115 protein-coding genes and 1 pseudogene (1 of these 116 running past the window's edge) are annotated in these 115,343 nt (G+C 35.4%); 1 reads left to right on the top strand and 115 read right to left on the bottom strand.

The genetic code is table 11. The features are described from left to right. Positions 1–78: 78 nt before the first annotated feature. Positions 79–435 carry a protein YmzB gene (gene ymzB / locus D2K60_RS14960; protein ID WP_117169630.1) on the top strand — a complete coding sequence of 119 codons (357 nt, stop codon included), beginning with the start codon at positions 79–81 and terminating at the stop codon, positions 433–435. Between the two features lie 138 nt (positions 436–573). Here the strand turns inward: ymzB and glnA are convergent, their stop codons facing one another. The 115 genes and pseudogenes from glnA to ffh form a co-directional block, all read right to left on the bottom strand. Further along, positions 574–1,908, bottom strand: a complete 1,335-nt coding sequence (gene glnA, locus D2K60_RS14955) for a type I glutamate--ammonia ligase (protein ID WP_117169631.1) — start codon at positions 1,906–1,908, stop codon at positions 574–576. Positions 1,909–1,934: 26 nt separating this feature from the next. After that, positions 1,935–2,327, bottom strand: a complete 393-nt coding sequence (locus D2K60_RS14950) for a MerR family transcriptional regulator (protein ID WP_117169632.1) — start codon at positions 2,325–2,327, stop codon at positions 1,935–1,937. Between the two features lie 173 nt (positions 2,328–2,500). Beyond that, on the bottom strand, positions 2,501–3,739 hold the full coding sequence (locus D2K60_RS14945; protein WP_117169633.1) for a methionine gamma-lyase family protein: 1,239 nt from the start codon (positions 3,737–3,739) through the stop codon (positions 2,501–2,503). 21 nt (positions 3,740–3,760) lie between these two features. Beyond that, positions 3,761–4,984, bottom strand: a complete 1,224-nt coding sequence (gene hflX, locus D2K60_RS14940) for a GTPase HflX (RefSeq protein ID WP_117169634.1) — start codon at positions 4,982–4,984, stop codon at positions 3,761–3,763. A gap of 35 nt (positions 4,985–5,019) precedes the next feature. After that, complete coding sequence (gene spoVK / locus D2K60_RS14935) at positions 5,020–5,931, bottom strand: stage V sporulation protein K (protein ID WP_117169635.1); 912 nt, start codon at positions 5,929–5,931, stop codon at positions 5,020–5,022. 220 nt (positions 5,932–6,151) lie between these two features. Further along, entirely contained in the window at positions 6,152–6,376 is a 225-nt protein-coding gene (gene hfq / locus D2K60_RS14930) for an RNA chaperone Hfq (protein WP_117169636.1), read from the bottom strand. Positions 6,377–6,415: 39 nt separating this feature from the next. Continuing rightward, positions 6,416–7,351 carry a tRNA (adenosine(37)-N6)-dimethylallyltransferase MiaA gene (gene miaA, locus D2K60_RS14925; RefSeq protein ID WP_117169637.1) on the bottom strand — a complete coding sequence of 312 codons (936 nt, stop codon included), beginning with the start codon at positions 7,349–7,351 and terminating at the stop codon, positions 6,416–6,418. A 106-nt stretch (positions 7,352–7,457) separates the two neighbouring features. After that, positions 7,458–7,907, bottom strand: a complete 450-nt coding sequence (locus tag D2K60_RS14920; RefSeq protein ID WP_117169638.1) for a Dps family protein — start codon at positions 7,905–7,907, stop codon at positions 7,458–7,460. A 60-nt stretch (positions 7,908–7,967) separates the two neighbouring features. Continuing rightward, positions 7,968–9,815, bottom strand: a complete 1,848-nt coding sequence (gene mutL, locus D2K60_RS14915) for a DNA mismatch repair endonuclease MutL (RefSeq protein WP_117169639.1) — start codon at positions 9,813–9,815, stop codon at positions 7,968–7,970. A gap of 2 nt (positions 9,816–9,817) precedes the next feature. Continuing rightward, the gene (mutS, locus tag D2K60_RS14910) at positions 9,818–12,412 is read right to left on the bottom strand and encodes a DNA mismatch repair protein MutS (RefSeq protein ID WP_117169640.1); all 2,595 of its coding nucleotides are present in this window, start codon (positions 12,410–12,412) and stop codon (positions 9,818–9,820) included. Between the two features lie 126 nt (positions 12,413–12,538). Continuing rightward, complete coding sequence (cotE, locus tag D2K60_RS14905) at positions 12,539–13,096, bottom strand: outer spore coat protein CotE (RefSeq protein ID WP_117169641.1); 558 nt, start codon at positions 13,094–13,096, stop codon at positions 12,539–12,541. 374 nt (positions 13,097–13,470) lie between these two features. Next, positions 13,471–13,848, bottom strand: coding sequence for a YlbF/YmcA family competence regulator (locus tag D2K60_RS14900; RefSeq protein ID WP_117169642.1), 378 nt, complete (start codon positions 13,846–13,848; stop codon positions 13,471–13,473). Between the two features lies 1 nt (position 13,849). After that, the gene (gene miaB / locus D2K60_RS14895) at positions 13,850–15,421 is read right to left on the bottom strand and encodes a tRNA (N6-isopentenyl adenosine(37)-C2)-methylthiotransferase MiaB (protein ID WP_117169643.1); all 1,572 of its coding nucleotides are present in this window, start codon (positions 15,419–15,421) and stop codon (positions 13,850–13,852) included. A 119-nt stretch (positions 15,422–15,540) separates the two neighbouring features. Beyond that, complete coding sequence (locus D2K60_RS14890) at positions 15,541–16,467, bottom strand: dipeptidase (protein ID WP_117169644.1); 927 nt, start codon at positions 16,465–16,467, stop codon at positions 15,541–15,543. Between the two features lie 84 nt (positions 16,468–16,551). Further along, positions 16,552–16,812 carry a stage V sporulation protein S gene (locus D2K60_RS14885; protein WP_112180913.1) on the bottom strand — a complete coding sequence of 87 codons (261 nt, stop codon included), beginning with the start codon at positions 16,810–16,812 and terminating at the stop codon, positions 16,552–16,554. Between the two features lie 104 nt (positions 16,813–16,916). Then, on the bottom strand, positions 16,917–17,714 hold the full coding sequence (locus D2K60_RS14880; protein ID WP_117169645.1) for a TIGR00282 family metallophosphoesterase: 798 nt from the start codon (positions 17,712–17,714) through the stop codon (positions 16,917–16,919). 430 nt (positions 17,715–18,144) lie between these two features. Further along, entirely contained in the window at positions 18,145–19,707 is a 1,563-nt protein-coding gene (rny, locus tag D2K60_RS14875) for a ribonuclease Y (RefSeq protein WP_205418616.1), read from the bottom strand. Between the two features lie 324 nt (positions 19,708–20,031). Beyond that, positions 20,032–21,114, bottom strand: a complete 1,083-nt coding sequence (recA, locus tag D2K60_RS14870; protein WP_117169647.1) for a recombinase RecA — start codon at positions 21,112–21,114, stop codon at positions 20,032–20,034. A gap of 212 nt (positions 21,115–21,326) precedes the next feature. Further along, on the bottom strand, positions 21,327–22,574 hold the full coding sequence (locus D2K60_RS14865) for a competence/damage-inducible protein A (protein ID WP_117169648.1): 1,248 nt from the start codon (positions 22,572–22,574) through the stop codon (positions 21,327–21,329). Between the two features lie 2 nt (positions 22,575–22,576). Beyond that, the gene (pgsA, locus tag D2K60_RS14860; RefSeq protein WP_117169649.1) at positions 22,577–23,155 is read right to left on the bottom strand and encodes a CDP-diacylglycerol--glycerol-3-phosphate 3-phosphatidyltransferase; all 579 of its coding nucleotides are present in this window, start codon (positions 23,153–23,155) and stop codon (positions 22,577–22,579) included. An 80-nt stretch (positions 23,156–23,235) separates the two neighbouring features. After that, positions 23,236–24,126: a helix-turn-helix domain-containing protein gene (locus D2K60_RS14855; RefSeq protein ID WP_117169650.1), complete on the bottom strand. Its 891-nt coding sequence runs from the start codon at positions 24,124–24,126 to the stop codon at positions 23,236–23,238. Positions 24,127–24,376: 250 nt separating this feature from the next. Further along, positions 24,377–24,637 (bottom strand): DUF3243 domain-containing protein, encoded by a 261-nt coding sequence (locus D2K60_RS14850; RefSeq protein WP_117169651.1) that lies wholly within the window; start codon positions 24,635–24,637, stop codon positions 24,377–24,379. Between the two features lie 70 nt (positions 24,638–24,707). Next, positions 24,708–25,427 carry an elongation factor P 5-aminopentanone reductase gene (gene ymfI / locus D2K60_RS14845; protein ID WP_117169652.1) on the bottom strand — a complete coding sequence of 240 codons (720 nt, stop codon included), beginning with the start codon at positions 25,425–25,427 and terminating at the stop codon, positions 24,708–24,710. Between the two features lie 6 nt (positions 25,428–25,433). Beyond that, the gene (gene yfmH, locus D2K60_RS14840; RefSeq protein WP_117169653.1) at positions 25,434–26,720 is read right to left on the bottom strand and encodes an EF-P 5-aminopentanol modification-associated protein YfmH; all 1,287 of its coding nucleotides are present in this window, start codon (positions 26,718–26,720) and stop codon (positions 25,434–25,436) included. Beyond that, on the bottom strand, positions 26,713–27,999 hold the full coding sequence (yfmF, locus tag D2K60_RS14835) for an EF-P 5-aminopentanol modification-associated protein YfmF (protein WP_117169654.1): 1,287 nt from the start codon (positions 27,997–27,999) through the stop codon (positions 26,713–26,715). The genes yfmH and yfmF overlap by 8 nt, the downstream gene beginning before the upstream one ends. Positions 28,000–28,137: 138 nt before the next feature. Continuing rightward, the gene (locus tag D2K60_RS14830) at positions 28,138–29,091 is read right to left on the bottom strand and encodes an ABC transporter permease (protein ID WP_117170369.1); all 954 of its coding nucleotides are present in this window, start codon (positions 29,089–29,091) and stop codon (positions 28,138–28,140) included. 3 nt (positions 29,092–29,094) lie between these two features. Continuing rightward, positions 29,095–30,141 (bottom strand): ABC transporter permease, encoded by a 1,047-nt coding sequence (locus tag D2K60_RS14825; RefSeq protein ID WP_240335285.1) that lies wholly within the window; start codon positions 30,139–30,141, stop codon positions 29,095–29,097. Next, positions 30,141–31,649 (bottom strand): ABC transporter ATP-binding protein, encoded by a 1,509-nt coding sequence (locus D2K60_RS14820; RefSeq protein WP_117170371.1) that lies wholly within the window; start codon positions 31,647–31,649, stop codon positions 30,141–30,143. The genes D2K60_RS14825 and D2K60_RS14820 overlap by 1 nt, the downstream gene beginning before the upstream one ends. 213 nt (positions 31,650–31,862) lie before the next feature. Next, positions 31,863–32,990 carry a BMP family lipoprotein gene (locus D2K60_RS14815; protein WP_117169655.1) on the bottom strand — a complete coding sequence of 376 codons (1,128 nt, stop codon included), beginning with the start codon at positions 32,988–32,990 and terminating at the stop codon, positions 31,863–31,865. 382 nt (positions 32,991–33,372) lie between these two features. Beyond that, a complete protein-coding gene (locus D2K60_RS14810; RefSeq protein WP_117169656.1) occupies positions 33,373–35,691 on the bottom strand; it encodes an FtsK/SpoIIIE family DNA translocase in 2,319 nt (772 codons plus the stop codon). Positions 35,692–35,887: 196 nt separating this feature from the next. After that, a complete protein-coding gene (locus D2K60_RS14805; protein ID WP_117169657.1) occupies positions 35,888–36,097 on the bottom strand; it encodes a YlzJ-like family protein in 210 nt (69 codons plus the stop codon). Beyond that, entirely contained in the window at positions 36,094–36,807 is a 714-nt protein-coding gene (locus D2K60_RS14800) for a ClpP family protease (protein WP_117169658.1), read from the bottom strand. The genes D2K60_RS14805 and D2K60_RS14800 overlap by 4 nt, the downstream gene beginning before the upstream one ends. A 138-nt stretch (positions 36,808–36,945) precedes the next feature. Then, on the bottom strand, positions 36,946–37,815 hold the full coding sequence (gene dapA / locus D2K60_RS14795; protein ID WP_117169659.1) for a 4-hydroxy-tetrahydrodipicolinate synthase: 870 nt from the start codon (positions 37,813–37,815) through the stop codon (positions 36,946–36,948). Positions 37,816–37,863: 48 nt separating this feature from the next. Next, positions 37,864–39,084: an aspartate kinase gene (gene dapG, locus D2K60_RS14790; RefSeq protein WP_117169660.1), complete on the bottom strand. Its 1,221-nt coding sequence runs from the start codon at positions 39,082–39,084 to the stop codon at positions 37,864–37,866. Positions 39,085–39,098: 14 nt separating this feature from the next. After that, on the bottom strand, positions 39,099–40,145 hold the full coding sequence (gene asd / locus D2K60_RS14785) for an aspartate-semialdehyde dehydrogenase (RefSeq protein WP_117169661.1): 1,047 nt from the start codon (positions 40,143–40,145) through the stop codon (positions 39,099–39,101). Between the two features lie 95 nt (positions 40,146–40,240). After that, positions 40,241–40,834 (bottom strand): dipicolinate synthase subunit B, encoded by a 594-nt coding sequence (locus D2K60_RS14780; RefSeq protein WP_117169662.1) that lies wholly within the window; start codon positions 40,832–40,834, stop codon positions 40,241–40,243. Next, positions 40,828–41,733: a dipicolinic acid synthetase subunit A gene (gene dpaA, locus D2K60_RS14775; RefSeq protein WP_117169663.1), complete on the bottom strand. Its 906-nt coding sequence runs from the start codon at positions 41,731–41,733 to the stop codon at positions 40,828–40,830. The genes D2K60_RS14780 and dpaA overlap by 7 nt, the downstream gene beginning before the upstream one ends. Positions 41,734–41,945: 212 nt before the next feature. Then, positions 41,946–42,191 (bottom strand): YlmC/YmxH family sporulation protein, encoded by a 246-nt coding sequence (locus D2K60_RS14770; RefSeq protein ID WP_117169664.1) that lies wholly within the window; start codon positions 42,189–42,191, stop codon positions 41,946–41,948. A gap of 60 nt (positions 42,192–42,251) precedes the next feature. Further along, on the bottom strand, positions 42,252–43,463 hold the full coding sequence (locus D2K60_RS14765; protein ID WP_117169665.1) for a M16 family metallopeptidase: 1,212 nt from the start codon (positions 43,461–43,463) through the stop codon (positions 42,252–42,254). Positions 43,464–43,719: 256 nt separating this feature from the next. Further along, on the bottom strand, positions 43,720–45,831 hold the full coding sequence (pnp, locus tag D2K60_RS14760) for a polyribonucleotide nucleotidyltransferase (RefSeq protein ID WP_117169666.1): 2,112 nt from the start codon (positions 45,829–45,831) through the stop codon (positions 43,720–43,722). A 304-nt stretch (positions 45,832–46,135) separates the two neighbouring features. After that, positions 46,136–46,405, bottom strand: a complete 270-nt coding sequence (gene rpsO, locus D2K60_RS14755; protein ID WP_117169667.1) for a 30S ribosomal protein S15 — start codon at positions 46,403–46,405, stop codon at positions 46,136–46,138. Between the two features lie 122 nt (positions 46,406–46,527). Beyond that, a complete protein-coding gene (locus D2K60_RS14750) occupies positions 46,528–47,484 on the bottom strand; it encodes a bifunctional riboflavin kinase/FAD synthetase (protein WP_117169668.1) in 957 nt (318 codons plus the stop codon). A gap of 5 nt (positions 47,485–47,489) precedes the next feature. Continuing rightward, positions 47,490–48,410 carry a tRNA pseudouridine(55) synthase TruB gene (gene truB, locus D2K60_RS14745; RefSeq protein ID WP_117169669.1) on the bottom strand — a complete coding sequence of 307 codons (921 nt, stop codon included), beginning with the start codon at positions 48,408–48,410 and terminating at the stop codon, positions 47,490–47,492. Positions 48,411–48,515: 105 nt separating this feature from the next. Further along, on the bottom strand, positions 48,516–48,866 hold the full coding sequence (rbfA, locus tag D2K60_RS14740) for a 30S ribosome-binding factor RbfA (RefSeq protein WP_117169670.1): 351 nt from the start codon (positions 48,864–48,866) through the stop codon (positions 48,516–48,518). A 38-nt stretch (positions 48,867–48,904) separates the two neighbouring features. Beyond that, a complete protein-coding gene (locus D2K60_RS14735; RefSeq protein ID WP_117169671.1) occupies positions 48,905–49,183 on the bottom strand; it encodes a DUF503 domain-containing protein in 279 nt (92 codons plus the stop codon). Further along, the gene (gene infB / locus D2K60_RS14730) at positions 49,180–51,210 is read right to left on the bottom strand and encodes a translation initiation factor IF-2 (RefSeq protein WP_117169672.1); all 2,031 of its coding nucleotides are present in this window, start codon (positions 51,208–51,210) and stop codon (positions 49,180–49,182) included. Before infB ends, D2K60_RS14735 begins: the two co-directional genes overlap by 4 nt. A gap of 4 nt (positions 51,211–51,214) precedes the next feature. After that, positions 51,215–51,535, bottom strand: a complete 321-nt coding sequence (locus tag D2K60_RS14725) for a YlxQ family RNA-binding protein (RefSeq protein WP_117169673.1) — start codon at positions 51,533–51,535, stop codon at positions 51,215–51,217. Further along, on the bottom strand, positions 51,528–51,809 hold the full coding sequence (gene rnpM, locus D2K60_RS14720) for an RNase P modulator RnpM (RefSeq protein WP_117169674.1): 282 nt from the start codon (positions 51,807–51,809) through the stop codon (positions 51,528–51,530). Before rnpM ends, D2K60_RS14725 begins: the two co-directional genes overlap by 8 nt. Before the next feature lie 16 nt (positions 51,810–51,825). After that, a complete protein-coding gene (gene nusA / locus D2K60_RS14715; protein WP_117169675.1) occupies positions 51,826–52,938 on the bottom strand; it encodes a transcription termination factor NusA in 1,113 nt (370 codons plus the stop codon). A gap of 13 nt (positions 52,939–52,951) precedes the next feature. Further along, a complete protein-coding gene (gene rimP, locus D2K60_RS14710) occupies positions 52,952–53,425 on the bottom strand; it encodes a ribosome maturation factor RimP (RefSeq protein ID WP_117169676.1) in 474 nt (157 codons plus the stop codon). Positions 53,426–53,934: 509 nt separating this feature from the next. Next, the gene (locus tag D2K60_RS14705) at positions 53,935–58,224 is read right to left on the bottom strand and encodes a PolC-type DNA polymerase III (RefSeq protein ID WP_117169677.1); all 4,290 of its coding nucleotides are present in this window, start codon (positions 58,222–58,224) and stop codon (positions 53,935–53,937) included. Between the two features lie 115 nt (positions 58,225–58,339). After that, on the bottom strand, positions 58,340–60,043 hold the full coding sequence (locus tag D2K60_RS14700; RefSeq protein WP_117169678.1) for a proline--tRNA ligase: 1,704 nt from the start codon (positions 60,041–60,043) through the stop codon (positions 58,340–58,342). A 31-nt stretch (positions 60,044–60,074) separates the two neighbouring features. Then, positions 60,075–61,334 (bottom strand): RIP metalloprotease RseP, encoded by a 1,260-nt coding sequence (gene rseP, locus D2K60_RS14695; RefSeq protein ID WP_117170372.1) that lies wholly within the window; start codon positions 61,332–61,334, stop codon positions 60,075–60,077. A gap of 41 nt (positions 61,335–61,375) precedes the next feature. Beyond that, positions 61,376–62,521 (bottom strand): annotated as a pseudogene (gene dxr / locus D2K60_RS14690) (1-deoxy-D-xylulose-5-phosphate reductoisomerase). A 21-nt stretch (positions 62,522–62,542) separates the two neighbouring features. After that, positions 62,543–63,307: a phosphatidate cytidylyltransferase gene (locus D2K60_RS14685; RefSeq protein ID WP_117169679.1), complete on the bottom strand. Its 765-nt coding sequence runs from the start codon at positions 63,305–63,307 to the stop codon at positions 62,543–62,545. 496 nt (positions 63,308–63,803) lie between these two features. Then, a complete protein-coding gene (locus tag D2K60_RS14680) occupies positions 63,804–64,586 on the bottom strand; it encodes an isoprenyl transferase (protein ID WP_117170373.1) in 783 nt (260 codons plus the stop codon). A 224-nt stretch (positions 64,587–64,810) separates the two neighbouring features. Beyond that, positions 64,811–65,368 carry a ribosome recycling factor gene (gene frr, locus D2K60_RS14675; RefSeq protein ID WP_117169680.1) on the bottom strand — a complete coding sequence of 186 codons (558 nt, stop codon included), beginning with the start codon at positions 65,366–65,368 and terminating at the stop codon, positions 64,811–64,813. A gap of 2 nt (positions 65,369–65,370) precedes the next feature. Then, complete coding sequence (gene pyrH, locus D2K60_RS14670) at positions 65,371–66,093, bottom strand: UMP kinase (protein WP_117169681.1); 723 nt, start codon at positions 66,091–66,093, stop codon at positions 65,371–65,373. Between the two features lie 148 nt (positions 66,094–66,241). Next, on the bottom strand, positions 66,242–67,129 hold the full coding sequence (tsf, locus tag D2K60_RS14665) for a translation elongation factor Ts (RefSeq protein WP_117169682.1): 888 nt from the start codon (positions 67,127–67,129) through the stop codon (positions 66,242–66,244). A 135-nt stretch (positions 67,130–67,264) separates the two neighbouring features. Continuing rightward, positions 67,265–68,032: a 30S ribosomal protein S2 gene (rpsB, locus tag D2K60_RS14660; protein ID WP_117169683.1), complete on the bottom strand. Its 768-nt coding sequence runs from the start codon at positions 68,030–68,032 to the stop codon at positions 67,265–67,267. Between the two features lie 157 nt (positions 68,033–68,189). Then, the gene (locus tag D2K60_RS14655; RefSeq protein ID WP_240335286.1) at positions 68,190–68,690 is read right to left on the bottom strand and encodes a DUF6115 domain-containing protein; all 501 of its coding nucleotides are present in this window, start codon (positions 68,688–68,690) and stop codon (positions 68,190–68,192) included. A 10-nt stretch (positions 68,691–68,700) separates the two neighbouring features. Further along, complete coding sequence (locus D2K60_RS14650; RefSeq protein ID WP_117169684.1) at positions 68,701–69,009, bottom strand: hypothetical protein; 309 nt, start codon at positions 69,007–69,009, stop codon at positions 68,701–68,703. Positions 69,010–69,031: 22 nt separating this feature from the next. Further along, positions 69,032–70,402, bottom strand: coding sequence for a DUF342 domain-containing protein (locus D2K60_RS14645; RefSeq protein WP_117169685.1), 1,371 nt, complete (start codon positions 70,400–70,402; stop codon positions 69,032–69,034). 48 nt (positions 70,403–70,450) lie between these two features. Then, positions 70,451–71,206 carry a FliA/WhiG family RNA polymerase sigma factor gene (locus D2K60_RS14640; protein ID WP_117170375.1) on the bottom strand — a complete coding sequence of 252 codons (756 nt, stop codon included), beginning with the start codon at positions 71,204–71,206 and terminating at the stop codon, positions 70,451–70,453. A gap of 42 nt (positions 71,207–71,248) precedes the next feature. After that, the gene (locus D2K60_RS14635; RefSeq protein WP_117169686.1) at positions 71,249–71,752 is read right to left on the bottom strand and encodes a chemotaxis protein CheD; all 504 of its coding nucleotides are present in this window, start codon (positions 71,750–71,752) and stop codon (positions 71,249–71,251) included. Further along, positions 71,749–72,381 carry a chemotaxis protein CheC gene (locus D2K60_RS14630; RefSeq protein ID WP_117169687.1) on the bottom strand — a complete coding sequence of 211 codons (633 nt, stop codon included), beginning with the start codon at positions 72,379–72,381 and terminating at the stop codon, positions 71,749–71,751. The genes D2K60_RS14635 and D2K60_RS14630 overlap by 4 nt, the downstream gene beginning before the upstream one ends. A gap of 12 nt (positions 72,382–72,393) precedes the next feature. Next, positions 72,394–72,864 carry a chemotaxis protein CheW gene (locus D2K60_RS14625; protein WP_117169688.1) on the bottom strand — a complete coding sequence of 157 codons (471 nt, stop codon included), beginning with the start codon at positions 72,862–72,864 and terminating at the stop codon, positions 72,394–72,396. Positions 72,865–72,880: 16 nt separating this feature from the next. After that, the gene (locus tag D2K60_RS14620) at positions 72,881–74,896 is read right to left on the bottom strand and encodes a chemotaxis protein CheA (protein ID WP_117169689.1); all 2,016 of its coding nucleotides are present in this window, start codon (positions 74,894–74,896) and stop codon (positions 72,881–72,883) included. Between the two features lies 1 nt (position 74,897). Continuing rightward, entirely contained in the window at positions 74,898–75,968 is a 1,071-nt protein-coding gene (locus tag D2K60_RS14615; RefSeq protein WP_117169690.1) for a protein-glutamate methylesterase/protein-glutamine glutaminase, read from the bottom strand. A gap of 6 nt (positions 75,969–75,974) precedes the next feature. Next, positions 75,975–76,838 (bottom strand): MinD/ParA family protein, encoded by an 864-nt coding sequence (locus D2K60_RS14610; RefSeq protein WP_117169691.1) that lies wholly within the window; start codon positions 76,836–76,838, stop codon positions 75,975–75,977. Next, positions 76,831–77,943 (bottom strand): flagellar biosynthesis GTPase FlhF, encoded by a 1,113-nt coding sequence (flhF, locus tag D2K60_RS14605; RefSeq protein WP_117169692.1) that lies wholly within the window; start codon positions 77,941–77,943, stop codon positions 76,831–76,833. Before flhF ends, D2K60_RS14610 begins: the two co-directional genes overlap by 8 nt. Beyond that, the gene (flhA, locus tag D2K60_RS14600) at positions 77,940–79,973 is read right to left on the bottom strand and encodes a flagellar biosynthesis protein FlhA (protein WP_117169693.1); all 2,034 of its coding nucleotides are present in this window, start codon (positions 79,971–79,973) and stop codon (positions 77,940–77,942) included. Before flhA ends, flhF begins: the two co-directional genes overlap by 4 nt. Positions 79,974–79,999: 26 nt before the next feature. Then, positions 80,000–81,079 (bottom strand): flagellar biosynthesis protein FlhB, encoded by a 1,080-nt coding sequence (gene flhB / locus D2K60_RS14595; RefSeq protein WP_117169694.1) that lies wholly within the window; start codon positions 81,077–81,079, stop codon positions 80,000–80,002. A gap of 3 nt (positions 81,080–81,082) precedes the next feature. Next, positions 81,083–81,862 carry a flagellar biosynthetic protein FliR gene (gene fliR, locus D2K60_RS14590; RefSeq protein WP_117169695.1) on the bottom strand — a complete coding sequence of 260 codons (780 nt, stop codon included), beginning with the start codon at positions 81,860–81,862 and terminating at the stop codon, positions 81,083–81,085. Between the two features lie 4 nt (positions 81,863–81,866). Then, positions 81,867–82,136 (bottom strand): flagellar biosynthesis protein FliQ, encoded by a 270-nt coding sequence (gene fliQ / locus D2K60_RS14585; RefSeq protein ID WP_117169696.1) that lies wholly within the window; start codon positions 82,134–82,136, stop codon positions 81,867–81,869. A gap of 40 nt (positions 82,137–82,176) precedes the next feature. Then, a complete protein-coding gene (gene fliP, locus D2K60_RS14580; protein ID WP_117169697.1) occupies positions 82,177–82,842 on the bottom strand; it encodes a flagellar type III secretion system pore protein FliP in 666 nt (221 codons plus the stop codon). Beyond that, positions 82,835–83,458 carry a flagellar biosynthetic protein FliO gene (locus D2K60_RS14575; protein ID WP_162880741.1) on the bottom strand — a complete coding sequence of 208 codons (624 nt, stop codon included), beginning with the start codon at positions 83,456–83,458 and terminating at the stop codon, positions 82,835–82,837. The genes fliP and D2K60_RS14575 overlap by 8 nt, the downstream gene beginning before the upstream one ends. A 74-nt stretch (positions 83,459–83,532) precedes the next feature. After that, positions 83,533–83,895: a response regulator gene (locus D2K60_RS14570; protein WP_117169699.1), complete on the bottom strand. Its 363-nt coding sequence runs from the start codon at positions 83,893–83,895 to the stop codon at positions 83,533–83,535. A gap of 19 nt (positions 83,896–83,914) precedes the next feature. Beyond that, positions 83,915–85,081 (bottom strand): flagellar motor switch phosphatase FliY, encoded by a 1,167-nt coding sequence (gene fliY, locus D2K60_RS14565; protein WP_117169700.1) that lies wholly within the window; start codon positions 85,079–85,081, stop codon positions 83,915–83,917. Then, the gene (fliM, locus tag D2K60_RS14560; protein WP_117169701.1) at positions 85,071–86,072 is read right to left on the bottom strand and encodes a flagellar motor switch protein FliM; all 1,002 of its coding nucleotides are present in this window, start codon (positions 86,070–86,072) and stop codon (positions 85,071–85,073) included. Before fliM ends, fliY begins: the two co-directional genes overlap by 11 nt. Before the next feature lie 29 nt (positions 86,073–86,101). Further along, the gene (locus D2K60_RS14555) at positions 86,102–86,518 is read right to left on the bottom strand and encodes a flagellar basal body-associated FliL family protein (protein WP_117169702.1); all 417 of its coding nucleotides are present in this window, start codon (positions 86,516–86,518) and stop codon (positions 86,102–86,104) included. Next, positions 86,508–86,729 (bottom strand): flagellar FlbD family protein, encoded by a 222-nt coding sequence (locus D2K60_RS14550; RefSeq protein ID WP_117169703.1) that lies wholly within the window; start codon positions 86,727–86,729, stop codon positions 86,508–86,510. Before D2K60_RS14550 ends, D2K60_RS14555 begins: the two co-directional genes overlap by 11 nt. 46 nt (positions 86,730–86,775) lie before the next feature. Then, the gene (flgG, locus tag D2K60_RS14545) at positions 86,776–87,666 is read right to left on the bottom strand and encodes a flagellar basal body rod protein FlgG (RefSeq protein ID WP_117169704.1); all 891 of its coding nucleotides are present in this window, start codon (positions 87,664–87,666) and stop codon (positions 86,776–86,778) included. A 77-nt stretch (positions 87,667–87,743) separates the two neighbouring features. Continuing rightward, positions 87,744–88,112, bottom strand: a complete 369-nt coding sequence (locus D2K60_RS14540; RefSeq protein WP_117169705.1) for a TIGR02530 family flagellar biosynthesis protein — start codon at positions 88,110–88,112, stop codon at positions 87,744–87,746. 14 nt (positions 88,113–88,126) lie between these two features. Further along, positions 88,127–88,576 (bottom strand): flagellar hook assembly protein FlgD, encoded by a 450-nt coding sequence (gene flgD / locus D2K60_RS14535; RefSeq protein ID WP_117169706.1) that lies wholly within the window; start codon positions 88,574–88,576, stop codon positions 88,127–88,129. Positions 88,577–88,586: 10 nt separating this feature from the next. Next, on the bottom strand, positions 88,587–89,969 hold the full coding sequence (locus D2K60_RS14530; protein WP_117169707.1) for a flagellar hook-length control protein FliK: 1,383 nt from the start codon (positions 89,967–89,969) through the stop codon (positions 88,587–88,589). A gap of 35 nt (positions 89,970–90,004) precedes the next feature. Further along, complete coding sequence (locus tag D2K60_RS14525; protein WP_117169708.1) at positions 90,005–90,613, bottom strand: MotE family protein; 609 nt, start codon at positions 90,611–90,613, stop codon at positions 90,005–90,007. A gap of 5 nt (positions 90,614–90,618) precedes the next feature. Further along, positions 90,619–91,065 carry a flagellar export protein FliJ gene (fliJ, locus tag D2K60_RS14520; protein WP_117169709.1) on the bottom strand — a complete coding sequence of 149 codons (447 nt, stop codon included), beginning with the start codon at positions 91,063–91,065 and terminating at the stop codon, positions 90,619–90,621. Beyond that, entirely contained in the window at positions 91,062–92,378 is a 1,317-nt protein-coding gene (fliI, locus tag D2K60_RS14515; protein WP_117169710.1) for a flagellar protein export ATPase FliI, read from the bottom strand. Before fliI ends, fliJ begins: the two co-directional genes overlap by 4 nt. Next, positions 92,368–93,120, bottom strand: a complete 753-nt coding sequence (gene fliH / locus D2K60_RS14510; RefSeq protein ID WP_162880742.1) for a flagellar assembly protein FliH — start codon at positions 93,118–93,120, stop codon at positions 92,368–92,370. The genes fliI and fliH overlap by 11 nt, the downstream gene beginning before the upstream one ends. After that, on the bottom strand, positions 93,113–94,123 hold the full coding sequence (fliG, locus tag D2K60_RS14505; RefSeq protein ID WP_117169712.1) for a flagellar motor switch protein FliG: 1,011 nt from the start codon (positions 94,121–94,123) through the stop codon (positions 93,113–93,115). The genes fliH and fliG overlap by 8 nt, the downstream gene beginning before the upstream one ends. Before the next feature lie 12 nt (positions 94,124–94,135). After that, the gene (fliF, locus tag D2K60_RS14500; protein WP_117169713.1) at positions 94,136–95,746 is read right to left on the bottom strand and encodes a flagellar basal-body MS-ring/collar protein FliF; all 1,611 of its coding nucleotides are present in this window, start codon (positions 95,744–95,746) and stop codon (positions 94,136–94,138) included. A gap of 36 nt (positions 95,747–95,782) precedes the next feature. Continuing rightward, on the bottom strand, positions 95,783–96,088 hold the full coding sequence (fliE, locus tag D2K60_RS14495; RefSeq protein WP_117169714.1) for a flagellar hook-basal body complex protein FliE: 306 nt from the start codon (positions 96,086–96,088) through the stop codon (positions 95,783–95,785). 22 nt (positions 96,089–96,110) lie between these two features. Further along, entirely contained in the window at positions 96,111–96,566 is a 456-nt protein-coding gene (gene flgC / locus D2K60_RS14490) for a flagellar basal body rod protein FlgC (protein WP_117169715.1), read from the bottom strand. Continuing rightward, positions 96,566–96,958 (bottom strand): flagellar basal body rod protein FlgB, encoded by a 393-nt coding sequence (gene flgB, locus D2K60_RS14485; RefSeq protein ID WP_117169716.1) that lies wholly within the window; start codon positions 96,956–96,958, stop codon positions 96,566–96,568. The genes flgC and flgB overlap by 1 nt, the downstream gene beginning before the upstream one ends. Before the next feature lie 774 nt (positions 96,959–97,732). After that, entirely contained in the window at positions 97,733–98,512 is a 780-nt protein-coding gene (gene codY, locus D2K60_RS14480; RefSeq protein ID WP_117169717.1) for a GTP-sensing pleiotropic transcriptional regulator CodY, read from the bottom strand. Positions 98,513–98,606: 94 nt separating this feature from the next. Then, positions 98,607–100,007: an HslU--HslV peptidase ATPase subunit gene (gene hslU / locus D2K60_RS14475; RefSeq protein ID WP_117169718.1), complete on the bottom strand. Its 1,401-nt coding sequence runs from the start codon at positions 100,005–100,007 to the stop codon at positions 98,607–98,609. Positions 100,008–100,025: 18 nt separating this feature from the next. Continuing rightward, the gene (gene hslV / locus D2K60_RS14470) at positions 100,026–100,571 is read right to left on the bottom strand and encodes an ATP-dependent protease subunit HslV (protein ID WP_117169719.1); all 546 of its coding nucleotides are present in this window, start codon (positions 100,569–100,571) and stop codon (positions 100,026–100,028) included. 13 nt (positions 100,572–100,584) lie between these two features. Next, positions 100,585–101,505 carry a tyrosine recombinase XerC gene (xerC, locus tag D2K60_RS14465; RefSeq protein WP_117170376.1) on the bottom strand — a complete coding sequence of 307 codons (921 nt, stop codon included), beginning with the start codon at positions 101,503–101,505 and terminating at the stop codon, positions 100,585–100,587. Between the two features lie 341 nt (positions 101,506–101,846). After that, on the bottom strand, positions 101,847–103,925 hold the full coding sequence (gene topA / locus D2K60_RS14460) for a type I DNA topoisomerase (RefSeq protein WP_117169720.1): 2,079 nt from the start codon (positions 103,923–103,925) through the stop codon (positions 101,847–101,849). Between the two features lie 159 nt (positions 103,926–104,084). Further along, positions 104,085–105,011 (bottom strand): DNA-processing protein DprA, encoded by a 927-nt coding sequence (gene dprA / locus D2K60_RS14455; protein WP_117169721.1) that lies wholly within the window; start codon positions 105,009–105,011, stop codon positions 104,085–104,087. Between the two features lie 216 nt (positions 105,012–105,227). Next, positions 105,228–105,791 (bottom strand): DUF1697 domain-containing protein, encoded by a 564-nt coding sequence (locus D2K60_RS14450; RefSeq protein ID WP_117169722.1) that lies wholly within the window; start codon positions 105,789–105,791, stop codon positions 105,228–105,230. 176 nt (positions 105,792–105,967) lie between these two features. Continuing rightward, positions 105,968–106,285, bottom strand: a complete 318-nt coding sequence (locus tag D2K60_RS14445) for a hypothetical protein (protein ID WP_117169723.1) — start codon at positions 106,283–106,285, stop codon at positions 105,968–105,970. Between the two features lie 305 nt (positions 106,286–106,590). Further along, on the bottom strand, positions 106,591–106,884 hold the full coding sequence (locus D2K60_RS14440) for an EscU/YscU/HrcU family type III secretion system export apparatus switch protein (protein WP_117169724.1): 294 nt from the start codon (positions 106,882–106,884) through the stop codon (positions 106,591–106,593). Next, positions 106,881–109,139, bottom strand: coding sequence for a hypothetical protein (locus tag D2K60_RS14435; RefSeq protein ID WP_162880743.1), 2,259 nt, complete (start codon positions 109,137–109,139; stop codon positions 106,881–106,883). Before D2K60_RS14435 ends, D2K60_RS14440 begins: the two co-directional genes overlap by 4 nt. A 10-nt stretch (positions 109,140–109,149) precedes the next feature. Further along, a complete protein-coding gene (locus D2K60_RS14430) occupies positions 109,150–109,917 on the bottom strand; it encodes a ribonuclease HII (protein ID WP_117169726.1) in 768 nt (255 codons plus the stop codon). 112 nt (positions 109,918–110,029) lie between these two features. After that, positions 110,030–110,881 carry a ribosome biogenesis GTPase YlqF gene (gene ylqF, locus D2K60_RS14425; protein WP_117169727.1) on the bottom strand — a complete coding sequence of 284 codons (852 nt, stop codon included), beginning with the start codon at positions 110,879–110,881 and terminating at the stop codon, positions 110,030–110,032. A gap of 12 nt (positions 110,882–110,893) precedes the next feature. Then, a complete protein-coding gene (lepB, locus tag D2K60_RS14420) occupies positions 110,894–111,457 on the bottom strand; it encodes a signal peptidase I (protein WP_117169728.1) in 564 nt (187 codons plus the stop codon). A gap of 118 nt (positions 111,458–111,575) precedes the next feature. Next, positions 111,576–111,920, bottom strand: a complete 345-nt coding sequence (gene rplS / locus D2K60_RS14415) for a 50S ribosomal protein L19 (RefSeq protein WP_117169729.1) — start codon at positions 111,918–111,920, stop codon at positions 111,576–111,578. A gap of 134 nt (positions 111,921–112,054) precedes the next feature. Beyond that, on the bottom strand, positions 112,055–112,795 hold the full coding sequence (gene trmD, locus D2K60_RS14410) for a tRNA (guanosine(37)-N1)-methyltransferase TrmD (protein WP_117169730.1): 741 nt from the start codon (positions 112,793–112,795) through the stop codon (positions 112,055–112,057). After that, the gene (gene rimM, locus D2K60_RS14405; RefSeq protein ID WP_117169731.1) at positions 112,795–113,313 is read right to left on the bottom strand and encodes a ribosome maturation factor RimM; all 519 of its coding nucleotides are present in this window, start codon (positions 113,311–113,313) and stop codon (positions 112,795–112,797) included. Before rimM ends, trmD begins: the two co-directional genes overlap by 1 nt. A gap of 12 nt (positions 113,314–113,325) precedes the next feature. Then, positions 113,326–113,712, bottom strand: coding sequence for a YlqD family protein (locus D2K60_RS14400; protein ID WP_117169732.1), 387 nt, complete (start codon positions 113,710–113,712; stop codon positions 113,326–113,328). A gap of 782 nt (positions 113,713–114,494) precedes the next feature. Next, positions 114,495–114,722, bottom strand: a complete 228-nt coding sequence (locus D2K60_RS14390) for a KH domain-containing protein (protein ID WP_117169734.1) — start codon at positions 114,720–114,722, stop codon at positions 114,495–114,497. A gap of 14 nt (positions 114,723–114,736) precedes the next feature. Then, positions 114,737–115,009: a 30S ribosomal protein S16 gene (gene rpsP, locus D2K60_RS14385; RefSeq protein WP_117169735.1), complete on the bottom strand. Its 273-nt coding sequence runs from the start codon at positions 115,007–115,009 to the stop codon at positions 114,737–114,739. A gap of 81 nt (positions 115,010–115,090) precedes the next feature. Next, positions 115,091–115,343, bottom strand: the end of a protein-coding gene (gene ffh, locus D2K60_RS14380) for a signal recognition particle protein (protein WP_117169736.1). It continues 1,100 nt past the right edge of the window; the window shows 253 of its 1,353 coding nt (coding positions 1,101–1,353); the start codon falls outside the window, past its right edge; it ends in the stop codon at positions 115,091–115,093.

Below are 115,343 nucleotides of genomic sequence, written 5' to 3'. Positions count from 1 at the left end.
TTTTTTCTATGTAAATTCTACAGACTATCGTATTATTTCGGCTTAATTCGGAAACCTTATCGGATAGGAGTGATAACAATGACACAAAAATACATGTCTATTGAAGATTTTAATGAAACACTTAAAGAGTGGACCGGCAAAACCATTGAAATATCGAAACACGAACTTGCAGACGACGATAACACAATCTTAGAATTAACCTCTATTTCTTATTCAAAGGATACTAGACGGCTTGATGAATACGAACCCATGCATACATTACAATTAAATGGTTCTGGTGAAATTAATACAGATGAAAAGAAACAACAGTCTCTCCCCTCATCTTTATATGAAATACCAATTGAAGACTCAACCATTTACAAATTTGAAGACTCAAAATTTACATTAATCACGGACAGAGGTACCTATACCATTAAGCTTGCAACAGATGAGTAATCTAAAATCTGGCCCCCTAAAGCATTACAAGATATGCTACTGGGGTTTTTGTTTTGAAAGCTTAGTAAATAATGTTGTCCACTATAAAATTCCAAACAAAAACCCCTCAATGCTTTACGCATCAAGGGGTTTTGCCTATTAATATGTTTGCATGTATTGTTCTCTTTCCCAAGGGTGTACTTGCGTGCGGAACATGTCCCATTCGATTTCTTTAGATTCAACGAAATGTTCGAATAAGTGCTCACCAAGAGCTGAAACCAATACGTCATCACCTTTAAGTAATTGTACTGCATCATATAGAGTAGCTGGCAGATCTTGAACGCCATTTGCTTCTCTTTCCTCTTTGTCCATTACATAGATGTTACGATTAATAGCTTTTGGAGCGTCTAGTTTGTTTTCGATACCGTCTAAACCAGAAGCTAATAATACTGCCATTGCAAGGTATGGATTAGCAGCTGGATCTACGCTACGAACCTCAATACGTGTGCTCAAACCTCTTGAAGATGGTACACGAATAAGTGGACTTCTATTAGAACCAGACCAAGCAACATAACAAGGTGCTTCGTAACCAGGTACTAAACGCTTATAAGAGTTTACTGTAGGGTTTGTAACTGCAGTAAAGCTTAATGCGTGTTTAATGATACCAGCGATAAACTGATAAGCAGTTTCACTTAATTGTAATGGACCATTTTCGTCCAAGAATGTATTCTTGCCATCTTTAAATAATGACATGTTACAGTGCATACCAGAACCGTTTACACCGAATAGTGGTTTAGGCATGAAAGTTGCGTGTAAACCGTGTTGACGTGCAATTGTTTTAACAACTAATTTGAACGTTTGAATATCATCAGCATGTTTCACTGCATTTGCATATTTAAAGTCAATTTCATGTTGTCCTGGAGCAACTTCGTGGTGAGAAGCTTCCATTTCAAAACCCATTTCTTCTAGTTCAAGAACGATATCACGACGGCAATTTTCACCAAGATCTGTAGGTGCTAAATCAAAATAACCACCATGGTCATTTAAATCTAATGTAGGATTACCTTTTTCATCTAGTTCGAACAAGAAAAATTCCGGCTCTGTACCAATATTAAATGTAGAGAATCCTAGTTCTTCCATTTTCTTAATATTACGTTTTAAGTTGTAACGTGGGCAACCTTCAAAAGGCGTACCATCTGGATTATAAATGTCACAAATGAAACGAGCAACTTTTCCTTTTTCAGATGTCCAAGGAAATACTACGAAAGTATCTAAGTCTGGATATAGTTTCATATCTGATTCTTCAATACGAACAAATCCTTCGATTGATGAACCATCAAATACCATTTCATTAGCGAATGCTTTGTCTAGTTGACTTAAAGGAATCTCAACGTTTTTAATTGTTCCTAGTAAATCCGTGAATTGAAGACGGATAAACTTAACGTTTTCCTCTTTAATTAGTTTTCTGATTGAATCTTGCGTAAATTTTGACATGCTTTCCTCTCCTTTAGGTAATCTTTTTAATGGAAAAACCTTGAAAGTTCTCCCTGTCTTAACGAAGCCTTGCCTAACCTACCTGATTCCAGCAACTCTTTTTGGAGTATTTTTCTGAGTTCCTTTTCTGTTAATTCAGGTGGCATTTGCTCATCTACTACTTTCGTTTTTGGTAAGTCTTTAACAGATAAGACTTGTTTAATACCAGCCAAGTTAATTCCTTTATCGATTAGTTCTTTTATTTCTAAAAGACGATCTACATCATTAAAAGAAAACAAGCGCTGATTACCATCAGTACGAGCAGGATGAATTAAATTGTGTTCTTCGTAATAACGAATCTGTCTTGCAGTTAAATCAGCCAAAGATTTGACTATACCAATGGAAAATAAGGGCATTGAACGTCTATCGATCTCGCTCATAACCTCCACCCCTTCCTAACTTGCCTTTCCATATTCCCATTATACATTTGCTAATATAATTGTCAATACGTGTGAGCTTTCTTTACATAAAAAGATTCAAAAAATTTGTATTATTCATTAAAATCACATAAATTTAACCTTATTATTCCATTTATTGGTCTACCCTTTGCTGATTAATTCAGAAAGCCTTTTTCATAAAAACTTTCAATTGCTTCTATTATTGCTATTTTAACATGTGCATATACCAAGCCACCTTGAACATATGCTGTATATGGCGAACGAATCGGTCCATCTGCTGTTAATTCAAGACTTGCACCTTGGATAAATGTACCAGCAGCCATAATTACATCATCCTCATATCCAGGCATGTCAGCTGGATATGGCGTTACGTGTGCATTTATTGGGGACGATCGTTGAATAGATTGACAAAAAGCAATCATTTGTTCTGCCGTATCAAAAGTAACAGATTGAATCAAATCTGTTCTGTGGACATTAAAAGCAGGTGTAGTACTAAATCCAACTACTTCTAACATCCGTGAAGTGAACACTGCTCCTTGTAATGCTTCACTTACAACATGTGGTGCAAGAAAAAAGCCTTGAAACAACTCTTGTGTAACACCCAAACTCGCTCCAGTCTCTTTCCCTAAACCAGGCGCAGTCAAGCGATTAGCTGCAAGTTCAATTAAGTCTTTCTTACCTGCGATATAACCACCCGTACGTGCGATTCCACCACCTGGATTCTTAATCAAAGAACCAGCTATTAGATCTGCTCCTACATGTGTTGGTTCTTTTTCTTCTACAAATTCACCATAACAATTATCAACAAAAACAATTACATCTTCTTTAATTGACTTCACATATGTAATCATTTTTTCTATTTCATCAATTGTAAATGATGGGCGATCTGCATATCCTTTAGAGCGTTGGATACCAATTACCTTTGTTTGTTCGTTTATGTGACTTTTTACTGCTTGCCAATCTATCTGCCCTTGTTTTGTTAATGAAACCGCTTCGTATTCAATCCCAAAATCAATTAATGAGCCATTATTTTCACCACGCACCCCGACCACTTCTTCTAGTGTGTCATAAGGAGAACCCGTAATATATAACAATCCATCGCCAGGTCGTAAAACGCCAAAAAGTGCAGTCGTAATAGCATGTGTTCCAGAAATTAACTGCAGGCGCACGAGAGCATCTTCTGCACCAAATACGGTAGCATAGACGCGTTCTAGTCCATCTCGACCAGCGTCATCGTAACCATAACCAGTCGTAGGGTTAAAATGACTCTCACTAATCTTTTGATTGCGAAATGCATTTAAAACCCGTAGCTGATTGTGCTCTGCAGTTTGTTGAATTTTCTTGCGTTCTTGCTCAATATCTTTCTCTACTTGGATAATTTTTTCTTCTAACATTTGCTTCGTCGTTTGCTCCTTCTAGCTATATTGTAATGGATGGCCATCAGGCATATAACCTTGTACTAAATACGTTTCTTCATCTTCATTAAATTCTTGTTTCGTCATTAACGTATAATTACGAAAAGACAACAATCTTTTACCTTCTGTAGCCGAGATGATTTTTTCATAAAACACCCATTGCTCTTTTAATATTTCTTGTGTCTTTAACAATGTTTTATTCTGATCTTCTTGATTAAGTGCACTAATTAAAATTGATGGATGTACAGACGGAATAAAACCTGTTGTTAACAAATCCTTTTTATTATAGATCATTAAAGACGGGATTTTGTCTGCGTCTAAATCCTTCAACAGTTTCTGCACTGTCTCATAGTGTTGCGGGTAATCAGGATGGTTAACATCAATTACGTGATAAATAAAGTCCGCTTCTCTTACCTCTTCTAATGTCGAACGAAAAGCAGCAATTAACGCTGTTGGTAAATCCTGCATAAACCCAACCGTATCTGTTACGATTGATTGCAAACCAATTGGAAATTGCATTTGTCTGGACATCGGATCCAACGTTGCGAACAATTGATCTTCTTCCATTGAGTCACTTTTTGTTAGTCGATTAAATAGTGTTGATTTACCAGCATTCGTATAACCAACAATCGCAATTTGAAATGCTTTATTTGTTTTACGATGCTTGCGGTATTGGGAACGTTGGTTAACAACTGTTTCGAGTTTTTCCTTCACTTCATCAATCCGACGATTAATATGTCGTTTGTCTGTTTCAAGTTTTGTCTCACCTGGACCACGCGTTCCAATTCCACCACCTAGACGAGATAAAGAAGCACCTTGTCCATGTAAACGTGGAAGCATATATTTATATTGCGCTAACTCCACTTGCAATTTACCCTCTCTTGTATGGGCACGTTGCGCAAATATATCCAGAATTAATTGGCTTCGATCAATAATCGGTATTTCTAATTGTTCATGCAAATTACGCATTTGACTTGATGACAATTCGTCATTCGCGATGATTAAATCAACTTCTAATTCCTCAATTAATTCATTTAGTTCTTCCATCTTACCTTTTCCAATATATGTAGCGGGATGAGCGCGGTCCCGCTTTTGAATTAGCGTTTCAACAACTGTACCTTTCGCTGATTCTGTTAACGATTTTAATTCCTCTAATGAATAATATAATCGATCTTCATCACTCATTTTTTTGTGAACTGCAATGATTAGTACCTTTTCTACCATATTTTAATCCTCTTTTCTTCTATGACCCAATACTTCTATTCTAACACAATATCTTTAACTGTAATCAACATTAAATCATCTGTACTATAATGCCGCTTTTTTAATAAGCGAACAGCTTGTTTCCGAATTGCTTTTTCAATCATATTCCGCACTAAACGAGCATTAGCAAAATTCGTATGGTTGCTGTCACGCTTCGCTTTGGTTAGATGTGTTCTTAACTTCCATTCCGCTTCTTTCGTTAATTGATACTCTCTATCCGCAGTCATTTTGTGTGCAATATTGATTAGTTCATCAATAGAATAATCATCAAAATCCAAAACAATCGGAAAACGTGAACCAAGACCTGGATTCATCGATAAAAAGTATTCCATTTCTAACGGATACCCGGCCAATATTAAAATAAACTCGCCATGATGATCTTCCATCTGTTTCACTAGCGTATCGATTGCTTCTTTACCGAAATCTTTATCGCCACCTCTAGCTAAAGCATAAGCTTCATCTATAAATAATATACCTCCAAGTGCCTTGGTTACTAAATCACGTGTTTTCTTAGCGGTATGACCAATGTATTCTCCAACTAGATCCGCTCGTTCCGCCTCAATGAAGTGGCCCTTTGACAACATATTCAACTCCCGAAATAACACGGATAGTTTGCGTGCAACGGTAGTCTTACCTGTACCAGGATTCCCTTTAAACAACATGTGTAATACTTGTGGTTGTGTTTTCATGCCAACTTTTTCTCTTTGCTGATTAATTTGCACATTTGCATATATTTCTTTGATGTTATCTTTTAATAAATCAAGACCAACAAAACTTGAAAATGCTTGGTCCAACTGTTGAAAAGGGTCATAAAGCTTTTCATCACTATTACCTAATCGCTCGCGTTGATCTTGCAAGACAATATTAATTTGATTTTGTTTAGGAAAAGAAATTTGCGATTCCACCATCAATCACCCCTTACCATCCACATTATACGTGATGTAAGCCCAGTGTGTGACAGATGCCTTTATAATAATTCTGAAATAGCAATACATAAGTAGTGCCTATCCCATTTAAGGATACAAACAACATTTCAGTAACATCTATTTAATCAAAGAAAAATCCCTTATCAAATCCGTAATGGATTTAAAAAGGGAGCTAAAATGGAATATAGTATTTCCAGTTACATTACTCTTTTTCTAATGTAACATTTTTCACTGGTGCAAATGTAGAGATTGCATGTTTAAAGATTAATTGTTGCTTGCCATCTGTATCCAGTAATACGGTAAAATTATCAAATGCTTTAATCGTTCCCCTTAATTGAAAACCGTTTGTTAGAAATATAGTTACTTGGATATGGTCTTTACGTATTTGATTTAGAAATTGATCTTGAATATTAACAGATTGTGACATACTGAATTCCTCCTCTTTTCTATCTCTATTATATTATTTCTACTTCTTTTCGATCATTCCTGCTAAATCATCTAAAATTGTTTGAATTATTTTTAAGTGTTCTATAGGTTTGACCTCATACCAATGTACATCCATCTTATTTTTAAACCATGTATATTGGCGTTTAGCGTATCGTCTTGAATTTTGTTTTAACAGCATGATTACTTCTTCTAAAGATTGTTCCCCTTTAAAGTAAGGGATAAACTCCTTATATCCAATTGCCTGCATTGCTTGTACCTTTTCTAAGCCCATCGTGTAGAAATATTCTACTTCATCTAGTAATCCAGTTTCTATCATAAGATCCACACGTTGATTAATTCGATTATACAGTATTTCCCGGTCCATTTCCAATCCAATTAAAATAGGATTGTAAGGTGATGTGTCACTTTGGGCTGCATGGTGTTCTGTCATCGTTATTCCTGTTCGATCAAATACTTCAAGCGCTCGAATTACCCTTCTTACATTGTTTGGATGAATCTTCTCCGCTTGAGCGGGATCAATGACTTGTAACCTTTGATAGACCGACGCCATACCATGTTCTTCTATTTCACGTTCTATTTCTTCGTGAAACGTGTTGTCTCTTTTTTCGTCCGTAAATTGATAGTCATATAAAGCAGCTTTTATGTATAAACCTGTTCCACCGGCGATAATCGGAAGTTTTCCTCTCGCTTTAATTTCTTCAATATGTTGTTGTACTTCACGTTGAAAATCCGCAACAGAAAAGTCTTCGTCTGGTGATTTAATATCTAACATATGGTGATTGATTCCTTGTTGTTCTTCTTCTGTTACTTTAGCGGTGCCAATATCCATCCCTTTATAGATTTGCATGGAATCACCACTAATTATTTCTCCATCAAATTTTTTCGCAATTTCTATACTAAGGTTAGTTTTCCCAACCGCTGTTGGACCAACAACAGCAATAACAGTTTGTTTCATCGGTAATCCCCTTATCATCGCTATCATTTCTACTTGGACTAATTATACATTAAATTATATAAAAAAAAAGGCTCATGACACTTCCATCATGATACCCCCTCATTCATTATAGTTTTTGGTGTGCTTTAAGCATCCAAATATATTTTTCTAACTTCGTTTGAAAGCCAATTAAGAGATCCTCTGTAGGTTTATCTCGATAATCTCTAGCTTGTGGCAAAGCTTTTTGTTGTATTTCATCGCTAATCTGTTGGTAATCTTCTATTAATTGACGGATCATTTCTGAGCCCTCGTCATCTGCTTGCGCTTCTTTTAGACTCGTTGTTTCAAGATACTTTTCCATTATTGCAAACGGTCTTCCACCAATCGCTAATATGCGCTCTGCAATTTGATCAAAATCATTAGCTAGTTCCTTATAATGTTCCTCAAAAATAGCATGTAATGTAAAAAACTGACTTCCTTTGATATACCAATGATACCGATGTAATTTTACATATAGCACCGCAACATTAGATAATTCAAGGTTTAAATAATGAATCAAGTCTTTATTTTTTTGCATCTTGGCACCTAACCTTTTTACTAATAGCCTTTGATTAGATTCCTTTTTTATACACACATTTTACATCACGCGTTTAAACATCTTCTCCATCTCATATCCAGAGAAATGAATAATAATCGGTCGACCATGTGGACATGTAAATGGATCAGTCGATTTCCTTAGATCTTGTAAAAGTTGAAACATATCGTCTTTATTTAAATAATGATTCGCTTTAATCGACCGTTTACATGACATTAGGATTGCGGCATCCTCACGCAACTTAGCAATATCCACTTTGTCCTCAACCATTACTTGTTCCACAATATCACGAATAACCTCTTCCTCGAATCCTTGTGGAAACCATTGTGGATGTGCTCGAACGATATATGTTTGCTGACCAAAGTGTTCAAAAAACAAGCCGACTTTTTTTAATTCTTCTTGATGTTGTTCCACTAGTAATGCCTCTTGTTTTGAAAAGTCAAACGTTAACGGTAATAAAAGTTCTTGTAATTCGTTTGGAACATCGCCAATTTTATCGCGAAAATACTCATATTTAATTCGTTCCTGTGCAGCGTGCTGGTCAATCATATATAAGCCGTCTTCATTCTCCGCCATAATATACGTACCATGATGTTGTCCAATAGGATACATAACAGGAATCCGTTCGAGATTTGCTTCTTGATCTGGTAGATCATTTTCGTGCGTATCATTATCCTCTTCTACTGGTACGCGAGGGATCAAATCCAAATCATACGATGTCATAGATTCTAATGCTGCGGCTTGTGCTGACGCAAACGTATTCTGATCATCTCGAGGTGGTGTGTATGATTGCGTATTATGATCTTGTTCGATAGGAGCTTTTTTTTGATAATCAAAGGAAAAAGTGTGTTGTGTACTCTTTACTTTCTCCGTTTTTGGCTGATTCTGTTTGTTGTCAGGAATAAGTGTTTCTTTTCGAAAAGCTTTGCGAATTGTTTCTTCTACCGCATAAAATAATTCTTTTTCTTTACTAAAACGAACTTCTAATTTAGCAGGATGTACATTCACGTCAACTAAGATTGGGTCCATTTCAATTTCCAATATCACAATCGGGCTACGGCCAATTGGTAATAACGTATGATAGCCGCTTGCTATTGCTTTATTTAACGGAATGCTACGAATATAGCGTCCATTAATAATAGTTGAAATATAATTTCGGGATGCACGCGTTACTTCTGGTTTTGCAATATATCCTTTAATTGAAAAATCTAACGTCTCAATAGATACCGGAATCATTTTTTTCGCTACGTTAATTCCATAGACCTGCGAAATGACCTGAATGACATCTCCACGACCTGTTGTTTGGAAGATGTTTTTTCCATTATGGTACAGTTCAAATCGGATATTCGGGTTAGAAAGTGCCATTCGATTAACAACATCCGTAATGTGACCAAGTTCCGTATGAATTGTCTTCATATACTTCAATCGAGCTGGTGTATTGAAAAATAGTGCATCTATGCTCATTTCAGTCCCTTGTCTCGCATCACTCTTGTCCCTTTCAACAATCTTACCGCCATCTAGTTTTAAGACTGTACCCGCTTCCCCACCAGTTGATGTCTTTAGTGTTAGTTTACTAACCGCTGCAATGGAAGCAAGTGCCTCACCACGAAATCCTAATGTTTTGACATGAAATAAATCATTTTCACTCCGGATTTTACTTGTTGCATGACGCGCAAAGGAATGTTCCGCATCTTCCGGATCCATTCCCTCACCATTGTCAGTGATTTTAATTTGCTGGAGTCCAGCGTCTTCCACTTCAATTTTAATCGATGTACTATTGGCATCAATACTATTTTCCAATAATTCTTTAACAACAGATGCTGGACGTTCTACTACCTCTCCAGCCGCAATCTTATTAGCAAGTCCATCTGGCATTGGTAATATCTTCACCATTAATCCTCCTCGTTCGCTAGGCGTTGTAAGCGATATAATTCATTCATTGCTTGCATAGGAGTCATTTCCATAATGTTAATTTTTTTAAGTGATTTTTGTAGTGCTTTGTCCGCTTTAGATTTTGTTACGATTTGACCGTTAGCTGCTTTTTGCTCTGCAACAAAAAAGCTTAATTGCTGCGCATCATCTTCGGCCTCTTTCTGATTACCTTTTGCTTCTGACTTCTCTAATTGCTCCAGGATAACAGTAGCACGTTCAATCAGTTGATCAGGTAATGCCGCTAACTTGGCTACGTGAATACCGTAACTCTTATCAGCTGCTCCATCTTGAATTTGATGTAAGAAAACAACTTTTCCCTCAAATTCTTCCGCCCTAACATGGACATTTTTCAATTGTTCTAATGTTTCTTCTAATGTTGTCAATTCGTGATAATGGGTAGAAAATAATGTTTTTGCACCGACATGGTCATGCACATATTCAATAATTGCTTGCGCAAGTGCCATTCCATCATAAGTACTTGTCCCGCGACCAATTTCATCTAATAAAATTAAACTGTCTTCCGTTGCATTTGTAATTGCATGCTTCGCTTCCAGCATTTCAACCATAAATGTACTTTGACCGGCTACTAAGTCATCTGCTGCGCCTATTCGGGTAAATATTTTATCAAATATAGGTAATGATGCTTTTTCACAAGGTACGAAACAGCCAATTTGCGCCATAATCGTAATCAAGGCTAACTGGCGCATGTACGTACTTTTACCAGACATATTCGGTCCAGTAATTAATAAAATATCTGTCGCATCATTCATATCAACATCATTTGGTACATACATATCATCTTTCATCACTTTTTCAACAACTGGATGACGTCCGTTTTCGATATTGATTTGACGTTCTGCATTAAAAGTTGGTCTATGATAGTCGTTTAGTTCACTTACTGTCGCAAATCCTTGTAACACATCAATTTCACTTATTTTGTCAGCTAGCGCTTGTAGCTGCGGGATGAATGTTTTTACTCGCTCGCGAAGTTCTGTGAATAATTGATGTTCCAAGTCAACACTTTTCTCTTCTGCTTCTAAAATTAATGTTTCTTTCTCTTTTAGTTCTGGAGTAATATAACGTTCAGCATTCGTTAGCGTTTGTTTCCGCTCATATTTTCCTTCAGGCAAAAGGTGCAAGTTTGCTTTTGTCACTTCGATATAATAACCAAAGACACGATTATATCCGATCTTCAATGATTTAATATTTGTTGCTTTCTTTTCTTTTTGTTCTAACTCAGCTATCCACTGCTTGCCATTTTTTGAAGCATAACGGTATTGGTCAAGTTGCTCATGGTAGCCATCTTTGATAACGCCACCCTCTTTAATCGTCATCGGTGGGTCTGCCACAATACTGTTTTCGAGTAGATCATATAGCTCATCTATCGTGTTTACACCATTTCCTAATGCTTGGACTTCTTTATTTTCAAATTGGTCTAAAATGACTTTTACATCAGGTACTTTTCCTAAAGATAGTTTTAACTGTTGCAAATCACGGCCATTTACATTACCAAAAGCTACGCGACCACATAAACGTTCCATATCATAGATTGATTCTAATGTGTCTCGTAATGCTTCTCTTTCTAAAAATTGTGCGATTAATCCTTCGACTAAATGATAGCGATGTTCAAGTAACGTTTTTTGCAACAAAGGACGCTCTAACCATTTCTTTAACTTACGTGCACCCATTGCTGTTACCGTTTTATCTAATACCCATAACAAACTACCTTGTTTACCTTTACGCATGATTGTTTCGGTCAATTCCAAATTACGTTTTGAATACATATCTAACGTCATATATTGTTTTAATTCAATAATTTGGACAGGCTTGAGATGATCCAATGAACGTTGTTGGGTTGATTGGATATAACAAAGCATCCGTCCAAAAGCCGCTTTTAATCGTTCATCCGCTAATTCTTTAACTAGCGGTGCAAAGTTTTCATCTATAGCTGTTGATTCAGCATATGATAACGTGACAAGTAAGCGTTCTGTTAAATCAGTTTGGTAACGCTCCTCTAATTCTTTTGAAATTACTACTTCTTTAATCGGACGATTGAAAAGTTCACTCATCAATTGATCCCAGCCAGTGTCAATTAAAGCAACACTATTTTCACCAGTCGACAAATCGTTATATGTAATCACAAAAGTGTCTGTATCAAACTGACTGATACTAGCTAAATAATTATTTTCTTTTTCATTTAACATATTGCCTTCCATAATTGTTCCTGGTGTTATCAGTTGAACAACTTCACGTTTTACTATACCTTTAGCTAATTTAGGATCTTCTACTTGTTCACATATTGCTATTTTATAGCCTTTTTCAACTAGATTCTTAATATAACTTGCAGCTGCATGATATGGAATACCACACATTGGAATACGTTCTTCCCCACCAGCGTCTCTGCTTGTTAACGTAATCTCTAATTCTTTGGAAGCTTTAAGTGCATCATCAAAAAACATTTCATAAAAATCACCTAGGCGGAAAAATAGAAAACTATCTTTATAGTCTGCTTTTACTTTTAAATATTGCTGTATCATTGGCGTAAATTCTGCCATCTTTATATCCCCCACACGTACAAAATTTCATTCTTATATTATAGCATATCTATGACTGATTTTTGCACTCACAAGTTATGTATAAAGAAAAAGAGCGTGATCATTACATCACGCTCTTCGGCTAGTTTATTTTTCATTTGATAGAAAATCCGGATCAAGACTTTCAAATTCATCGTCTCTTAATTCAATATCCCAATCTTCATCATCTGCCACAATTCCACTTGGATCAACTTTAACAGTTACTTTTGTATCGCCAATTACTTCGACTAAAAATTCGCGTTCTACTTCTGCTACGATTTTATGGTCGTGGCTCGCAATTGTGCATTCCAAGCAGTTTGGTTGTTGTAATACTTTAGCAAAAACTTCTGCTTTGTCGCCTAATGTCTGTTTATCCTTTACAGATAATTTGATGACATCAGCGTATACAACACGTTCTGTTACAACCTCTGTTTTGGTGTTATCATTATAGGAATACCAAACGTTTACATCGTAACTACCACTCACCTCTACCAAGCCATCTCCTTTTCTCTTGGCATTGTATAAATGATTGATGATCCAACAGCCTAAAATACTAGACGGCTTATGCGTTGGTGTAATTGTGTTGGTATCTTGAACGAATTTACGTCCTTTTCCGATAACAGCCCTTGTGATGATCTCACGGTATTCATGATCAAGGAAAGACATAAATATATAACCTCCTCTTTATTCATTGTCAGTTTATGCAGGACATCTACCTAAAGTGCATATGATACAATTGCCCTTTTTTTAAATAAGGCGATCTGCATGCGTTTCTAATTCATCGTATGCATTTGCCTATAAAACGGTACAAATGATTTATATTTTTTTAAAAAAGTGCAGTTTCGTGACGTATTTAGTTGATATGATCACAAAACATTTCTATTTGATCACATCCATGAGAATTTGATCACAATTAAACTCAAATGATCACATCCACAAAAAATTGATCATAAGTACGTTCTATTTGATCACAACTCACCATAAATCGAAAAAAATGGCTAACAAATCGATAAACGATCTGTTAGCCATTTCTATTTGAGTTAGTCTTGCTTAAAAGAAGAAGCGTCTTTCATCTCTTCTGTAACCTCATCTGTGATTGTCGCTGTTACTACTTGCAAAATATCATTAATCATTACTTGCGATTCTTTAAATTCCTGAACAATTGGAATCGCATCAATTTCTTCTTGAATGAGGTCAATTTCTTTTTCTACTTTTTTTAGTGCCTCAGTCTTACCGTATGCTTGAAAGTTTACAGCTTGTTTTTGTAGAGCTTTCATTTGATTAATTAGCTTTTTTATTTTTTTGTTATTATTTAATCGTTCTTCTACTTGTTTAAAACGTTCTACTTCTTCAATATTTGCAATTTGAGAAGCAAGCTCATCTGCTTTTGATAGGACATCTTCTTTAGAATGTGCCATATCAATATACCTCAGCTGGTTGCTCGGCTAATTCACCATTAAGCGACCATGTTCTAGCTTCGATAATTTTCACATCAACAATTTTACCAATTGTCGATTTTGGTGCTTTAAAATTAACAAGTTTATTTCTTTCTGTATATCCAGATAAAACATCTGGATTCTTTTTACTTTCACCTTCAACTAAGACCTTAACCGTTTCACCAACGTATTTCAGCATCGCATTTTTCGCTTGTTCATTAATCAATGCGTTTAAACGCTGCAGACGTTCTTTCTTCACTTCCATTGGAATATTATCTTCCCATTTTGCAGCTGGTGTACCTTCTCTTGGAGAATAGATGAATGTATAAGCACCATCAAAACCAACTTCACGTACGAGTGTCATCGTTTCTTCAAATTGCTCAGCCGTTTCATTAGGGAAACCGACAATAATATCTGTTGTAAGTGTCGAGTTTGGCATTGCTTTACGAATTTTACCAACTAGTTCTAAATAGCTTTCTCGTGTATAACGACGCGCCATTACACGTAGTACTTCTGAGCTACCTGACTGCACTGGTAAGTGAATATGATCTAAAAGGTTGCCACCTTGTGCAAGTACTTCAATTAAACGGTCATCAAAATCACGCGGGTGTGACGTTGTAAAACGTACACGTGGGATATCAATTTTACTAATCTCAGCCATTAGTTCACCTAGACCATACGCAATATCTAAATCTTTACCGTAGGCATTGACATTTTGACCAAGCAACGTAATTTCTTTATAACCTTGTGCCGCTAGTTGACGTACTTCATGGATGATATCTTTTGGCATACGACTTCGTTCTTTTCCACGCGTGTATGGAACGATACAATATGTACAGAACTTATCACAGCCATACATGATATTTACCCAACCTTTGATTTTACCCTTACGTACTTTAGGTAAGTTCTCAATGATGTCGCCTTCTTTTGACCAAACTTCTAAGACCATTTCTTTACTAAATATGGCCTCTTTTAATAACTCTGGTAAGCGATGAATATTATGTGTACCAAAAATCATATCAATAAATGGATGTACCTTAAGTATTTTGTTTACTACTGATTCTTCTTGTGACATGCAGCCACATACACCAACAATTAAATCAGGCTTTTCTAATTTAAGTGGTTTTAAATGTCCGATTTCACCAAATACTTTGTTTTCAGCATTTTCACGAATCGCACATGTATTAAGTAAAATAATATCTGCATCATTCGTATTATCTGTTGATTCATAACCCATGTCAGTTAATAAGCCGGCCATAACTTCCGTATCGTGTTCATTCATTTGACAGCCATACGTACGAATCAAAAATTTCTTTCCTTGCCCAATATTTTTCATTTCATGAGAAATAGAATAATCATAATGTATTTGAACGTCTTCACGTCTTCTTTTCTTAGCTTGCTTTAAATTAGGTGGTTCATAAGTCGCTTGAAAATACTTACTAATTAATTCATCAGAGTCGATATTTTTCAGTCTATCTAAATTAGAATCCAGGTTTTCGTCTGTTGGATCTACTTGTTTAATTTGATTCGTTTCTTTTCGTTGTTGTTCATTCATTTCAATGTAAAACTCCTTTCATAGTTGACTAGTAAAATACCTAGTGCAAGTCGCTCTATATAATAAATCCAATTGTACTATTATAGCAAGGATTCTAACTAAAAACAAAACTTTTTCAGCTATTCACTTGTTCTTGGGAATTTATTGATGAAGTTTTGATACGTCAATTTATCAAATTGATCAGCAGGTAAACGTGATCTCAAAGCATTCTGTAATACTTGATAACCCGTAATATCCTCTAAGCCTTTGATATAGGTTTCAATTCCATCAAAATCAGAGCCAAACCCCAAACAGTCTTGTGCCCCATGATCTAAATAATATAAAATATGTTCGATCACATTTTCATAACTAACAGGTTCTGTAGCACGTGTGAAATGCGGAACAAAAGTGACGCCGATCCAACCTTTTTTCTTTATTAGTAGTTGAATTTGCTTGTCATCCAGATTTCTCCGATGATCACACAGTCTAGAAGCGTTGGAATGGGAAGCCATCACATAATCAGCACGCTTTAAAACGTCAAAAAAACCTTGATTGGAAATGTGGGAGACGTCTGTCCAAATTTGTTCTTTGTTCAACAAATCAATTACCTCTTCACCAAAACTACTTAAACCCGCTCCTCGTTTTTCACCAATGCCATCGCTAACAGCATTTGCTTCATTCCATGTTAAACCAACCGCTCGAACTCCTAATCGGATTAAGGTTTTTAATTTATTTATATCACGTCCGATTACCTGACAGCCTTCAAGCGTCAAGATCGCACCGCGTTCATTCACTTTTAATGTTTGTAAATCTTTTTTATTTGAGATGAATTTTATATCATCGTATGGTTGAATAATTTCTTCAAAGAAAATAGTAACCATTTCTAATGCAACTTGAAATTGCATTTCTTCTGGTACTTCAGGTGGGACAAAAATAGCAAAACTTTGCACTTTAACCGGGCTATTTCTCCATTTTCTTTCATTTACTTGTAATTTAGTACTCGTCTCAAATGATATGTCTTCTTCCCATAGTTTTAACAACACATCACAATGCGCATCAATAATCATAACGCTTCACTCTTTTCCTTTTGAAAATTAACGATTTTAAAAAAAATCCTGTTTGCGTGGAATTGCAAACAGGTTGTCTTTTTCTTACCTAGGTTCGACGATCAGTTTAATCGCTGTTCGTTCCTCATTATCAATCATAATATCGGTAAAAGCCGGAATACAAATTAGATCAACACCACTGGGTGCAACGAACCCTCTTGCGATCGCTACCGCTTTAACGCCTTGATTTATTGCGCCGGCGCCAATTGCCTGAAGTTCTGCTGTGCCACGTTCTCTTAGAACATTCGCAAGTGCTCCTGCTACTGAATTAGGATTTGATTTTGCTGAAACTTTTAATACGTCCATTCCTGCTACCTCCTTCATTGACTATAGTAGTTCCACTTTTACTATATTCTTGAAGATGATAGTTATTACTTTTATTATGAACTGTATTTCCAAAAAATCAACTATTATGAAAAGAAGGGATGATCATCATTAATTAAAATTCGTTTAATATTCTTTGCTTTTCCTGTTTTGTCATCAATATCAATGATGACACCATTAAGTTGATCTTTTCCTTCTTCTGTTACTTCAAATCGCACAGGTAAACTCGTTAAAAAACGTTTCATTACAGCTTCACGGTCTGTACCTAAAATTCCGTTATATGGACCCGTCATGCCAACATCAGTGATATAGGCGGTTCCACTATCTAAAATACGTTCATCGGCTGTCTGGGTATGTGTATGCGTTCCTACGACAGCACTGACACGTCCATCTAAATACCATGCCATAGCTTGTTTTTCACTTGTTGCTTCTGCATGGAAATCAACAAAAATAATATTTGTCTGTTTTCTTGCTTCATCAACCAGTTCATCTGCTTTTCGAAATGGGTCATCAATTGGGTCTAAAAATGTTCTACCTTGTAAATTAATGACAGCAATCTTAATTCCATTCCAATTAATATATTGCATGCCTTGTCCAGGAGTACCCTCTGGAAAGTTAGCAGGTCGAATCATATACTTTGCACTGTCTATGAATTCAAATATTTCTTTCTTATTCCATGTGTGATTGCCCATTGTAATAATTTGAGCGCCCCACTCTAGGAATTGCTTATATATTTTTTCGGTTATTCCTTTTCCTGCTGCAGCATTTTCGCCGTTTACAATCGTTAGTTGCGGTTGATATTTTTGTTTTAATTTTGGTAGATAATGTTGTAATTGATTTCTTCCAGGTGAACCTACTACATCACCAATAAATAATATTTTCATTATAAGTTGAACCTTCCTCGCTCTTAAATTACATTTAGTGTCACATATCCATAATAAAAAGTCAAAACATCGAAATACTAGAATCAAATTCATTTTTCTATAAATTACGACGTAACCTGCTTGATCCCACTACGTCAGTAAAGGCTTTCGCTTCCTTCATTAATTAGAGCAACTATTTTAAAATGTTGAACAACATTAACGAGACCGATTAATTAGAAAGTGTCTGTTACTCACCAAGTTGCTGTTTTTTTCAATTCAGTCTACGATATCACGTAATATATTTATAGACAAAAATTAGCGTATCAATTTCATTTGAGGATCGGAAAATAACGTCTAACTATGTCGTTATTTTCCTCGATACTAAAGTTTAAAAAGTATCAAATTTTATCAAAAGCGTGTAGCTAAAAAAATAAAGCGACCAATGGCCGCTTTATTTTGCATATTCTACTGCTCTTGTTTCTCTAATTACTGTTACTTTGATATGTCCTGGATAATTGAGTTCATTCTCAATTCGTTTGCGAATCTCTCTCGCAATACGCAATGATTCTAAATCATCAATTTCATCAGGTTTCACCATGATTCGCACTTCACGTCCTGCTTGGATAGCAAATGATTTTTCTACTCCAGCATAGGATTCTGAAATCTCTTCAAGTTTTTCTAAACGTTTAATATAATTTTCTAACGTTTCGCTACGTGCACCAGGTCTAGCGGCAGACAATGAATCTGCTGCAGCCACAAGTACTGAAATAACAGATGTTGCTTCTTCATCACCATGGTGGGAAGCAATTGAATTAATAACAACTTCATTTTCTTTATATTTCATCGCTAATTCTTTCCCTATTTCCACGTGGCTTCCTTCCACTTCATGGTCAATTGCTTTTCCAATATCATGAAGAAGACCAGCGCGTTTTGCGAGTGTTACATCTTCTCCAAGTTCAGCAGCAAGCAGACCAGATAGGTGTGCCACTTCCATAGAGTGTTTCAATACATTCTGACCATAACTTGTACGATATTTCAATCTACCAATAATCTTGACTAAATCAGGGTGTAGACCATGTACGCCAACTTCAAACGTAGACTGTTCACCAACTTCGCGAATATATTCATCTACTTCGCGTCTAGATTTATCAACCATTTCTTCAATGCGTGCTGGATGAATACGTCCATCCTGTACTAGTTTTTCTAAAGCAATTCTTGCTGTCTCTCTTCTGATTGGATCAAAACCAGACAAAATAACTGCTTCAGGTGTGTCATCTATAATTAAATCAATACCAGTTAATGTTTCAAGTGTACGAATATTACGTCCCTCACGTCCAATTATTCGACCTTTCATTTCATCATTTGGAAGATTAACAACAGACACAGTCGTTTCAGCTACATGATCTGCCGCACAACGTTGCATAGCAAGAGATAATATCTCTTTTGCCTTCTTATCTGATTCCTCTTTGACACGATTCTCAGATTCTTTGATCATGACCGCTGATTCATGACTGAGTTCTTTTTCAACACGTTCTAGAATAACTTGTCTCGCATGATCAGTTGTGTAACCAGAAATTCTTTCTAGCTCTGTTTGTTGCTCGCTTAACATAGCTCCCACTTTGCTTTCCGTTACTTCAATTTGTTGTTGTTTTTCTGCTAGCGAACTTTCTTTTCTCTCTAACATGAGTTCACGCTTATCAAGCGTTTCATCTTTTCTGTTCAAATTCTCTTCTTTTTGCATAAGACGATTCTCTTGTTTTTGTAAATCAGCTCTTCTTTCACGAAGATCTTGATCCGCTTGTTGACGAATTTTATGGTTTTCATCCTTCGCTTCTAAAAGTGCCTCTTTTTTGGCTACTTCTGCGTTACGATGTCCTTCCTCAACAATCTGTTTCGCTAATTCTTCTGCACTAGAAATCTTCTTTTCTGCAATAGATTTACGAACAAGATAACCAACAACAATACCGACGATAAGGGTAAGCAAACTGGAGATGACTACAAGTAATATATCCATGAAATCCATGGTTTCACCTCCTCTTGCTATAAATTTGTACAAAACAATTTCAGGTCGGCATGTACAGTTTTACCATTATGAATGCATAATTAATCAAAATGTATAAATGTTTACAAATAAAATTATACAATTTAATTCTAATCTTGCATATATGTATTGTCAAGGAAACGTCTTATTCTAACGACAATTTATTACATTATCGTTAAAGTCAACATCTATTTGGTATAAAAATCCACTTTTTAAACAAACTAAGTTTACAAAAAACTGTTGATAAAACATGTCTAACATGTCTCACCAACAGCTTTATAAAAAGGAAACAAAGAATTAAACTTTATTTTCTTCTTTATTTACCTCTTTTTTAACTTTTTCATCTTTCTTACTTTTTTCCTCTTTAACAGGAGCTACCACTTCTTCTACTTTTACCCCTAACCCATAATGATCTCTTGCCTTTTGATATATTTCATCTGCTAGAGCGCGATTTTCTTTAAGAAATAGTTTCGCATTCTCTCGCCCTTGTCCAAGACGTTCTTCATTATATGAATACCATGCACCACTCTTTAACACGATGTCTACGTCCGAAGCCATATCAAGCATTTCGCCTTCTCTTGAGATACCTTCTCCATACATAATATCTACTTCTGCTTGTTTAAAAGGAGGAGCTACCTTGTTTTTGACTACTTTTATTCTTGTTCTATTTCCGACCATATCATTACCTTGTTTTAATGTTTCAGCACGACGTACATCTAAACGAATCGATGCATAGAACTTCAAAGCACGACCACCTGGGGTTACTTCAGGACTACCAAACATAACGCCAACCTTTTCACGAATTTGGTTAATGAAAATAGCTGTTGTTCTTGATTTATTAATCGCACCAGATAATTTACGTAATGCTTGAGACATTAAACGAGCTTGCAAACCAATATGTGAATCACCCATTTCACCCTCAATTTCAGCTTTTGGTACGAGTGCTGCAACAGAATCAATAACCACCATATCAACAGCGCCACTGCGAACTAAAGCTTCAGCAATTTCTAATGCTTGCTCACCAGTATCCGGTTGTGATAAAAGAAGTTCATCTATGTTAACACCTAAATTTTTTGCATATATGGGATCTAACGCGTGCTCAGCGTCAATAAAAGCTGCTGTTCCACCTTCTCTTTGCGCTTCAGCTATTGCGTGTAAAGAAACAGTCGTCTTACCTGAAGACTCTGGTCCATAAATCTCAATAACTCTTCCTCTTGGGTATCCACCAACACCTAATGCCACATCCAAAGCTAAAGAGCCACTTGAAACTGTAGCAACTCTTTGTTCCGGACGTTCTCCTAATTTCATAACGGAACCTTTACCAAATTGCTTTTCTATTTGTTTTAACGCCATATCTAAGGCTTGTTTACGATCGCTCACATTATTTCCCCCTCGTCTTTTAACTATATCTATCATAACTTGTTTTATGAGATTTAACAAGCAAAAAGCGAATAAATGTTCCCAAAAAATAAGAACTTTTTTATTTCCAATTTTATCATTTATTCAATTCATTTTTTAACTTTATATCTATTTATCATAGACAAAATCAAAAAATACCGTACTTTCAAAAAATTATAACCTAAGAAATGATATTAACCGATTAACCAATTATATAGTAATTCCAGTCCTTTTTTTACTGACCTATTTCGAATAGTATTTCTTTCTCCAGGAAAATAGTACGATTTCGTCAGGACCTTTTTACCTTCCTCCATAATACTAATGAACACAGTTCCTACTTCTTTACCTTCTGCTGGATCTGGTCCAGCCACTCCTGTAAAGCTGATACCAATTGACGCATCAAATTTTTCACGCACACGTATTGCCATCTCATAAGAGCAAGCCTCGCTTACGACGCCCTCTTTTTCAATTACTTGCTCAGATATGCCTAATACATCTGCTTTAGATGACGAAGCATAACTAACAATGCTTCCTTTAAACACGTCACCTGCTCCTGGTATAGAAACAAGAGCATCAGCAAATCGACCACCTGTTAAACTTTCCGCTGCTGCTATCGTTAAATTCTTTTCTAATAGTAGACGTAAAACAGTATGATTAATTGTTGTATCATCATAACCATAAAAGTAGTGACCAACTATATGTTTTATTTCAGCTTCTGTTTTTTCAATCATTCGATTAGCATTTGCTTCCGTATCAGCTTTAGCTGTAATACGAAGAGCGACCTCACCATCTGTCGCTAATGGTGCAATTGTTGGATTGTCTTGTTGATCTATTATTGCCTTCAGATCAGTTTCTAATTGTGACTCACTAATACCGATGAATTTCAGCATTCTAGATTTAATAATTGTTTTTAAATCCAAATTCTTTTTTAAATAAGGTAAAACGAAACCTGTCATCATTGCCATCATTTCTCTTGGTACACCAGGCATAAATATAAACTGTGCTTTTCTATACGTAACAATCATTCCAGGTGCAGTTCCTTCTTGATTAGGTATAATAATTGCATCTGTAAACATTAGCGCCTGTTTACGATTATTAAGTGACATTTGTCTATTTGTTCTTTTAAAATAACTAGAATTTTTTTCGATAATCTGATCATTTTCTTCAAGTTTTTTTCCTGTTAGCGACTGAAAAGCTTCCCGCGTTAAATCATCATCAGTAGGTCCGAGTCCACCGGTAACAAAAACAAGATCAGATCGATCAGCAGCGGTTGAAAAAGACGTTTTAACACGTTCTAAATTATCACCGACTACTTGATGATAAAAAACACTAATCCCCTTGTCTGCTAGTTGGCTAGAAATCCATTGACCGTTCGTATTTGAAATTTGGCCTAATAGTAATTCTGTACCTACCCCGATAACTTCTGCATTGTACGTTTGCATTATTATTTCGATCCTTTCATTACATGCCAATTTTTAATAAAATAATCAACACCTGATACAACAGTTAATGCTAAAGCTACATAAAGCAAAATAGTACCAAATGGGAAACCAATATAAGAGAATGGAAAGTTATGTAGTAACAAAACAGAGATTGCCGCTAATTGAAATACCGTTTTCCATTTACCCATTTTACCTGCAGCTAAAACAATTCCTTCTCCAGCTGCTACAAGACGTAGTCCAGTCACAGCAAATTCACGACTTATAATAATTATAATAATCCAAGCCGGAACCAATTCCATTTCTATTAATAAAATAAACGCGGCAGTTACTAATAGTTTGTCTGCCATCGGATCTAAAAATTTCCCTAAGTTTGTAATAAGATTATGTTTTCTTGCGTAGTAACCGTCCACCCAATCAGTGGCTGAGGCAATAATGAATAGCATTGCTGCAACAAAATCAACAACTGGTAAAGTTTGTTCTCCAATTGCCCAACTTCCCCACTCAAAAGGCACTGTTAATAAAATAATAAATACCGGAATTAAAAAAATACGTGACAATGTAATACGATTTGGAATGTTCATGATAAAGTTAATCCTCCCTGTTTATATCTAACACAATTATAAACCCCTCCCACCGTTTGATGAAAAGGGTTTGTTTCTACTTATTCTGTATCCTGTTCCACATTAATCCAAACTCTTTGTATTTGAGTTGGACCAATTTCTTCTGACAATTCTAATGCGACACCATTTACTGTAATAGATAATTCTGTTGGTAAACCAAAACGCAAATAGATTTGTTCTGCTCCAGTCAAATCTAGTTCCATTGGTGATTCAGTTGCTTGGAAAGTATCTGTATAAAGGGTATCACCTGAATCATTTTCAACTTCCAACCAATTCGCTGTATCCGTTTCAAATACTAATTCTACACTTTCCCCTGGATTTGTCAGAGTATAAGTAGATTCGTTATTAGCATACTCATCCAATTCTAATGTTGTTTCTTCTACAGTTTCTTCTTCATCTTCCGCTTCATTCGCATTTTCTTCATCTTCTGTATTTTCCTCTGCTGGTGCCTCATCTTCTGTATCCACAGGTAGTTGTACTTCATCTCCACCATTTTGCTCACTTATTTCATTCTCTGTAGTTGGCGCATCATCTTGTGAAAAATAATCTGAAGTGAATAACCAGATTACAAAAGCCACACCAATAATTAATAATACAGTAATGACCGTTGGCAATAGTGAAAAGACAGCCGGTGTTTTGGTTGATGGTGTGTTTTTTCGACTACGCTGGATTCCGGTGTATTCAACTGTATCCTCTTCAGCAGAAGGCAGCTCATGTTTGTAAGCAGCTAATACTTCATTAGGATTTAAATCAACAGCCACAGCATACTCCTTAATAAACGCACGAATGTAAAAGTTACCCGGCATGACAGAAAAGTCACCTTTTTCTATTGCTTTTAAGTAGCGAGGTTGAATCTTGGTCTTCTTTTGTAAGTCATCTAACGATAAACCTTTTGCTTCTCTTGCTTCTTTTAACATCAATCCAATTTCCATTTATAAAACACCATCCATCTGTATTATCACTAAATATCTCTTGTATATTTAATTTCTTTATATCTACATCCTACATATACTATACACTATCCTATGATAAATGATTTTCAAGATTTATAAAAGGGGATTTTTATAAGTTAAACAAAAAATCTATAATTTCAATAATGCTAGAGGAAAATGATATCAATGCATTTTCAATAAAAAAGCCCTGCTAATAATAAGCAAGGACTTCCATATCTTCCATGTTACATTAACGATCTGTACCTTCACTTTGCACAAGCTTAACCATAGTATTGGCAATAGCATGTTGTTCTTTTTGATCTGCTGCATTCCAAAGTTCTTTAATAATAGCTTCTTGATCATTTTTAGGCTCGACATGATTTGTTAAATAATCACCTATATCATAAGCCAGATCTGAAATGGCATTCTGACTTATTCCTTGCCCCTCTGCTTGGTGTAAACGATCACCTAGAAAATCTTTCCACGATTCAAAATTATCTAGAACTGACATATTCTATTCCTCCTTCTTTTTGCTTACACACGTAGCTTTTGAATTTGGAATAAAAAATATACATCGCTTTTTACCAACCACCAGATATTTTTATATTTTCTCCATTAATATAAGAAGACTTTTGATCGTCAAATAAAAAACAAACAAGCTCTGCTACCTCTTCAGGTTTTCCTGCTCTATTTGCTGGAATATTGTCAATGACCGCTTGTTTCTCAACTTCTGTAAGTTGTTGGTTCATTTTTGTATCAATAAAACCAGGACTAACTGCATTAATTCGAATCGTAGTCCCTGCAATTTCCTGTGCTACTGCTTTAACAAAACTATTTTGTGCACCCTTAACAGATGAATAAATAACTTCAAAACTCGCACCCATCTCTGCCCATATGGAAGAAATGACAATAATGTTACCATTTCGCTGTTCAATCATCGAAGGTAAACATGCTTGTGTAATCATCCACATGGCTTTCACATGAACATGGTATAAGCTATCCATCATATCAGTTGGCGTATCTTGTAATAATCCATAATGCGCTTGGCCACTGGCAAAAGCAATATGTGTTGGAGATATTGTTAATTTTTCAAGAAACGTCTCAATTCCCTCTTGATTACTTAAGTCAGCTTGAATTACCTCTAATACCACTTCATCCGGAAACGCTTGAACCATTTTTCTGATTGACTGGTGATCTTGATTAAAATGCAAGGATAATGTGTACCCTTCTTTAACTAAACGTATCGCAATTGCTGATCCAATTGATCCGCTCGCTCCTAGAATAAGGCAATGCTTTTTCATTTACACTCAACCTTTTTCTGGGACAATTTGGCAAACAGAAACATTCATTTCATGTACCCAATTATTTAAAAATGTATTAGCAGCTTCTAATGTTAGTTTTTCGGTAGTAGGAAGTAATTCAAAATAATCAAAACCAAGTAATTGATAATGTGTAAATTGATTCGCCATATTTTCCAAGCTATTCATACCACGTAATAACTCTCCCGTTTTTTTGCGCTTCATGCGAACAAAATCTTCTTCCGTGATCTGTATACTGTTCCAACTCATTAATTGTTCCTTCAATGCATCGGCTAATTTATCAGGATTCTCTGTGTTTCCTCCAACAATTGAAAAAGCAAAGTTCTTCTCTCGACTAGATTCAAAAGAGAAACTATCATCAATTAAATCCTTTTCATATAACTCTTGGTAGAACGGACCACTTTTTGAGTAAAAATGTTCTAATAGCATGTCAGCTAACAGGTCTTTTTCCATAAAGGAAGAATCGATTGTTTGAACGTTCTCTTTGATACCAACCATACATTTGGAGATGGATACAGGCATTTCGATTACTTCTTTTGGAGTCGCTACAGTTTCTGGCTCGTCTGGAAAAGAGCGTTCGATCTTTTCTAACGGACTAAATGTTTTAGCCTGTTGATTTGAGCGAATAAGATCCATCATCTGATCGGGATCGAAATTTCCCGCTACTGATATAACCATATTTGCTGGATGATAAAACGTTTGGTAACACGTATATAAATCTTCTTTAGTAATATCTTGTATCGAAGCAACTGTTCCAGCAATATCAGTTTGAACTGGATGATGATGATACATACTTTTTAGAGTTCCAAAAAACGAACGCCAATCAGGTTGATCATCGTACATTTGAATTTCTTGTGCAATAATTCCCTTTTCTTTTTCAACTGACTGATCTGAAAAATAAGGATCTTGAACAAAGTCCAGTAATGTTTTGATATTATTCTTGACTTCTGTTGTAGAAGAGAATAAATAAGCTGTTTTGGTGAACGAAGTAAAAGCATTAGCTGATGCACCACGTTTAGTGAAATCTTGAAAGACATCGTGATCTTCTTTTTCAAATAACTTATGCTCTAAAAAGTGAGCAATACCGTCTGGAACTGTTACATGTTCCTTTTGATTAATCGGTGTAAATGATTGATCAATTGATCCATAATCTGTTGTGAAAATACCGAATGTTTTAGTCATTTCAGGTTTAGGTAATAAAAAGACACGCAAACCATTATCAAGCGTTTCTGTATATACTGTTTCTTTTAATTGGTCATATGTTTGTTTATGCATTTTCGTTACCCCCTTGTGCTGTTAGAAAGTAGACGGTATCTAACTGGATCTTTTGGCCAACTTCCAAAAGATTATCCTTAGAAACTTGATTAATTTCTTTAATAAACTGATCTGGTGACCGTTCCGCTCCTGCTAACACTTGATGATATAATATTTCTACTAAACCGTCTGGATGGTCTAATGTTTCTTTCCACTGATTAATAACTAATTTTTTTGCCTCTTCTATTTGTTCGTCAGTGAAGTCACCACTGATCATTGCATCCATTTGTTCTACTATTATCCCTTTAGCTTTTGTATAGTCTTTTGGATCAATTCCACTAAAAACAAATAATAAACCTTTATGACTTTCAAAACGAGAAGAAGCATAGTAAGCTAAACTGTTTTTCTCTCGTACATTAATAAATAACTTCGAACTTGGAAAACCTCCAAAAATACCATTGAATATTTGAAGTGCAGGATATGAATCATCACGAAAGGTTATGTTTGTTCGATAACCTAAATGTAACTTACCTTGTTGCATCGCTTGTTCTTCAATAATTTCTTTTGGCTGGCTTTGTTCTTTTTGTTCGTTTTCAATTTCGATCAGCTTTGGACTTCTTTTTTTATTGAAATAAGACGGAATTAATTTATTTACATCAATATTTTCTAAGTCACCTAAGACATAAATATCCATTTGATCTTCTAATAGTTGTTGTTGATAGCACGTATATAAACTTTTCTCGTCGATCCCATCTAGATCTTCCTTGTAACCATGTACATGAAGGCTATACGCTTCCCCCTCGCACATTTTATCAATCAAACGCATATTCGCGTAGCTCATTTTATTATCCACTACGGCGTTTATTTTTTGTTTCAATGTTTGTTTTTCTCTTCGGACAATTGATGCATCGAATGCTTCCTCTATCGTTTTGGAGTCATAAATGACGTCACTTAAAAACTGTAATGCTTCCTCAAGAATATTTTGCTCCGTCGTTAAGTATGTTTGATTTGCTATCTCCATCCTGAAACTCATAACATGCTCATTTCCCTTTTTGGCACTATCAATAGACAAGGTTGCACCAAATAAATCATCTAATGCTCTACGAAATAAACTTGAGGTTGGATACTTATTCGTTCCTTGTTGTAATACAAAAGGAAGTAAAGCTTTTTCTGTGATATTTTCACGATTTAATGGTGATTTTAATTTCACTGTTAGGTGAATAGTTTTAAATTTTTTGCTTTGTAAAACATGTAAGTTGTAACCTTGTTGCTCTATTACATCTTCTGTGACAAACGTCATTACATTTCCTCCTCTGAATCTGATGTACATAGCATTGTTAATATATATCTTTCCTATCCATTAATATAACCTTAAAATACATTTTACTAGAAAAAGAGCCCGGTAACAATTACCAGGCTCTTTTGAATCCTTATTTAATTAACGGTTACCTTTAACATATGGCGTACCACTTGCTTTTGGTGCTTCTGCCCTACCAATAAATCCTGCTAACGCAAGAATAGTTAATAAGTATGGTGCAATAGTTAAATAAACATCTGGTACATTATCCAAGATCGGAAGGCTTGAAACACTTAAACTTTGTGCAAAACCAAAGAATAAAGCCGCACCTAATGCACCAAGGGGATGCCATTTCCCAAAAATAACAGCTGCTAACGCCATAAAGCCTTGACCAACAATCGTCGATCCGGAGAAATTAAATGCAATAGTTAGTGCAAAAACAGCACCACCTAGACCACCTAATACACCAGATAAAATAACGGCAATATAACGCATTTTATAAACATTTATCCCATTCGTATCAGCAGCCATTGGATGTTCTCCAACAGACCGAAGGCGTAATCCAAACGTTGTCTTATATAAAACAAACCAGCCAACAAAAGCAAGTAAAATAGCCAGATAGGAAGTATAATATGCTCGAGCAAATAACATTTCTCCTATAATTGGAATATCTGATAGTATTGGTACGGAAGTAGAGTAAAATGGTTCTTCTACCATATCTGTTTGACCTTTTCCATACCACTGTTTTGTTAAAAATACACCAAGCCCTACTGCTAAAAAGTTAATTGCAACACCACTAACAACTTGGTCAGCACGGAATGTAATAGAAGCTACCGCGTGTAATAAAGCGAAAATCCCTCCGACTACAGCAGCAGCAATAATCGAAATCCAAGGTGTTGCTGCACCAAATACATCTGCAAAGGTTAGATTAAATACAATTCCAACAAAAGCACCCATAACCATTAAACCTTCTAAACCAATATTTACAACACCTGAACGTTCACTAATGACACCACCAAGTGCAGTGAAGATAAGAGGAGCAGAATAAAACAAGGCGATTGGTATAATTGATTGTAGCGAATCAATAAATGCCATCATTTACTTCCCCTCCTTTTTAAATCGAAGTAAAATCCAACGGATAAAGTAGCTTGAAGCTACAAAAAAGATAATTAATGCAATAACAATTTCAACTAATTCAGAAGGAACACCTGCTGAAGTAGGCATGTTTAAAGCACCAACTTTTAGACTTCCAAATAGGAAAGCGGCAATTACCGTACCTAAAGCAGCATTACCACCTAATAGTGCAACAGCGATACCATCAAATCCTAAGTTAGTAAACGCTGAGTGTGATGGCATGTAACCGAATGTACCAAGGCCCTCCATAGCACCCGCTAAACCTGCAAATGCACCTGAAATAACCATTGATAATATAATGTTTTTCTTCACGTTAATACCTGCATACTTTGAAGCGTAAGGGTTAAAACCAACAGCTCTAAATTCATATCCAGCAGTTGTTTTTTCTATTAAAAACCACATAATAAATGCAGCGAAAAGAGCGATCAGTATTCCCCAGTGTATACGGGAATAATCGGTCAATTCCATTAGCCAAGTTGAAGAAAGAGACGCACTCTCTGCAATTCGATTTGAGGAATCTTGATTGTCTGTCAATACATTTCGAATCATATAATTAGATAAATGTAACGCAATATAATTCATCATAATTGTAATTATAACTTCATGTACACCTTTTGTTGCTTTTAGTAAACCAGGTATAAACCCCCAAAAAGCACCTGCTAAAGCTGCACCTAAAATAGTAAGTGGTAAATGTATAATCATTGGTGCTTCAAAACTCGAACCAATCCAAACTGCTACAAGCCAACCAACGATTACTTGACCTTCCGCACCAATATTAAATAGACCACTACGAAAAGCAAACGCTACTGCTAAACCTGTAAATATGTATGGTGTAACTTGTCGAATTGTTTCGCCAAAGAAATAACTACTTCCAAAAGCTCCATTCCATAACGCGATATATCCCTCGATAGGATTATAACCAAAAGCAAGCATAATTATAGCACCTGCTAGAAGTCCTAAAAAGACAGAAATTGTTGGTATTAATATGTTAAATAGGCGATTAGAAAACACTACTGTTCACCTGCTTTCTGCTTACTACTACCAGCCATCAATAATCCTAATTCTTGTTCATTTGTTTCTTCAGGTTTAAGATTTGCGACAATATTACCATCAAACATTACTGCAATTCGGTCACTAACATTCATAATTTCATCTAATTCGAATGATAATAGTAAAACCGCCCGACCTTTATCTCGTTCCTCAATTAATTTTTTGTGAATAAATTCAATTGCACCAACATCTAAACCACGAGTTGGTTGAGCAGCTATCAATAAGTCTGGCGAACGATCAACTTCACGTGCAATTATTGCTTTTTGTTGATTTCCACCAGAAAGTGCCCTTGCTTTTGTGTAGACACTAGGTGTGCGCACGTCATACTCACTAATTAGTTCTTTAGCATATTCATATATACGTTTAAATGATAATATCCCTTTATTAGCATATGGTTTCTGATAATAAGATTGTAATATCATATTTTCTCCAATTGGAAAATCTAACACCAAACCAAATTTATGACGATCCTGAGGAATATGCGCGATACCTGATTCGGTAACCTTTCTCGGTGACATATTCGTGATTACCTTATCATGTAATAAAATTTCACCAGATTCAGAAGGTCTTAAACCTGTTATTGCTTCAATTAATTCGGTCTGTCCATTTCCATCAATACCTGCAATACCTAAAATTTCACCAGCTTTTACATCTAAATTTAAATCTTTTACCATCATTGCATTTCGAAGGTCTTTTACAAACAAATTTTTAATCGTCAATACTTTTTCTTTTGGTTGTGCAGCTGTTTTATCTGTTGAAAAACTAATGTCTCTACCAACCATTAAGGAAGCAAGTTCATTTGCATTGGTATCTTTAACTGTTACCGTACCAATACCTTCTCCTTTACGAATAACTGTACACCGATCACACACTTCTAAAATTTCTTTTAATTTATGTGTAATTAAAATAATGGAAATCCCTTCACTAATTAACGATTTCATTATCGACATTAATTCTTTTATTTCTTGTGGTGTTAATACCGCTGTAGGTTCATCCAGAATGAGTACCTCAGCACCACGATAAAGCGTTTTTAATATTTCAACACGTTGCTGCATTCCAACAGAAATATCTCGAATCTTCGCAGTTGGATCAACATGCAAACCATACTTTTTGGATAATTCTACAATATCCTTTTCGGCTTTTTTGATATCTATTTGTCCATTTTTCCTCGGTTCTTTGCCTAGTATAATATTTTGCGTAACAGTAAATGTATCTACTAACATGAAATGTTGATGTACCATTCCAATTCCTAGTTTATTTGAGACATTGGGATCTGTTATGTTGACACTCTTACCCTTTACCTTAATTTCACCTTTTTCTGGCTGATACAATCCAAATAAAACATTCATTAACGTTGACTTTCCAGCACCGTTTTCGCCTAGAAGAGCATGAATCTCTCCTTGCTTTACTTGTAACGTAATATTATTATTTGCAACGATACCAGGAAATTCTTTTCGTATTCGAAGCATTTCGACTACATAGTTATCCAAAATCCCCACTCCTTATACGGTTCTCTCTTGTGAAATACAATAAAATCGTCAAATGAAAAGGGGCGAGTTTGCTCTTCATTTAATGACTTTAACACACTTATTTATGTGCATTATTTTGTATTATATGATTAGTTAAATTAATTATTTAATAGTTAGAAAAAGGCTAGAAAATTCTAGCCTTTTTCTTATTTTTTAAAGAGATTCAAGATACGATTCTAATTCTTCATCTGTTGTTGGAACTTCAATTGTTCCATCAAGAACTTGTTGTTTCGCTTCCTCAACAGCTGTTGCTATATCTTCAGTATATGCTTCTTCGTTAGTAGTAGCAACACCGACACCATCTTCAGCAAGACCAAATGTAAGAATTTCTCCACTTGGGAATTCGCCATTTAAACCTTGTGTTGCTAAATCATTTACAGCAACATCTACACGTTTTAGCATAGAAGTAAGTGTAACATTTGTATCATTGATTGCACCTTCTTCATACTGATCACGGTCTACACCGATAACCCAAACGTTTGCTTCTGGATCACTATTTTTGATGTCTTTTGCTTGTGCAAATACACCATTTCCAGTTGCTCCTGAAGAGTGATAGATTACATCAACACCATCATTGTACATACTAGCTGCAATTGCTTTACCTTTAGCAGCATCAGCAAAAGATGCTGCATATTCTCTTACCACTTCAATTTCTGGATCGACTGAAGCGACACCTGCAACAAAGCCTGTTTCAAAACGTTTAATTAAATCACTTTCTTCTCCACCAATAAAACCTACTTTACCTGATTCAGATTTCATTGCTGCAGCAACACCTACTAAGAAAGACCCTTCTTGTTCCGCAAATGTAATACTTGCAACATTATCCCCTTCTACAACGGAATCGATAATAGCAAAGTTCGTATCAGGATTTTGACCTGCAACTTCTCCAAGTGCTTCAGCTAATTTATACCCTACACCAAAGATCAAATTAAAATCTTGTTGTATTAAACGATTTAAGTTTGGTAAAAAGTCAGCATCTTGATCAGATTGTGCATATGCATAACCTTCTTCTTCTACTAAGCCATTATCTGCACCAAATGCACCTAAACCTTCCCATGCTGATTGGTTAAATGATTTATCATCAACGCCACCAACATCTGTAACCATTGCAACTTTATAATCAATAGCTTCTTCTGTATCTTCTGATGCATCTTCTGTTGTATCTTCTGAACTTGTATCATCACTTGAAGTATCCTCTTCATCGGAAGTTCCACAAGCCCCTAAAATAAGTACAGTTGCTAATAATAATCCTAAAATAAGTAATAAACGATTTTTCTTCAACGAAATACCCCCATATTTTTTTTATGTTAACCTTAAACTTTGCTAAAACCTAATGTTTCGCACCACCTCCTAAAAGTATGGAAAATAAACATCCTTTTTCTAACAACACTATTAAAAATCAACTTAAAAAATCTAATTGCATTATGTATGTACTGATTGTCCAATTTGCTTAGACAACACTGAAAAACTAGATTTTAAAATACTAATAATATAGTCAAACAATAATATAACACTTTTAATTCGAGAAATAAATACTTATTCATACAAAAAAGAGTGTAAAGATCCAAATGTTCACAAATATTGTAAGATAATCTAACATCAAACAACCTGATAATTCACAATAATACCATTTTTTATATATTTTAGGTAATTTTTGTGTGAACTACGACGTTTTTTGTTCAGGATATTCAGAGATTAATACAGTTCTAGGTTTTGATCCTTCATAAGGACCAACAATACCTCTTGCTTCCATAGCATCAATTAATCTAGCTGCGCGTGTGTATCCAACTCTGAACCTTCTTTGCAACATTGAAACACTTGCACTTTGCATTTCAACGATTAATTTAACTGCATCATCAAATAAATCATCTTGCTTTTCATCATGTTTCACCTCTGACTCTTCTTCGGGAATCATTTCATCTTGATATTGTGCTTTCTGTTGTTCAATACAATGGTCAACGATGCTTTCTACCTCTTCATCTGATAAAAATGCCCCTTGAATACGCGTAGGTTTAGATGATCCCACTGGCGTGAACAACATATCCCCTCGTCCCAATAATTTCTCTGCTCCACCAGAATCTAAAATTGTTCTTGAATCAGTTGCAGATGAAACACTAAAAGCGATTCGGGAAGGAATGTTCGCCTTTATTACACCTGTTATAACATCAACAGAAGGGCGCTGTGTCGCAATTATTAAATGGATACCCGCTGCACGAGCCATTTGTGCTAATCTTGTGATTGCATCTTCAACATCGCTGGATGCAACCATCATTAAGTCAGCTAATTCATCCACTATTACTACAATATAAGGTAATAAAGGTTGTTGATCCTCTTCTTCGTTATTATATCGTTTTACGTACTCATTATACCCTTCGATATTACGGCTACCAGTCTCAGAGAATAGTTCATAACGACGCTCCATTTCAGCTACAACTTTCTTAAGAGCTCTCGATGCCTTTTTAGGATCCGTAACAACAGGTGCAAGTAAATGAGGAATGCCATTATAAATATTTAATTCTACTTTCTTTGGATCAATCATCATCATTTTTACTTCATGTGGTTTAGCTCGCATCAATATGCTCGTTATAATACCATTGATACAGACACTTTTACCACTTCCAGTTGCACCCGCTACGAGTAGGTGCGGCATGCGGTTTAATTCAGCGACAATTGCTTCACCTGAAATATCTCGTCCAAGTACAAAGGACAGAATATTTCCATTCATCGCTTGTTTCGTATCTAATACTTCCCGAAGAGATACAGGTGCCACTTCTTTATTCGGCACTTCAATTCCGACTGCAGATTTCCCTGGAATCGGCGCTTCTATCCGAATGTCCTTCGCAGCTAATGCAAGTGCTAGATCATCATGGAGGTTGACAATTTTACTCACCTTTACGCCAGCTTCTGGATAGACTTCATACTTGGTAACAGCAGGTCCAACATGAACTTTCGTAACCTTTGCTTTCACACCAAAACTAATAAATGTACGTTCTAATTTTCGGACAGTTGCTTGTATTGCGCTTTTTTCCGCTTGTTGTTGATGTTTAACAGGCTCTTTCAACAACTTTAGTGGCGGCAATAAATAGGATGCATTCTCCATTTCCGTCATTGGTAACGGTTCAATTGTTTCCATTTCAGTTTCATTTTTTGTTTCTTTCTGTTCAGCCTTGCTCTTTATTTGATCGATAGCATCCATTTCATTTATTACATTTTTAGTAGCATATGAAATATCAGTGAACTCCTCAATTACTGGATAATCTTTTCCATCATCAACAACTGGATCGGCTATGTTTGTTAGCAGTTCTTCTTGATAGTCATCTTGTTCATTTGTTTTACTGTCTTTTTTATCTTGACGTTTTTCTTTCCATTTTTTTCGTCCGTTTACTGTTACTTCTTTTACTTTACTTCCATTCTTAGCTAAAAAATTACCGATTGAGAAGTCAGTAACAAAAACGATACCAATAATTATTGAAAAGACAGCAACAATTTGCGCACCCGTAGCAGAAAATAGTACATAACAAAAAGCAAATAAAATTGCTCCTAACATTCCACCACCTAAATAATAAGATGTGAGATCCCCATCTAAGTACGCAAAGTAGTTTGACCACGTCATTTTCAGCACAGACCCTCCTGATTGCTGTTGTAACAAGGTTTCATACGAATCAATATGTGTTAGCAATAGAATCCCTAAGAATATAATTCCTAAACCTACCATGCGTCGACTAATCAAATTTGGTAATTGTCTTTTTATAATCATATAAATACCGATACTTAATAATACAAGTGAAGCGATCATATACCACACACCAAATAATAGACGGAAAAAGTTCTCTAATCCAGAGGGTATAGCTCCTTCACTAATTGCACTTGCGCCACTTCCAAAAACAGCTAGAAAAATAAATAAAATACCTAAAAGTTCATATTTTAATTGTTGTTGTACCTTTTTTTGATTCCCTCTCTTTTTCTTTTTAGCCTTAGCCAATTTCCCCACCCCTGCAATCTATCAAAATTATTTCTCCCATTACTATGATGAGATAAACCCTTGTCCATTTGACAAGGGTTTATTTTCATTTCTCTTCATACTACTCCAATATTCGCTATTACTATTATAGCATATCTATTTTTATGTGTAGACTTTTCCTTCGTTAAAATCTTATATGACTCCGCATTAAATTCTACTATTCGCTAATAATTTCCCCAGGAGTAAGGGAAGCAGAGATATAATCTTGTGGATCTGTTGAAAGCAACTGAACAATACGGTATTTACCGTTATCAATACTATCTACGAGCATCATTCGATTATTACAAGTTACAACTTGACGTGTTTGAAATAACGATTGATCCGTTGGAAATATATCATGTTCATTTAATGGTGTATATAAGGTCACTGCACGACACCCCCACTCTCTTTACGATCATCAATCATTTTATTTAATGTTTCCATCGCTTCTTTTACTCCACCGACTGCATCTATTAGTCCATATTCAACCGCATCAGCACCCACAACATTCGTACCAATATCACGCGTTAAATTGCCTTTTTCAAACATCAAGGATTTAAACTTTTCTTCTGATATATTGGAGTGAGTCGTAACAAATTGAATAACACGTTCTTGCATCTTATCCATATATTCAAAAGTTTGTGGCACACCGATCACTAAGCCATTTAACCTAATCGGATGAATTGTCATCGTTGCAGAAGGTACAACATACGTATAATTAGTTGCAACGGCAATAGGTACGCCAATAGAGTGACCACCACCCAATATAATGGATACGGTTGGTTTAGATAAAGAAGCAATCATTTCGGAGAGTGCTAATCCCGCTTCTACATCTCCACCTACAGTATTTAATAGGATGATAAGTCCTTCAATCTTCGGATTTTGTTCAATTGCAATCAGCTGCGGCAGTAAATGTTCATATTTAGTTGTCTTATTTTGTGGGGGTAATTGTATATGCCCCTCTACTTGGCCAATAATCGACAACACATGTATATTGGAATCAGGTGCTGTTGGAACAGTTGATTGACCTAACTGCTGAATCTTGTCGACTAATGATGATTGTTTACCCTCTTCTTGTTCATTCCCATCTTTTGGCATAGAAATTCTCCTTTCGATACTATCTTTGTTAGTATGAACGAATCAAAAAGGGAACATACCATTTAAGATCAAAAAGGATTTTAAATCAAAAAAAGCTTCTGCCAATTTCCTGCAGAAGCTTTTAACGAATATCATTAATTAATTTTTAATTAGGTCATACAATAATTGTTCTTCGATTTCAGACAAGTTTACTAGCGGTAAACGAACATCTCCTGTGTCGATACCTTTTAATCGTAAAGCAGCTTTAACTGGAGCTGGAGATGGTGCCATGAACAACCCTCTCATGATAGGCAACAATTGACGGTGAATACGAGCCGCTTCATTAACATTGCCTTGTTCAAAATAATCAAGCATTTGTTTCATTTCATCTCCAATAACATGAGATGCAACAGAAACAACACCATCAGCTCCAATCGCTTGCAACGGTAGTGTTAAACTATCATCGCCGCTGTATACAAAAAACTGATCATCTGTCTGTTCGATAATTTGAGAAATTGCATCTAAATTTCCACTTGATTCTTTAACAGCAACAATATTATCAATTTGTGATAGTGCTACAATTGTGTCCACTGTTAAATGAACCATCGTTCTGCCTGGAATATTATATAACATTACCGGGAGACTCGTAGACTGTGCAACTGTACGAAAATGTTCATATAATCCTGCCTGATTTGGTTTATTATAATAAGGTGTTACAAGCAAGATTGCATCAACATTCGCATTTTCTGCGTGTTTTGTTAGTTCTATTGTCTCTTTTGTGTTATTAGAACCCGTTCCAGCAATAATAGGAATCCGACCATTCACTACTTTAACTGTCTGTTCAAATAGCCCAATCTTTTCCTTTGTGGAAAGTGTAGGTGATTCTCCAGTGGTGCCTGCCACAACTAAACCATCTGTTTTGTGGGTAATTAAATACTCAATTAAATGCTCCACTTTATTCATATCCACTCGATCTTTAGAGTCAAATGGCGTAACCATTGCTGTCAATAATTTTCCGAAATTCACGATAGGTTGCGTCTCCCTTCATCCATCTTGATCCATCCATTCCCTAGATGTTTAGATTTTCCTATTTAATTCAAACGTTTCATGCAATGCATTTACAGCTGGGATAAGATCATCATGGTGAATCAGCACCCATATCGTTGTATGACTGTCTGCAGATTGAAGGATTTGAATCCCTTCATTTGTCAGTGTTTGCACTATTTTAGCTGTTACCCCAGGAACACCAGTCATACCAGCTCCAACTAATGAGACCTTCGCACAGTTAGAAACCGTTTCAGGTTGATAATGTAACGCCTCTAATATTTCAATTGCTTTTGTAGTAAATACCTCTGGAATTGTATAGACAACACCGTTAGGCGAAATATTTATAAAATCAACCGAAATACCTGCTTCCGCCATTGCTTTGAAAACGTCTGAATGTAATTGATCAACATTTTCATTCGTTAATACCTTTATTTGCGTTATGTTAGACATATTCGCAATTCCAGTAACAATACGATCTGGTATATCCTTACCCTTTACTGCATCTATTGAATCGGTAACTAATGTTCCAATTTCGTTAGTAGCAGTTGATCTCACCCGCATCGGTATCTTAGCCTGCATAGCAATTTCAACTGCTCGTGGGTGAATGACCTTTGCGCCTTGATAAGCTAAATTACAAATTTCATTATATGTGACAACATCTAATGTTCGCGCGTTTTTTACTAGCCGCGGATCTGCTGTCATAATTCCTTCTACATCGGTAAAAATATCAATATAAGCAGCGTCTAGTGCCGCACCTAAGGCTGCTGCTGACGTGTCACTTCCACCGCGACCAAGCGTTGTTATTTCATCAGTTGCTGACTTCCCTTGGAAACCAGCAACTACAACAACTTGATGCTCTTTTAATTCTTGGTGGATTCGTTCCACTTCCATTGCCTTTATCTTTGCAGAGGTAAAGTCTTGATTTGTTTTAAATCCAGCTTGCCCTCCAGTTAATGCAGTCGACGTTACACCACTTTCTTTTAATTCCGTTGAAAAAACGACAGAAGAGATTACTTCACCACAGGACATAAGTAAATCCTGTTCTCTTTTGCTTGCATGTGTATTAGGAAAATCAATTAATCCTAATAATGAGTCCGTTGCATATGGATCAGGATAACGGCCTATCGCAGAAACGACTACAACCACTCTATACCCTTGATCAATAGCAGTTTTAATATGCTTTATTGCGTTACTTCTTGTCGTCTTACTTTGTACAGAAGTTCCGCCAAATTTTTGCACTAGAATCTCCATGTTACACCTCTAAATTATAGCCAGTTATTTTTAATTAATGATTCAGCGATTTGCACAGAATTCCATGCTGCGCCTTTTAATAAGTTATCCGAAACAACCCATAGGTGGAACCCTTTAGGTTCGTCAAGATCTTTTCTTACTCTACCTACAAAAACGTCACCACTACCTACTGCACTTAATGGTGTTGGATACACTTGATTTGATGGATCATCTTCTAAAACGATACCAGGTGCATGTGCCAAAACCTCTTGGACAGCTGCAACTGATACACCAGGATCATCAATTTCAACATACACACTTTCTGCATGTGATGTGAAAAATGGTAAACGTACACAAGTAGCTGCAACAGCTAATTCGGATGCGTGTAGAATTTTTTTTGTTTCATTAATCATTTTCATTTCTTCAAATGTATACCCATTTTCTTGAAATACATCAATTTGAGGTAATGCATTAAAAGCGATTGGATAATGTTTCTTTTCACCCTTAACAGGCAATAGTTCAGGAGCAAGTTCTTCTCCATTCAAAAAGGCTTGCGATTGTTCTCTTAATTCTTCAACTGCTTTTGCACCTGCGCCTGAAACAGCTTGATAAGTAGAAACTATTACTCGATTTAGTCCAAATGCTTTTTCTATTGGTTTAAGTGCCGCAACCATTTGAATCGTAGAACAGTTTGGATTGGCAATAATACCGTTATGTTTTTCAATATCAGATTCATTCACTTCTGGGACAACCAATGGAATATTTTCATCCATTCTAAAAGCGCTTGTATTATCTATTACAACTGCACCACGAGCTACCGCCTCATGCGCTAGGGATTTAGACACAGAACCACCAGCTGAGAAAAGTGCTATATTAACTCCTTCAAAGCTTCCAGGTGTAGCTTCTTGAACAGTAAACGTTTCATCCTTGAATTTTATTTTAGTTCCAGCTGAACGTGGAGAAGATAATAATGTTAACTGTCCAATTGGAAAATCCTTTTTCTCTAGTGTTTCTAGTATTTTTTGACCTACAGCTCCAGTAGCACCAACTACTGCAACATGATAACCTTTAATTTCTGTCATAATAAATCCCCTTCCTTACCTATAAGTTAAAATGATTAAATTTGTAATCTCTATTTTAACATACTCTGTTAAGGAAAGGGTATTCCTACAGTATATTATTCTGTAACCATCTTCGGTATTAAAACTGGCTGTATTTGTTTGTGGGATAATGCTTGTGTGATTGTAGAGGATAATAGAGTCATATCTGCAACTAAAGAATTTGGCTTTTTAATATAATCATCTTGACCATATGGTACAAAATAGATTAATTTAGTTGCCATTAAACGCATCAAATTCACACCATTTAATCCTAGTGCATCATTTGTCGCAATTCCTAGAACAACTGGATTACCATTACGCATTGTTGCCTTTGCAGACATTAGTACAGCTGAGTCTGATATACCGTTTGCCAATCGACTCATTGAATTCCCAGTTAAAGGTGCTATAACCATACAATCCAACGGTTCAACCGGGCCAAGTGGCTCCGCATCAACAATTGAACCAATTGGTTTTCTTCCTGTAATTTCTGTTATTGTTTTAATATGATCTTCTGCTTTACCAAATCTTGTATCTGTTTCTTGAACGGTATTTGAAATGACTGGGACCAACTCTGCACCTAGATCAATTAATTTTTGCATTTCTGGAAATACCGCCGCGTATGTGCAATGTGAGCCTGTTATACCAAAACCAATTTTTTTTCCTTTTAACACTGTCGCTTCTCCCCGCTTTCTTTTATTTGTGTAATGAGTTGATTAATAACATTTCCTAATATTTCTCCTGCTGTTTTTGGAGCCACCATCCCCGGTAACCCTAGTGCGTGTATAGCTGTAATTCCCCTTTTTTTAGCATAGACAAAGTCAACCCCACCAGGTTTAGACGCTAAGTCAATAATTAACGCATTAGATTTCATTAAGTTTAACGCTGATTCGGTAACAACTTTACTTGGAATCGTGTTGATTAAAATATCACACTGCCCAGTATATGCAGGTAACTCTTCCATGTGAAAACCTTGCATCCCCATTTCAAAAGCACGTGCTACATCTACATCTTTTCTCGTCCCAACCGCCACATTTGCTCCTAACCCTGAAAATTTACTTGCCACACTCAGTCCGACTCTCCCCATTCCTAACACAACAATTCGAGCACTATGAATCGTAAAATTGGTATGCTGAATGGCGAGCATAATTGTACCTTCTGTAGTTGGGATAGAATTATAAATGGCAACATCGTCTCTGTCCATTAGCGGGATAAGTTTTAGACCCGATTTTTTCACACATTTACTCAAATAAGGTGTTGTTATTCCGGAGAATATCAAACAGTCTTTTGCTAATGTATCAAACCATTCCTCCTTAAGCTGTATTTTTTGATTAGAAAAAATAGTATCAATATAACCTTCTTCATCAGTACCTGGAATCGGTAAAACAATTACATCAAGAGATTCTGTTTCCAACTCTTCAAAATCTGTTTGTTTAATACCTGTAAACCCTTGATTCAATTGATCAAAACCAACTAATTCCATTTTTAAGTTATCATTTTCGGAAAGCTTCTTAATCATTTCAAGATAACGTGCATCTCCACCTAAGATAGCCATACGGATGGATGAATCCATAATTCCACCTCTTTCACAAACAATATTTCACTACTATTTTGCTTTATAAATTTTCTTAATATCATATGAATTATTGGCAGTAAAGTGAAGGTTTTAACTACAATGCAGATTAAATAAGACAATGATCTATATAAAAAAGCTAATCAACAGATTATATTTCCATCTTGTCGATTAGCTATTTAGAAAGTATGATAGTTAATAATCCATTTCTACTATTTAGTAGGAGGGAGACGATTAACCATTATCATATCCTCGCCTATTTTCTGAATATCTGACCAATTTATTCGCAGATTTTCTCCTTCTTTTTTCATCCCTAACCACGTGTAATTAGGAATAATGAAGGCTGTAATTTGACCTGTTTTTTCATCTAATTCAATATCTGTCTGCCCTAACACACCTAATCTAGAGCCACTATCAAGATCAACAATTTCTTTGCCACTTAAAGTCTTATACCGCATACTTTTTTCCTCCTTCATCTTTATAAAAAGTATGAGAAGGTGAACTTGACTATGCTTTTTTCATGAAGAAATTAATGCACTTGCATAATCCGACTTGAATATTTGTTTAATTAATTCATTCGTTGACTCCATACTTACCGCATCAATTTCAGTTATTAACTCATCCAAACTACGATGCTTACCCATAAGTAACTCATTTTTACCATTTCGACTCATGCGGCTATTTGTACTTTCTAAACCTAGTACAAGATTTCCTTTTAATTGTTCTTTACTATTACGTAACTCTTTGTCTGTAAGGCCATGCTCGATTAATTCTGCTACTGTCTGATGTATCGTTTCTTTAAGAACGGGAAGATGTTCATTACCTGTCCCAGCATAGATCGTTAACAATCCATCATCAAGAAACGAACTGTGATAAGAAAACACAGAATAAGCTAATCCACGATTTTCTCTAATCTCTTGAAACAATCTTGAACTCATGCTGCCACCAAGTACATTATTAACAATGACTAAACTAAAGATATTCGTAGCCCCAATTGGCAAACCTTGATACCCTAAGCATAAGTGAGCTTGTTCTGTTTCCTTTTTACGTGTTAACTGTTTCGGAGTAAAAATTGATTTTTCCAACGTACTAACTTTGCTAGTTTGCTTAAATTGATCAAAAGCTGTTTCAATTTTATCGATAAAAGATGTATCGACATTTCCTGCTACAGATATCACTATATTATCTGGGCGGTAGTGTTCCAGTTGGTACTGATGCAAATCTTCAGATGTGAAAGCATTTAATCTTTCTTCTATACCTAAAATAGGAAATCCTAATGGCTGTCCACCGTAAGAAGCTTCAGCTAATAAGTCATGAACGATGTCATCTGGTGTGTCTTCTGCCATCTTTATTTCTTCTAATACAACATTCTTTTCTTTATCAATTTCTTCTTGAGCAAATTTCGAATGAAAGAACATATCGGTTAACATCTCTAAGGCAAATTCTTTATGTGTATCAAGAACTTTCGCATAGTAGCATGTATACTCTTTTGATGTAAAAGCATTTACTTGTCCGCCAATCGCATCAAACTCTTCGGCAATTTCTTTTGCAGTTCTTTTTTCAGTACCTTTAAAAAACATATGCTCTAAAAAGTGAGAGATCCCGTTATTTTCTACTGTTTCATCTCTTGAACCAGTTCGAACCCACACGCCAATTGTTACGGATCTAACACTCGCGATATTTTCCAATACAATACGTAATCCATTTCTGGAAGTATGTTTCTGAAGCATCTAGATGCCCTCCTATTTTATTAACTGTTATTTTTTATTTATATGCAACTCAACTTTAAACCAAAAACCATGTGCTAATCATTGATTTTTTAAGGTTCGGATTGCTTGTCAACCATTAAAAATTCTGTTTTCTAGAAAATTGTTGTTTATTACGAAACGACTAAGTTTACCAAGACTTAAATGCCTGTTTCACTTTGCTAAAGTTTAGTATGTAAGAAAAAGAAACTGGTAATCCAGTTTCTTTTTAATGGTAATATTATTTACTTTCTTTTTCTTTTTCATCTGCTATAACAGATTTGCGTGATAAATTAATACGACCTTGACGATCAACTTCTTTTACTTTGACCATCATTTGATCACCTATTGAAGCAACGTCTTCCACTTTATTGATGCGTTCAGCAGCCATTTCTGATATGTGAACAAGGCCTTCTTTACCTTTAAATAATTCAACGAATGCACCAAATTTTTCAATTCGTTTAACTGTAGCAAGATACATTTCACCAACTTGTACTTCACGTACAATATCTTCAATGATTTTCTTCGCTTTTTGATTCATTTCATTATTGATAGATGAAATGAATACACCACCATCTTGCTCAATATCTATTTTCACGCCAGTTTCTTCAATAATTTTATTGATTTGTTTACCACTTGGCCCAATTACATCGCGAATCTTATCTGGATGAATAGACATTGTTAAGATTTTCGGAGCATATGTGGATAACTCTTCTTTTGGTTCGTTAATTGTTTCAAGCATATGCTCTAGAATATGCATACGACCTTTTTTAGCTTGCGTAAGTGCTTCTTCTAAAATATCACGTGATAAACCATCAATTTTAATATCCATTTGAAGAGCAGTTACACCTTTAGCAGTTCCGGCAACTTTAAAGTCCATATCTCCTAAGTGATCTTCCATACCTTGAATATCACTTAAAATAGTATAATCATCACCCGATTTAATAAGTCCCATTGCAATACCAGCAACTGGTGCTTTAATTGGTACACCTGCATCCATCATTGCTAATGTACTAGCACAAATACTCGCTTGTGAAGTAGATCCGTTTGATTCTAACACTTCTGATACAAGGCGAATCGTATAAGGAAAGTCTTTTTCAGAAGGCAACACTTTTTCTAATGCGCGTTCTCCTAATGCACCATGACCAATTTCACGACGGCCTGGGCCTCTAATAGGACCAGTCTCCCCAACACTAAATAATGGGAAGTTATAATGATGCATGAAACGTTTTGATTCTTCTAATCCAATACCATCTAAAATTTGCACATCACCTAGAGCACCCAGTGTACAGATGCTTAACGCTTGTGTTTGGCCACGTGTGAACAAACCGGATCCGTGCGTTCTCGGAAGTACACTAATACGAGAGGTTAAAGAACGTATTTCATCAATTTTACGACCATCTGGTCTAACTTTTTCTTTTGTAATTAAACGACGTACTTCTTCTTTAACGATCTTATCCAATATACCTTTAACGTGTTTAATTGTTTTATCATCAGCTTCTTGCTCTTCATATTCCGCAAGTAAGTCTTTCTTTACTTTATCAATAGCTTCTTCACGGGCATGCTTTTCATGAATTTGAATTGCTGTCACTAAAGTCGCTTTAACTTTCTCTTCTACTACAACAGTTAATTCTTTATCTAATTCGAATAATTTAATATTCATTTTTTCTTTAGAAACTTCAGCAATAATTTCTTCTTGAAAAGCAACTAAACGTTTAATTTCTTCATGTCCAAACATAATAGCTTCAAGCATCACATCTTCTGGTACTTCATCTGCCCCTGCTTCTACCATGTTAATCGCGTGTTTTGTGCCAGCAACGGTAAGATCAATATCACTCTTCTCGCGCTGTTCAGTAGTAGGATTAATTACAAATTTATCGTCAACTCGTCCAACAATAACACCGGCTATTGGTCCATCAAATGGAATGTCTGAGATAGATAGAGCTATCGAAGAACCTATCATTGCAGCTATATCTGACGGACAGTTTTGATCTAGACTCATTACCATACTTATTACTTGAACATCGTTACGATACCCGTCTGGAAATAATGGTCGTATTGGACGGTCAATTAAACGAGATGTAAGAACAGCTGTTTCTGATGGTCTACCTTCTCTTTTAATAAAACCTCCTGGAATTTTACCTACTGCATATAAACGTTCCTCGTAGTTTACAGTTAGTGGGAAAAACGGTAAATCTTTTGGCTCTTTAGAACCCGTTGCTGTTGCTAAGACAGAAGTATCCCCATATTGAATCATACATGCACCATTTGCCTGTTTTGCTAATTCTCCAATTTCTACTGTAAATGTGTTACCTGATATTTCTGTCGAAAATACTTTTTTATTTGCTACCATTTAATTATGTACCCCTCTCTTATTTACCTGGAAACCTTTTGTAGTAGTGTGTCCATATAATAAGGGCTATATAAATCCGTATCACTTCTTGTTTTACTATCCTTTTGCATCATTTACATTATGTTGCTCCATCCTGATCAAACAGTTGAAAAAATTTTTTCAACTGTTTGATCAGAATCGAGCGAAAGGATTATAATACGACATATATATACCCAAAAGAATAACTTCCTACAAACTATTATCGGATGAACAGATTGATTTTAAACATACAGAAAAAGCGGGAATAATCCCGCTTTTTAGTATATTATCTGCGTAAACCAAGTTTTTGAATTAAATCACGGTAACGAGCAACATCATTATTACGTAAGTAATTTAGTAAGTTACGACGTTTACCGACCATTTTCAATAAACCACGACGTGAGTGATGATCCTTCTTGTGGAAACGAAGATGCTCATTCAAATTCGTAATATCTTCTGTTAAGACAGCGATCTGAACCTCTGGAGATCCCGTATCGTTATCATGTGTTTTGAACTCATTCATAAGTTCAGTTTTACGTTCTTGTGTTATAGCCATTTGTAATAGCCTCCTGTAAAAATTAGTAAACCCCTATCCCCTAGCAAACGTCGGAGAATCAATTTGCCAAGTGGAAGGTTTCCGTTATTTAGATTACATCCTTTTATAATAAATTGCAAGTATTAATCTTCAATTGTAGTAAACAAATGTCGAATCTGTTGTTCATCTTTCTTTAATTGTTCAATCAATTGCTCAATTCCATTAAATTTAACTTCATTTCTAATAAAGTCAATCCATTCTATTCGCAATGATTCACCATAGATATCTTGTTCAAAATCAAATAGATGAATTTCTATAGTAGGTCGATCTATTTGATTACTTTCATGAAACGTTGGCTTATAGCCCACATTAGCCATTCCCGTAATCTTATTTTGATCACTAATGGAAACACGAACGGCGTAAACACCGACTTTAGGAAGTGCATACTCCTCTTCCACATCTATATTAGCAGTAGGAAAACCAATTGTTCTTCCACGTTTTTCACCTTGTATAACGATTCCACTCGTTTGAAAAGGTCTATTTAATAAATTACTTATCTTCTTCACTTTCCCCTTAGCCAACAAATCTCGAATCCGTGTTGAGCTAACTTTTTCGCCTTCATCTTCTAATTTATTAATTGTCGTAAGATCAAATTCACCTTTTGCATGTTCTCTCAATGTTTCTATCGTACCTTTACCCTTGTATCCATATGTGAAATCAAAACCAGCAACAAGATGTTTAATGTTAAGTCCAACAATAAAATCCGAAACAAATTCACTTGCAACTAATTTTGACAAAACCTCATTAAATGTAATGATATATAAAATATCAATACCCATATCTTCTAGAATCGCTTTTTTTTCAATTAATGGTGTTAAATAATGAACAGGCTTTTGTTGCTTTTTCAGTACGACAGAAGGATGAGGTGAGAATGTAATAACTGCACTCTTTCTATTCTCTTCTTTTGCAATTTCTCTTGCAGTTTCAATAACATTTTGATGCCCTTTATGTATGCCATCGAAAAATCCAATAGCTGCAACTGTTTCTTCTATTTCTGTTCGAATAATTTTGTGTGGATATTGTAATGATATAATTTCCAAGGTTTTCACCTACTTTCCTGATTGTAACGGAATACACGTACTGGTTTTATCTCTTCGATTTTTGTTGGATGTATCTGATAAATTGCTAAAAGTTCATCTTGGTACTCTACTCTAAACGGATCTGTTTTTATCGTTTGATCCGGTAACGCTAATTTCTGACCTTGCCAAACTTTTTTTGCTAGTTGTTCATCTACGTTATAAATATCTAAGTGATCAACACCTTGCTGAATTGGAAGTAAAGTTTCTTCTAATTGCCCTAGCTCACTTTTTTCTATTAATTGGTCAAACGTAAATGTCTCTGCAGCAGTAATATTCCCTGTTTCTGTTCGAACTAAATGAGACATGTGGGCAGGATAACCTAGTTTTTTACCAATGTCTAAACATAGCGTTCTCATATATGTTCCCTTTGAACATGTTGCTTCAAATGAAAACCGGAAAACTTTCTCTTCAACTTTTAGTGAATCCTCCAATAATCTAATCGATTCAATTGTAACCTCACGTGATGGTCTTTCAACAGGCTCGTTCGTTCTTGCATATTCATACAATTTCTTACCATCTACCCTAACAGCAGAATAAAGTGGAACAACTTGGCTAATTACACCTGTAAACGATGCTAATACAGTTTCTAGTGTAGCTATATCAAACGTTTCATCTACTAACTTTTCTTCGATAATAGTACCCGTTTGATCTTCTGTATCTGTTGAATATCCGAGTGTTACTTCTCCAACATATGTTTTTGTCGTATCCGTTAGATATGGAACAATTTTCGTTGCCTCTCCAATACAAATTGGCAATACACCTTCTACTGCTGGATCCAGTGTTCCGGTATGACCAACTTTTTTGGTATGACATAATTTTCTAATTTGGATAACGCAATCATGGGATGTAGGCCCTATTGGTTTCCACAGTGGTAGAATACCATTCATAATCTTTATTCACCATCTCTTTAAATTTTTATTCTATCGCGTACAATTAAAAAATAAACTAAAACCCTTGTACTATTATAGAACAAGGGTTTTAGGAAGTAAATATCACGTATTAGAATCATTAATATCGCGTAAGATGGTTTCAATTCGATTCCCTTTTTCAATAGCTTCATCGAATTCAAAAAACAATTCTGGTGTTTTACGTAAACGAATGCGTGTACCTATTTCAGAACGAATAAAACCTTTCGCTTTCGCCAAACCAATTAATGTATCATGTTTTTGTTTTTCTTCACCTAGAACAGATATATAAATCTTTGCTTGTTGTAAGTCACCTGTAACTTCGACATCTGTTATCGTTACAAAACCAACACGCGGGTCCTTAATTTTCCTACTAAGGATATCACCCAACTCTTTTTTCATTTGTTCTGCGACGCGATTTGCTCTCATTTGATTCATGAAGTTCACCTCTTAAAATTCAGCAATGGTTAACTAAATTATAACCATTCCTTTTGCGTTTTTGTTCGTTCGATTTCCGGAAAAGAATCAATCAGCTTAAACGCTTGATCGATTACCCTCTCCGCCTGTACTTTCTCATTAGAGATCGTTACTAAACCAAACATTGTGCGTTGCCAAAGATCTTGAAAATCTATCTCACTAATTGCAATATTGTACTCATTATGAATCCGTTTTGTTATCTTTTTAATAACAGACCGTTTTTCCTTTAATGAATGTGCATGATAGATATAACATTCTACTTCAGCATAAAGAATCATGTGCGTTTAATTTCTTCCATAACATACGCTTCAAAAACGTCGCCTTCTTTAATGTCATTAAACTTTTCTACGGTAATCCCGCACTCATAGTTTTGCGCAACTTCCTTGACATCATCCTTAAATCTTTTCAATGTGTCAATTTCACCTTCATAAATTACAATGCCATCACGGATTACGCGCACGCCTGCATCACGTGTAATTTTACCATCAGTTACGTAACTACCTGCAATTGTACCAATTTTAGATACTTTGAAAATTTCGCGAACCTCCGCTTGTCCAATTACCTTCTCTTCGAATTCTGGATCAAGCATTCCTTTCATTGCAGCTTCAATTTCTTCAATTATTTTGTAGATAACACGATATAAGCGTACATCCACTTTTTCTGACTCAGCTGCTTTTTTAGCATTAACATCAGGACGTACATTAAAGCCAATAATAATTGCATTTGATGCAGAGGCCAAAATAACATCTGATTCAGTAATTGCACCAACACCCATGTGAATGATGTGAACCTTAACGCCTTCCACATCAATCTTCTCTAGAGAAGATGATAAAGCACCTAATGAACCTTGTACATCAGCTTTTATAATTAAGTTAATATCTTTAATATCGCCTTGCTTAATTTGTTCGAATAAATCATCCAAACTAACTTTAACACCGCCACCACGGTTTGCTTCAATTTGTTTTTGTTGACGTGCTTCACCGATTTGACGTGCTTTCTTCTCATCTGCAAAGACAACAAAGTGATCACCCGCAGATGGAACTTCATTTAATCCAGTTATTTCAACTGGAGCTGATGGTCCAACTGCTTTAACACGACGACCTACATCATTTACCATTGCACGAATACGACCAAAAGTATTTCCAACAACAATTGGATCACCTACGTGTAACGTACCATTTTGCACCAGTAGTGTTGCAACTGGGCCACGCCCTTTGTCTAACTGTGATTCAATAACAGTACCGATTGCACGGTTATCAGGGTTTGCTTTTAATTCTTCTACTTCTGCAACTAGTTGAATCATTTCGATCAAGTCGTCAATTCCTTCGCCTTTTAATGCAGATAGTTGAACAAATATTGTATTTCCACCCCAGTCTTCAGGGATTAATTGATATTCTGTTAACTCTTGCATAACACGGTCAGGATTAGCGCCTTCTTTATCCATTTTATTAACTGCAATAATGATTGGAACCTCAGCAGCCTTTGCATGATTAATCGCTTCGACTGTTTGTGGCATAACACCATCATCTGCAGCTACAACAAGAATAGCAATATCAGTTATTTGAGCGCCTCGTGAACGCATGCTTGTGAAAGCAGCGTGTCCTGGTGTATCTAAGAAGGTAATGAATTTACCATTACTCTCGATTTGATATGCACCAATATGTTGGGTAATACCTCCTGCTTCACCTTCTGTTACTTTGGTGTGGCGAATAGAGTCAAGTAAAGTTGTTTTACCATGATCAACGTGGCCCATAATCGTAACTACAGCTGGACGTTCAATCGCTTCACCTTGATTGATTTCTTGGATGAAGTTATCTAAATCCATTTCATCAACTTCTGCTTCTTTTTCAACTTCCACACCATATTCTTCAGCCATCATCGAAATCGTCTCATCATCTAAACTTTGGTTTTTAGTAGCCATAACTCCAGCTGCCATAAGACTCTTAATCAGGTCTGTTGCATCTTTACCTAATTTTTCAGCTAGTTCACCTACAGTTAAGGAATCTGTATAGGTTATTTTTGTAGAAGATGTTTCAACGGACTCAGGCGATGATTTAGATTGTGCATTGCTAGAATCATTTTTATCAGTTTTCTTTGATTGCTCTTGATTCTTTTTGTCCGCATCTGGTGCAGCATTTTCTTCTGTATTACTTGAAAATATTTCGTCCAACTTTGTAGATGTATCACTAGAAATAGTTGACATATGATTGGACACTTCCACATCAATTTCTTTTAATTTATTTATAATTTCTTTACTAGACACATTCTTTTGTTTTGCATATTCATATACACGTATTTTACTCATACATTCACCCCCGAATAGATTTATCGAGTAACGAGGTTATTTTCGAAGCGAAACCTTCATCTAAAACAGCAATTGCTACTCTTCCAGACTTACCCATTGCATGTGATATTGTATCCCGATCATCAACAATTCGAATTGGAATTTCATAAAAATTACATTTATCTGTAATTTTCTTTGTTGTTTGTGGACCTGTATCACTTGCAAGCAGTACTAATTTCGCTTTTTGTTTTTGGATATCTTTAATAATTAATTCTTCACCTAACGTCAATTTACGAGCACGATAAGCTAAACCAATTAAGTTGAGATATTCTTTCCCCTTACTCAATGTCTTTACCTTCTATCACTTGCTTTAATTGTTGATACACTGTTTCGTCTACATTTGTTTGTAGATGACGGTCTAATACTTTAGATTTTTCAGCTTTTTCTACTACTTCTAAACTATTAGAAATATATGCCCCTCGGCCATTCTTTTTACCGGATGGATCAACAAACACTTCCCCATCTTTATTATGAACAATTCGAATTAATGCTTGTTTCGGTTTCATTTCTTGTGTAACAATACATTTGCGAAGAGGAATCTTGTTATTCTTTTTAGGCATAACTTATTTCTCCTCCTTAATCAAATAAATCGCCGTCTCCATCAAATGATGCTTCTTCATCAAGTACACGAACAGGTTCAGTTATTAAACCAGCCTCACGCGCATCTGACTCGTTTTTAATATCAATTTTCCAACCGGTCAATTTTGCTGCTAATCGAGCATTTTGACCACGTTTACCAATAGCCAGTGATAATTGGTTGTCAGGAACAATAACAGTTGTTGCTTTATCTTTTTCATTTACCAGAACATCAACGACTTTTGATGGACTTAACGCATTCGATACATAGACAACTGGATCTTCTGACCATTCAACAATATCAATTTTCTCACCCTTAAGCTCATTAACGATTGTTTGAACACGTTGACCTCTTTGACCAACGCAAGAGCCAACAGGATCAACATCACTATCTGCGGCATAAACAGATATTTTAGAACGGTCTCCTGCTTCTCTCGCTACAGAACGTATCTCTACAGTTCCATCGTAAATTTCAGGAACTTCCATTTCAAATAAACGTTTTAAAAGACCTGGATGTGTTCTAGAAACAAAGATTTGTGGGCCTTTATTTGTGTTTTCAACTTTCGTCACAAAGACTTTAAGTCGATCATGCACATGATAGTCTTCTGTTGCCATTTGTTCACCCTCAGGTAACTTGGCCTCAACCTTACCCAGATTAACATAAACATAACGGGGATCAATGCGTTGGATAATCCCGTTCATTATATCTTCTTCACGGTCAATGTATTCATTGAATATAACACCACGTTCCGCTTCACGAACACGCTGTGTCACAACTTGCTTCGCAGCTTGTGCTGCGATTCGTCCAAAATCTCTTGGTGTAACCTCTAGTTCAATTATATCGCCTAAATCATAATCTGGTTTAATTCCTTTTGCTTCTTCTAGACTAATCTCCTGGTTCTTATCCTCTACTTCTTCGACAACTTCTTTTCTTGAAAGAACATGCATGCTCCCAGTCTTTTCATTCAAATCGATTCGTACATTCGTTGCGGATTTGAAATTCTTCTTATAAGCAGATATAAGCGCCGCCTCTAACGCTTCCATTAATATTTCTTTGTTAATACCTTTTTCTTTTTCTAAATAATCAATGGCATCAAAAAGCTCACTACTCACTATGTCTCCCCCTTTATTTAAATGTAACTGCTAATCGGGCTTTTGCTATTTTTTGATAAGGAATAGTTACTTCTTGTTTTCTTGTTTTGTTTAATACTTCTAATTTTATGGTATCCTCTTCAAAAGCTGTTAACAATCCTTCAAACGATTTAGCACCTTGGATAGGTTCATATAACGTAACGAAAACGTTATGGCCTATGTGGTCAATAAAATCTTGTGGTTTTTTCAATGGGCGCTCTGCACCTGGTGAAGAAACCTCTAAATAGTATGGTACTGCAACTGGATCATCAGCATCTAATTGCTCGCTTAATTTCTCTGATACAATGCCGCATTCTTCTATGTCGATACCACCTTGCTTGTCAATAAAAATACGAAGAAACCAGTTTTTTCCTTCTTTTTCAAACTCAATATCTACAAGCTGTAACGCCATTTCTTCTAAGATAGGTTCAAGAAGTTGTTCTGCTTTTTCCGTTACTTTCATTCCCATTCATGTTGCCTCCTTTATCACTGCAATTAAACTGTATTACATTAGGCTACTACGTTTTTAGTCATACTTTTAAAGTTTACACATTTTAGTCTTTTTCATTAACATCTTATATAAGAAACATAAAACCCTTGCCAAAAAACGGCAAGGGAATACTACGCTTCATACTAAAATCAAAAGAAATCTGCACAAGAAATCAGTGCAAAACGTATACCATCCTTTTTAAAAATAAGCTTCTATGTAACAAAAAGGACGATAGGTGTGAAGAAAGAGTGGGTTTCCCCACTCCTTCTTACTAACGTATCATTTCGTACCATAAATTACTATACCATATTCCTTAATATCATGCAAGGAAACGTGCAATAACAAGTTAATCGAGACACGCTACGTCAGAAAATGGCCTCCCTTTCTGTAGGCACGGAAAGCATCGTGTATTTTCAGAACGGGGTACCGGTATGTCAAAGTTTATCGATTTTCCCAAAATAAGCAATCTTTTTTTAAAAAGCTTTTATTTAAAATAACGATAATTGATTTTTATCTTCCATTCCTTTTAGGCTACCATGATTCTCTAAATATTCTATAACCGTTTTAGATATTCTACTTCTTTCTCTTAAGTCTTCTTTCGATAAAAATTCACCTTCTTCGCGCGCTTTGACAATATTATGAGCTGCATTTGTTCCTAAACCATCAACGGCGTTAAACGGAGGGATCAGACTATTCTCAACAACAAGAAAATCTGTTGCACTCGATTTATACAAATCAACGCTTTGGAAAGTAAATCCTCTTTCATTCATTTCAAGAGCTAATTCCAGCACAGTTAAAACGTTTTTTTCCTTTGTTGAAGCATCATTTCCTTTAGCCAAAATTTCTTCTATACGTTTACGAATCCCTGTTGGACCTTTCACCATTAGGTCTAATTCAAAGTCATCTGCACGAACAGAGAAGTAAGCTGCGTAAAAAAGAATTGGATGATGTACTTTAAAATAAGCAATCCGAACTGCCATTAAAACGTATGCAGCAGCGTGTGCTTTTGGAAACATGTACTTAATTTTTTTACACGAATCAATATACCATTCAGGTACATTGTTTTTCTTCATTTCTACAATCCATTCATCTTGTAGACCTTTTCCTTTACGAACGAATTCCATAATTTTAAAGGCTAATGAAGCATCTAATCCTTTATGCATCAGATAAACCATAATATCATCACGGCACCCAATTACATCTGGCAACTTACAAATGCCCTTATTAATTAGTTCTTGTGCATTACCTAGCCATACATCTGTTCCGTGTGATAAGCCAGAGATAATTACTAGCTCTGCGAATGTTTTTGGCTTTGTATCTTCTAGCATTTGTCTAACAAATTTCGTACCAAACTCTGGAACACCTAACGTACCGGTCTTACACATGATTTGCTCTGCGTTTACACCTAATACTTCGGGACCTGAGAAAATTTTCATTACTTCTTCGTCATCTACTGGAATTGTTTTTGGATCAATTCCACTTAAATCTTGTAACATCCGAATCACGGTCGGATCATCATGTCCAAGTATATCTAGTTTCAATAAATTATCGTGAATGGAATGGAAATCGAAATGCGTAGTTTTCCATTCAGAATTACGATCATCAGCTGGAAACTGGATCGGTGTGAAGTCATAGATATCCATATCATCTGGAACAACAATAATTCCACCAGGGTGTTGTCCTGAAGTCCGTTTCACACCCGTACAGCCTTGAACTAAACGATCTGTTTCAACAGCTTTCATTTGTAATTGATGATCACTCGCATATCCTTTTACGTAACCATACGCTGTCTTCTCCGCCACAGTACCAATTGTACCTGCCCGAAACACTTTATCTTCACCAAACAGTACTTTTGTATAGTTGTGCGCTATTGATTGATACTCACCCGAGAAATTCAAATCAATATCCGGAACTTTGTCCCCCTTAAAGCCTAGGAAAGTTTCAAACGGGATATCCTGACCATCTTTTCGCATGCTTGTTTCACAAGACGGGCAATTCTTATCAGGTAAATCAAAACCACTACCAACAGATCCATCCGTGAAAAATTCATGATGCTGACACGTCGCACAAACATAGTGTGGTGGTAATGGATTTACTTCTGTTATTTCCGTCAATGTTGCAATTAATGAAGAACCAACAGAACCACGAGAACCCACTAAATAACCATCATCTAATGATTTTTTCACAAGCTTATGCGAGATAAGATAAATAACCGCAAAGCCGTGCCCAATAATACTTTTCAACTCTTTTTCGATACGCTTTTCGACAAGTTCAGGTAAATCATTACCATAGAGATTTTTAGCAAAGGTATAGCTCATTTCTCGAATTTCTTCTTCTGCACCATCGATGTTTGGTGTATATAAATCTTCTTTTATCGGTTTAATTGATTCTAATCGATCAGCGATTGCTTGTGTATTTGTGACAACTATTTCTTTTGCCTTGTCGGTTCCTAAGAAATCAAAACTCGCAAGCATTTCATCTGTTGTTCGGAAATGGACATCCGGTAGTGTTTGACGACTTAGCGGGTTTCCATTTTGAGATGAAATAAGGATTTGACGATATAACTTATCTCGTTCTTCTAAATAATGGACATTTCCTGTTGCAACACAAGGTTTCTTCAAGCGATCGGCAAGCGCAACAAGGTTTCGTAATATATCTAAAATTTGCGCTTCATTTTGGACAAGCTCTCGACTAATCAATGGATAATAGTTAGCCGGTGGATGTACTTCAATATAATCATAGAAGGCCGCAACTTTCTCTGCTTCTTCTTGTGACTTTTGCATCATTGTTTCAAACACTTCACCTTTTTCACAACCAGAACCAACTAAAATACCTTCACGGTGTGCTTGTAATTTAGAACGTGGAATACGTGGTATTCTGTAGAAATAATCGATATGTGCTAAAGAAACTAATTTATAAATGTTTTTTAGTCCAATTTCATTTTGCGCAAGTAGTGTTGCGTGATGTGGACGTGCACGTTGATACGCATTACCCTCACCCATATGAATATTAAAATGGTTATGATTTGTAATTTCTTTCTCTCTTGCCTCTTTTAACAGTTTCCACATTAAATAGCCGGTTGCTTCCGCATCATATATCGCACGGTGATGTTGGGTTAATTCGATATCGAATTTCTTACACAATGTATTTAAACGATGACTTTTTAAAGTTGGCAATAAAAATCGAGCTAACTCTAATGTATCAATGACCGGGTTAATCGCTTTTTCTAATCCCGCTTTTTCATTTCCTTGATTTAAGAATCCCATATCAAAGCTAGCATTATGAGCAACCAAAATATCTTGTCCAGCCCATTCTTTAAAATCTGCTAATACTTGTTCAACATCAGGAGCGTCTTTTACCATATCATCCGTAATGCCCGTTAAATCATTGGTAGTCTCAGACAAAGGATGATGGGGATTTACAAATGATTCAAACCGGTCAACGATATCTCCACCTTTAACCTTCACAGCAGCCAACTCAATAATTGTATCGTATACAGCAGATAAACCCGTTGTTTCTACATCAAAAACAACATACGTAGCTGTATCTAAGTCAATGTCTTGTTCATTATAAGCAATTGGCACGCCATCATCTACAATATTTGCTTCTAATCCATAAAGAATTTTTACACCATGCTTTTGACCTGCTGCATATGCTTCTGGATAAGATTGTGCTACTGCATGATCCGTAATTGCAAACGCTTTGTGTCCCCATTTGCTAGCTTGTTCAATTAATTTTGAAGCTGTCACGACTGCATCCATTTGACTCATTGTTGTGTGCGCATGTAATTCCACACGTTTCTCATCTTCTGGAGCTTTATCTTCTTTTTTCTTTACTTTGATTTCATTAATATCATTAAGCATCATTGTTAACTCATTGGTAAATGTATCAGTTTGCACACTACCTCTTGCTTTAATCCAGATGCCCTCTTTAACTGCTTTAAATTTTTCTCCATCTTGATCATCTTTTGAAAACATTTTTAATGAGAAAGAATCCGTATAGTCTGTTACCTTAATGATTAACAAGTGTCGTCCAGAACGTAACTCTCTAATATCAACAGCAAATACATACCCTTGTACAACAATCCGTCTTTCTTCTTCTAGTATTTCTTTCATCGGCACTGGTTCATCTTTAATTTTATAACCAATCATTACTGGTTCGTTTGAAACGCCAGCCTCTTTCTCTTTTTCACGAACTTCTTTATCCATTACAGCTTTTTGGACTAATTCCTTATCTTCAAGAGCCTTTTGCTCTCTAAACTTTTTAATATCTTCCATTTCAGTCTTTGCATCAACTTTTAATGTATAAGCGATAGCGCCGATCTTATTACAGTACGTTCGAAATGCAGGCTCTAGTCTTTTTTTAAGCGCATTTGCTTCCGCATCATTTCGAGCAGTCACAATAATCTTATTACCATCTATTTGTGGTTTTTGCTGCTCGACAAGATCTTTATATGCAGGTGAAAGATCACCAACCGACCCTATGAAATCCTGCCAATAGGCACTAACCTCTTCATTACTTATATTTTTACTTTCAGCATAAAGCGTCCAATCAACAGTGGCAATATGCGAAAAGGTTTCTTGTAGTTTCAAACAGAAAAGTCGATACGCCTTAGCAGGTAAGATTTGTTTGATTTGGATATGAAAGTGCCATCGCTTTTCCGTTTTAAATACTTCTAACTTTGTTAGTTGACTCTCCGAAAAATTAGTAGTTTCAGGTTCTGTCAAGTTTATTTGTTTTAATAGTACTTTCATCTTATCGTTACTCGAAATACTCAATTTTGTTTCCCCCCTAGCATGTGTTCATACATCTGAACAAAAAAATCTTCTATCTTATTCTACTACGCATAAAAACCCCTGTCACCTATTCTTTAGGACAAGGGGTTTAAAAGTCTTATGCTAATAAGCTTTGTATATAGGCTATTACATCATCTTTATGATGTTCTGTCTGTTCGCCATTAACTCGTTCTTTACACTCTATGATACCTTCATCTGCACGCTTACCAACAGCAATTCGATAAGGGATTCCAATAAGATCACTGTCCGCAAATTTAATTCCTGCACGTTCAGCTCTGTCATCGTAAAGTACTTCTATTCCTTTTGCTTTTAAACCGGTATACAATTCTTCAGCAAGGCTAGTCTGTTCTTCCTTTTTACTATTTAGTACAAGCAAGTGTACCTGAAATGGTGAAATCTGTTTTGGCCATGTTATTCCCAAATCATCATGGTATTGCTCTACAATAGCTGCTAATGTTCTAGAAACACCAATTCCATAACAACCCATAATCATTGTCGTTGCTTTTCCTTGCTCATTTAAAAAGCTTGCACCAAGTTTATTTGCATAAAATTCACCTAATTTAAATACTTGGCCAATCTCAATTCCTCGAGCAAATTTTATTACTCCTTGTCCATCAGGAGAAGAATCTCCTTCTGCAATAAAACGAACATCTGCATATTTCGTCACTTTGAAGTCGCGTTCAGGATTCACATTCACATAGTGATAGCCTTCTTCATTTGCTCCACACGTTACATTCACGGCATTGCGGACGGCAAAATCTGCAACAATATCAACTTCTTCATTTTCCATCTTAACTGGACCTAAAGAACCAAAACCAGCACCCAACATTTCTCTTGCTTCTGTCTCTGTTGCTAATTCAACAGTTGCTGCTTGATAAAGATTTTTAAGTTTTATCGTATTTACTTCATGATCTCCTCTTGTAACAACTAATACAAAAGAATCATCAACTTTGAAAAATAAAGCTTTTAAACCCTTATCCAATGTATGTTCAAGGTAATCAGCAACATCTTGCATTGTTTTTTGATTCGGTGTGGCAACTTTATCTAACGGTAATGCAGACTCATTCGACTTTTCGTATTGATCAACTACTTCAGCCATTTCGATATTGGCAGCATAATCAGATGTATCAGAGAATGCGATAATATCTTCACCAACTTCAGATAATGCCATAAATTCATGTGTATCTTTTCCACCCATTGCGCCAGAATCTGCAATGACAGCTCGAAAATTTAAACCTAATCTTGTAAATATATTCGAATAAGCTTGATACATACTATCATACATCTCAGTTAAACTTTCGTAAGAATCATGAAAAGAATACGCATCTTTCATAATAAATTCGCGTCCTCTTAATAAGCCAAAACGAGGTCTTTTTTCATCACGAAACTTCGATTGAATTTGATAGACAGTCAGTGGCAGTTTTTTATAACTTTTCACTTCATCTTTAATCAAACTTGTCACAACTTCCTCATGTGTTGCACCTAATGCAAATTCACGGTCATGTCTATCATTAATTCGCATCAGTTCTGGACCAAAAGTTTGCCACCTGCCTGTATCTTTCCACAATTCAGCTGGTTGTAAGGCTGGCATCAACATTTCATTTGCCCCAATATTGTCCATCTCTTCGCGAACAATATCTTCTACCTTTCGAAGCACTCGCTTTCCTAATGGTAAAAAACTATAGATTCCAGAAGCAGTTTGTCTAATATAACCTGCTCGTAACAATAGTTGATGACTTGAAACATCTGCATCTGCTGGTATTTCTTTTAATGTAGGTATTAGTGTTTGACTTTGTTTCATTTTATTTTACACCTCTTATAATAGTTCATTTCTATAAAAATAAGCGTTGAATATCATTCCATGTTACGACAATCATTAATAACATTAGTAAAGCAAACCCGACAAAATGGACAAGCCCTTCTTTTTCTGCAGATATTGGTTTGCCACGAACAGCTTCAATTCCAACAAACAATAATCTACCACCATCAAGCGCCGGTAAAGGTAATAAATTGATAATACCTAAATTAACACTTAACATAGCGGTCCACATTAAGAATGTTGCAAATCCATTTTGGACAACCTGGTCAGTTGCATCATAAATCCCCACTGGTCCAGAAAGCATATCAATTGAAAATTCACCTGTTATAAGCTGACTCAAACTAGTAAGTATTAATTTAGAAGTTGCATAAGTTTCCTCTAAGCTATAAGGGATTGCTTTTGCAAAGGACTTCTCCATATATTGTCTTACGCCAAGTTGACCGAACTGTTGATCTTGTGATTCTACCATTCGCGGTGTCACTACAAGTTCCTGTTCTTCACTACTATCACGCAAAACAGTCATCGTTAACTCTGTCTCTGGATTTTCTCTTACTGTCGTTTGAAATTCAGTCCACATTGTGACTGGCGTGCCATCTATTGCAATTACTTCATCACCAGCTTCAAATCCTGCTTCTTCAGCCGGACTATCTGCTTGAATTGTTCCTAATTTAGCTTCTTCTGTCGGAACACCTTGTGTAAATCCTAGAATAGCAAAGATTACAATTGTAAGTAAGAAATTCATCATTGGTCCAGCAAATAATTGCATGGCACGTTGTCTTTTTGTTTTGGAAGCAAATTGGCGATCAAATGGAGCAATTTGTGTCTCGACTTCATCCATCACAAAATCTGCCTTTGGATCAACAGAAAAGCGTAGTTTATCCTCTTCTCCTACATCATAACCTTCAATAAATAATCCGTGTTCTAAATCTGCCTTTTCGACCTCAATAACACGTGCAGTTGGATGCTTCGACTTTTTATTAATAATAATTTTATCGACTGCACCTGCTTGGTTAAATTCAATTGCAATATGTTGTCCTGGTTTTAATTCCGTTATTTCTGGATCTTCACCGGCAACGCGAACATACCCACCCATAGGCAGTAATCGAATCGTGTATAATGTTTCTTTTTTCTTAATCGAAAAGACTTTTGGACCAAATCCAATTGCAAGTTCTCTTACTAACATCCCTGCTTTTTTAGCAAAGATAAAATGTCCAAACTCATGAACGAACACAAGTAAACCGAACATTAAAATAAATGCAATAATTGTGTTCAACACTAGCACTCTCCTTCTTTTTACCTAATACTTTACTTTCTTCATTTCAAAAAAGACGCAACTTTCATTCGTGTTTCTTTGTCTACTGCGTGAATCACTTCTAAAGCTGGATATGGTATTACCTCATGCTCTACCAAAACACGTTCAATAAAATCCTCAATTTGTAAGAAAGTTATCTTATTTTGTAAAAATAACTGAACAGCCATTTCGTTAGCTGCATTTAATACGGTTGGCATCGTTCCGCCTACTTTACCAGCTTGATAAGCCATACGCAAGCATGGGAAACGCTCAAAATCTATTTTAGAAAAATGTAGTTCTGCTATTTCTAATAAATCTAGTGGTTTGGTTTGTGGTAACGCTAAACGTGATGGATATGTTAAAGCGTATTGGATCGGTGTACGCATATCAGCAGTACCTAATTGCGCGATCACACTTTTATCATGAAATTCAACCATGGAGTGAATGATACTTTATTTATGTAAAATAACGTCGATTGCATCATAAGGGACATCAAATAACCAATGTGCTTCGATCACCTCTAATCCCTTGTTCAGCATAGTTGCCGAATCAATTGTTATTTTAGCACCCATGCTCCAGTTTGGATGTTTTAGCGCATCTTCAACCGTAACATCTTGTAATTCTTTTCTCGTTTTATCTCTGAAACTACCACCTGAAGCAGTCAATATTAGGCGGCTCACCTCTTTACTGTTCTCGCCTTGCAGGCATTGAAAAATAGCTGAATGCTCACTGTCAATCGGCAAGAGGCGCACCTGATGCTTTTTGGCCTTCTCCATCACTAAATGTCCTGCAGTTACTAATGTTTCTTTATTCGCAATCGCAATTGTTTTATTCGCCTCTATCGCACAGAGTGTTGCATCTAATCCTACACTACCTACTATCGCATTTACTAAAACATCTGTTTCTTTATCCACACTAACCTCTATCAAACCTTCGTTTCCGATTAATATTTGAACATGAGAAACTGCTGCTTTAAGTAACTGCTTTGTTTCATTATCCAAAACAACAACTTTCTTTGGTTTGAATTCATTTATTAAAGGAACGGCTTGTTGAACATTTTTACCAAATGCTAATGCATGGATCGAAAACTCGGTTTTATGATGCCGTATCACGTCTAATGTCTGTATTCCTATCGAACCAGTAGCACCAAGCAAAGTGATATGCTTCATTTCGAACACTCCTATCTGATTCTATGAAACGAATTGAATAAAATGCAGAAACGGAAAGACAAATAACCAACTATCAAATCGATCCAAGATGCCACCATGACCAGGTAATATTTTTCCAGAGTCTTTTACATTATAGTATCGTTTAAATGCAGATTCCACTAAATCGCCTACTTGTCCAAACATACTTGCAAATATTGTTACAAGTAACACGACTAGCATAGATGCGTGTACAGGTGCAATTAACTGAAAAACAACTGCAACAACACAAGCTAATAAAATTCCACCAAGTGCGCCTTCAATCGTTTTATTCGGACTGATTTCTGGCCAAAGCTTCTTCTTCCCAAATGCCCTTCCAAAAAAGTATGCACCAGTATCAGTAGCTAAAATAATTACGATCGCATAAAAAATAAATTCTAAACCAGCTTGCTGCGTTTCTATAAAGTAGTAAAAGCCTAAACCAATATAGAGAGCTGATAATACAAGGAAACCTGCATCTTCAAATGTAAACTTGTTTTTAACAAGTACAGTATAACCTAATAATAACAAAACAATAATTAACGTTACTTCTGATTTATCGATATTAAAGTCGAATAATAACGTCCATAATAAAATCAAAGTGAAAGCTGTCGGTATTGGATATTTCGTCATCTTCTTCATGTGCAATAACTCTAACAATCCTATTGAACCAATTACAAACATAATTATATAGAAGGGCCATCCCCCAATAAAAACAAACGGAAAGAAAAGCAGTATTGCTATAATTGCCGTGATTACTCTTTGCATCATTTTGTTCACCTTCATGTCCTAAATCTATTAGTTATGATTTATATTATTTTATATATTTTACTTTTTCAAAATTTGATAACATGTTACATATTACTTATTTAACTTTCTCAGAGTATATCAGACATTTAAGCCTTGGTAAAATTAAGGAGTCTCAGATTCCAAAGCTAAAATTGACTTCGTACTCCCGTCACATGTAGCATTGCGTTTCATCTTACGAACGTGATAGAAATTACGACGTAGATTTCCTAACTGCTACGTCAGCAAATGGATTCCCTTTCCGTGGGCACAGCCACAGCTAACTTGGTAAAGAAGAACACTTTACCAAGTTAGCTGTGGCTTGTGCTGTTCCCACCGGAGTGTCATCCATTTGCTTCCTTCGCTTGATAGCGTATCTTGGCTTTATACAGATTGTAATTTTAAATGTTTCTAACTCGCATTGAAATTAAAATATCAAGCAATTTAACAGAAATACGCCAAACTTAAGAACAGTTACTAATTACACACCACCAAAGCGACGTTTTCGATTTTGATAATCCACTAACGCTTGCTCAAACACTGCTTCATTGAAGTCAGGCCAATACACCTCAGTAAACCAAAATTCTGAATAGGCTGCTTGCCACAACAAAAAATTACTAAGACGTTTCTCACCACTTGTTCGAATAATTAAATCAGGGTCTTTCAATTCACTAGTAAATAAATAGTTTGAGAATACAGATTCATCAAGTTCTTCTACATCAAGCTGATCGTTTTCTATATCTTTTGCAATAAGTTGTATCGCTTGTATTATCTCGTATCTACTACCGTAATTCAATGCAATATTTAGAATGAGTCCGTCATTTTCACGCGTTTTATCCTTTGCGGATTGTACTGCCTTTTTCGTGTGTTCTGGTAGCATATCAAATGCTCCAATTGTTCTAATTTGAACATTTTCTTTTATTAACTCTGGTAAATATGTATGTATAAATTCTATCGGTAATTTAAGTAAGTATTCAACTTCTGATTTAGGTCTTTTCCAGTTTTCTGTTGAAAAGGCGTATAATGTTAAAACTTTAATATGGTGCTTGTTTGCTACACGTACGATGTTTTTTACATTATCCATCCCTTCCTTATGACCAGCAAATCTTGGAAGTCCACGTTTTTTAGCCCAGCGACCATTTCCATCCATTATTATTGCAACATGCTCAGGTAATACATAAGCATCATTTATCATATCTTTATTTTCAATAGCATGTTTTTTAGAACTTTTATTTTTAAAGAAAGGAAATCTAAAAATCGACATTGTCTGTCCCCCATCGTGTGTAAAACTTAGCGCTATGATGAATGTTTCATAAGATATCATACCATTTATCAGTTTACCACGTAATGGCATCTGAATCACTAGCAAATAAAAAACACTCCAGTCCATTTTCTAACAGCTCAGTAGAAATAACAGTATAAAAAGGAAAGACCCCCTTTATTCAGAGGGTCTTCGTATATTATATTGCTTCAATTAATTAAATCTTATCAAACTTCTAATATTTCTTTTTCTTTTGATTTTACTACTTCATCAATTTCAGTAATGAAGTTATTTGTTTCTTTTTGAACATCATCTTGATATCCTCTTAATTCATCTTCCGTAATATCACCATTTTTTTCATCTTTCTTCAATTGATCATTTGAGTCACGACGAATATTACGAATTTGAACTTTAGATTCTTCGGCGTATTTACCAACTACTTTTACCAATTCTTTTCTTCGCTCTTCTGTAAGTGCTGGAATACTAATACGTACAACATTTCCATCACTAGAAGGCGCAAGACCCAAATCTGCTTTTTGAATTGCTTTTTCAATATCAGGTATCGATGTTTTATCAAAAGGTGCAATTAGTAATAAACGCGCCTCTGGTACCGATATCGTCGCAAGTTGGTTTAAAGGTGTTGGAGCACCATAATAATCAACAAATACGTTGTTCAATAATGCTGGATTTGCTCGTCCTGCTCTTACTGTAGATAATTGTTTAGAAAAAGATTGCACTGCTTGTGCCATTTTTGACTTTAGATCATTAATTACTGCTTGTGACATAACTATCTCCCCCTTATAATTGTACCAATTTGTTCGCCTAGTACTGCACGTTTAATATTTCCTTCTTCCATAACAGAAAAAACGAGAAGTGGAATATCATTATCCATACATAACGATGAAGCTGTAGAATCCATTACACCAAGTCCATCATTCAACATTTGTAAGTAAGTAAGTTCTTCATATTTAACTGCATCTTTGTTTAATTTAGGATCTGATGTATAAACGCCATCAACATTGTTTTTTGCCATTAAAATAACTTCAGCATCGATTTCAGCCGCTCGAAGTGCTGCCGTTGTATCAGTAGAAAAATACGGATTACCTGTACCAGCAGCAAATATAACAACACGTTTCTTCTCTAAGTGACGAATTGCTTTTCTTCTGATATATGGCTCAGCTACTTGACGCATTTCAATAGATGATTGTACACGTGTTTGAATCCCTAGATTTTCTAAGCTATCTTGTAAAGCTAATGAGTTCATTACCGTTGCTAACATACCCATGTAATCAGCATTGGCACGATCCATTCCCATTTCACTTCCAACTTTACCGCGCCATATATTACCGCCGCCTACAACAATTGCAATTTCAATTCCTAACTCTGCAATTTCTTTTACTTGCGAAGCTATTGATTGAACTACACTTGGTTCAAGTCCATAACCTTTTTCTCCACTTAGCGCTTCTCCACTTAATTTTAACACAATTCTTTGATAGTAGGCAGTAGTCATAATAACCTCCATATGTAATTTTATTTGTTTCCTTATAGTTTTCGTTATTAACAGACAATTTGTGTCTAATTCTAAACAAAAGGGAACACCACGTGTCCCCTAAATGTTTAAATCAGTTTTATCTCATTAACTAAAATGAGGTAAAACGTTATTTTTTGTTAACTTGATTCATTACTTCCTCAGCAAAGTTATCTTCACGTTTTTCCATACCTTCGCCAACTTGATAACGAACAAAGCCTTTAACTGTTGCCCCTTTATCTGCAACTAGTTTTTTCACTTTTTGATCTGGATCTTTAACAAAGCTCTGTTCAAGTAAACAAATTTCTTCAAAGAATTTGCCTAAGCGTCCTTCTACCATTTTTTCAACAATCTTCTCTGGTTTTCCTTCATTTAAAGCTTGTGTTTTAAGAACTTCACGTTCTTTGTCAACTTCTTCAGTTGCAACTGCATCACGTGTTACATAACGCGGATTTACAGCAGCAATATGCATCGCAATATCTTTAGCAAAAGCTTCATCTGTCGTACCTTCAAGTATAGTTATAACACCGATATTTCCACCCATATGAATGTAAGCACCAAAAGCGTCAGCATCTGTTTTCTCGAAAATAGAGAACCGACGTAAAGATAATTTTTCACCGATTTTTGCAATGTTAGCGTGAATAAATTGCTCTAGTACTTCACCTTCACCATTTAATGGCTGTTGAAGTGCTTCTTCAACATTTGCTGGTTTTTGTGATAATAAGTGTTTTGCAATTTCTTGTAAGATTGTTTTAAATTGATCGTTTTTGGTTACAAAATCAGTTTCACAATTAATTTCTAGTAGTACAGCAGTATTACCTTCAACCATTACATGTGCAGAACCTTCTGCAGCAATGCGATCGGACTTTTTAGCTGCGCTAGAAATACCTTTTTCACGAAGAAAATCAATTGCCTCATCCATATTACCATTCGTTTCTGTTAAAGCTTTCTTACAATCCATCATTCCTGCACCAGTTTGTTCGCGCAGTTCTTTTACCATTTTTGCTGTTACTACCATTATGTTTTCCTCCTTAGATTATCCAAATTGACAATTTTCTATCAATTATATAAGTATACTTATTCAAATGTAAGATAGTATTTCTGAAAAAAGGTGATAAAGGGTTACCCCCTTATCACCCCATGTAAACTCAACTTATTCTTTTACTGCAGTTTCTGCTTCTTTTTGCTCAGTAGCTTCAGCTTCTGTAGCTTTAGGAGCCTCAACTTCTTCTAACTCTTCACCTTGTTTTGATTCTAAAATAGCATCAGCCATTTTACCAGTAAGAAGTTTTACTGCACGAATAGCATCATCATTTGCTGGAATTACATAATCAATTTCATCAGGATCACAGTTAGTATCTACAATACCAACGATCGGGATGTTTAATTTATGAGCTTCTGCAACAGCGATACGCTCTTTACGTGGGTCAATGATAAATAGAGCATCAGGTATTTTCTTCATATCTTTAATTCCACCAAGGAATTTGTCAAGACGATCTCTTTCTTTCATTAGGCCTACTACTTCTTTTTTAGGAAGTACGTCGAAAGTACCATCTTCTTGCATACGTTCGATATCTTTCATACGATTAATACGTTTACGGATTGTGCCGAAGTTTGTTAGTGTTCCACCTAACCAACGTTGGTTAATAAAGAACATACCAGAACGAATTGCTTCGTCTCTAACAGACTCTTGTGCTTGTTTTTTAGTACCAACAAAAAGAATAGTACCGCCATTTTCGCCAATTTGTTTAACGAAATTATAAGCTTCATCTACCTTTTTAACTGTTTTTTGAAGATCGATGATATAAATACCGTTTCTTTCTGTAAAAATGTATTTCTTCATCTTTGGATTCCAACGACGAGTTTGGTGACCGAAATGTACACCAGCTTCAAGAAGTTGTTTCATTGATATTACTGCCATGATTGTTTCCTCCTATTAATTTGGTTTTATGCCTCCGCTTATTTCATATTTATAGAAAAACTAATCAATCGATTAGCACCATTTCTATCATCCATAAGCGTGTGTGATTGACACCAAAAGTAACTATACCATAACAAAATCATGCAATCAAGCAATTTTAACTGTTTTTTTTATGGAATTTTATCATTAGTTCAATCTCTGTTTTACCTGAATCTAATTTTCGAGCAATAGACTCAATAGATTCGCCTTGATTATATAAGGATAATACTTGTGCGGATAATGATTTTTCTACTGTATCATGAGACTCATTAACTTTTGGTGGTTGATAATCTACTGTTGGTTCTTTAAATGTTTCCTTTTGTTGTATCGGATCTGTTTTTTCGTAAGCATCCTTCTGTTCATTTTTTACTTCTGGTGGGTGCGTTGCATTTTTTACTTGCTTATTATTTTTCTCACTAGTAAGCATGCTTACTACCTTTTCATTTTCTTCTCTAATTTCTAACAAATAAACCGCAAGTAATTCTTCCATTTCTTTTTGCTGTTGGGCCTGTTTTGCTGCGATATCTTCTGGTTCTGTAATACGATCTTTTAATATTTTAATCGCTATAAACGTGAACACATGTAATAAAAAACTAATTAATAATAAGAAATATACCATAATACCCCTCTTAACCATTAAAATCGATTTGCTTACCGAGATATGGATGTTCTATTGCGTGCGATTCAATTGCATTTTTTCTAGTATTATCATTCGATGTTTCAGCGGTTGTTGGATGCTTCTCTTCTCTCTTATTTGAAAGCTCAGCCTTTTGCTTTAAATCATTAACAGTTTTTCTTTTTAACTCATCTTGTGCTAATTGTTGATTAGCTATAACATCTTGCATGAATTGACCTCGTTGTTGGAGCTGTTCTTGTATTTTACCAGCATCTTGCGTACGAGGCAGCGCTATTTGCATTTCTACAGCTCTCCAACTCATAAAGATCGCTTCCTTTCAAGCGTTATAGTGATTTCGAGGTTATTTCACCATTTTCTAAATAGACTTGTGTGAACTTTTGTGTCGTTCTCGTGGTCATTTGATATTTGCCAAAAGATAAGTCAACATTTTCATACAAGGAACCTTTTACAATTAATCTAACTTGGTCTGCATCCCCTATTTCTACCTGTAACAAGGAAAGTTCTTCTTCGATTTTCTCTAATTTACGATCAGCTTGTTCCACCGAATTTCGTTGCTTTAATAAGAATATCCGCTCTTTTCCTGTTAAACCAACGCTAGATTCAGCTTTTTTATTTAAACTTTCACCTAAGATTCGAAGTTTTTCTTTATTCTCTAATAGTATTTCTTTTTCTTTTAATAATTTTGTTTCTTCTTCAGCATCTTCTTGATTGATTCCAATTGCAATTTCTGTTTTTGTTTCCATTTTATTGCCGATATCCTTCACTTCTATTGATTTTCCCGCTGAACAGACACCACCAATGATATTTCCGGATTGACAATAAATATGCTCTTGTGCGACACAATGACTGTGCATTATCGTATTATGCACGATGATATCTTTCCCAGCATCAACAATAGCTTGATTAATATACTTAACTGTAACATCTGCACCAGCAATAATTGTGCCTTTACGTTGACCAGCAATTCCTTCTGAAATAAATACGTTACCACCTGCCTGAATATAAGCAGACTCCACTAAACCATATATATGTATATCCCCTTCTGCTTCCACACGATAGCCTGAAGGAATATTACCACGAATAGTTATAGACCCAACAAAATTAAGATTACCTGTTTTTAAAGACAAATCTCCAATAACCTCATATGTATTAAAAACTTGAATCACATTTGCCCCAATACTCAACTGACCGTCAGCTGTAGCATAAAATGACTGGTCATATTCATTAAACACAACATTTTTACCTGCTCGCATCCGTATTGGTTTTCCCGGCTTAGCAGGTGCCTTTTTACCATATATATTATATCCGATAGTCCCTAATACTGGCGCTGTAACTACTGCGATTTTTTCCTCTTCTTTAAGAGACGGGATTTTTTTAACATCTCGGAAATTTCTTTTTTCTTCTACCTCAATGTTATCATCCTGTTCACAAACATAATCAATTTTACCATTAAGACCATGAACAGGATATGTGCCTACAGCTATTTTTATCGGTAACAAATCCACATGATAATTTGCAACTAATTTTTCTATTGCTTCAGTTTGAATACCCACAGTTATTTTTTGATCGTCTAACCACTTTAATATTAGTTCTACAGTTAATTCTTCTGGATCAAAAGTCTGTTTCGCGTGAAGCGAAGCATCCATTTTATCAGTTGATACACTCAACTCAAATACTTCATGAAGAGGTTCCATATTATAATCCCCTTTACCACGACACGACTATATTCCACTAATTTTTAATCATGCCAAATGTTTTTTTAATTTAAAAATAGCTTGTTTATGGATTTGTGATATTCGTGATGTAGTCAACTCTAAAACATTTCCTATTTCTGTGAATGTAAGTTCTTCCTTGTAAAATAAACTAATAACTAATTGCTCATTTTTATTTAACTGTTCGATGCTCTGCTCTAGTTCTAGATGATTTTCAGCAGTCAAGATACTTTCCTCAGGTGTTAAATTCTTATCAGGTAAATTATAGCCAATACCCTCTTTATAATCATCTTGATGATCACTTGACTTTTCTTCGATGGAGAGAAGATTTGAAAATAGCGAATCTTTTACAATTTGCTCCACTTCTTGTTTAGGCATTTCCAAGAATTCAGCTACTTCTGCTAACGAAGGTTCACGATGTAACTTTTGCTCTAGATCTCGCAGTGCTTTATCAATTTTTTTCGACTTATCACGAGTTGATCGCGGCAACCAATCCTCTTTACGAAGTCCATCTATGATTGATCCTCGAATCCGAAAAGAGGCATATGTATCAAATTTCAAATCTCTTTTTGGTTCGAATTTATGAAGCGCGTCGTATAAACCGATTAATCCCAAACTCTTCATATCATCTTTACTTACATTTTTCGGTAGATGGATTGCAATTCGTTGTACATGATACTGAACAAGATAAAGATAGTGCTCAATCAATTGGTTTGCTGACTCATTATCTCTATCGTTTGACCACTTATTCCAAACCTCTTGTATTACTGGGCTAGAATCTGACATTAAATCACCTCGCAATTGTCATGTTCCCCCATTATTGAAAAATTATATTTGTTTTTCTCCTGAATTGACGGTTCTTATATTTAGCATACCCGTTTCGAGAGAAAATTCAATTGTTCGACCACTACTACCACCAACATCTTCTGAGATTAACGGAATACGATATTGTTCAAGCATTATCTTAACCGCTTCTTCATTACGCTTTCCAACTCGAAGCATGTCATTAGAAGAACTAAACGCAAACATTTGTGCACCACCAGCAATTTTAGCCTTCAATGCATATTTTCTAGCGCCTTCTTTTAATAAATAATCAATTAGAATGGGTAATGCTGTATCTGCATACTTTAATTGATTCAAGTCACTTCGTTTTGATAAAGATGAATTTGGCAGCATGACATGTGACATACCTGCTATCTTCATCGTAAGATCATAGACAACCACTCCTACACATGAACCTAAACCTGATGTCCGCAAAACTTCCGGCGATTTTGCAAACTTCAAGTCAGCGATGCCTACTTTAATTATTTCATTTGTCCCTATTAACACTATCTTGTAACACCTAATCTATCAAATATTTTTGGGAAAGATTCCGGATCGGGTAATAAAAAGAAATGACCTTGAATTGGCTCACCGCTATTACCCTCTTCATTAATAATTGTGTCGATAATAATAGCATAGTCACTTTCTTGTGACAATTCCATCAAGCCTTGTGTTAATATAGCTGCCGCCATATCGATGTGTAGGAGTGGGACTGATGGTTGTAATAATATTTTTATGAAATCTGATAATGCTGATAAATAAGATCCTGCTAATATATTACCTAATTCTTGTAATGCTGATAAACCCATTTCATCAAAAGGAGGATTCTCTAAATTAAAATTATCTATACCAGTCATTTCTTTTACAAATACTTCTGCTTCAGGAGGTGAAAGTACAAAAAACATATTGCCTGGTGCCTCACCTTGAATACGAAGATATACAGAGACAATAATTTTATCAGGGCCACCAACTAAATCCATCATCTCATCAAAGTCAACTACACGTACGGCTGGAACCGTCATATCTACTTTTCTATTTAACAAAGTAGATAATGATGTAGCCGCGTTTCCAGATCCGATATTTCCTATCTCTTTTAACGTGTCTAGTTGATATTCTGTTAAAGATTCTATAAAAGACATATTACTCACCTACTAACCTTCGATTTCATACAATTCTTTCATTCCATCCTTTGACAGTACTTTATCCATATTCAATAAAATTAATAAGCGTTCAGCTAATTTTGCAACACCCTCTATATAATCCACTTGCACCGAACCAATGACCTCTGGGGCTGGTTCAATTGCATCAGTAGGTATATCAATAACGTCGTATGCGGCATCGACAATTAAACCAACTGCTAACTCTTCTAGATTAACGATAATAATACGGGTACTTTCTGTATAGCCAATATCCGCAAGATCAAATCTAGCTCGAAGATCAATAATTGGTGTTACGACACCACGTAAATTAATTACCCCCTTCACAAAATGCAATGTACTCGGAATTCGTGTAATATGCATCACACGTTCAATTGAACCAACTTGCTTAACGGGTAGTGCGTACTCTTCTTTGTTCAATTCAAACACAATTGTTTTAAGCTGCTTTGCAATTTCTTCTGACATGATTTATCCCTCCTTATTATTTAATTAAAGCATTGGTATCCACGATCAATGCTACTTGTCCATCACCTAAAATAGTTGCTCCAGAAATAGCGAATATATCCCCTAAATAATCACCAAGGGATTTCAGGACTATTTCCTGTTGTCCGATGAATGTATCTACAATTAATCCAGCCATTTTTTCACCTTGTCTAATGATTATGATAGAGCAAAATTGATCCTCTTCCACGTCACCAGGTACATTAAATACTTGTTTCAGTGAGATTAATGGTACCACTTTACCACGGAAATCAATGACTTGTTTGTTATGTGCATGCATGATTTCAGTTTTGCTAACAATTGCCGTTTCAATAATTGATGATAACGGTATCGCATACTTTTCTTTGTGAACTTCAACTAACAAGACTGATATAATCGATAAAGTTAACGGCAGTTGAATCGTGAACAATGAACCTTTACCAAATTCCGATTCGATTGAAATACTTCCACCAAGTGATTCAATTGTATTTTTCACTACATCCAAACCAACACCACGGCCAGAAATATCAGAAATTTTATCTGCTGTCGAAAAACCACTAGCTAAAATCAATTGATGTATTTGCGAATCTGTTAAACTACCTGCTGCTTCTTTAGAAACAATACCATTTGAGATTGCCTTTTCTAAAACTTTTTCTTTATTTATCCCTGCACCATCATCAGCGATCTCGATAATAACATGATTTCCGCTGTGATAAGCATGTAGTTTTAACGTTCCTTCTTCTGGCTTACCTTTTTCTTTTCTAACAGCTGGTGTTTCAATGCCATGGTCTAATCCATTACGAATTAAGTGTACTAATGGATCACCAATTTCATCAATTACTGTACGGTCTAACTCGGTATCAGCACCTGTAATTTCTAAATTAAACTGTTTGTTTAGATCCTTTCCTAATTGACGAACCATTCTTGGAAATCTATTAAATACTTGATCAATTGGCACCATACGCATATTCAAGATAATTCCTTGTAAATCACCTGAAATACGTGTCATTCGCTCAACAGTGTCTTGAAGCTCTGGGTTTTTCAAAGTAGCTGATATTTGTTCTAATCTACCACGGTCAATAACCAATTCTTCAAATAAGTTCATCAATGCATCTAATCTTTCAATATTAACTCGTATTGTTTTACTCGTTACTTGCGTTTTCTGCACTACCTTTTCATCACTTTTCCCACTAGTACTTTCAGCAGTCACTTCAACTTGAGTCGTTGTTTCATTAGCTTCTTCAACTTTTACGTTGTAATCAAAAAGACTTATTTCTACTTCAGCTATTTCTGAGACCTTCATTATTTTCTTTTTAACATCATCTGCTGATTCACTTGTCACTAAAATGACAGTAAAATCATAGTCAAAATTTTCATCTTCTAATTCAGATACAGTTGGTTTTGATTTTATAACTTCACCAACCTGTTCTAAAATTTGAAAAACCATATAAACACGCGCTGCTTTTAACATGCATGTTTCTTGTAGACTAACATTAATTTGAAAATTAGAATAACCATTTTCTTCTGATTGTTGTAACACTGCAACTTCAAATTGATCTAATTCACCTGCACCTGATTTTACGGCTGATTTAGTTGATTCTGCAATATCTACTGTGGCAGCAACTTCTACTATTGCCTCACCCTTTTCAATTGCTTCTAATTTAGCTACTGTTGCAGATACATCTTTTTTACCTTCTCCACCATCAACAATATCTAATACCATTTCTTCTAAATTATCCACAGCCTCAAATACAACATCTAAAATCGCAGAATTCATTTTCAATTTATCGTTGCGTACAGCATCTAAAACGTTTTCCATTATATGCGTTAAATCAGCTAAGTCTTTGTATCCCATTGTAGCTGACATACCTTTTAAAGTATGGGCAGATCGAAAAATTTCATTTACTGTGTCCATATTAGTAGGATCGTTTTCTAATTCAAGCAGACGATTGTTAAGCGATTGGATGTGTTCTTTACTTTCTTCAATAAACACATCTAGATATTCATTCATGTCCATTTTATTCACCTCTGGCTTTAATTTGGCTAACTAGTACCTCACTTATTTCTGTTAATCGAACAACATGATCTACTACATTTGTTTTTTCAGCTGCCTGAGGCATTCCATATACGATACATGTTTCTTTAGATTCAGAGAAAATAACCGTATTTGATTTCGCTTCTTTTAAGGTGATCAAACTATTAGCACCATCAGCGCCCATTCCCGTCATAATAACAGCAAAGACTTGTTCGGCCTGTAACAATGCAAGTGACTCAAATAATACTTCAACAGATGGTTGATGACCATTTCGAGTTTCTTCCTTTGTAATTACTGCCTGTAAACCTTTTACTGTTTTTTCTACACGAAATTGGAACCCGCCGGGGGCAATATAAGCTGTCCCCTTTTGCAAAATCTCTTTATTCTCAGCTTCTTTAACATTGATCTCTGACATGGAATCTAAACGTTTTGCTAACGATTTCGTAAATCCAGCAGGCATATGTTGTACAATTGCAATAGGTGCTGGTATATCTTTCGGTAATCGCGTAATTACTTGCTGTAATGCTCTTGGTCCACCTGTTGATGTTCCAATTCCAATAATTAGATCAGAATTCGCAGTTCTCCGAGACAAGCGCGGTATAAAAGGTGCTATTACTGGCTGCTTCATCTCATTATGCGTTAATCTTTCTACTTTAGCATTTACTGCCTGTAACACCTTAGTTTTAATTTCGGCATCTTTCTCTCTAATGTTTAGGGAAATGGAACCAGAAGGTTTTGTAATAAAATCAATTGCACCTAATTCCATCGATTCAAGTGTCTTATTTGCACCTTCTTTTGTTAAACTTGAAAGCATAATAACAGGTCTAGGTTTATTTTTCATAATTTTCTTAAGCGTAGTGATCCCATCCATGATTGGCATTTCTACATCTAATGTTATGACATCAGGATTTAACTGATCAATTTTTTCTAGTGCATCTTGCCCGTTTCGAGCTGTACCAATAACAGTTATTCTTGGATGTGATTGAAGAATATCGGCAATCATTTTACGCATAAAGGCTGAATCATCAACAACTAATACGTTTATTGTGCTCATGGCAATCTACCTCTCTTTTACAAATTGTTTCAACTTTGATATGAAAGTTGAAGGGACTTTTTTCTCAATATTTATAACATTACCAATATATTGAGTCACAATTTGTTCCATCGCTAAGGTAACTTTTGACTTTGGATCATACAATGTGAATGGAATTTGGCTAATCACTGCTTTGGAAACAGATTTATCATTAGGTAAAATGCCTAATGGGGTTATTTCTTTTTTTAAAAAACTTTGCATTACTCTTTGTAACCGTTTTATTATCGAACGACCATCTTTGTTGTTTTCAGCACGGTTGACTAAAAGGTATAATGGCACGTGATAATTACGATGGCAAATGTGCTTCATCATCGCATAAGCATCCATCATTGCTGTAGGTTCAGGTGTTGTAACTACAATGCATTCATCCGCAGCTAAAACATAAAACATGCTATCTACAGATGCACCTGCACCCATATCAAAAATAATATAGTCGAAATCTGTTATCAATTCATCTAACTGTTCCAAGAAGTAATTAAATTTATTTTCATCCATTTTGAACAGATCAGTTAATCCAGAACCTGCTGTGATATACGACAAATCGTGCGGTCCTGTCTCTATAATATCATGAATCGACAATTGATTCTCGTACATTTGCACAATTGATCGTTTAGCTTGAACACCCAATAAAATATCGATATTACCCATACCAATATCTAAATCAAATAAAAGAACTTTTTTCCCTTTTTTTGATAGGTTTAAAGCAAAATTAAGTGAAAAGTTGGATTTACCTACTCCACCTTTCCCACTTACAACTGCAATTGTTTTTGCTTGTCTTGTTGTATTAAGTCTGTCGATTTTCTTTCTTAAATTCGCTGCTTGATCACGCATGTGAATCTCCAACTATAAAATCACTAATTTTTTTACTTGTAGCCTCTTCAATATTATCTGGTACATCTTGTCCATCTGTTAAATATGCCACACCTATCTGATACTTGAGAGCCAAATTTAAAATTGCACCATAGGTAGCCGTTTCATCTTTTTTAGTAAAGATTAATTTTTTGATCGGAATATTTTCGAATTGATTATAAATAACATCCAGATCAGTTGACTTGGTGGTTAATGATAAGACTAAATACGTATCAATATCATGTTCAAGGTCAACTACTTTTCCCAACTCGGCAATGTACTTAGCGTCACGGAAATTTCGACCTGCTGTGTCGACTAAAACAATATCGTAAGATTTGAACTTTTCTCTGGCTTTACGATAGTCGTCAATTGTATATGCAATTTCTAATGGGATATCGAGAATTTTAGAATATGTTTTTAGTTGTTCAATTGCCGCTATTCGGTACGTATCTGTTGTAATTAACGCAACTTTTTTACCATCAACCAACATACAATTCGCCGCTATTTTAGCTATCGTTGTTGTTTTACCAACACCTGTTGGTCCAACCAAATGTACAAATTTCTTGTAATACGTAACCCCACCAAAATCATTCCTAGCTAATCTCTTATCAATAGCCTCTCCAGCCTGTTTTTTAGCTAGTTCATAAGTTGTATCCTCTGTCGAATTCGTTTCTATACTATCCGCAACAATTTCTTGTGCAATGTCGAGATTAACTTCTTGTTCCAATAACAGGTCTACAACCGCTTGATATGTAGGCGGAAATACATCTACCTCATTACTTGTTGTCTTCTCCATCCATTTACGCATCGCACGGACTTCGTCTAATAGCACTTGCTGTTTATCGTTTTCTTTCTCTGTACTTGTAGAAATAGGTATGATAGGTGTAGATTTTTCTTCAAATTTAGGTTTAGTTGGTTGCGGGTCTAATGCTGCAACGACTTCCATATTTCTTTTTTTGAAAAGTCCTAAAAACCCCCCCGTATAGATAACCTTTGAATTAAGAATTACAGCATCTGCACCCAATTCTTTACGTACTTTTTTCATCACTTCAGGCATTGTTGGTCCTATATATTTTTTTATCTTCATGCAACATTCACTACCCCTACACTTTTAACATCTAAATTAGGTTCCAATTCATTATAAGATAACACGACGACATGTGGGAAAAAACGATCCAGTAATTGCTTCATATACATCCGTATAGTTGGTGAACAAAGTATAATTGGCGTTTCCTCTTGCAATGATATATTCTCTATCTTTTCCGTAACGGAACGAATAATGCGTTGCTGTGAATCAGGATCTAAGGATAAGTAACTTCCATGTTCCGTTTGTTGAATATGGTCTGAAATCATTTGCTCCACTTCGCCAGCAACAGTTATCACTTTTAACCCCTGTTCATCTTGAACATATTGTTTCGTGATTTGGGCGGATAATGCCTGTCTTGCATACTCTCCAAGTAAATCCGTATCATTTGTCATTTTACCGAAATCAGCTAAAGTTTCAAAGATAATCGGCAAGTTTCGGATCGACACATGTTCACGTAATAATTTCGCTAGTACCTTTTGTACGTCGCCAATAGAAAGTGGTTCAGGTGTTACTTCTTCTACTAATATAGGATATGACTCTTTTAAGTGATCAATTAATTGCTTCGTTTCTTGACGTCCCAATAGTAAATGCGCATGTTTTTTAATTATTTCTGTAATATGTGTTGAGACAACAGAAGGTGGATCAACTACCGTATAACCAGATAATTCTGCTTCATCTTTTACGTCTTCCCCTATCCATTTAGCGGGAAGTCCAAAAGCAGGTTCTGTTGTATCGATTCCTTCTAAATCGTCTTCATCCAGTCCAGGGGTCATCGCTAAATAATGATCTAACATTAGCTCTCCTTGCGCAACTTCATTCCCTTTAATTTTCAATTGATATTCATTTGGATTTAATTGAATATTATCACGGATTCGAACTACCGGAATAACAATTCCTAATTCAATAGCCAACTGCCTACGAATCATGACAATACGATCCATCAAATCTCCACCTTGGTTTGTATCAACTAAAGGAATTAATGCATATCCAAATTCAAACTCGATAGGATCCATACTTAAAAGATCAACAACATTGTTTGAAGACTGCATTTGCTGTGAATCTGCTGCTTCTTCTTCCCCTTTTTCATCTACTTCCGTTTCTACAATAGGTCTGGATAGCCAGTAACCTCCAAATATCAGTACCGCAGCAATGGAAGTTGTTAAGAAAAAGTTAATAGGTGTCAAGCCGAACATAAAGATTGTTCCACCTGCAATATATAGCATCTTTGGATAACGTAACAATTGTTCTGTTACATCGCTTCCTAAGTTACCTTCAGAGGCCACACGCGTAACAACAATACCCGTAGCAGTTGAAATAAGTAATGCAGGAATTTGACTTACAAGACCGTCACCAACAGTCAATTGCATAAACGTAGATATTGCTTCTCCAAAGCTCATATCCATTTGCATCATACCAATAATTAAACCGAAAATAATATTGATTAAAACGATAACGATTCCGGCGATCGCATCGCCTTTAACAAATTTACTTGCACCATCCATTGCACCGTAAAAGTCTGCTTCCCCTTCTACTTTTTCTCGACGCTTTTTAGCTTGTTGCTCATTTATCATTCCTGCATTTAAATCTGCATCAATACTCATTTGCTTTCCTGGCATAGCATCTAGCGTAAAACGAGCCGCAACTTCCGATACACGTTCACTACCTTTTGTAATAACTAAAAACTGAATAATAACTAGAATTAAGAAGACAACAAAACCAACTAAAGCGTTGTCCCCAATAACAAATGTACCGAACGTTTCTACTACATTACCCGCTTGTCCAGTTGATAGAATCGAACGTGTAGTAGAAACATTAAGTCCTAAGCGGAATAAGGTTAGGAGTAACAACAACGAAGGGAATATTGAAAACTGTAAAGGTTCTGTGGTATTCATCGACACTAAAATAACAATAAGTGCTAAAGATATGTTTACCAAAATAAGGATACTCAACAACCAACCAGGTAATGGAATAACTAACATAACAATTATTAAAATAACACCGATTATAACGGATAGGTCTCTTATTTTCATTATTAACTCTCCCTACTAGATCAACCTTAAGCTTTTTGTTCGATTTGATAAACATATGCTAAAATTTCCGCAACAGCTTGAAAAAATTCTTCTTGAATTGCTCCACCTATCTCAATATCAGCATATAACGCTCTTGCTAAGGTTCTATTTTCGACCATTACGACCTGGTTTGCTTCAGCAATTTCTCTAATCTTCGAAGCTACAAAATCGACACCTTTAGCCACAACATAAGGAGCATCAGATTTATTCTCATCGTATTTAATCGCAACAGCATAATGTGTTGGGTTTGTGATAACAACGTCTGCATCTGGTACATCACTCATCATACGTCGCATGGCCATTTGTCTTTGGCGTTCTTTTATTTTAGATTTAATTAAAGGATTACCTTCAATATTCTTATGTTCATCTTTAATATCATTTTTAGACATTTTCATATTCTTTTCATGGTCATATCGTTGATAGGTAAAGTCAATAACAGATACAAATAGTAATGCAATCGACGAAAAGATACCCATTAATATCGTCACATTCGCAAAAAATGCCAAAGCAGCATTGACGTCTTTTCCAGCAAGCATCATCATCTCATCTTTGTTCATCCATAAAATCGAAAAGGTAATTGTAGCAATAACAGTTATTTTTAACATCGATTTAACTAATTCAACTAAAGCACGTGCTGAAAAAATACGTTTGGCACCTTGAATTGGATCTAGTTTACTAAATTTCATTTGCAAAGGTTCTGTGGTAAATAAAAAACCGATTTGCATAAAATTTGAAGCAAGTCCAGCAACAATAGCTATCCCCATTACCGGAGATAGTGTTTGTGCCATATATATGGTGATTTCTGCAAACATAGTTTGTAAGTTAGGGATCGTAATTTCCCAATTAATAAACTCAGTAAACGATCTTACATATAAGCCAGTCATTTTTTCTTTCCAAAAGGTTCCAATAACAGTGAAAAGTATAAATATAAAAAACAATAAAAGTGCTGTATTGATATCTTGACTTTTGGCAACCTGACCTTTTTTACGAGAATCTTGACGTTTTTTTGGGGTTGCTTTTTCTGTCTTTTCTCCTGCAAAGAATTGCAGATCAAGTTTTAATTGCATGACTTAAGCACCTCCAAACAGCTGCATCAATAACTGCATCATCTCTAATGTATAAGAGAACAACTGCCTTACGATTGATATAAACATCACCAAAAACATTCCTACTACAAAAAGTCCAACAAAAATCTTCAATGGTAAACCGACAACAAACACATTTAATTGCGGAACTGTACGTGCAATAATACCTAATGCAACATCTACTAGAAACAAACAGCCCACAACTGGTATTGCCAATTGAAAAGCCACCAAAAATAATTGATTAAAGATATCAATAACTAACATTACAATATTCTCATTGTTGAAGTTAATCATTTGATCTAATGGAATGGTTTCAAAACTATAGAAAGCACCATTGATTAGAAGATGATGTCCATCAACACTCAAAATAAAAAGTAGCACAAACGTGTAAAAATATTGTCCCATTAAAGGACTTTGTGCACCTGTTTGTGGATCAATAACATTCGCTATCGCAAAGCCCATTTGAAAATCGATAAACCCGCCAGCAATCTGAACTGCTGATAATATCATGTACGCTATTAAACCTAATAGTAAGCCGGCAATTGCTTCCTTACCAATCAATAAAAAGAAGGTTGAATCAAGCGGTATTGTCGGAATTTCAATACTATATAGTATAATCCAAGATAAAAAAACGGCTAGTCCAATCTTAAATTGCATTGGAATATTACGATATGAAAAAATTGGTACTGTTGCGAAAAAAGCAGTAAATCGTATGAGGATTAACAAAAAAGCTGGTAAACTATTAATATCAATAGACTCTAACATACCTCTACCCTACAAACTGATTTAAATTTTGAAATATATTACTCGAAAATTCAACAATACGAACAAGCATCCATGGTCCAAAGAAAATTAAGCCCAAAAAAACAGCAACAATTTTAGGAACAAATGCCAGCGTTTGTTCTTGAATTTGTGTTGTTGCTTGAAAGATACTAACTAACAATCCCACTACAAGGGCTAGTATTAAAAGAGGACCTGTTACAATGAGTACTGTAAATATTCCTTGTTCAGCTAAATTAATAACGAAATCTCCACTCATCTTCTCCTTCACCTCTTATCTCGTATCTCGTATTCCATTCCTAAAACCCTTGTAATAAAGATTGTGTAATCAAATACCAGCCATCAACTAACACAAATAATAAAATTTTAAATGGTAATGAAATCATTACTGGTGGTAACATCATCATTCCCATTGACATTAAGACACTTGCCACAGCCATATCAATAACTAAAAAGGGCACAAAAATCATAAACCCCATCTGAAAGGCCGTCTTTAATTCACTAATTGCGAATGCGGGCACTAATGTTGTTAACGGAATATCTTCCAATGATTCTGGATTTTCTAATCCACTATAATTCATAAATAAAGCCAAATCTTTTTGACGTGTGTGCTTAGACATAAATTCTTTCATAGGAATACTTGCATTTGTGTAAGCTTCATCCAACGTTATTTCTTCATTAAATAATGGTGTCAATGCTTCTTCATTCACTTGTTGAAAGGTTGGTGCCATAATAAAAAAGGTTAAAAAGAGTGCAATCCCAATCAATACTTGATTAGGAGGCATCTGTTGTGTAGCAAGTGATGTTCTGGTAAAAGATAAAACTATAATAATCCGTGTAAAACTTGTCATTAAAATAATTATACCAGGTGCTAGTGAAAAAACAGTTAATAATAACAGTAATTGAACTGATGTAGCGACATTTGACGGGTCCGAACTTGAAAATATATCAACAAATTCATTCATGTTTATCTTCTTCCTTACGTTTGTATTGCTCTGTTATTTTTTTTCTTTTATCTGCTAAACCATTTAATTCATTTTTAAATAAAGATGAAAATGCAGCAGGCGTTTTCGTTTGTGTATCTTGCTGTTTCTTTGATGAAAACCGTGAAATAGTTTTCCCAACAACGTCAGCAATCTGATTTGTATTTGTTTGCTCCGAATCACTTGCCAATAACGTTTTTTTGGTTTCCTCGTCCGTAATCTCCGTTAGTAGTTCAATGTTATCTGCCACACCAACTACAAATATACTTTCACCAATGCGAATCATTTGAATCGATTTGTTAGAACCAAGTGGCACACCGCCAATGTTTTCTAAAGTATTAGCGTTTTTATATAGTTTGTTTTTTTTGTTAAATAGTTTTAGTAATAAATACATTAATCCCAAAATCAAAATTAGAGAAAGAATAATTTTTAGTACTGTAATAAATAGACTATCGACTGAGCCCTCACTTATAGAAGTATCACTACTTGGCTCTGATCCCCTATCCTCTATTTCTAATTCAGGCGTATTCGTTTCAACAATAGGAGTATCATTTTCAAATAAGTCATCAACGTATCCATTATTATTTGCCGCTGCCATTGTGCTTGGAAAGCTAACCCAACTAAAGCACACAATTATGAAACAAATGATATTTACTTTTCGCATGTTTTTCATCAACTCAATGCTTTTTGAATGGCCTCAATGACGCGATCTGCCTGAAATGGTTTTACAATAAAGTCTTTTGCACCTGCTTGAATTGCATCAATTACCATCGCTTGCTGTCCCATAGCCGAACACATCAGAACAACTGCGTCAGGATTGATTGCTTTAATTTCTTTAAGTGCTGCAATTCCATCTTTTTCAGGCATTGTAATATCCATTGTAACTAGATCTGGTGTAAGCTCTTTATACTTTTCAACAGCCTGTACACCATCTTGCGCCTCGCCTACTACTTCAAAACCATTCTTACTTAAGATATCTTTAATCATCATACGCATGAAAGCCGCATCGTCAACTATTAAAATTTTCTGAGCCATTATATTTCCCCCTAGTTAATTACTTTAATTTCCTTAATCGATCTGATTGGCTTACGATATCTGTTACTCGCACACCGAAATTCTCATCTATTACGACTACTTCACCTTGTGCAATTAATTTATTGTTGACATGAATATCTACCGGTTCTCCAGCTAATTTATCTAATTCAATAATAGATCCCGATGATAATTCTAAAATATCTTTTACTGTACGTTTCGTCCTACCTAATTCAACTGTAACTTGTAACGGAATATCCATCAACATGCCTAAGTTACGTTTTTCATTCTGTGGAAGATCTACATTATCAAAAGCGGAAAAAGAAGCATTTTGAATAGAGGCATTCTCCTGTGATAATTCCCCTAAATTTTTAGATTCTGCTGGTTGATTAGAAGTTGCCTGTTGGTTTGGTGCTTGTACAGGTACTTCTTCTTGTTTTACATGATTTGTTACAGTTTTTTCAGGTTGCTCTTCTGTTTTATCAGCTGGTCCATTCAATAAACCGTCAACCATTTCTTTAGCAAATGATAAAGGTAACAACTGCATAATGTTTGAGTCAATTAGCTCGCCAATTTTTAATTGAAATGACACTTTTACAAAAATATCATCTTCTGGCATATAATCAGCTTTGGTATCGTCATTCACATCTAACATCATGATCGCTGGTGGGGATATGTCGACTCTTTTACTAAATATGGTAGACATACTCGTCGCAGCAGTTCCCATCATTTGATTCATTGCTTCTTGTACAGCACTTAAAGAGATCTCATTTAATGCTTGAGAATCAGTTTTACCATCGCCACCCAACATCAAATCTGCAATAATTGCTGCATCATTTGAATCTAATACAAATAGGTTAGCGCCCTCGAAACCTTCTGTGTATTTTACTTCTACACCTACATTTGGATTAGGAAATTCCTCTTCTAATCGATTGCGAGTTATTGTAGAAATCGTTGGCGTCGTAATGTCAACCTTTTGATTTAACAATGTAGAGAGTGTAGTTGCAGAACTACCAAATGAAATGTTACCAATCTCTCCAAGTGCATCAATTTCAAGGTCTGATAATAGACTTTCTATATCTTGTTCTGCTTGTTCATCATTATTATCAGTTGTATCAGGCTGATCATCATCTGTACTGTTTAACAATGCATCAATTTCATCCTGTGATAACATACCGTCATTCATCATCTGAATCGCCCCCTTTTATTTCTTTCATAATTTGGACGGCCAATTTGTTCTTTTTCCTTCCGGGTTGTACATAATATAAATCTTCTTGATCAATTTGCATCACTAATTCATCGTCAATTGATTGATCCAAGTGGAGGACATCGCCCATTTGTAAATCCAATAATTCTTCAATCGTAATCGAGGTTTCTCCAAGCAAAACCCTCATATCTAATTCTGCTGTTTCAAGGTTCTTTGTTAAATTTTCATATTCTTCTGGTTTTCTTTCCTTTGGTTTCTCCGTTTGCATCCAATAATGAACAGATAATTTCGGTATAATAGGTTCTAAAACCACATGTGGAATACATATGTTGATCATGCCACTACTCTCACCAATTGTGGTATTTAATGAAACGACAACAACTGTTTCATTTGGAGAAACAAGCTGCACGAATTGCGGATTTACTTCGAATTCTTCTAACATTGGATCAATGTTAATCACTGATGACCACGCTTCTTGTAAATTATCTAATCCCTTTTCAAATAACTGTGACATAAGTGTTGTTTCAATTTCCGTTAAACTATCTACTTTATTTACACTATTTCCTTTACCACCTAACATTCGATCTAACATTGCATAAGCAATGTTTGGATTGAATTCAAAAATAATTCGACCATGTAAAGGTTGCATACTGTAAATATTTAATATTGTTATCGTAGGAATGGAGCGAATAAATTCTTCATAAGGAATTTGATCAACAGATGCAACAGATATATTCACATATGTGCGTAACTGCGCAGAAAAATAAGTTGTTAATAATCGTGCAAAGTTCTCGTGAATACGTGAAATACTTCTAATTTGGTCTTTTGAGAACCGTAATGCTCGTTTAAAGTCATATACACGCACTTTTTTTTCTTGTTCTTCTTGTTTTAATTGATTTGCATCCATCTCACCGGATGAAAGTGCGGATAATAATGCATCAATTTCATTTTGCGACATAACCTCATTGGCCACAACATTCACCTCCTAGGAAGGAGCTTTTATCACTGTATGACTTTACTAATGATATATACATCGATAATATTTCCCTCATCCATTAGCTCATTCATTTGATCTTTTAGTTTTGTTTCTAATTCAGTCAAGCCTGCTTGTATATCGGCTTCCGTAAGGTTTACAGATTCTTTAATAAAGAGGTTTTGAAATTGAAAAGACCTATTCTCAATTTCGGTACGTGCCTTTTTACTGTCTGTAATAATATCAAATTGCATTCGAACAAAACTGCCGTCTTTTAAATCAGTACTCATTTCCTCAGTTGTATAGGAGTATTCTACCATTTCCTCTAAACTTAACTCTTTATTTTCATCATCTGAACTGTTTAAAATATAAATCAATGCCCCTACGCCAACAATCAAAATGATAGCTATCGAACCTATCATAATTTTAAAAAGTTTAGAGTTCACTTTGTTCACCTGCTTCTTTTAGCCATCCTTGTAAGCCTATCATTTGGTAATAGCTGTTTACCAAAGTAGCTACTTCCTTCTCTGTCTCTTTAACCACAATAATTTTTCCATTTGATAAAGTAATAGTTGTATCAGGAAATGATTGAATTTGCTCAATTAAAAGTGCATTTAATGTAAAACTATCTCCATTGAATTTCGTGATTTCTATCATATTATGGTTGGGGCAAGTTCAAAAAAACTTGCCCCGCACCTCCTTACTATCGTTTCAAGTTAACTAATTCTTGTAAGATTTCATCTGATGTTGTGATAATTTTAGTGTTTGACTGAAACGCACGTTGTGCTGTGATCATTTCAGTAAATTCTTCTGCTAAATCAACGTTAGACATCTCTAGAGCACCAGATACTACTGAAGCATTACCTGCTTCTTCAGGTGTGACTAAATCATCTAAATTGTTAAAAACCCCGTCTGCATTTTCTGTGAATACACCAGCATTAGCCGTCATTTGATAAGTATTCGCACCGCCTTTTTCTAACCCACCTGGATTAGAAAAAGAAGCTAGTCTTATTTGGCCTGCTACCAGTGCTTCACCATTGCCATCAACATAGTTAACAGTACCATCATTTGATATACTAAAACTTGCGGCATCATCAGGGATGTTAATTCGACTTAAATTCCCAGTTAATAAACCTGCTTCCGTTGCACCTTCACCTAGTAGATAAAGACCATCTGGATTTACAATATAACCGTCATCATCTAAGTAAAAATTACCAGAACGTGTGAAACTTATATCTGAATTTTCCATATCTACATTTGCATCATCATTCAAGTTACTACCCAAAACAAACATACCATCTCCTTCAAGTGCCAAATCCAATGCTCTATTCGTAGTTTGTAAACTACCTTGTGTTTGGATGTTATCAATTGATCCTGTTTGTGAGCCAAGTCCTACTTGAGAAGCATTAATCCCGCCACGTATATCAGTTGCGGCTTGCGCACTAGCTACTGTTTGGCTCATCATATCTTGAAACGTAACGCGACCTTTCTTAAAACCAGTTGTGTTCACGTTAGCAATATTATTACCAATAACATCTAATTTTGTTTGGAAATTTTTCATTCCTGATATACCTGCATACATTGAACGTAACATTTTACCATTCCCCTTTTATTTTAATTAGCTGTATCAATCAGTCAACAGCTTGAATGGCTCCCCTTAATGGGACCAGCCTAATCTACAACAATCGTTCCATTAATATTTGTGAAAATACGACTTTGTGCTTCTGCTCGATCCATTGCTGTCACAACCGTGTTATTTTTCGTACTAACTAATAAGGTTGCTTCATCTGTAACAACTAAAGAATCTGTTATTCCTTTTTGTTTTGCCTCATTAACTTTATCTGAGATTTGCTGCCACTTGCTATCATCAATCTTGATGTTTCTTTCTGTTAATCTAGCTTGTGCATGCTTACTTATCTTTAGGGTGTTTACATTTGATAAGACATCTTGAAAAGAAGTACCGACCTGTTTTTTCTGAATATTACTTCTGCTCTTTGGAAGCAATGCCCCTTGATGTACTTGTTGGATGCGATGATCCATTTTTTTCACCTTCCTTAATCAGTTGAAGGTTGGCTTAACTTAAGAACTTCATCCGTATAGATCTTACTCTCATTCTCTAATTCCAAAACGGCATACCCTTCTTTTTCACTTACCGCTACAACGTTACTTTTAACAATTTCCTTTGGTTCAATCACTTCACCAGACTCTTCATCAATTTTATAGTACGATACTTCTTTACCGATTAAATGACTATTTTGGATTACTGGTGAAACTGTTTGGTTTTGAACTAAACTACTAATCGATGTATTCATTTCCATCATCTGCTCTAATGAAGTAAAAGTAGCCATTTGTGAAATGAACTCTTTATCTTCCATTGGATTCAAAGGGTCTTGGTTTTGTAATTGTGCCATTAATATCCGCATGAATTCATCCTTACCTAATTCAGAGCTAGTCGAGCCACGAGATTGGTTACTCAAATAATAAGAACTATCAATTGTCGTCAAATCAATTCACCTACACTCTCTCATTCATTAATACTTCTTCAAAACTTATACTACCTTGATTTTGCTCCCCATCATTCTGCTCTTTTCCTTCAGCATCTTCTTGTTCAGATGAATCTGACATCTGTTCATCAAATGAAGGACTGGATTCTTCTTGTGTTTGTTGGAACATTTGCGCATCTTGTTTTTCAATCACTACTTGATTTGGTGAAAACATATGGCGTAATTGCTGAATATTTGTTTCTAACGCATCTTTAGCTGCTTGTGTTGTGGCAGTGATTTTCACCATCATTTCCCCATTTATTTGGGTTAATTTAACTGAAATATCTCCTAGATGGTTGGGTTTTAATTTCAATAACAGCTCGTTAGATCCATTCGGACCTGACATAAATTTACTTGATTTAATAACTTTTTGAAGTTCTTCCATTAAATTATCAGAAGTAGATTTTTGGTTAGTTTGTGTTGACTGCTTTACATGTACAACAAATTGTTCTAACTTAGAAATTTGTTGACCTGTTGCTAACGTTTCGGCATTACTAGTCGATGCGGTTGTCTTTGCTTCAGTTGATGAACTATTAACAGCATTATTAACCCATTTTGATACATCTGTAGTTGTTACCATTGCATTAGACTTGTATTTGGTTTGCATCTGACCTTCTGTTCTTTTCTGGTATGTTCCCAACAAACGAGACCACAACTGTCCTTCAGTCGCACCTTTTTTATCTTGTAACAAATTAGTTGTTTCTTGTGGTGCGCTTTTCTCTAATGCTGTCCACTGTTCTAGTAATTTCAAGACTTTAACACTCAACTCTTGATCGAAATTACCAGAAGCTACTTGTGCAACCACTTGTTCTACTTGTCTCCACAAGTTTGCTATCTTCTCTATACTTTGCTCATTAACATCGACGTTTTGTAAAGTACTATTTTGAAATAATTGTTCTAATGACGCCATTTGTCCGCTTGCATGATTAGTTTTGGTATTCTCCTCTACTATAGCTTTGGAAGAGACTATATTTTCAAGCCATGTTGCTAGTTCAGTGTTATCTTGTTGTTTAAGGAAGTTGTTACTTTGCTCAGACGCTTCCTCTGAAACAGCCATCCATTGCTCTACTAATTCCAAAAGGTCTCCGTCAGAATTACTATCTGTTAGATCAGTAGATAGTTGCTCAACAGCCAGTTCAAGTTGATCCCATAAACTTTTCATCTGATCGGATATATCTGTATCGTTTTCTAATAACATCATTTGCTCCACTAATTCAGCTATACGAGTGGATTCCTCAGTTGAACCAATTGAGTCTAAAAGACTACCAAAAACAGATTGTCCTTCACTACTACTTTTAGTACGGCTATTTCCCAGTTGTGTTGTTTGCTGATTCAAAAGTGCAGTTACATTCAAACTTTTTCACCTCCCTTCAAATAACTAAAAATTAATTATTCTAGTAATAGTTGTGTAAGCTCAGCGGCAATTTCTGCATCCATCGCACTTAGTACTTCTCCTCTATCTTCATCCTTCATTTGTTGTAAGATCGCTGTGGCTAAATCACGTTCAACATTTGACAAGATTGGAGCTGCGCTTTCGGGATCCATTTCTTCATAGGACCTTGTCAATTTGTCTAAATTTTCATTTTCAGCTTCTTCAACATTTTCTTCAGCTCCAGCTTCTTCTACTTCTTCACCAGAAACATTTTCAGCTTGATTCGACAGCTTAACAATTTCTTGATTTAACTCATCAATAGTTTGTTCGTGAGTAGATACTTCTGTTTCTAACGTTTCAATTGCAACATCTTTTTCAGAAAGTTGTGTTTCAACCTTTTCTTCTTGGCGCTCAACTACTGCTTCTTCATCTGTGGTGACAACTGTAGAAAGAAAAGGAATCTGATTCGCTACCTCTTTTGTTTTATCAATAACATTAATTCCCATTGATGAAAAGATAATAAAAGCAACTATGATAGCAAAAACTAACGGTATACCAATTACTAATACCCACTGCATAAAACTAGGACTCTTTGCTTTATTTTCTTGTTTTATCTTTTCTGCCATTTTAATCACCTATCTTTATTAGCTAAAAACTGTCGCAATGATGTTTCATCCATTTGTTGATTCTCGGTATATATTTCACGTAACTTTTCTTTTTCGTTTTTTTTCTCAATTATTATTTCGAACTTTTTCACTTCAACATGTGATTGTGTTAACAACACTTGTTTTTTTTCCATTATTGCGCGTTTTTTACTTACTTCAAATTCTACTGTTTGTATTTTCTTCTTTATTTCATCGATATAAGCATAATGTGTAGCTAATGTAGTGACTGTACCACTAGATGTAAGATAGAAAGCATATTGTTTTTCGACTTCTTCTTTTTTCTGTAATAACTGATATAACTTTGTCGCAACAGTTTCAAATTCATTCATTGCTTCTTGGTAATTAAGTTGTGCCTCATTTTTCAAGCGCTCTTGATGTGACAATATTTTTTGAAAAGCTTTTATATTTGTCATGCTTTTTTACCTCCATATAAACTGGTTTCAAGTATATTCATTGCATCATCTCTTGAAAACGACTCTTCCATTCCCTGTTTCAGAAAGGAAATAATCTTTGGATGTAACTGAATTGCTTGATCTACTTCTCGGCTTGTCCCTCGTTTATATGCACCAATTTGTATTAATTCATAATTCTCCTCAAATGTTGATAAGATTTTACGAACTTCTTGTGCTATTTTTTGATCTTTTTCTGAAGTTATCTGTGGCATTACACGACTAATAGATTTCAATACATTTAAGGCTGGAAATTGTCCTTGTTCTGCTAGTTTTCTATCTAAGACAAAGTGACCATCTAGTATCCCTCTTGTTGTATCTGCTATTGGGTCGTTTAAATCATCTCCATCTACTAGTACTGTGTAAAACGCTGTAATCGTTCCTTTATCACTTGTTCCTGTTCGCTCCAACAATTTAGGTAAGATGGAAAATACAGAAGGTGGATAACCTTTAGTTGTTGGCGGTTCTCCAGTCGCTAGGCCAACTTCTCGCTGCGCCATTGCAACGCGTGTAACAGAGTCCATCATTAAATTGACATTTAAACCTTGATCACGAAAGTATTCGCTTATTGCCGTTGCTGTGTATGCACCCTTAATCCGCATTAGCGCAGGCTGATCAGATGTCGCAACAACTACAATCGATTTCTTTAGCCCTTCTTCACCAAGGTCTTTTTCAATAAACTCTCGAACTTCTCTACCACGTTCACCTATCATTGCAATAACGTTAATATCCGCATCGCTGTTACGGGCAATCATTCCGAGTAGGGTACTTTTACCAACACCACTCCCTGCAAAAATACCAACACGTTGGCCCTTTCCAACTGTTAACAATGCATCAATTGTTTTGACACCCAGTTGAATAGGTTCTAATATTCTTGGACGAGATAATGGATTTGGCGGTGTTCTCTCAGTTAAATATGACATTAAACCTTTAGGAAGCGCTGAATCATCTAACGGAAGTCCCATTGCATTTACAACTTTTCCAATTAAACCTCGTCCAACTTTTATCGTAAGTGGTTTATCTGTTGCTTCTACAAGACACCCTGGACTAATTTCATTGATGGATGCATAGGGCATTAAAAGGACATTTTCATCATGAAAACCAACCACTTCTGCATAAATTTTCGTTTTTGCAGAAGTGTGAATATAACAAACATTTCCAATACTAACCGCAGGACCTTTTGATTCAATCATAAGTCCCACTACACGTTGAATCTTGCCAAAGCGTTTGTACAAATCCGAACTTTCTATTGATTCTACATACGTATCAAGATTCACGATTAATCCCCTCCGCTATGTCCAACAATGCGTGACGTAAGGTTTCTAATTGACTATCTACACTTGCATCTATTTTTCCAAAAGGTGTTTCGACAATACAATCACCTTCTGATAATGATTCATCTGGGTAAAATATCAGATCTGCTTTCGTATCAATTATTAATCGTAGTTCACTTTCATACTTTTGCAGCGTTTGAAAATCTCTTGGATTTGAAAAAATACGAATGGATGGCTGGTCTAAGACTTCTTTTAGAACTTTTTTTGTGATTTCGACATAAGCATCACTTTCGACTAACTTATGCTGCACAATTTTTGAAGCTGCTGCTATACCTAACCGTAATATTGTTGGTTCCGAACGCGATAAGATTATTTGCGCTTCTTCTTCAGCTAGTTTAATAATCTCCTGCGCTTGATCTAGTAATGCTTGATATTCTTTTAGACTCTCTTCTTTCCCTACTTGAAACCCATCTTGATATCCGATTTGTTTTGCTTCTTCAATCCAACGCTGTTTTTCTTCTTGCCAGTTTTTCTCTTCATTTTTTATTTTCAATTGTGTATCAGTAAATAAATGATCCGTTTGTTCTATTGTTTGCTGCAATTGCTGTTTCGCTTGTTGTAATTGAATTTCTATATTAGCTTTTTTATCTAATAGATTTTCTTCTGTGAAATCTTGTCGTATTTCTAGTGGTTTAATACCAATCACTTTACTTGGTGTGATTTTTCGGCCTAATTGGTTAGACAATAATATCATCTCCTCCACCACGTGCAATAACAATTTCACCGACTTCTTCTAAGCGACGAATTGCTGAAACAATCCTCGATTGGGCCTCTTCTACATCACGTAAACGCACAGGACCCATAAATTCCATTTCTTCTTTGAATGTTTCTGCCATTCGATTCGACATATTACTAAAGACAACTTCTTTGACTTCATCACTTGCTACTTTCAGTGATAGGCGAAGATCATCATTTTCAACTTCACGTATGATACGTTGAATTGCACGATTATCTAATGTAACAATATCTTCAAACACGAACATTCGTTTCTTGATTTCTTCTGCTAACTCTGGATCTTGAATTTCTAATGCATCTAGTATTGTGCGTTCTGTACTTCTATCCACACCATTTAATACTTCAACCACTGCTTGAATTCCACCTGTTTGGGTGTAATCTTGTGTTACTGTGGCAGACAATTTTCGTTCCAATACTTGTTCTACTTCATAAATTATCTCAGGTGATGTTGAATCCATTATTGCGATTCGTTTTGCAATATCAGCCTGCATTTCTTGCGGTAATTCTGACAAAATTTGACCTGCTTGTTCTTTTTCTAAATAGGACAAGATTAAAGCAATTGTTTGCGGATGTTCAGTTTGGATAAAATTTAAGATTTGACCTGGATCTGCTTTTCTCGCAAAATCAAATGGTTTAACTTGTAAGGATGAAGTTAAACGACTAATAATATTACCCGCTTCATCTGCTCCTAACGCTTTTTCCAAAACGGTCTTTGCATAATTTATACCACCCTGTGCGATATAATCTTGTGCCAAAGCAATTTGATGGAATTGGTCTAACACATCTTCTTTTTGATCGGCTTCTACTTTTTTTACAGAAGAAATTTCTAACGTTAGTTTCTCTATTTCTTCTTCTGTTAAATGTTTGTATAGCTGTGCCGAAACATCTGGCCCTAGCGAGATTAATAGAATCGCAGCTTTTTGTTTACCTGATAATTTTTGTTTCCTTGCCATGAATTCTTCCCCCTAATCCTCAGATATCCAGCTGCGTAATAACTTAGCGAATTCTTCTGGTTTATCATTCGCCATTTTTTCAAGCTGTTTTCTTCTGATTGATGATTCGGTATCTGCTGCTGTTTCCATATCAGGAACTTCAAATGTCTCTTGTGACACTACTTCTTCACTATATTCAACTTCTTCTGGTTCTCTTCGTTTTCTTACTAGCATAATGATAAGGCCGACTACTAGAAGAAGTAATATCCCTCCTACTATATAAACCCATGTTGGGATTCCACCTACATTAGGTGTATCTGCCGTTTGGATGCCACTGAATTCTTGAAACACAATTGATGTTTTATCTTCTGGATTAATTTCCCCATATGTTCCATCAATAGACGTAGAAATGATTGAATCTAGTATCGATGCGATACTTTCTTCTACATTAGCTTGTTCTTGTGCTGTTAAAAGCTCTAATTCACCATTTGCATCAAGTGTTTCTTTTGTATTATCTACTGCAATTTGAATGCCTAAATCTCTAATTTTATAAGGACTCTCTGTAATTTCACGTTGGATTCGATTAAATTCATAATTAATTGACTCTTGAACATTTTCGTATTCACCATTGTCAGCGCCATCTTCAGCAACATAGTTAGCCACATCATCTTCGCCTACACCCACATCACCGGCTGCTGCTGCACCATTTCCAGTGTATGTCTCTGTAATCGTTTCAACACTAACCGGTAAACCTTCAACTTCTTCACCGTCTACTTCTACTGGTTCAACTAGTTCTTCTATTCGATTCTCTTGAGTGAAGTCAATATCAGCAGTAACAGATGCTACTACTTTATCTGCACCGACCATTGTCCCAAGCATTTGTTGCACACGACGCTGAATGTCTCGTTCTATATCTTTTTTGATTGTCTGTTGTGTGCTATATGCATTACCACTTGCTACATTTGTAGAACTATTTTGATCGTAATAATTAAAGTTTTGATCCATTATGACGATATTATCTGTAGTAAGGTTTGGTACTGTCTTAGAAACTAGCAGATAAAGTGAATCAATTTGACTTTCCTCAAATTGATAACCAGGTGTTGTTGTCAGAACAATTGATGCCGAAGCTTCCTGCACTGCATCACTTACAAAAACCTGATCCTCTGGTATATTAAGCATGACTGTAGCATTTTCAATACCTGAAATACCCGTCATTAAATTAGCTAATTCTGTCTGCAATGCATCTAGTTTCATTACATTAAATTCACCATCTGTCATTCCCCAAGAAGTATTTTCACTAAAGAAGGAATAATCAATGTTACCGCTGCTAGGTATTCCTTGTGCAGCAAGATCGACAAGCAATGTATCTGCCTCTTCTTTCGGTACGTTAATTACTGTCCCAGCACCTTCTACTTCATATTTCACGCCTCTGGTATCTAATTCTGCTTTTATCTGCCCTACTTCTTGGACAGATAAATTACTATACAATGGAACCATTGTAGTCCTTGTTGCAAAGAAGCTGCCACCAACTACAATTAGCAAAAATAAAAGAATTAATGATATCCCAAATCCTTTTTGTTTCGTTGATTTACTTTGCCAAAACTCTATGATTTTATTTTTATATGTTATTAAGCTCTGTTTCATTTTCTGCCTCCATACAACAAGTCAACCAATTGTTTCTTATATTTGCATTCGCATAATTTCATTGTAAGCATCGAGCGCCTTACTACGGACTTCTACAGCTGCGTTTAATGTGACACTGGCTTTTTGTGCTGTAATCATTACGTCATGTAAATCATCTATTTCACCATTTGCAAGTGCCTCTGTTTTTATATCAGATTCAATTTGAGATGCGTTTAATTGTTCAATCGCGGATTTGAGTTGATTTGAGAATTGATTTTGTGCTTTACCAACAGAAAGGTTAGAAGCTGTGGTTTCCTGATTTATTAAGGTAGGTGTTTGTAATGCTTGGATATTTATTGCCATTTAGTTAATCCCCTCTCCATAATTACTTTCCAATTTCCAACGCTTTCATTAACATACTTTTCGTTGCATTAATAGACGTTACATTTGCTTCATACGATCGTGTTGCGCTCATTAAGTCGACCATTTCTTCTAATGGATCCACATTTGGCATAGAAACATAACCATCTTCTCCAGCATCTGGATGGGTTGGATTGTAAACTTCAATAAACGGTTCATCATCTTCGGAAATTTCATCAACACGCACACCAGATCCGGTTCCTTGTTTTAAATTTGACGCACGATTTAAATAGGAAGAAAAACTAGCATCTTTTGCTTCAAACGAAACCGTTTTTCTTCTATATGCCTCATATTCTCCATCTTCATTGATTGTTGCTCTAGTCGTATCCGCATTCGCAATATTAGAGGAGATCGTATCCATTCTTAACCGTTGTGCAGTTAACGCACTGCCACTTGTATTAATTGAATTAAATATACTCATTATGCCCCTCCTCGAATTACAGTTTGTAAACTATTAAGTTTACCATTCATACGGTCAACTAAAGCTTGATAGTAAATTTGATTGTTTGCTAGTTCTGTCATTTCTTTATCGATATCGACATTGTTACCGTTGTGATTGTATTGGGTACTATTATTCGAAACAATACGAGATGAACTTTCACTGCTACCAAATGTCAGATGATCTTCGTGAGTTCTTTTCGCCTGAAACCCACTACTAATCTCTTGGTTAAGTACATCTTTGAATACAACGTCCTTAGCCTTGTAATTAGGCGTATCAACATTCGCGATATTGTTTGCAATTGTTTGATTTTTAGTTGTTGCATAATCTAAGCCATTTTGTAAACTTGAAATCGTACCACTGAAAAGTGACATACAAGTTAGACCTCCTAAAAAATAAATAAACCGTCGAAAAAAGTTCTTCACTATCGAATAGTGTAATTTAAATATGACTTACTGTCTACGTTGTTTTTGTAGATTCTGACTTTAGATGCTAACCTTCGTTACAGAATAGAGACTAAAGAACCATTTTTATATGTAACGTGTAAATTTTTTATCGTTTTATGTCGAAAACATGCAATTATGCTTTTATTATTGCACATTCAAAGGGAAATAGGAACAACAAATTTGGTCAAATTTCAACAAATATGCTCTAAACTGTACTAAATCATAATTTATTTTAATAAAAGATGCCTTTATTCCGGCACTTATTTTATTTAATAATTTTAAACTAGGTATTTAGTTTCATCTTTTGTTTATTTTATTAAATTAACCGTCATACCAAAAAAATACGTACTAATCGTTGACTGTTTTAAGTTTGGAGTATAGTTTATTGCTTAAAACAACCTACTTTTTAAAAGGTTTTTGTTTATCCAAAAACACAGACGTAACGTGCTTGATTACGTGAGCAAATGGTTTCGATCGAATGAGTAATTGCGATGCAGTCAAAAAGGGATTAGCTTTCCGTGTGCAAAACCATTTACATTCTTTACTCATATAGATCGTAATCATTTGTTTAAATATGACCAATAGGAAAGCGATCTTTACTTATCCGAGTTAGCTGAAGCCGTGCCTGCAGAAGTTGTCCTAATAATATAAAAAAAAAGCTAAAAAAGTAGCATTCTGAATTTATCAGAATGCTACTTTTATTTAGTTTGATCTAATTTTTTGTAGTTCTACTAAAAACTTGTTATTAAGAACTTTAATGTACGTTCCCTTCATTCCTAATGAACGAGATTCAATAACGCCAGCACTTTCTAGTTTGCGTAATGCGTTAACAATTACAGATCTAGTAATTCCTACTCGATCAGCAATCTTACTCGCTACTAGCAAACCTTCCGTACCATCTAATTCTTCAAAAATATGTTCAATCGCTTCTAATTCACTATATGATAATGAGCTAATTGCCATTTGCACAACAGCTTTACTACGTGCCTCTGTCTCAATTTCTTCTGTTTTTTCATGTAAAATTTCCATACCGACAACTGTAGCACCATATTCAGCAAGTAGTAAGTCATCGTCATTAAAACTATTGGTTAAACGACTTAATATTAATGTTCCAAGTCTATCTCCACCACCAATAATAGGAACAATTGTTGTTAGACCACTTTTAAATAATTCACGATTTTCAACTGGGAATGCTGTATATGAGCTGTCAATATCAATATTTGAAGTCGTTTCATTAATATTAAACAAACTATCAGTATATTCCTGAGGGAACTGTCTTTCCTCTAACATTGATTTCATTCGTTCATTTTCAATTTGTTGATTAATTGCAAAACCTAATAACTTTCCTCTTCTACTAACAACAAAAATATTTGCCGTGATAATGTCACGCAATGCCCCAGCCATGTCATTAAAGTTTACTGATTTACTTGTTGTTTTTTGCAAAATAGAATTGATTTTTCTTGCTCTTTCTAATAGTTCCATGATGTTCCTCCACTCTGATTTTAGGTATCCTGTTATATGAATTGTAAGATAAGTGAAAATCGCATCCATTTAGAAGAATGACTTATTTTCAACTTTATAAAATATATTGACTTAGATCTTTGTTTTTAGCAATGGAGCTTAGCTTATCGTTAACATAACTTTCGGTAATCTCAATTGTTGGCATTGTTACATCAGCTGCTTCATATGATAATTCTTCTAATAGCTTCTCTAGAATAGTATGCAGTCTTCTCGCACCAATGTTATCAGTTTCTTGATTTACTTGAAATGCTACTTCTGCCAAGCGAGTAATCGCATCATCTGTAAATAGTACCTCTATACCTTCTGTTTTCAATAAAGCTTGATATTGTTTTAACAGTGCATTAGAGGGTTCAACTAAAATTCGTTTGAAATCCTCTATCGACAGTTTTTCTAATTCAACGCGAATCGGAAAACGGCCTTGCAACTCAGGTATTAAATCAGACGGTTTAGCCATATGAAAAGCACCTGCAGCAATAAATAAAATATGATCGGTTTTGACTGCCCCATATTTTGTTACCACAGTTGAACCTTCGATAATTGGTAGGATATCACGTTGTACACCTTCACGAGATACATTTGCTTGGTTTTCATTTTTAGCAGCAACTTTATCAATCTCATCAATAAAAATAATACCTGATTGCTCTACTTTATCCGTTGCGATCTGTGTTACTTCATCCATATCAATTAATTTATTCGCTTCTTGTTGGGTTAAAATCTTTCGTGCATCTTTAACAGCCAATTTTCTTTTTTTCTTTTTCTTCGGCATTAGTTGACCGAAAGCATCTTGCATATTCATTCCCATTTGTTCCATACCCGAACCTTGCATCATATCAAACATAGAAGGTGTTTGTTCATCTACTTCAACTGAAACAATAACATCTTCTAGTTCTCCCAACTGCAACTGACGGGCAATTCGCTCGCGTTTCGTTTCAACTTCTTGGTCTTTCTCATTCACTTCATCTGTTTGTTCTTCTTGTGTGTCTTGGCCTTGGAAAAGCATTTCAAACGGATTCTTAAAATTATTTTGTTGTTTTTTTACAGCAGGGACAAGTAATTTAATTAAGCGTTGTGTAGCCAACTCTTTCGCCTTATCTTGTACTTGTTCCATTTTTTCTTCTTTGACCATTCGAATCGACATTTCAACAAGATCACGTACCATTGACTCGACATCACGTCCTACATAACCAACTTCAGTGAACTTTGTTGCCTCAACTTTCACAAAAGGAGCACCTACTAATTTAGCCAATCTTCTAGCAATTTCCGTTTTACCAACGCCAGTAGGACCAATCATTATAATGTTTTTCGGAACAATCTCATCACGAATTTTATCATCTAATTGCATCCTGCGATAACGATTTCTAAGTGCAATAGCAACAGACTTTTTCGCTTGCATTTGACCAATAATGAACTTATCCAGCTCCGCAACTATTTGTTTCGGGGACATATCCATTCCCATATATATAGCCTCCCTACTTTACTCAATAACTTCTAATGTAATTTGATCATTCGTATACACACAAATGTCACCCGCTATTTCTAAAGCTGCCTGTGCAATTTCTTTAGCAGATAATTCTGAACTATGGTATTTCAATGCTCTTCCTGCAGCAAGCGCATAGTTGCCACCGGAACCAATTGCTAAAACGCCATCATCAGGTTCAATCACTTCTCCAGTTCCTGAAACGAGTAATAACGTTTCTTTGTTCATTACAATTAGCATCGCTTCTAGCTTGCGTAAGACTTTATCACTTCGCCATTCTTTCGCTAATTCAACGGAAGACCGTTGAAGGTTACCATTAAACGCTTCCAGTTTTGCTTCAAACTTTTCAAAAAGAGTAAACGCATCTGCTACTGATCCGGCAAAGCCAGCTAAAACTTGCCCCTTAGCTAATTTACGTACTTTACGTGCCTTATGTTTCATTACTACTGCATTTCCCATGGTAACTTGGCCATCACCACTCATCGCACATTCTCCATTATGTTGAATCGCAAAAATAGTTGTCGCATGAAATTCTGAACTCATCTTTCCACCTCTTTCAATTATCTCTATTGATTGCACGAGGGTGACTATCCATATAAATATGGCGCAATCGATCCTTCGTTACGTGTGTATAGATTTGTGTAGACGAAAGATGTTCGTGTCCCAATAATTCTTGCACACTTCTTAGATCAGCACCGGCATTTAACATATGGGTAGCAAATGTGTGCCGAAGTGTGTGTGGATGAAGATTAATCGTTAAGGCAGTGTCCTTCACTATATTAGTGAAAATCAATCGAACACCACGGGTCGTAAGTGGCTTGCCTTTTGCATTCAAAAAAATCATATTCGTTGGAAAAGAATTTGGTTTTTTCAACAAAGATTCTCGTCCATCACTTATATATCGTTTTAAAGCTATTTCCGCAAATGAACCGAATGGTATATAACGTTCCTTGCGCCCTTTACCGATAACTAAAATTGTTTTCAAACTAAAGTCAATTGCATCTTCCGTTAGCGTTGTGCATTCACTTACTCGAATTCCAGTTGCATACATAAGCTCTAACAAGGCCTGATTTCTTTGACCTAATGGAGTCTCTAAATCACAAATAGTAAATAATTTTTCTAGCTCTTCTTGATATAAAAAATCTGGTACCATCTTATCTGCCTTTGGAAGTGATAGATGTAAAAATGGATTAGTTTGAACCTTTTCTTCTCGTTCTAAGAATCGAAAAAAACTGCGTAGACTTGATATTTTTCTGGATACACTGCGTCTGGATAACTGCAGATCATATTGTTTGGTCAAAAATATACGCACTGTTTGATAATCAACTTCAGACAAGAAATGAATCGATTCTTCTGAAAGGAATTTGTAAAATGATTCAATATCTTTTGTATAATATGTTAATGTGTATGGCGATGCATTCTTTTCAATTTGTAGGTATTCTCGAAATTGTTGCAGTAGTATAGTATTTTCATCCATTGCTTCCATAAATTCACCTCATTATAGGCGGTTAAAGCTTAACATATTAAAAGTAAGGTTGCAATTGAAAATTCTGAATTGTTTTATACATATGTACAATTACTTTATGACCTGTCAAGTATTATTACTTACCACCGAAAAATTATAGCTGTTTCCATTCAGGATGTCAATCCATATTTAATACTCTTTTCAATTGAGACGTTCATCCCAATATTATAATTTTCTATTAGTATCATTTATATCCTATTATTATGTAATATATCCTTGTCTAACAACAAAATTACATACATTATCTTAAAAAAAGCAATCTGTGTGATCTCACAGATTGCTTTAAATAATTTCTACTCTTGCGCTTCTTCTTGATAATCACAAGATGTACATTGTATTTGTGTTCCTTTTTTAGCTTTCTTTTCAACCAAAAGATTTTCACATTTTGGACAAGGGCGTGATACTGGTTTATCCCATGAGATAAAATCACATTCTGGATATGTATCACATCCAAAGAAAGTTCTTTTCTTCTTTGATTTTCTCTCTACTACATTACCCGTTTTACATTTAGGGCACGTCACACCAATTTCTTTTAAAATTGGTTTCGTATTACGGCACTCAGGGAAATTGGAGCAAGCTAAAAACTTCCCATATCTGCCCATTTTGTAAACCATTTCGTGTTCACAAAATTCACAGTCAATTCCCGCCGGTTCATCACGTATTTCAACTTTTTCCATTTCAAGTTCGGCTGTCTTTAAGCGTTTATCAAATCCTTGGTAGAAATCATCGATGATTTGCACCCAATTTGTTGTGCCCGCCTCGACTGCATCCAAATCGCCTTCCATTTTAACGGTAAATGCAACGTCAATGATTTCAGGGAAAAATTCTTCAACGAGATCCAGAACAATATAACCAAGTTCTGTTGGCACAAATCGCTTGTTGTCCAATGTAACATAACCACGTCTTTGTACGGTATCAAGCGTAGGTGCATAGGTTGATGGTCTTCCTATACCTTGTTCCTCCATCGTTTTAACTAAGCGCGCTTCCGTGTAGCGTGGAGGTGGCTGTGTAAAGTGTTGGTTTGGTTTAATTTCAGTTGCTTCTACGTGCATACCTTCTTCTAGAGCAGGTAAAAGTTTATCTGCATCAGATATATTATCATCGTTACCTTCTACATATACTTTCATAAACCCTTTAAATTTAACTTTAGAACCAGTAGCCCTAAATTCCACACCATTCTGCACTAAATGTACTGTCATCGTATCCATCACTGCTGGAGCCATTAGGCTAGAAATAAATCGATCCCAAATTAATTTATATAATCTATATTGGTCCCTCGATAGTACACTTTTTAATGAAGCTGGATCACGAGATGCAGCTGTTGGTCGAATTGCTTCGTGTGCATCTTGGGCACCTTCAGCGTTTTTCTTTTGTTTCACATCTCCGATAAACTCAGCTCCGTACTTCTCGATAATAAATTCCTTTCCTTCGTTCTTAGCCGTATCAGATAAACGAGTTGAATCTGTTCTCATGTAAGTGATCAAACCAGTAATTCCACCATCTTTTTTACCTAAATCAATTCCTTCATATAACTGTTGCGCAACCATCATTGTTTTTCGAGCTCTAAAATTCAATTTTCTAGCTGCTTCTTGTTGAATCGATGATGTTATAAATGGTGCTGATGGATTTCGTTTTCTTTCTCGCTTCTTCACTTTGTCTACTAGGAATGATTTATCTTTTAATTCGGTTAAGATTTTATCTACTTCTTCTTTGTTAGGTAATGCGGTCTTTTTACCTTTGATACCATAAAAAGCACCATCAAATATCTCACTATCTTTATCAAATAAACCATCAATTGACCAGTATTCTTCTGGTTCGAATTTTTCTATTTCACGTTCTCTATCAATAATCATTTTCACTGCTACTGATTGAACTCTACCAGCACTGAGTCCTTTCTTTACTTTCTTCCATAAAAGCGGGCTAATATTGTAACCTACTAATCGATCTAGAATTCGACGTGCTTGTTGTGCATCTACTAAATCCATGTTAATACTTCGTGGATGTTTGAATGATTCTTTAATTGCATCTTTCGTTATTTCATTAAATACGACACGACAATCTGATGTTTCATCAATACCTAAGCTATGAGCAAGGTGCCATGCAATTGCTTCCCCTTCTCTGTCAGGGTCAGCTGCTAGATAAACTTTTTTAACTTTTTTGGCTGCTGCTTTTAATTCTTTTAATACAGGACCCTTACCACGAATCGTGATATATCTTGGGGTAAAGTGATCGGTTACATCTACAGCCATTTGACTTTTTGGTAAGTCACGTATATGTCCCATTGATGCTTTCACTTTATATTTTTTACCTAAATATCGTTCAATTGTTTTTGCTTTTGCTGGTGATTCTACTATTACAAGATAATCTGCCATTTCTTTTCCTCCCAAGAGGTTTCATTTCGTCTACTCTTTTTTTCGATTATATTCACACTATACACTAAAATTAATAATTGGTTCATTTTATTAATAAATCTTCACTATTATTAAATACTTCTTATTGATTTGTCAAACATAAGCAAGTGAATTATCTTCTTAATTTGCATATATTTGACCAAATTCGATTAAAGTTTGACACCATTTCTGTTTAATTTGTTCCCATTCCTCAATCAAGTCAGAGGTATTTTGCACTAATTTTGCGCCATCTTGAATCATCTTATGACAACCGTTCGTTTGAACCAACCAAGGGGCACCTGGAACAGCATATACTTCTCTACTCTGTTCTAATGCTTGATCAACTGTAATTAATGAACCACTTTTTTCCTTTGCTTCTATTACAATAGTACCAAAACCTAAACCACTTATTATTCTATTTCGTTCAGGGAAATAATAGCGTTGAGGTGGAAAATCAGGAGGATACTCAGAAATAACCAACTGTTCTTGAACTAATTTTCTATATAATTCTCTATGTTGTTTTGGATAAATATGTTGGAGACCACTACCTAATACTGCAATTGTCTTACCTTCATAGTGACACGCCATTTTATGTGCATAGCCATCAATACCTAAAGCCATACCACTAACAAACAACCAGTCAGCTTTAACTAGTGGTGTAAGGATATAGTGCATTTTCCGTTTAGCTTCAGGTGAAGGATTTCTTGTACCAATCACGCTTAACGAAGGATTATGGTTAAGTAATTCGGGATTACCTAAGCCATATAATACAAGTGGTGGATCCGGGATTATCCTTAGAGCTAACGGGTAATTTGGATCTAAAATCGTCCATGTATGAAACTTTTCCAAGTCTTGATGGATGCTTTCTATTATATTCTGATTATGTAGATCTTGATATAATTTGTTTGCACGTTCACTTGATATCGATAACATCGACATTAATGCAGTTGGTTTTAAATCATATATAGTTGTTAGGGTGGGATCTATTCGTAGTATTTTATGAATAAGGGCTCTAGTTGTGGGATTACATCGATGAAGATGAATAAGTCGAAAACGCGTATTATACAATACACAGCACTCCTTTTTAATTTTAAAATTAACACTTTTGTATTATTTCAATAAAAGTATTAACTCTATAGTATAAAATTGGCAAGAAATTGTCTATATGTTTTTTACTATAAACGATCATATGCTATCTCAAAGACATCCTCTAAAACTGTTCAACTTACCAGTAGATGAAAATTGCGACGTAGATTCCTTACCCGCTGGCGTCAGTATATAAGGCTATGTTATATTGAGTTCTTCAATCATACTTGAAAGCTTTGAAAGAGTTTTCCAATTACGTACAGTAGCTGGAATCTCAAGCTTCTTTAAATTATTGTGAAGCTTAGAATTTCGGATGCTATCATGGAATAAAAGATAGACATCTCTTCCTTTTATGACACACTGTTCTTTATCATTTATATATGATAATAATTTATCACTATTGGACGTGGAGGGTGCTAATGGCAACATAGCAACATACAAACACTCTCCCTTTGCAGAAGCAGTCGCCCTTGATATATCGAACTCTTTAAAAGGTAATCCCTTAACAAGATCATGTAATTCTTTCGCAGTCCTGATAACAACAGTACTTGATACTCCAAAATCTTCTTCAATTTTATGGTGGATTTTCTCTTGTGTAACTTCTTCGGACTCCATCGACTTAAAAAGGATATTTCCACTTTGAATATATGTTTTTATATTCTGTAGACCTAATTGTTCAAGCGAACTTCTTAATTCTGCCATCTTTATTTTATTATGTCCTCCAACGTTAATCCCTCTAAGTAGCGCTATATATCTTTCCATACTAAGCTCCCACTTTCCTTTTCCAATATGAATTTGATGAAAAATCCTTTTTTTCAGTGTGCTGATTCTCTGTATTCTAAGTAAGATTGGTTTTTCGCGCTCTATTAAAGTAGGTGTAACACATCAACCGCAGGTAACGTTTAATGGATATTACTACCATTATTATAAAGTTTGAACTAAGCTGCGATAGAAACCAGACTTAATAAAATTATAATAATCGTAATCCATAATGATAAGGTTCTACCTAATTTTGCCCCGAAGTCATTTTTGAACTTATAACCCAGAATCAGTGCTGGTATATAGAAAATAAGCGAATAAAATATTGTATAGTGCACTCCTGTGTCACCGTTTGACCAGGGACTTAATTTAATAAATCTTAATAGTCTATCTCCATAGGCTTCTTGATTAGCAAATGAAACAGAAAATAATAGTCCAAATATGAATAGCAATAATGAGATCGAACCTAAACCAATTCTTTTATAATCTTTTTTCAAAAGTAAAGCCTCCTCCATCCGATTATCACTTTTTTACTGATACCTTAATTATACTAAAAATAGATTAAAACGGACATTATTCTAAAAGAATACGTTTTTACAGTATCCTTTTTACAGTAATTATTAAATAGTAGTGAAGCACGGAAGATAAGATTAAGATTTATAAAGTAATTCTTAAATACGCAGGCACCAGTGGGAACAACACAACCGAACAGGCACTATATGTCGGAGTTTATCCATATTTCAAAATCTTTATAAACAATAACAAAGCCTCCAATCTATTTAAAAAGATTGGAGGCTTATATTTATTTACCTTTTCGTTGGTTTAACTCTAGGTTTTTATCGATATGGTAGATATAAGAGAACACTTCTGCAACTACTTGATATAGATCCTCTGGTATTTTTTCATTAATATTTAGCTCACCTAGTAATTCAACTAAGTTATGATCTTCTTGAATTGGCACATTTGCTTCTCTTGCCCTTTCTATAATTTGCTCTGCAACATATCCTTTTCCAGTCGCAGAAACTTTTGGTGCTTGTTCACTTTTTTGATCATAGCGCAGGGCAATCGCTCGTTTAGATTTATATTCATCACTCATATTCGATAATCAACTCCTTGATGGATGGGTGATTGCGTTTCTTTTTTCGGTAACATAGAACTCTCGTTATCCACTTCAGCAGTTATTTGTTTGTATTTCACTGTAGAAAGTTGATAGCCATTTTTCTCTAACCCTTGTTGCAGCATGGGTTTTACACCATCCAACAACGTAGCTACCTCTTCATGTTTATTATGGATTGTTAACTGGACAACTCTTTTCTGAATCGACACATCTATCATTGTATCGCCCATTTTTTCTAATGATAAATAAAAGACCACGCGGCAATAGTCAGGATTTATTTGACCATCTTCTCCTTTTTTGCTTTCAAAATCAACTTTGACATCTTTCTCTAATCCAAAAAGACCTGGTAATTGCATACTTGCCTGTAGAAAACCCGCTTCTTCTTTTACACTTGCTAATTGCATGCCATTTAGTGTTTGTAAGAGAGACTCTAATTCAGATTTTCCTAACTGGCCTGATTGCATCGATTGTAATACTAATTGTTTTAAACTATTTTCTTGTTGGATGTTCTTACTATTTTCTTGAAGAAGTTGGTGTTCATAATCTAATCCAGAAAATGATAGGAACTGCTTAGCATGCAACAGGAACTGCTCTTTCATTGAAAAATTACCACTTTCTCTCGATAAAGGTGCTAATATATCTGTTAATTTAAGCTCGATATTTTTAGGCAGTTGTTGTTCTGCGACTTTTTTTAAATCAGTAAAAACTTCTTCCAAGTTTGCTAATGAACCTTGCTGCTGCCAATTCATGAAATTCTGCTTCGCTTCACCAGTTAAAACAGTAACTATTTTTGATGTAACACCTGGTTGTTCTAAAAATGTTTGCAATGCTTGCAATTGTTGTGATGATACTCTTGCTTCACTAGTATTCGTCTGAAATAATTTTTGGAGCTGGTATACTTGTGCATCTGTTAGTGGCACTTGCACCTGAAATAAAGCTTTTAAGTTTGCAAAAGCGGATTGATTATCAATAGATGAGCTTAAACCAGTAGTTTGTTGCTGATTTATTGGGTATAATTCTCCTGAACTAATACCCGCTTGCTTTACTAATTGTACCGTCGCTTGATCACCCGTTTGGATTTGTTTTGAAAGTAGCGTAGATAAATCATTTTGCATGTTCATTCTTGCATTGTTACTACCTTTTGAAAAAGAAACGAATAGATCCGATAACTTACTCTCGACACTTTTAGTAACTTGTTGATCTGCAACCATTTTTAAAGCAGTGACAACTGGCACTAAGTTTGACAAGGTGGGTTGCTGTTGCCAATTCGTAAATTTTTGTTTCGCATTTCCAGTTAAAATGGTAGCCATTTTTGCTGCTGTCGATGGCTCATTCAGAAATGTTTGTAAAGCTTGTAATTGCTGTGGAGAAATTTTCCCTCCGCTTGTATCCGAATACTGAAATATTTTTTGAAATTGTTCTACTCGCTGATTGGTTAAACCTAATTGAGATTGAGCCAACGCATTTAATTTTGCTAAGATTGTTTCTTGGTTTGATGGCGTTGTTGCTGTTAACAAGTTAGTGATACCCGCTTGTCTTACTAGTTGTAAAACAGCTGGATCCCCTTTTCCAATTTGTTGCGAAAGAAGGGTAGATAAATCAGTTTGACTCGTTGTTTGTGGCAACAGCATATTAATCCGATTAAGTAAAGGTTCATTTTCCGCTGTTCCCGCTAAGATTGATTGTAAATTTTGCAATTGTGTATTTAAAGGTTGCTTTCCTTCACTGGACATTGCCCCATACATTGTTGATGTAATCGGCAACTGACGACGCATCATATCCATTAGTAACGCTGATCCTTTACTGTCTTTTCCTTGTTGCATTTGCAAAGCTTGCTTTAACTCAGATGGACGAAAGGGGATTTCAGATGTGATTAACTGTTTTACAAATTGGAGATTTTCTTTTGTTACTGGTAGCTGTAGCTGCTTTAATAGTGCTGACGCTTGGTTTTGTGATGTTTGGTTCGCAGGTACATCTGTTAAAACTTTTAGATGTACTAACTTATTACCTGTTTCCACCTGAAAAAAATACTCTCCGTCTAAGTTCAGTGCTGTCTGTAATTGAGCAACAAATTTCTGATTGCCCAATTGAACAGATGCTCGTTGATTCGGATATATTTCTAAAATTTTACCAGATATGATTTGACCTGGTCTTAAGACCATTTGATTTTGCTGTACTTTTGAGGATGAAGCTGATCGCTGCGTTGATGACACATCCATTGATTGAAAAGCCACCTAAATCCCCTCACTTTCGTTTTATCGGTGCAAATGATTGCCGATGAAATGGTGTAATTCCATACGCTTTTATTGCCTTAATGTGATCTTTCGTACCGTACCCTTGATTTTTATTAAAAAAGTAGTTTGGAAATTCATTATGTAAATCGAGCATCATCTTATCTCGTGTAACTTTAGCCAATATACTAGCCGCAGCTATCGAAATACTTTTTTCGTCCCCTTTTATAATAGAATCCATTGTATACGGCATATTTGGCAATGGCATGGCGTCAATTAATAAATGATCAGGAATTGTACTCAATTTACTAATTGCTTGCTTCATCGCTCTTATTGTTGCTTGATATATATTAATTCGATCTATTTCATTGTTATCGATAATACCTATACTATAACAAATTGCGTGTTCTTTAATTTGATCGCAAAGTGTCTCTCTCATTGATTTAGACATTTGCTTTGAATCGTTAATACCAGGGAGGTAGATATCCTCTGGTAAAATAACTGCTGCAGCTACAACTGGACCTGCTAATGGTCCTCGCCCTACTTCATCAATTCCAGCGATTCGTTTTTTTCCAAGTTGATAGTTTTTACGCTCATAAGCCATCATTTGGTCAAATTGTTTAGACAATGCAGCTTCTTTAGCCAACTTTTGATCATATTGCTTCACAACCGTTTGAACACCTTTTCTAGGGTCCGTTTTAAAACTATTTATTTCTTCTGCCGTAGCAGCACCTTCGTTTAACATTGCCTTAATTACAGCAATTGATTGTTTATTCCCCATCACAATCTTCCTCTCACATATATCTTATATCGTCTTCTATTTCAAAAAATAAAGACATCCACGAATGGAATGTCTTTATTTTTCTATTAATAGTATACTTTTAAATAAAAACTCAGCTGTTTTCTGGTCTTTCTAATGTAACTCTTCCGATCTTACCAATTCGCAGATCGTGAATGATAAGTTCTGCAGTTTTTTCCATGTTAATATAACCGCCACTCTCTAAAGAACCTCTGAGCCTACCAATATGTTCAAACAATTTTTCCATATCATCTATTCGTTCAGTCAATTGATAACGTGTTTCTAACAATGAAAAATAGTTAGCTTGGAGATATTCTAAAACAAACACAGCTACATCATCTATCGGTAACAGTTGATCTTTAATTGTTCCAATTGCCGCTAAGCGATAGCCAACTACTTGATCTTCAAATTTAGGCCATAATATACCTGGTGTATCTAGTAACTCAAAGTCTTTATTTATTTTAATCCACTGTTGACTTGTTGTAATACCTGGTCTATCACCGGTTTTTGCAATCTTTCGATTAACAAGTCGATTAATCAATGTTGATTTCCCGACATTTGGAATTCCAATGATCATGGCTCGTCCAGCTCGTGGTCGGACACCTTTACGTTTCAAGCGTGCCATCTTTTCTTCAGTCATTTTTTTAGCCATTTCAATTACTTGTTGAATATCCTGTTTATTCTGCACATCGACAGCTATAGTTGGTATATCATTAGATTCATTATACTTAATCCACTGTTTGGTTATAGTTGGATCCGCTAGATCTCGTTTCATTAGGACACGCATCTTCGGTTTCTGTTGGATAACTTGATGTAACATTGGATTTTCTGATGATAATGGCGCTCTAGCATCAACCAATTCAATTACAAAATCCACAAACTTAAGTTTTTCTTGTACTTCACGTCTTGCTTTTGCCATATGACCCGGAAACCATTGAATGGGCATAGATAAAACCTCCTATTCGTTTGCCAAGCCAAATCGATTAAATGGCCAATAGATAAAGACAGCATTTCCAACAAGTTGGTCAGACGAGATAAATCCAAGCATTCTACTGTCTGTTGAGTTACTTCTGTTATCCCCTAACACCAAAATCTGATCTTCTGGAATTACCATAGAGCCACCAGGGATATCATCCATCGAAAAATCCATCGTATATACCTGTCCATCTGTTAGCTGTGACTTTTCATCCGTCAAGAATGTCTCATCTACTGCTTCACCATCTATATAAAGTGTATCGTCCTCAAGCTCCACTGTCTCTCCAGGTAATCCAATTACACGCTTAATATAATCTTTTTCCTCTGTTGCATGAAAAACGACAATATCAAATCGTTCAGGTTCATTAATCTTGTAGTTGATCTTATTTACAATCATATGATCACCATCTTGTAGATTTGGTTGCATAGAAGGTCCATCAACTACTATAGGCGCGAATAGAAAAGTTTTCACAATGAAAGCTAACAAAATTGCAATCGCTAATGATTTAAGCCATTCAAACCACTCGCTTTTCTTTTTCTCTGCCATCACGTTTCTCCTCCGATACGAATCTCATTGCTATTTTTATGTATACTAGTATATAGGGAAATTTGTTTTTAGATGAGAAAAAGGAGCTTGACTGAGCAAGCTCCTTCTACATTTCAAATTAGCGATCTTCTTTAATACGCGCTGCTTTACCACGTAACTCACGTAGGTAATAAAGTTTCGCACGACGTACTTTACCGCGACGAGAAACTTCAATCTTATCTAGACGTGGAGAATGTACTGGAAAAGTACGCTCAACACCTACACCATAAGAAATTTTACGAACAGTAAATGTTTCACTAATTCCACCATTTTGGCGTTTAATAACAACACCTTCAAATAGCTGAATACGTTCACGCGTTCCTTCGACAACTTTAACGTGAACCTTCACTGTATCACCAGGACGAAAATCAGGGTGATCTGAACGAAGTTGTTCTTTAGTTAATTGATCAATTATCTGTTGCATTATGTCTCACTCCTTCCAAACTAATGCTCATATTCTATATTCATTAACAGCGGAACATCGTTTATATGGCCTAAGCATTCACTTAAGCACAACTAATAATATAACACATTCTTTTCTGCAGTTCAACCATTACTTCATTCTTCTTTATCCTTTTGAAAAGCCTCTATCCATTCTTTTTCTTGATCTGACAAAGGATACTTTTCTAGCAAATCTTTTCTTCTTTCAAAAGTTCGTTGAATGGATTGTTTTTTTCTCCAAGTTTCAATATTCTTATGGTGGCCAGATAATAAAACGGCTGGAACTTCCATACCTCGAAAATCAGCCGGTCGTGTATAATGTGGGTGCTCTAACAATCCATTAGAAAATGAATCTTCACTTGCTGAGGCTTCATTTCCTAATACACCTGGAAGAAGGCGAACAACGCTATCAATAATAACCATGGCACCCAGTTCTCCACCAGTTAAAACATAATCACCAATTGATATTTCATCCGTGACTAATTCTTGTCTTATTCGTTCGTCATAACCTTCATAATGCCCACAAATGAATACGAGGTGTTCTTCGTTTGCGAACTCTTCGGCTTTTTCTTGCGTGTATCTTTCGCCTTGCGGACACAATAAAACGATTCTGGGTTTTTTATCTGATTTTTTGGTAACATCCTCTACGGCATCAAAAATCGGTTGTGCCATCAGTACCATACCAGCGCCACCACCATAAGGCGTATCATCAACCTTATAGTGTTTATTGTCTGTATACTCTCTAAAATCAATTGTTTGATAGTCAAAAGCCTCTGCTTCTTGTGCTTTTCTTAATATTGATGATTGCATAACGCCATCAAACATTTCTGGAAACAACGTTAGTATATCAATACGCATTAATCTAGCAATCCTTCCATCGGTTCAATGATAATTTTCTTCTCTTCGATATTTACCTCTTTTACGACATCAGGAATATAAGGAATTAATAAATCTTTTTGATTTGGTCGGGTTACAACCCACACATCGTTTGCACCAGGCGCTAAAATCTCCTTGATCTCACCAAGTTCTTCATTTTCATTTGTATAAACCGTACACCCGATAATCTCGTGGTAATAAAAATCTCCTTCATCTAAAGTGCCTCTTTGTTCCTCTCTAATCATAAGCATACCTTCTTTTAGCTTTTCAGCAACCTCAATTGTGTTATAGGACTCAAATTGGACTAAATCAAATTGTTTATGCATACGGTGACTAGCGACAGTTAATTGAATTGGGTTTTTTTCATTCTTTCCCAAAAAGTAAAGTTTGTTACCAACGTCAAATCTATCATCAAAATCTGTAATCCTAATGATCTTAACTTCACCTTTAATTCCATGTGTATTGACGATTTTCCCAACATTATATAATTTATTTTCCACATTTACACCTTCTTATTCTACTCTAATAACAATATCATCTTGAATGATAATTGCTTGTTCTTTCATTACTTGATGCCACTTCATGCCTTCATGAACGTCAACTAGTGCCTCTACTTCATTCTCTACGATTTCTGATCCAATCGGTACTATTTCCAATTGTTCTAATTGAAAATGAATCTGTTTCTTACTTTCCTCACGTTTTTGTATCTCTTCTTGAAAACGTTTGGTCACCTTATATTTATCAACACCAGGTTTATGTTCTAATTTCTTACGTTCAAAAATCAATTGCTGACTTTCTTGTTCAAGTTGCTGTAACTTTTTATTAAATTTTGTTTGAATCGTCTTTTTACTGGATTCTGTTATAACTTGTTTTACTAGTATTCTTTGGATAATCTGCACAGATTCTCAACCTTTCTTATCTTGTACAAAGTTATGTCACCTATTCCTATACTAGTATATCTTATTTAGAGCCTATGTAGATATATTTTAATTTGTATTTTCCAAAAGATCTTCACTTAATTTTTGCATATGTAACTAGGCATTTAAGTCTTGTTAAACTTGAAAATTCTCACAATCCAAAGTTAAGTTGACTTCAAGCTCTTTTCGTAAGCATCTTTGCGATACATTTTACGACATGCACGTAGTGATACTTTCCTAACCGCTTCTCAAATGAAATGGGCTCCCTTTCCGCAGGCACGGCTTCAGCTAAATCGGAAGCAAAGAACGCTTCCGATTGGATCTTCAGCCCGTGCTGTTCCTGCTGGAGTGTCGCCAATTTCATTTGATACACTAATTTGAATCAAAAATACTGCATGATGATTGTCTATGAGAGTTACTTACTCTTAAGTAACAGACACGCATATCAATTGTATCTATCTTACATTACAATTTGATTCTCAAATCAGCGAAGGAAGCAAATGGTTGAGACTCCTGTGGGAACAGCACAAACCGAAGATCCTCTATAGAAGCGCTCTTTGCTTCTATAGATAGCTGAGGTTGTGCCCACGGAAAGCGAAACCATTTGCTGACGCAGCAGGTATCAAGTACGTTAAGTCAACGTTTGTAGTTGTTTCGTAAAAAAAAAGTCTTTTAGACAGCATGCTTATTTTCTGGGTGAGAAAGTTGATATATCTACTTGTATATAGAGAAACAGGGAAGGTTTGAAATATCCCTTCCCTGTTTTACATAATATCAAGATAAATACGGTTTTTTGTATCTGATCCTGCGGCATAAACCACTGTACGAATCGCTTTAGCAATTCGACCATTCTTGCCGATCACTTTTCCAACATCATCGGGATGCACAGTAAGATGATAAACCATCTTACTGGAATCTTCCTTAACATTAACCTGAATTTCTTCTGGATGATCAACTAATGGCTCTATGATTGTTTGAATTAAAGTTTCCAATTAATCACAAACCTTTACTTTTGGTTTTTAGACTCGTGGAATTTCTTCATGATGCCTTCATTTGAAAATAAGTTACGAACTGTGTCACTTGGTTTTGCACCTTTTGACATCCAGTCTAATGCTTTTGCTTCATCTAATTTCACTTCAACCGGATTAGCAACCGGATTGTATGTGCCAATTTGCTCGATTAAACGTCCATCACGAGGAGAACGAGAATCAGCTACTACTACTCGATAAAAAGGATTACGTTTTGATCCCATACGCTTTAAGCGGATTTTTACTGCCATGCTTTCGCACCTCCATTTATAAATGTTTTACTCAAGTCTAGATTCTATCAGAAATTTTATTGTCTGTAAAGTGTTTTTACATTACATGAACGGAAAATTAAGTCCTTTTCCCTTTTTACCATTCTTACCTGGCTGTGTATTGGTCATTTGTTTCATCATTTTTTTCATTTCTTCAAATTGCTTTAGTAACCGATTCACTTCAGAAACAGGACGTCCTGCCCCTTTGGCAATACGTTTTTTGCGACTAGCATTCATAATGCTAGGATCTTGACGTTCTTGTTTGGTCATAGACTGTATAATAGCCTCAACATGCACAAGTTGCTTCTCATCTAAT

The organism is Paraliobacillus sediminis, assembly GCF_003426055.1.
This window is presented reverse-complemented; position numbering and strand designations above follow the sequence as displayed.

What these genes read in the sequence shown, in the direction of transcription:
- hflX (WP_117169634.1), bottom strand. Translation starts at nt 4,984, where the DNA reads ATGGTAGAAAAGGTACTAATCATTGCAGTTCACAAAAAAATGAGTGAT.
- rplS (WP_117169729.1), bottom strand. Translation starts at nt 111,920, where the DNA reads ATGCAACAGATAATTGATCAATTAACTAAAGAACAACTTCGTTCAGAT.
- topA (WP_117169720.1), bottom strand. Translation starts at nt 103,925, where the DNA reads ATGGCAGATTATCTTGTAATAGTAGAATCACCAGCAAAAGCAAAAACA.
- D2K60_RS14575 (WP_162880741.1), bottom strand. Translation starts at nt 83,458, where the DNA reads ATGGCAGCGGCAAATAATAATGGATACGTTGATGACTTATTTGAAAAT.
- pyrH (WP_117169681.1), bottom strand. Translation starts at nt 66,093, where the DNA reads ATGACTACTGCCTACTATCAAAGAATTGTGTTAAAATTAAGTGGAGAA.
- D2K60_RS14890 (WP_117169644.1), bottom strand. Translation starts at nt 16,467, where the DNA reads ATGATTATTGATGCGCATTGTGATGTGTTGTTAAAACTATGGGAAGAA.
- flgB (WP_117169716.1), bottom strand. Translation starts at nt 96,958, where the DNA reads ATGTCACTTTTCAGTGGTACGATTTCAAGTTTACAAAATGGCTTAGAT.
- D2K60_RS14770 (WP_117169664.1), bottom strand. Translation starts at nt 42,191, where the DNA reads ATGCGGTATAAGACTTTAAGTGGCAAAGAAATTGTTGATCTTGATAGT.
- fliQ (WP_117169696.1), bottom strand. Translation starts at nt 82,136, where the DNA reads ATGAGTGGAGATTTCGTTATTAATTTAGCTGAACAAGGAATATTTACA.
- xerC (WP_117170376.1), bottom strand. Translation starts at nt 101,505, where the DNA reads ATGGATGAAAATACTATACTACTGCAACAATTTCGAGAATACCTACAA.
- flhB (WP_117169694.1), bottom strand. Translation starts at nt 81,079, where the DNA reads ATGCAATTAAAACTTGATCTGCAATTCTTTGCAGGAGAAAAGACAGAA.
- trmD (WP_117169730.1), bottom strand. Translation starts at nt 112,795, where the DNA reads ATGCGTATTGATATACTAACGTTGTTTCCAGAAATGTTTGATGGCGTT.
- D2K60_RS14855 (WP_117169650.1), bottom strand. Translation starts at nt 24,126, where the DNA reads ATGGAAATTGGATTGATGTTAAAAGAAGCAAGAGAAGCAAAAGGTTTA.
- D2K60_RS14865 (WP_117169648.1), bottom strand. Translation starts at nt 22,574, where the DNA reads ATGCAAACGTACAATGCAGAAGTTATCGGGGTAGGTACAGAATTACTA.
- D2K60_RS14645 (WP_117169685.1), bottom strand. Translation starts at nt 70,402, where the DNA reads ATGGAACCTCTTCATGAAGTATTTGAGTTGAGTGTATCAACTGATAAA.
- D2K60_RS14920 (WP_117169638.1), bottom strand. Translation starts at nt 7,907, where the DNA reads ATGCAAAAAAATAAAGACTTGATTCATTATTTAAACCTTGAATTATCT.
- D2K60_RS14950 (WP_117169632.1), bottom strand. Translation starts at nt 2,327, where the DNA reads ATGAGCGAGATCGATAGACGTTCAATGCCCTTATTTTCCATTGGTATA.
- D2K60_RS14680 (WP_117170373.1), bottom strand. Translation starts at nt 64,586, where the DNA reads ATGTCGATTTTTAGATTTCCTTTCTTTAAAAATAAAAGTTCTAAAAAA.
- ylqF (WP_117169727.1), bottom strand. Translation starts at nt 110,881, where the DNA reads ATGCCCATTCAATGGTTTCCGGGTCATATGGCAAAAGCAAGACGTGAA.
- D2K60_RS14850 (WP_117169651.1), bottom strand. Translation starts at nt 24,637, where the DNA reads ATGTCAGTTCTAGATAATTTTGAATCGTGGAAAGATTTTCTAGGTGAT.
- flgG (WP_117169704.1), bottom strand. Translation starts at nt 87,666, where the DNA reads ATGTTACGTTCAATGTATGCAGGTATATCAGGAATGAAAAATTTCCAA.
- pgsA (WP_117169649.1), bottom strand. Translation starts at nt 23,155, where the DNA reads ATGAACATTCCAAATCGTATTACATTGTCACGTATTTTTTTAATTCCG.
- D2K60_RS14800 (WP_117169658.1), bottom strand. Translation starts at nt 36,807, where the DNA reads ATGCCAAAAGATGGGAATGAACAAGAAGAGGGTAAACAATCATCATTA.
- D2K60_RS14430 (WP_117169726.1), bottom strand. Translation starts at nt 109,917, where the DNA reads ATGGGGAATAAACAATCAATTGCTGTAATTAAGGCAATGTTAAACGAA.
- flhA (WP_117169693.1), bottom strand. Translation starts at nt 79,973, where the DNA reads ATGAAAATAAGAGACCTATCCGTTATAATCGGTGTTATTTTAATAATT.
- miaB (WP_117169643.1), bottom strand. Translation starts at nt 15,421, where the DNA reads ATGAATGAACAACAACGAAAAGAAACGAATCAAATTAAACAAGTAGAT.
- D2K60_RS14685 (WP_117169679.1), bottom strand. Translation starts at nt 63,307, where the DNA reads ATGATGCAAAGAGTAATCACGGCAATTATAGCAATACTGCTTTTCTTT.
- D2K60_RS14945 (WP_117169633.1), bottom strand. Translation starts at nt 3,739, where the DNA reads ATGTTAGAAGAAAAAATTATCCAAGTAGAGAAAGATATTGAGCAAGAA.
- fliE (WP_117169714.1), bottom strand. Translation starts at nt 96,088, where the DNA reads ATGGCAATAAATATCCAAGCATTACAAACACCTACCTTAATAAATCAG.
- fliY (WP_117169700.1), bottom strand. Translation starts at nt 85,081, where the DNA reads ATGATGAATGACGGTATGTTATCACAGGATGAAATTGATGCATTGTTA.
- fliR (WP_117169695.1), bottom strand. Translation starts at nt 81,862, where the DNA reads ATGTTAGAGTCTATTGATATTAATAGTTTACCAGCTTTTTTGTTAATC.
- D2K60_RS14820 (WP_117170371.1), bottom strand. Translation starts at nt 31,649, where the DNA reads ATGCTTCGAATACGAAAAGAATTTCCTGGTATCGTTGCAAATAATAAT.
- D2K60_RS14610 (WP_117169691.1), bottom strand. Translation starts at nt 76,838, where the DNA reads ATGCGTGATCAAGCAGCGAATTTAAGAAAGAAAATCGACAGACTTAAT.
- D2K60_RS14885 (WP_112180913.1), bottom strand. Translation starts at nt 16,812, where the DNA reads ATGGACGTATTAAAAGTTTCAGCAAAATCAAATCCTAATTCAGTAGCA.
- ymfI (WP_117169652.1), bottom strand. Translation starts at nt 25,427, where the DNA reads ATGAAAAAGCATTGCCTTATTCTAGGAGCGAGCGGATCAATTGGATCA.
- dpaA (WP_117169663.1), bottom strand. Translation starts at nt 41,733, where the DNA reads ATGGATTCATCCATCCGTATGGCTATCTTAGGTGGAGATGCACGTTAT.
- yfmH (WP_117169653.1), bottom strand. Translation starts at nt 26,720, where the DNA reads ATGCATAAACAAACATATGACCAATTAAAAGAAACAGTATATACAGAA.
- fliG (WP_117169712.1), bottom strand. Translation starts at nt 94,123, where the DNA reads ATGGCAAGGAAACAAAAATTATCAGGTAAACAAAAAGCTGCGATTCTA.
- frr (WP_117169680.1), bottom strand. Translation starts at nt 65,368, where the DNA reads ATGTCACAAGCAGTAATTAATGATCTAAAGTCAAAAATGGCACAAGCA.
- D2K60_RS14880 (WP_117169645.1), bottom strand. Translation starts at nt 17,714, where the DNA reads ATGAAAATATTATTTATTGGTGATGTAGTAGGTTCACCTGGAAGAAAT.
- D2K60_RS14900 (WP_117169642.1), bottom strand. Translation starts at nt 13,848, where the DNA reads ATGGCACATTCTAAAGAAGATGTCCTATCAAAAGCAGATGAGCTTGCT.
- flgC (WP_117169715.1), bottom strand. Translation starts at nt 96,566, where the DNA reads ATGAGTATATTTAATTCAATTAATACAAGTGGCAGTGCGTTAACTGCA.
- lepB (WP_117169728.1), bottom strand. Translation starts at nt 111,457, where the DNA reads ATGGCAGAGAAAAAGAAAAGCGAGTGGTTTGAATGGCTTAAATCATTA.
- codY (WP_117169717.1), bottom strand. Translation starts at nt 98,512, where the DNA reads ATGGAACTATTAGAAAGAGCAAGAAAAATCAATTCTATTTTGCAAAAA.
- rnpM (WP_117169674.1), bottom strand. Translation starts at nt 51,809, where the DNA reads ATGCCTAAAAAGAATAACAAGATTCCTCTTCGCAAATGTATTGTTACA.
- D2K60_RS14525 (WP_117169708.1), bottom strand. Translation starts at nt 90,613, where the DNA reads ATGGCAGAAAAGATAAAACAAGAAAATAAAGCAAAGAGTCCTAGTTTT.
- mutS (WP_117169640.1), bottom strand. Translation starts at nt 12,412, where the DNA reads ATGGCAGAATTTACGCCAATGATACAGCAATATTTAAAAGTAAAAGCA.
- D2K60_RS14620 (WP_117169689.1), bottom strand. Translation starts at nt 74,896, where the DNA reads ATGGACATGAATGAATATCTAGATGTGTTTATTGAAGAAAGTAAAGAA.
- rpsO (WP_117169667.1), bottom strand. Translation starts at nt 46,405, where the DNA reads ATGGCTATAACACAAGAACGTAAAACTGAACTTATGAATGAGTTCAAA.
- pnp (WP_117169666.1), bottom strand. Translation starts at nt 45,831, where the DNA reads ATGGTAGCAAATAAAAAAGTATTTTCGACAGAAATATCAGGTAACACA.
- asd (WP_117169661.1), bottom strand. Translation starts at nt 40,145, where the DNA reads ATGACAGAAATTAAAGGTTATCATGTTGCAGTAGTTGGTGCTACTGGA.
- cotE (WP_117169641.1), bottom strand. Translation starts at nt 13,096, where the DNA reads ATGTCTTTCCTTGATCATGAATACCGTGAGATCATCACAAGGGCTGTT.
- fliP (WP_117169697.1), bottom strand. Translation starts at nt 82,842, where the DNA reads ATGAATGAATTTGTTGATATATTTTCAAGTTCGGACCCGTCAAATGTC.
- D2K60_RS14615 (WP_117169690.1), bottom strand. Translation starts at nt 75,968, where the DNA reads ATGAGCACAATAAACGTATTAGTTGTTGATGATTCAGCCTTTATGCGT.
- tsf (WP_117169682.1), bottom strand. Translation starts at nt 67,129, where the DNA reads ATGGTAGTAACAGCAAAAATGGTAAAAGAACTGCGCGAACAAACTGGT.
- spoVK (WP_117169635.1), bottom strand. Translation starts at nt 5,931, where the DNA reads ATGGTGGAATCGCAAATTTCTTTTCCTAAACAAAATCAAATTAATATT.
- fliF (WP_117169713.1), bottom strand. Translation starts at nt 95,746, where the DNA reads ATGAAACAGAGCTTAATAACATATAAAAATAAAATCATAGAGTTTTGG.
- D2K60_RS14655 (WP_240335286.1), bottom strand. Translation starts at nt 68,690, where the DNA reads ATGGTATATTTCTTATTATTAATTAGTTTTTTATTACATGTGTTCACG.
- D2K60_RS14630 (WP_117169687.1), bottom strand. Translation starts at nt 72,381, where the DNA reads ATGTCTTTTATAGAATCTTTAACAGAATATCAACTAGACACGTTAAAA.
- D2K60_RS14650 (WP_117169684.1), bottom strand. Translation starts at nt 69,009, where the DNA reads ATGAGTTGGAGAGCTGTAGAAATGCAAATAGCGCTGCCTCGTACGCAA.
- glnA (WP_117169631.1), bottom strand. Translation starts at nt 1,908, where the DNA reads ATGTCAAAATTTACGCAAGATTCAATCAGAAAACTAATTAAAGAGGAA.
- D2K60_RS14765 (WP_117169665.1), bottom strand. Translation starts at nt 43,463, where the DNA reads ATGCTTCAGAAACATACTTCCAGAAATGGATTACGTATTGTATTGGAA.
- fliJ (WP_117169709.1), bottom strand. Translation starts at nt 91,065, where the DNA reads ATGACAAATATAAAAGCTTTTCAAAAAATATTGTCACATCAAGAGCGC.
- rpsP (WP_117169735.1), bottom strand. Translation starts at nt 115,009, where the DNA reads ATGGCAGTAAAAATCCGCTTAAAGCGTATGGGATCAAAACGTAATCCT.
- hslU (WP_117169718.1), bottom strand. Translation starts at nt 100,007, where the DNA reads ATGGGAATGGATATGTCCCCGAAACAAATAGTTGCGGAGCTGGATAAG.
- D2K60_RS14540 (WP_117169705.1), bottom strand. Translation starts at nt 88,112, where the DNA reads ATGGATCATCGCATCCAACAAGTACATCAAGGGGCATTGCTTCCAAAG.
- miaA (WP_117169637.1), bottom strand. Translation starts at nt 7,351, where the DNA reads ATGAAACAAACTGTTATTGCTGTTGTTGGTCCAACAGCGGTTGGGAAA.
- D2K60_RS14735 (WP_117169671.1), bottom strand. Translation starts at nt 49,183, where the DNA reads ATGATTCTTTATGCTGAAGTAGAATGTTATATCTATCATGCACATTCA.
- rimP (WP_117169676.1), bottom strand. Translation starts at nt 53,425, where the DNA reads ATGGGAATGAAAGTAACGGAAAAAGCAGAACAACTTCTTGAACCTATC.
- infB (WP_117169672.1), bottom strand. Translation starts at nt 51,210, where the DNA reads ATGAGTAAAATACGTGTATATGAATATGCAAAACAAAAGAATGTGTCT.
- ymzB (WP_117169630.1), top strand. Translation starts at nt 79, where the DNA reads ATGACACAAAAATACATGTCTATTGAAGATTTTAATGAAACACTTAAA.
- D2K60_RS14700 (WP_117169678.1), bottom strand. Translation starts at nt 60,043, where the DNA reads ATGAAACAAAGTCAAACACTAATACCTACATTAAAAGAAATACCAGCA.
- D2K60_RS14450 (WP_117169722.1), bottom strand. Translation starts at nt 105,791, where the DNA reads ATGGAAAGATATATAGCGCTACTTAGAGGGATTAACGTTGGAGGACAT.
- D2K60_RS14640 (WP_117170375.1), bottom strand. Translation starts at nt 71,206, where the DNA reads ATGTCAGATTCTAGCCCAGTAATACAAGAGGTTTGGAATAAGTGGTCA.
- rbfA (WP_117169670.1), bottom strand. Translation starts at nt 48,866, where the DNA reads ATGAATCAAATGAGAGCAAATCGCGTCGCAGAACAAATGAAAAAAGAG.
- truB (WP_117169669.1), bottom strand. Translation starts at nt 48,410, where the DNA reads ATGAATGGTATTCTACCACTGTGGAAACCAATAGGGCCTACATCCCAT.
- D2K60_RS14830 (WP_117170369.1), bottom strand. Translation starts at nt 29,091, where the DNA reads ATGGCATTTATTGATTCGCTACAATCAATTATACCAATCGCCTTGTTT.
- dapG (WP_117169660.1), bottom strand. Translation starts at nt 39,084, where the DNA reads ATGGAGATTCTAGTGCAAAAATTTGGCGGAACTTCTGTACAAAGTAAG.
- D2K60_RS14440 (WP_117169724.1), bottom strand. Translation starts at nt 106,884, where the DNA reads ATGAGTGATGAATATAAATCTAAACGAGCGATTGCCCTGCGCTATGAT.
- D2K60_RS14625 (WP_117169688.1), bottom strand. Translation starts at nt 72,864, where the DNA reads ATGTCAGAAGAAATTGCAAAGCAGCTTAAAACAATTGTGTTTGAATTG.
- hslV (WP_117169719.1), bottom strand. Translation starts at nt 100,571, where the DNA reads ATGAGTTCAGAATTTCATGCGACAACTATTTTTGCGATTCAACATAAT.
- D2K60_RS14570 (WP_117169699.1), bottom strand. Translation starts at nt 83,895, where the DNA reads ATGGCTCAGAAAATTTTAATAGTTGACGATGCGGCTTTCATGCGTATG.
- rpsB (WP_117169683.1), bottom strand. Translation starts at nt 68,032, where the DNA reads ATGGCAGTAATATCAATGAAACAACTTCTTGAAGCTGGTGTACATTTC.
- flhF (WP_117169692.1), bottom strand. Translation starts at nt 77,943, where the DNA reads ATGAAGATAAAAAAATATATAGGACCAACAATGCCTGAAGTGATGAAA.
- hfq (WP_117169636.1), bottom strand. Translation starts at nt 6,376, where the DNA reads ATGTCACAATCTGTTAATATTCAAGATCAATTTCTAAATCAAATACGT.
- D2K60_RS14550 (WP_117169703.1), bottom strand. Translation starts at nt 86,729, where the DNA reads ATGATAGAAATCACGAAATTCAATGGAGATAGTTTTACATTAAATGCA.
- rny (WP_205418616.1), bottom strand. Translation starts at nt 19,707, where the DNA reads ATGGATATATTACTTGTAGTCATCTCCAGTTTGCTTACCCTTATCGTC.
- yfmF (WP_117169654.1), bottom strand. Translation starts at nt 27,999, where the DNA reads ATGACGTTTGTCACAGAAGATGTAATAGAGCAACAAGGTTACAACTTA.